Annotated in this window: 105 protein-coding genes and 2 tRNA genes (2 of these 107 cut by a window edge); 41 read left to right on the forward strand and 66 right to left on the reverse strand. The window is 61.3% G+C overall.

Annotated elements, in window-relative coordinates; genetic code table 11:
• Together HF949_RS01390 and HF949_RS01395 are read right to left on the reverse strand one after the other, a co-directional pair.
• Positions 1 to 636 carry the 5' portion of a ring-cleaving dioxygenase gene (locus tag HF949_RS01390; protein WP_292897848.1) on the reverse strand. 297 nt of this gene lie to the left of the window's left edge, so the window shows 636 of its 933 coding nt (coding positions 1-636); it begins with the start codon at positions 634 to 636; its stop codon lies beyond the left edge, outside the window.
• Positions 637 to 808: 172 nt separating this feature from the next.
• Positions 809 to 1,840, reverse strand: a complete 1,032-nt coding sequence (locus HF949_RS01395; RefSeq protein WP_292897850.1) for a PRC-barrel domain-containing protein — start codon at positions 1,838 to 1,840, stop codon at positions 809 to 811.
• A 213-nt stretch (positions 1,841 to 2,053) separates the two neighbouring features.
• Here HF949_RS01395 and HF949_RS01400 point away from each other — a divergent pair, with 213 nt between their 5' ends.
• Entirely contained in the window at positions 2,054 to 2,971 is a 918-nt protein-coding gene (locus HF949_RS01400; RefSeq protein ID WP_292897852.1) for a diacylglycerol/lipid kinase family protein, read from the forward strand.
• A 57-nt stretch (positions 2,972 to 3,028) separates the two neighbouring features.
• Here the strand turns inward: HF949_RS01400 and HF949_RS01405 are convergent, their stop codons facing one another.
• From HF949_RS01405 to HF949_RS01420, 4 genes are all read right to left on the reverse strand, one after another.
• Positions 3,029 to 3,538, reverse strand: a complete 510-nt coding sequence (locus tag HF949_RS01405) for a Dps family protein (RefSeq protein ID WP_223021856.1) — start codon at positions 3,536 to 3,538, stop codon at positions 3,029 to 3,031.
• A 46-nt stretch (positions 3,539 to 3,584) separates the two neighbouring features.
• Positions 3,585 to 3,794 (reverse strand): hypothetical protein, encoded by a 210-nt coding sequence (locus tag HF949_RS01410; protein WP_292897855.1) that lies wholly within the window; start codon positions 3,792 to 3,794, stop codon positions 3,585 to 3,587.
• 87 nt (positions 3,795 to 3,881) lie between these two features.
• On the reverse strand, positions 3,882 to 4,322 hold the full coding sequence (locus HF949_RS01415; RefSeq protein ID WP_292897857.1) for a hypothetical protein: 441 nt from the start codon (positions 4,320 to 4,322) through the stop codon (positions 3,882 to 3,884).
• Between the two features lie 9 nt (positions 4,323 to 4,331).
• Entirely contained in the window at positions 4,332 to 4,670 is a 339-nt protein-coding gene (locus tag HF949_RS01420) for a DUF883 family protein (RefSeq protein ID WP_292897859.1), read from the reverse strand.
• Between the two features lie 152 nt (positions 4,671 to 4,822).
• Between HF949_RS01420 and HF949_RS01425 the strand changes: the two genes are divergently transcribed.
• On the forward strand, positions 4,823 to 6,016 hold the full coding sequence (locus HF949_RS01425; protein WP_292897861.1) for an AI-2E family transporter: 1,194 nt from the start codon (positions 4,823 to 4,825) through the stop codon (positions 6,014 to 6,016).
• Here the strand turns inward: HF949_RS01425 and HF949_RS01430 are convergent.
• Positions 5,946 to 6,695, reverse strand: a complete 750-nt coding sequence (locus HF949_RS01430) for a Crp/Fnr family transcriptional regulator (protein WP_292897863.1) — start codon at positions 6,693 to 6,695, stop codon at positions 5,946 to 5,948. The two genes, HF949_RS01425 and HF949_RS01430, sit on opposite strands and share 71 nt — an antisense overlap.
• 140 nt (positions 6,696 to 6,835) lie before the next feature.
• Here HF949_RS01430 and HF949_RS01435 point away from each other — a divergent pair, with 140 nt between their 5' ends.
• Positions 6,836 to 7,234 carry a response regulator gene (locus tag HF949_RS01435; RefSeq protein WP_292897865.1) on the forward strand — a complete coding sequence of 133 codons (399 nt, stop codon included), beginning with the start codon at positions 6,836 to 6,838 and terminating at the stop codon, positions 7,232 to 7,234.
• Here the strand turns inward: HF949_RS01435 and HF949_RS01440 are convergent.
• Entirely contained in the window at positions 7,231 to 7,782 is a 552-nt protein-coding gene (locus HF949_RS01440) for a sigma-70 family RNA polymerase sigma factor (RefSeq protein WP_292897867.1), read from the reverse strand. The genes HF949_RS01435 and HF949_RS01440 overlap by 4 nt on opposite strands.
• 5 nt (positions 7,783 to 7,787) lie before the next feature.
• Positions 7,788 to 7,994 carry a NepR family anti-sigma factor gene (locus tag HF949_RS01445; RefSeq protein WP_292897869.1) on the reverse strand — a complete coding sequence of 69 codons (207 nt, stop codon included), beginning with the start codon at positions 7,992 to 7,994 and terminating at the stop codon, positions 7,788 to 7,790.
• A gap of 203 nt (positions 7,995 to 8,197) precedes the next feature.
• Here HF949_RS01445 and HF949_RS01450 point away from each other — a divergent pair, with 203 nt between their 5' ends.
• The 3 genes from HF949_RS01450 to HF949_RS01460 all read left to right on the forward strand — a co-directional run bounded on the left by HF949_RS01450 (position 8,198) and on the right by HF949_RS01460 (position 9,709).
• Complete coding sequence (locus HF949_RS01450) at positions 8,198 to 8,992, forward strand: response regulator (RefSeq protein ID WP_292897871.1); 795 nt, start codon at positions 8,198 to 8,200, stop codon at positions 8,990 to 8,992.
• Positions 8,993 to 9,122: 130 nt separating this feature from the next.
• Positions 9,123 to 9,290: a DUF1328 domain-containing protein gene (locus tag HF949_RS01455; RefSeq protein ID WP_292897873.1), complete on the forward strand. Its 168-nt coding sequence runs from the start codon at positions 9,123 to 9,125 to the stop codon at positions 9,288 to 9,290.
• Between the two features lie 92 nt (positions 9,291 to 9,382).
• Positions 9,383 to 9,709, forward strand: a complete 327-nt coding sequence (locus tag HF949_RS01460) for a hypothetical protein (protein ID WP_292897875.1) — start codon at positions 9,383 to 9,385, stop codon at positions 9,707 to 9,709.
• 86 nt (positions 9,710 to 9,795) lie between these two features.
• Here the strand turns inward: HF949_RS01460 and phoB are convergent, their stop codons facing one another.
• The 10 genes from phoB to HF949_RS01510 form a co-directional block, all read right to left on the reverse strand.
• Positions 9,796 to 10,482, reverse strand: coding sequence for a phosphate regulon transcriptional regulator PhoB (phoB, locus tag HF949_RS01465; RefSeq protein WP_025030226.1), 687 nt, complete (start codon positions 10,480 to 10,482; stop codon positions 9,796 to 9,798).
• A gap of 37 nt (positions 10,483 to 10,519) precedes the next feature.
• The gene (gene phoU, locus HF949_RS01470) at positions 10,520 to 11,230 is read right to left on the reverse strand and encodes a phosphate signaling complex protein PhoU (RefSeq protein ID WP_292897877.1); all 711 of its coding nucleotides are present in this window, start codon (positions 11,228 to 11,230) and stop codon (positions 10,520 to 10,522) included.
• Between the two features lie 22 nt (positions 11,231 to 11,252).
• Positions 11,253 to 12,068: a phosphate ABC transporter ATP-binding protein PstB gene (gene pstB / locus HF949_RS01475; protein WP_292897879.1), complete on the reverse strand. Its 816-nt coding sequence runs from the start codon at positions 12,066 to 12,068 to the stop codon at positions 11,253 to 11,255.
• Positions 12,069 to 12,081: 13 nt separating this feature from the next.
• Positions 12,082 to 13,680 carry a phosphate ABC transporter permease PstA gene (gene pstA, locus HF949_RS01480; RefSeq protein ID WP_292897881.1) on the reverse strand — a complete coding sequence of 533 codons (1,599 nt, stop codon included), beginning with the start codon at positions 13,678 to 13,680 and terminating at the stop codon, positions 12,082 to 12,084.
• Positions 13,673 to 15,061: a phosphate ABC transporter permease subunit PstC gene (pstC, locus tag HF949_RS01485; RefSeq protein ID WP_292897882.1), complete on the reverse strand. Its 1,389-nt coding sequence runs from the start codon at positions 15,059 to 15,061 to the stop codon at positions 13,673 to 13,675. Before pstC ends, pstA begins: the two co-directional genes overlap by 8 nt.
• A gap of 130 nt (positions 15,062 to 15,191) precedes the next feature.
• Complete coding sequence (locus tag HF949_RS01490) at positions 15,192 to 16,190, reverse strand: PstS family phosphate ABC transporter substrate-binding protein (RefSeq protein ID WP_292897883.1); 999 nt, start codon at positions 16,188 to 16,190, stop codon at positions 15,192 to 15,194.
• A 526-nt stretch (positions 16,191 to 16,716) separates the two neighbouring features.
• Entirely contained in the window at positions 16,717 to 20,022 is a 3,306-nt protein-coding gene (locus tag HF949_RS01495; RefSeq protein WP_292897884.1) for a response regulator, read from the reverse strand.
• Between the two features lie 188 nt (positions 20,023 to 20,210).
• Positions 20,211 to 20,286 (reverse strand) — tRNA-Glu (locus HF949_RS01500).
• A gap of 51 nt (positions 20,287 to 20,337) precedes the next feature.
• Positions 20,338 to 20,742 (reverse strand): VOC family protein, encoded by a 405-nt coding sequence (locus HF949_RS01505; RefSeq protein ID WP_292897886.1) that lies wholly within the window; start codon positions 20,740 to 20,742, stop codon positions 20,338 to 20,340.
• 2 nt (positions 20,743 to 20,744) lie between these two features.
• Positions 20,745 to 21,119 carry a fimbrial protein gene (locus HF949_RS01510; RefSeq protein WP_292897887.1) on the reverse strand — a complete coding sequence of 125 codons (375 nt, stop codon included), beginning with the start codon at positions 21,117 to 21,119 and terminating at the stop codon, positions 20,745 to 20,747.
• A gap of 68 nt (positions 21,120 to 21,187) precedes the next feature.
• Between HF949_RS01510 and HF949_RS01515 the strand changes: the two genes are divergently transcribed.
• Positions 21,188 to 22,195: an RluA family pseudouridine synthase gene (locus HF949_RS01515; protein WP_292899965.1), complete on the forward strand. Its 1,008-nt coding sequence runs from the start codon at positions 21,188 to 21,190 to the stop codon at positions 22,193 to 22,195.
• 198 nt (positions 22,196 to 22,393) lie between these two features.
• Entirely contained in the window at positions 22,394 to 23,317 is a 924-nt protein-coding gene (gene rpoH / locus HF949_RS01520; protein WP_292897888.1) for an RNA polymerase sigma factor RpoH, read from the forward strand.
• 151 nt (positions 23,318 to 23,468) lie between these two features.
• Here rpoH and HF949_RS01525 read toward each other — a convergent pair whose 3' ends face one another.
• Both HF949_RS01525 and HF949_RS01530 read right to left on the reverse strand, forming a co-directional pair.
• Positions 23,469 to 24,947: a hypothetical protein gene (locus tag HF949_RS01525; protein ID WP_292897890.1), complete on the reverse strand. Its 1,479-nt coding sequence runs from the start codon at positions 24,945 to 24,947 to the stop codon at positions 23,469 to 23,471.
• A gap of 74 nt (positions 24,948 to 25,021) precedes the next feature.
• Positions 25,022 to 26,320 carry an adenylosuccinate synthase gene (locus HF949_RS01530; protein ID WP_292897892.1) on the reverse strand — a complete coding sequence of 433 codons (1,299 nt, stop codon included), beginning with the start codon at positions 26,318 to 26,320 and terminating at the stop codon, positions 25,022 to 25,024.
• Between the two features lie 237 nt (positions 26,321 to 26,557).
• Here HF949_RS01530 and HF949_RS01535 point away from each other — a divergent pair, with 237 nt between their 5' ends.
• Both HF949_RS01535 and serA read left to right on the forward strand, forming a co-directional pair.
• Complete coding sequence (locus HF949_RS01535; RefSeq protein WP_292897893.1) at positions 26,558 to 27,733, forward strand: phosphoserine transaminase; 1,176 nt, start codon at positions 26,558 to 26,560, stop codon at positions 27,731 to 27,733.
• 66 nt (positions 27,734 to 27,799) lie between these two features.
• Positions 27,800 to 29,398 (forward strand): phosphoglycerate dehydrogenase, encoded by a 1,599-nt coding sequence (gene serA, locus HF949_RS01540; RefSeq protein ID WP_292897895.1) that lies wholly within the window; start codon positions 27,800 to 27,802, stop codon positions 29,396 to 29,398.
• Positions 29,399 to 29,432: 34 nt separating this feature from the next.
• Here serA and HF949_RS01545 read toward each other — a convergent pair whose 3' ends face one another.
• The gene (locus HF949_RS01545; protein WP_292897897.1) at positions 29,433 to 30,344 is read right to left on the reverse strand and encodes a DMT family transporter; all 912 of its coding nucleotides are present in this window, start codon (positions 30,342 to 30,344) and stop codon (positions 29,433 to 29,435) included.
• A gap of 464 nt (positions 30,345 to 30,808) precedes the next feature.
• Between HF949_RS01545 and HF949_RS01550 the strand changes: the two genes are divergently transcribed.
• Both HF949_RS01550 and HF949_RS01555 read left to right on the forward strand, forming a co-directional pair.
• Positions 30,809 to 32,005: a sugar transferase gene (locus HF949_RS01550; RefSeq protein WP_292897898.1), complete on the forward strand. Its 1,197-nt coding sequence runs from the start codon at positions 30,809 to 30,811 to the stop codon at positions 32,003 to 32,005.
• 115 nt (positions 32,006 to 32,120) lie between these two features.
• On the forward strand, positions 32,121 to 33,044 hold the full coding sequence (locus HF949_RS01555) for a sugar kinase (protein ID WP_292897900.1): 924 nt from the start codon (positions 32,121 to 32,123) through the stop codon (positions 33,042 to 33,044).
• 1 nt (position 33,045) lies between these two features.
• Here HF949_RS01555 and pbpC read toward each other — a convergent pair whose 3' ends face one another.
• The 13 genes from pbpC to HF949_RS01620 all read right to left on the reverse strand — a co-directional run bounded on the left by pbpC (position 33,046) and on the right by HF949_RS01620 (position 50,323).
• A complete protein-coding gene (pbpC, locus tag HF949_RS01560) occupies positions 33,046 to 35,100 on the reverse strand; it encodes a penicillin-binding protein 1C (protein WP_292897902.1) in 2,055 nt (684 codons plus the stop codon).
• 42 nt (positions 35,101 to 35,142) lie between these two features.
• A complete protein-coding gene (locus tag HF949_RS01565) occupies positions 35,143 to 40,605 on the reverse strand; it encodes an alpha-2-macroglobulin family protein (protein WP_292897903.1) in 5,463 nt (1,820 codons plus the stop codon).
• A gap of 94 nt (positions 40,606 to 40,699) precedes the next feature.
• Positions 40,700 to 41,473 (reverse strand): aspartate/glutamate racemase family protein, encoded by a 774-nt coding sequence (locus HF949_RS01570; RefSeq protein WP_292897905.1) that lies wholly within the window; start codon positions 41,471 to 41,473, stop codon positions 40,700 to 40,702.
• Positions 41,474 to 41,477: 4 nt separating this feature from the next.
• The gene (locus tag HF949_RS01575; protein ID WP_292897906.1) at positions 41,478 to 42,794 is read right to left on the reverse strand and encodes a TRAP transporter large permease; all 1,317 of its coding nucleotides are present in this window, start codon (positions 42,792 to 42,794) and stop codon (positions 41,478 to 41,480) included.
• Positions 42,794 to 43,291, reverse strand: coding sequence for a TRAP transporter small permease (locus HF949_RS01580; protein WP_292897907.1), 498 nt, complete (start codon positions 43,289 to 43,291; stop codon positions 42,794 to 42,796). The genes HF949_RS01575 and HF949_RS01580 overlap by 1 nt, the downstream gene beginning before the upstream one ends.
• Positions 43,292 to 43,348: 57 nt before the next feature.
• Positions 43,349 to 44,362 (reverse strand): TRAP transporter substrate-binding protein DctP, encoded by a 1,014-nt coding sequence (gene dctP, locus HF949_RS01585; RefSeq protein ID WP_292897909.1) that lies wholly within the window; start codon positions 44,360 to 44,362, stop codon positions 43,349 to 43,351.
• A 61-nt stretch (positions 44,363 to 44,423) separates the two neighbouring features.
• Positions 44,424 to 45,407 carry a 3-hydroxybutyryl-CoA dehydrogenase gene (locus tag HF949_RS01590; RefSeq protein WP_292897911.1) on the reverse strand — a complete coding sequence of 328 codons (984 nt, stop codon included), beginning with the start codon at positions 45,405 to 45,407 and terminating at the stop codon, positions 44,424 to 44,426.
• On the reverse strand, positions 45,407 to 46,483 hold the full coding sequence (locus tag HF949_RS01595; RefSeq protein WP_292897912.1) for an NAD/NADP-dependent octopine/nopaline dehydrogenase family protein: 1,077 nt from the start codon (positions 46,481 to 46,483) through the stop codon (positions 45,407 to 45,409). The genes HF949_RS01590 and HF949_RS01595 overlap by 1 nt, the downstream gene beginning before the upstream one ends.
• Before the next feature lie 45 nt (positions 46,484 to 46,528).
• Complete coding sequence (locus tag HF949_RS01600) at positions 46,529 to 46,954, reverse strand: RidA family protein (RefSeq protein ID WP_292897913.1); 426 nt, start codon at positions 46,952 to 46,954, stop codon at positions 46,529 to 46,531.
• A complete protein-coding gene (locus HF949_RS01605) occupies positions 46,951 to 47,478 on the reverse strand; it encodes a MarR family winged helix-turn-helix transcriptional regulator (RefSeq protein WP_292897915.1) in 528 nt (175 codons plus the stop codon). Before HF949_RS01605 ends, HF949_RS01600 begins: the two co-directional genes overlap by 4 nt.
• A gap of 9 nt (positions 47,479 to 47,487) precedes the next feature.
• Positions 47,488 to 48,774, reverse strand: coding sequence for a TRAP transporter large permease (locus HF949_RS01610; protein ID WP_292897917.1), 1,287 nt, complete (start codon positions 48,772 to 48,774; stop codon positions 47,488 to 47,490).
• Positions 48,774 to 49,283, reverse strand: coding sequence for a TRAP transporter small permease (locus HF949_RS01615; RefSeq protein WP_292897919.1), 510 nt, complete (start codon positions 49,281 to 49,283; stop codon positions 48,774 to 48,776). Before HF949_RS01615 ends, HF949_RS01610 begins: the two co-directional genes overlap by 1 nt.
• Positions 49,283 to 50,323 (reverse strand): TRAP transporter substrate-binding protein, encoded by a 1,041-nt coding sequence (locus HF949_RS01620; RefSeq protein WP_292897921.1) that lies wholly within the window; start codon positions 50,321 to 50,323, stop codon positions 49,283 to 49,285. The genes HF949_RS01615 and HF949_RS01620 overlap by 1 nt, the downstream gene beginning before the upstream one ends.
• A gap of 193 nt (positions 50,324 to 50,516) precedes the next feature.
• Between HF949_RS01620 and HF949_RS01625 the strand changes: the two genes are divergently transcribed.
• From HF949_RS01625 to HF949_RS01660, 8 genes are read left to right on the forward strand one after another with little or no spacing between them, the layout of a single operon-like run.
• Positions 50,517 to 51,482 carry a PDR/VanB family oxidoreductase gene (locus HF949_RS01625; protein WP_292897923.1) on the forward strand — a complete coding sequence of 322 codons (966 nt, stop codon included), beginning with the start codon at positions 50,517 to 50,519 and terminating at the stop codon, positions 51,480 to 51,482.
• 40 nt (positions 51,483 to 51,522) lie between these two features.
• Positions 51,523 to 52,857, forward strand: a complete 1,335-nt coding sequence (locus HF949_RS01630) for an aromatic ring-hydroxylating dioxygenase subunit alpha (RefSeq protein WP_292897925.1) — start codon at positions 51,523 to 51,525, stop codon at positions 52,855 to 52,857.
• Positions 52,854 to 53,336, forward strand: a complete 483-nt coding sequence (locus HF949_RS01635; RefSeq protein WP_292897927.1) for an aromatic-ring-hydroxylating dioxygenase subunit beta — start codon at positions 52,854 to 52,856, stop codon at positions 53,334 to 53,336. The genes HF949_RS01630 and HF949_RS01635 overlap by 4 nt, the downstream gene beginning before the upstream one ends.
• A 13-nt stretch (positions 53,337 to 53,349) precedes the next feature.
• Positions 53,350 to 54,990 carry an AMP-binding protein gene (locus HF949_RS01640; RefSeq protein WP_292897929.1) on the forward strand — a complete coding sequence of 547 codons (1,641 nt, stop codon included), beginning with the start codon at positions 53,350 to 53,352 and terminating at the stop codon, positions 54,988 to 54,990.
• A complete protein-coding gene (locus HF949_RS01645) occupies positions 54,990 to 56,174 on the forward strand; it encodes a thiolase family protein (protein ID WP_292897931.1) in 1,185 nt (394 codons plus the stop codon). Before HF949_RS01640 ends, HF949_RS01645 begins: the two co-directional genes overlap by 1 nt.
• The gene (locus tag HF949_RS01650) at positions 56,171 to 57,430 is read left to right on the forward strand and encodes an SDR family NAD(P)-dependent oxidoreductase (protein ID WP_292897933.1); all 1,260 of its coding nucleotides are present in this window, start codon (positions 56,171 to 56,173) and stop codon (positions 57,428 to 57,430) included. Before HF949_RS01645 ends, HF949_RS01650 begins: the two co-directional genes overlap by 4 nt.
• Positions 57,427 to 58,230, forward strand: a complete 804-nt coding sequence (locus HF949_RS01655; RefSeq protein WP_292897935.1) for a cyclase family protein — start codon at positions 57,427 to 57,429, stop codon at positions 58,228 to 58,230. The genes HF949_RS01650 and HF949_RS01655 overlap by 4 nt, the downstream gene beginning before the upstream one ends.
• A 4-nt stretch (positions 58,231 to 58,234) precedes the next feature.
• A complete protein-coding gene (locus HF949_RS01660; RefSeq protein WP_292897937.1) occupies positions 58,235 to 58,963 on the forward strand; it encodes an SDR family NAD(P)-dependent oxidoreductase in 729 nt (242 codons plus the stop codon).
• Between the two features lie 12 nt (positions 58,964 to 58,975).
• Here the strand turns inward: HF949_RS01660 and HF949_RS01665 are convergent, their stop codons facing one another.
• The 13 genes from HF949_RS01665 to HF949_RS01725 all read right to left on the reverse strand — a co-directional run bounded on the left by HF949_RS01665 (position 58,976) and on the right by HF949_RS01725 (position 72,711).
• Positions 58,976 to 59,851, reverse strand: coding sequence for a LysR family transcriptional regulator (locus HF949_RS01665; protein WP_292897939.1), 876 nt, complete (start codon positions 59,849 to 59,851; stop codon positions 58,976 to 58,978).
• Between the two features lie 33 nt (positions 59,852 to 59,884).
• The gene (locus HF949_RS01670) at positions 59,885 to 61,333 is read right to left on the reverse strand and encodes an SLC13 family permease (RefSeq protein ID WP_292897941.1); all 1,449 of its coding nucleotides are present in this window, start codon (positions 61,331 to 61,333) and stop codon (positions 59,885 to 59,887) included.
• A 167-nt stretch (positions 61,334 to 61,500) separates the two neighbouring features.
• Positions 61,501 to 62,109, reverse strand: coding sequence for a dihydroxyacetone kinase subunit L (locus HF949_RS01675; RefSeq protein WP_292897943.1), 609 nt, complete (start codon positions 62,107 to 62,109; stop codon positions 61,501 to 61,503).
• A gap of 9 nt (positions 62,110 to 62,118) precedes the next feature.
• On the reverse strand, positions 62,119 to 63,114 hold the full coding sequence (locus HF949_RS01680) for a dihydroxyacetone kinase subunit DhaK (RefSeq protein ID WP_292897944.1): 996 nt from the start codon (positions 63,112 to 63,114) through the stop codon (positions 62,119 to 62,121).
• Positions 63,115 to 63,147: 33 nt separating this feature from the next.
• On the reverse strand, positions 63,148 to 64,167 hold the full coding sequence (locus tag HF949_RS01685; RefSeq protein WP_292897946.1) for an ABC transporter permease: 1,020 nt from the start codon (positions 64,165 to 64,167) through the stop codon (positions 63,148 to 63,150).
• On the reverse strand, positions 64,164 to 65,678 hold the full coding sequence (locus HF949_RS01690; protein ID WP_292897969.1) for a sugar ABC transporter ATP-binding protein: 1,515 nt from the start codon (positions 65,676 to 65,678) through the stop codon (positions 64,164 to 64,166). Before HF949_RS01690 ends, HF949_RS01685 begins: the two co-directional genes overlap by 4 nt.
• Before the next feature lie 151 nt (positions 65,679 to 65,829).
• On the reverse strand, positions 65,830 to 66,828 hold the full coding sequence (locus tag HF949_RS01695) for an autoinducer 2 ABC transporter substrate-binding protein (RefSeq protein ID WP_292897971.1): 999 nt from the start codon (positions 66,826 to 66,828) through the stop codon (positions 65,830 to 65,832).
• Positions 66,829 to 66,882: 54 nt separating this feature from the next.
• Positions 66,883 to 68,397, reverse strand: a complete 1,515-nt coding sequence (locus HF949_RS01700; RefSeq protein ID WP_292897973.1) for an FGGY-family carbohydrate kinase — start codon at positions 68,395 to 68,397, stop codon at positions 66,883 to 66,885.
• Positions 68,397 to 69,497: a M42 family metallopeptidase gene (locus tag HF949_RS01705; RefSeq protein ID WP_292897975.1), complete on the reverse strand. Its 1,101-nt coding sequence runs from the start codon at positions 69,495 to 69,497 to the stop codon at positions 68,397 to 68,399. The genes HF949_RS01700 and HF949_RS01705 overlap by 1 nt, the downstream gene beginning before the upstream one ends.
• On the reverse strand, positions 69,494 to 70,477 hold the full coding sequence (locus tag HF949_RS01710) for an ABC transporter permease (RefSeq protein WP_292897977.1): 984 nt from the start codon (positions 70,475 to 70,477) through the stop codon (positions 69,494 to 69,496). Before HF949_RS01710 ends, HF949_RS01705 begins: the two co-directional genes overlap by 4 nt.
• A gap of 25 nt (positions 70,478 to 70,502) precedes the next feature.
• On the reverse strand, positions 70,503 to 71,312 hold the full coding sequence (locus HF949_RS01715) for a BtpA/SgcQ family protein (RefSeq protein WP_292897979.1): 810 nt from the start codon (positions 71,310 to 71,312) through the stop codon (positions 70,503 to 70,505).
• Positions 71,313 to 71,342: 30 nt separating this feature from the next.
• Positions 71,343 to 72,107, reverse strand: coding sequence for a DeoR/GlpR family DNA-binding transcription regulator (locus tag HF949_RS01720; protein ID WP_292897981.1), 765 nt, complete (start codon positions 72,105 to 72,107; stop codon positions 71,343 to 71,345).
• A 514-nt stretch (positions 72,108 to 72,621) separates the two neighbouring features.
• A tRNA-Ser gene (locus HF949_RS01725) sits at positions 72,622 to 72,711 on the reverse strand.
• 258 nt (positions 72,712 to 72,969) lie between these two features.
• Here HF949_RS01725 and HF949_RS01730 point away from each other — a divergent pair.
• The 13 genes from HF949_RS01730 to HF949_RS01790 all read left to right on the forward strand — a co-directional run bounded on the left by HF949_RS01730 (position 72,970) and on the right by HF949_RS01790 (position 84,681).
• Positions 72,970 to 73,623: a 50S ribosomal protein L21 gene (locus tag HF949_RS01730; RefSeq protein ID WP_292897983.1), complete on the forward strand. Its 654-nt coding sequence runs from the start codon at positions 72,970 to 72,972 to the stop codon at positions 73,621 to 73,623.
• Positions 73,624 to 73,706: 83 nt separating this feature from the next.
• Complete coding sequence (gene rpmA, locus HF949_RS01735; protein ID WP_007009231.1) at positions 73,707 to 73,976, forward strand: 50S ribosomal protein L27; 270 nt, start codon at positions 73,707 to 73,709, stop codon at positions 73,974 to 73,976.
• A 122-nt stretch (positions 73,977 to 74,098) separates the two neighbouring features.
• Positions 74,099 to 74,692 (forward strand): GNAT family N-acetyltransferase, encoded by a 594-nt coding sequence (locus tag HF949_RS01740; RefSeq protein WP_292897987.1) that lies wholly within the window; start codon positions 74,099 to 74,101, stop codon positions 74,690 to 74,692.
• 106 nt (positions 74,693 to 74,798) lie between these two features.
• Positions 74,799 to 75,836, forward strand: coding sequence for a GTPase ObgE (obgE, locus tag HF949_RS01745; protein ID WP_292897989.1), 1,038 nt, complete (start codon positions 74,799 to 74,801; stop codon positions 75,834 to 75,836).
• Between the two features lie 10 nt (positions 75,837 to 75,846).
• Complete coding sequence (proB, locus tag HF949_RS01750; protein WP_292897991.1) at positions 75,847 to 77,001, forward strand: glutamate 5-kinase; 1,155 nt, start codon at positions 75,847 to 75,849, stop codon at positions 76,999 to 77,001.
• On the forward strand, positions 77,002 to 78,288 hold the full coding sequence (locus HF949_RS01755; protein WP_292897993.1) for a glutamate-5-semialdehyde dehydrogenase: 1,287 nt from the start codon (positions 77,002 to 77,004) through the stop codon (positions 78,286 to 78,288).
• Positions 78,289 to 78,302: 14 nt separating this feature from the next.
• Positions 78,303 to 78,944, forward strand: coding sequence for a nicotinate-nucleotide adenylyltransferase (locus HF949_RS01760; RefSeq protein WP_292897995.1), 642 nt, complete (start codon positions 78,303 to 78,305; stop codon positions 78,942 to 78,944).
• Between the two features lie 159 nt (positions 78,945 to 79,103).
• The gene (gene rsfS, locus HF949_RS01765; protein WP_025030539.1) at positions 79,104 to 79,478 is read left to right on the forward strand and encodes a ribosome silencing factor; all 375 of its coding nucleotides are present in this window, start codon (positions 79,104 to 79,106) and stop codon (positions 79,476 to 79,478) included.
• 60 nt (positions 79,479 to 79,538) lie between these two features.
• Entirely contained in the window at positions 79,539 to 80,021 is a 483-nt protein-coding gene (gene rlmH, locus HF949_RS01770) for a 23S rRNA (pseudouridine(1915)-N(3))-methyltransferase RlmH (protein ID WP_292897996.1), read from the forward strand.
• A gap of 157 nt (positions 80,022 to 80,178) precedes the next feature.
• Positions 80,179 to 81,486, forward strand: a complete 1,308-nt coding sequence (locus tag HF949_RS01775) for a murein hydrolase activator EnvC family protein (RefSeq protein ID WP_292897998.1) — start codon at positions 80,179 to 80,181, stop codon at positions 81,484 to 81,486.
• A complete protein-coding gene (locus tag HF949_RS01780) occupies positions 81,476 to 82,801 on the forward strand; it encodes a S41 family peptidase (RefSeq protein WP_292897999.1) in 1,326 nt (441 codons plus the stop codon). Before HF949_RS01775 ends, HF949_RS01780 begins: the two co-directional genes overlap by 11 nt.
• A 150-nt stretch (positions 82,802 to 82,951) precedes the next feature.
• Positions 82,952 to 84,142: a divergent polysaccharide deacetylase family protein gene (locus tag HF949_RS01785; RefSeq protein WP_292898000.1), complete on the forward strand. Its 1,191-nt coding sequence runs from the start codon at positions 82,952 to 82,954 to the stop codon at positions 84,140 to 84,142.
• 17 nt (positions 84,143 to 84,159) lie between these two features.
• Positions 84,160 to 84,681, forward strand: coding sequence for an RNA pyrophosphohydrolase (locus HF949_RS01790; RefSeq protein WP_292898001.1), 522 nt, complete (start codon positions 84,160 to 84,162; stop codon positions 84,679 to 84,681).
• Between the two features lie 104 nt (positions 84,682 to 84,785).
• Here the strand turns inward: HF949_RS01790 and HF949_RS01795 are convergent, their stop codons facing one another.
• From HF949_RS01795 to HF949_RS01825, 7 genes are all read right to left on the reverse strand, one after another.
• On the reverse strand, positions 84,786 to 85,190 hold the full coding sequence (locus HF949_RS01795; protein ID WP_292898002.1) for a F0F1 ATP synthase subunit epsilon: 405 nt from the start codon (positions 85,188 to 85,190) through the stop codon (positions 84,786 to 84,788).
• A 99-nt stretch (positions 85,191 to 85,289) separates the two neighbouring features.
• Positions 85,290 to 86,825: a F0F1 ATP synthase subunit beta gene (gene atpD, locus HF949_RS01800; protein ID WP_292898003.1), complete on the reverse strand. Its 1,536-nt coding sequence runs from the start codon at positions 86,823 to 86,825 to the stop codon at positions 85,290 to 85,292.
• A 23-nt stretch (positions 86,826 to 86,848) separates the two neighbouring features.
• Complete coding sequence (locus HF949_RS01805) at positions 86,849 to 87,724, reverse strand: F0F1 ATP synthase subunit gamma (protein ID WP_292898005.1); 876 nt, start codon at positions 87,722 to 87,724, stop codon at positions 86,849 to 86,851.
• 12 nt (positions 87,725 to 87,736) lie between these two features.
• Positions 87,737 to 89,266, reverse strand: coding sequence for a F0F1 ATP synthase subunit alpha (atpA, locus tag HF949_RS01810; protein WP_292898007.1), 1,530 nt, complete (start codon positions 89,264 to 89,266; stop codon positions 87,737 to 87,739).
• Positions 89,266 to 89,826: a F0F1 ATP synthase subunit delta gene (locus tag HF949_RS01815; RefSeq protein WP_292898009.1), complete on the reverse strand. Its 561-nt coding sequence runs from the start codon at positions 89,824 to 89,826 to the stop codon at positions 89,266 to 89,268. Before HF949_RS01815 ends, atpA begins: the two co-directional genes overlap by 1 nt.
• Positions 89,827 to 90,052: 226 nt before the next feature.
• Complete coding sequence (locus tag HF949_RS01820) at positions 90,053 to 90,448, reverse strand: AGROH133_08824 family phage infection protein (protein ID WP_292898011.1); 396 nt, start codon at positions 90,446 to 90,448, stop codon at positions 90,053 to 90,055.
• Positions 90,449 to 90,550: 102 nt separating this feature from the next.
• Complete coding sequence (locus tag HF949_RS01825) at positions 90,551 to 92,737, reverse strand: primosomal protein N' (protein ID WP_292898012.1); 2,187 nt, start codon at positions 92,735 to 92,737, stop codon at positions 90,551 to 90,553.
• Positions 92,738 to 92,843: 106 nt separating this feature from the next.
• Between HF949_RS01825 and fsa the strand changes: the two genes are divergently transcribed.
• Positions 92,844 to 93,497 (forward strand): fructose-6-phosphate aldolase, encoded by a 654-nt coding sequence (gene fsa / locus HF949_RS01830; RefSeq protein WP_223005515.1) that lies wholly within the window; start codon positions 92,844 to 92,846, stop codon positions 93,495 to 93,497.
• A 188-nt stretch (positions 93,498 to 93,685) separates the two neighbouring features.
• On the opposite strand, the gene HF949_RS01835 is transcribed toward fsa, so the two are convergent.
• From HF949_RS01835 to leuS, 3 genes are all read right to left on the reverse strand, one after another.
• Positions 93,686 to 94,591, reverse strand: a complete 906-nt coding sequence (locus tag HF949_RS01835; protein WP_292898015.1) for a 1-acyl-sn-glycerol-3-phosphate acyltransferase — start codon at positions 94,589 to 94,591, stop codon at positions 93,686 to 93,688.
• 211 nt (positions 94,592 to 94,802) lie between these two features.
• Positions 94,803 to 95,348, reverse strand: coding sequence for an LPS assembly lipoprotein LptE (gene lptE / locus HF949_RS01840; protein WP_292898017.1), 546 nt, complete (start codon positions 95,346 to 95,348; stop codon positions 94,803 to 94,805).
• Between the two features lie 46 nt (positions 95,349 to 95,394).
• A complete protein-coding gene (gene leuS / locus HF949_RS01845) occupies positions 95,395 to 98,010 on the reverse strand; it encodes a leucine--tRNA ligase (RefSeq protein WP_292898019.1) in 2,616 nt (871 codons plus the stop codon).
• Positions 98,011 to 98,121: 111 nt separating this feature from the next.
• Between leuS and HF949_RS01850 the strand changes: the two genes are divergently transcribed.
• Positions 98,122 to 98,784 (forward strand): YggS family pyridoxal phosphate-dependent enzyme, encoded by a 663-nt coding sequence (locus tag HF949_RS01850; RefSeq protein ID WP_292898021.1) that lies wholly within the window; start codon positions 98,122 to 98,124, stop codon positions 98,782 to 98,784.
• 4 nt (positions 98,785 to 98,788) lie between these two features.
• Here the strand turns inward: HF949_RS01850 and HF949_RS01855 are convergent, their stop codons facing one another.
• Together HF949_RS01855 and HF949_RS01860 are read right to left on the reverse strand one after the other, a co-directional pair.
• A complete protein-coding gene (locus HF949_RS01855) occupies positions 98,789 to 99,172 on the reverse strand; it encodes a hypothetical protein (RefSeq protein ID WP_292898023.1) in 384 nt (127 codons plus the stop codon).
• A 240-nt stretch (positions 99,173 to 99,412) separates the two neighbouring features.
• A complete protein-coding gene (locus HF949_RS01860; protein WP_292898025.1) occupies positions 99,413 to 99,685 on the reverse strand; it encodes an usg protein in 273 nt (90 codons plus the stop codon).
• A gap of 296 nt (positions 99,686 to 99,981) precedes the next feature.
• Here HF949_RS01860 and acs point away from each other — a divergent pair, with 296 nt between their 5' ends.
• Positions 99,982 to 101,937, forward strand: coding sequence for an acetate--CoA ligase (acs, locus tag HF949_RS01865; protein WP_292898027.1), 1,956 nt, complete (start codon positions 99,982 to 99,984; stop codon positions 101,935 to 101,937).
• A gap of 396 nt (positions 101,938 to 102,333) precedes the next feature.
• On the opposite strand, the gene HF949_RS01870 is transcribed toward acs, so the two are convergent.
• Together HF949_RS01870 and HF949_RS01875 are read right to left on the reverse strand one after the other, a co-directional pair.
• Entirely contained in the window at positions 102,334 to 102,789 is a 456-nt protein-coding gene (locus HF949_RS01870) for a thermonuclease family protein (RefSeq protein ID WP_292898029.1), read from the reverse strand.
• A gap of 42 nt (positions 102,790 to 102,831) precedes the next feature.
• Positions 102,832 to 103,038 (reverse strand): DUF1674 domain-containing protein, encoded by a 207-nt coding sequence (locus tag HF949_RS01875; protein WP_292898031.1) that lies wholly within the window; start codon positions 103,036 to 103,038, stop codon positions 102,832 to 102,834.
• Positions 103,039 to 103,160: 122 nt separating this feature from the next.
• Between HF949_RS01875 and htpX the strand changes: the two genes are divergently transcribed.
• The 3 genes from htpX (at position 103,161) to HF949_RS01890 (ending at position 107,356) form a co-directional block, all read left to right on the forward strand.
• A complete protein-coding gene (gene htpX, locus HF949_RS01880) occupies positions 103,161 to 104,153 on the forward strand; it encodes a zinc metalloprotease HtpX (protein ID WP_292898032.1) in 993 nt (330 codons plus the stop codon).
• Positions 104,150 to 105,529, forward strand: a complete 1,380-nt coding sequence (locus HF949_RS01885; RefSeq protein WP_292898033.1) for an RsmB/NOP family class I SAM-dependent RNA methyltransferase — start codon at positions 104,150 to 104,152, stop codon at positions 105,527 to 105,529. The genes htpX and HF949_RS01885 overlap by 4 nt, the downstream gene beginning before the upstream one ends.
• A gap of 105 nt (positions 105,530 to 105,634) precedes the next feature.
• Positions 105,635 to 107,356: a heparinase II/III family protein gene (locus HF949_RS01890; protein ID WP_292898034.1), complete on the forward strand. Its 1,722-nt coding sequence runs from the start codon at positions 105,635 to 105,637 to the stop codon at positions 107,354 to 107,356.
• A gap of 29 nt (positions 107,357 to 107,385) precedes the next feature.
• On the opposite strand, the gene HF949_RS01895 is transcribed toward HF949_RS01890, so the two are convergent.
• Complete coding sequence (locus HF949_RS01895; RefSeq protein ID WP_292898035.1) at positions 107,386 to 108,405, reverse strand: alpha/beta hydrolase family protein; 1,020 nt, start codon at positions 108,403 to 108,405, stop codon at positions 107,386 to 107,388.
• Between the two features lie 427 nt (positions 108,406 to 108,832).
• On the opposite strand from HF949_RS01895, the gene HF949_RS01900 reads away from it, so the two are divergent.
• Positions 108,833 to 109,831, forward strand: coding sequence for a helix-turn-helix domain-containing protein (locus HF949_RS01900; protein WP_292898036.1), 999 nt, complete (start codon positions 108,833 to 108,835; stop codon positions 109,829 to 109,831).
• Here HF949_RS01900 and HF949_RS01905 read toward each other — a convergent pair.
• Positions 109,828 to 110,445, reverse strand: coding sequence for a LysE family translocator (locus HF949_RS01905; RefSeq protein ID WP_292899966.1), 618 nt, complete (start codon positions 110,443 to 110,445; stop codon positions 109,828 to 109,830). The two genes, HF949_RS01900 and HF949_RS01905, sit on opposite strands and share 4 nt — an antisense overlap.
• Positions 110,446 to 110,449: 4 nt before the next feature.
• Entirely contained in the window at positions 110,450 to 110,902 is a 453-nt protein-coding gene (locus tag HF949_RS01910; protein ID WP_007008348.1) for an Lrp/AsnC family transcriptional regulator, read from the reverse strand.
• A gap of 786 nt (positions 110,903 to 111,688) precedes the next feature.
• On the opposite strand from HF949_RS01910, the gene purH reads away from it, so the two are divergent.
• A complete protein-coding gene (gene purH, locus HF949_RS01915) occupies positions 111,689 to 113,305 on the forward strand; it encodes a bifunctional phosphoribosylaminoimidazolecarboxamide formyltransferase/IMP cyclohydrolase (protein ID WP_292898037.1) in 1,617 nt (538 codons plus the stop codon).
• 18 nt (positions 113,306 to 113,323) lie between these two features.
• Here purH and HF949_RS01920 read toward each other — a convergent pair whose 3' ends face one another.
• Positions 113,324 to 114,552, reverse strand: the 3' portion of a protein-coding gene (locus HF949_RS01920) for an MFS transporter (protein ID WP_292899967.1). It continues 172 nt past the right edge of the window; only the last 1,229 of its 1,401 coding nucleotides appear in the window; its start codon lies beyond the right edge, outside the window — the gene reads right to left on this strand; it ends in the stop codon at positions 113,324 to 113,326.

The raw sequence follows: 114,552 nt of genomic DNA on the forward strand, positions 1-114,552 counted from the left end.
CTGTCGCGCCACTGGCGCATCGGGCCGGGTTTCGAGGTCGATCAGGTTGGCATCGTTGCCGCCCTTTCTCACCATGCGCAGCACACCGTCTTCTTCGCCGAGCGGCGTGTAGCCCATGAGCGAAAGAAGCGCCTGGGTGCCGGCCCTGTCGCGCAGGACCAGCGAAGCGGAGTGAAAGCCGTGGATTGCCGCCTCATCGGCAACCCCGGCGCCATTCCACGGTTCACGCGCATCGCTTTCCACCTCGTTCAGGGCAAAGCCATCGCCATTCACACCCTCGAAAAGCAGGCGCGTCTGGCCAAAACGGCTCTCGCGAGAAACGCCGGCGACACCGTGCGCTTCCAGACGTCTGGTCCAGTAATCGAGACTTCCCTGTGGAACGGCATAGACAGTGGTTCCGACCTCGCCTGCCCCTCGGCTGCCGGCGACGATATTGGGAAACGGAAAGTAGGTCATCACCGTGCCGGGCTTCCCAGTGCCATTGGCATAGTAGAGATGATAGACATCCGGCGCATCGAAATTCACCGTCTTCTTCACGCGGCGCAGACCGAGCGTATCGGTGATGAAACGATCCGTCGCCAGCGCATCCCGGGCCATGGAGGTGATGTGGTGAATGCCTTCAATCTGGGTCAGCATGGCAATTCCTTTCGCGCCTGGCCGTCGCATGGTTGCGACAAACCCTGGCGCCAAGATGGCGGCAATTACTCGTCGATGAAAGCGGTAACGATCAAACGCATTGTCAACGCTCCATGAACAAAGAGCCCCGCGCTTCGCACGGGGCTCTTCGCTCTAATGCGGTACGCGCAGATTACTGAACCTGCATCCGCATTTCGTCGCGACGCTCGCCATAGCTTGCCTCGTCATAAGCCGGCTGCTGCTCGAGCTCTTCCTCGGTGAACTCGGTGTAGAGGTAGAGCGAACCATTCCCGTCGCTCATGAAAGCGAGGTTGTCCATGCCAATGGCGACCTCTTTCTCACCGATGCCGAGGAAACCACCAACGTCGACGATGATGGCATCGACCTTGCCGTCCTGCGAGATGATCACGTCACCGATCTCGCCGATGTTCTCCTCATTGGCGCCGTAAACCGTGGTGCCCGTGAGTTCCTCGGTGCGAATTTCATTCGCCGGCATTTCCTGAAGGCTGGAGCGGTCGATCGCAGCGGTCATCGTATCGTCAGTCGCCTGATCCTGCGTGTCGGCGGCCTGATCGACGGGCTTGGAAGCATCGTCAGCCTCTGGAGCAGGCGCTGCAGCCATATCATCGGTCTTTACAGCTTCATCGCCACTTGTCGCGTCGGTCGCCGGCGCCATAGCGGTCTCTTCCGCATTGTCATCTGCCTTGACCGGCGCGTTGGCCAGATCATCCTTGGAAGCAGGCTTTGCTTCCGAAACATCGGCATCAGCCGGCATCGGACGATAAGCAGAGCGATCGAACTCTTCCTGAGCCTCCAGCGCCTCGGCCGTCGTCTCTACCACGAGCCAGCGCTCGCCATCCTGTTCGGCCCACTCGACCAGATCGTACTCAAGAGCAACTTCTTTCTGGCCGATGCCGAGGAAGCCGCCGACGCCAACGACGATAGCGCTGACTTCGCCCTCTTCGTCCAGAACAAGGTCATTGACCTCGCCGATGTTCTCGGCCTCTTCACCGGTGCCATTGTAAACGGTCTTGCCAATAAGATCGGTCGCCAGGTGGCCGTCAGCGCGCACCACCATTTCAGTGGGCTGCTCGGTGGGTGCAGCTGCCGGTGCGCCAGTTCCCGTCGTGGTCGACGTCTGGGCGACGGCACCGGTCGCCACAAGAGTTGCAATTGCGGTGGTCGCCAAAAGGTTGCGGAACATGATAAGCTCTCCGTGTGCAGTGTTTCTGTACAGGCCACGCACCGAACCGAACCTGCCAGGGAGGATTGGTGTGTGGCCGTTTGCACCCTTAGAACGCGCCGCCCCGATTCTTGTTCCGCGATTTTCTTCTCACTGTGACAGACTTCTTTCGGGAACCATTTTTTCCGCCTCCCCTTAAAGTCGGACCGCAGAGAAACTTTTAGGAAAACCCCGATGCATGTTCTGGCCGTTCTCAACCGCAACGGAGGAACACTCCGAACTCTCGACACTGAAGCGCTTGCTGAAGAAATAAGAAATATCTTCCAGGCGGCCGGCCATTCCATCGAAGTCAGGCTCTGTCCCGGCAAGGAAATTGTGTGGATGATGGACGAGGCGGCCAGTGATAAGAAGGCGGATGTTCTTCTTGCGGGCGGTGGTGATGGCACGATCTCGCTTGCCGCCGGCCTGCTCGCCCATTCCGAAAAGGCGCTTGCCATCCTCCCCGCCGGCACGATGAACCTCTTCGCCCGCAGCCTCGGCATTCCGCAAGACCTGCATGCGGCCATGCAGGCTCTCGCCCAGGGCTCGATCAGACACGTCGACATAGCGGAAGCCGATGGCACATTTTATGTGCACCAGATGTCGATCGGCATGCACCCGCAACTTATCCGTCTGCGCGAACGCATGGAGTTCCGATCCCGACTGGGCAAGATTTTCGCCTCAGTGCGCGCGGCAATCGCAACGATGATCCGGCCACCCAAGCTGGAGCTGGAACTCGAACTGCCCGAGACAAAGATGCTCGCCACCACCTCAAACCTGGCAGTAACCAACAATCTCTACGGTGAAGGCCAGCACCTGCCGTTCACCAACAGCCCCGACGGTGGCCAGCTCGGCATATATATCACCCATGCGCGCACACGCGCCGAAATGCTTCTCTTCTTCTTCAATATGGGTATTGGCCGCTGGCGCAAGAACGAACAGGTTGAGATCCATCAGGCGAGCGAGGTGACGGTGCGCGTCCACTCCGGAACCCAGCGCTTCAAGTGCGCCATCGATGGCGAACTGCGGCCGTTGCCGAGGGAGACACGGATCGTCCTTCATCCGAAGGCGCTGCGTGTTCTGGTGCCGAAACAGGAGAGCGACCTCTCCTGACAAAAAAACCGGCCGGGGCGAACCGGCCGGCAGAAGTCCTGGGAGGAGTTTCGTATATCAATCTGCGATAAGAGCACGCAGCATCCACAGCGCCTTTTCGTGGAAGGTCAGACGATCGGTCAGCATGTCGGCGGTGACAAGGTCACCCTTTTCGTCGGCCTTGGTACCGATCTCGCGCATCTTGCGCACAGCCTCCTCATGGTCTTCGACCAGATCCTGGACCATCTCCAGCGCCGAGCGGCCCGAGGCGCGAAGCTCAATGGATGTGTCGACACCCTTGCCACTCAGAATGGGAGCGTGATGGCCCAACGCGCGCACCCGCTCGGCGATGATGTCGGTCGCCTCGAACAGTGTATTGTACTGCTCTTCGGTCAGCACATGGATCGAATGGAACAGCGGCCCCACCACGTTCCAGTGGTAGATATGTGTCTTGATCAATAGGCGATAAGTATCGACGAGGATTTCCGAAAGGCCGGCGGAAATTTCCTTTCTGTCCGCTGCAGAAAGGCCGATATCCATCTTTTCGGCATGGGTTTTCGGTTTGAGAACTTCAGCGGCATCGCTCATGGGGTACTCCTTTGGTTGACGGGTTCTGACGAGGTATCCAGGCGGATCAGCTCGTCGGTTCATCCTGTGCGGCCGGCAGCTCTATGGCCTGCTGATCATCCAGCATCAGGCCGTAGACTTCGACGCCCCACCAGACCAGGGCAGCCAGCAGAAGGCCGCACACCAGCACCATCAGCACTGGAAAGCCTCGACGCCCCTGGCGAGCGTCCTGCGGCGGTGTCTTTCTCGGGGTCTCGGGCCTCGGGGTTTCAGGCATGATCACTGCTCCTGTTTCTGTGCCTCAATCAATGCCGAGGGCAGAAGAGGGTTCCATGAAAATGCAGGAGCCGCACTACAGCGCCCTTTAACGGTCGTCAGGGTCCTGGCCGGAATTTTCCCGATAGATCGCGTATCCAAGGACGGCCAAAGCCGGCAGCGCCACCGCACCAAGCCCTCCCGTGCGCGAAAGCACCGACGGCAACAGGGTCAGTGCTGCGGTGCCTGCAAGTACACCTGCATCGCCGATGCGGCGACGGCGCGCACGGCGGGCCTGAACCCGGCTCCACACCTTCAGACCGACAAGGACGATTATCGCCATGGTTACGAACGCAACCCCGAAACCGAGTGCAGCCTCGATCACACCCCACTGCCGCGAGGCCGCAATGAACCCGGCCAGCACCAAAAAGCCGAGGCCGAAAAGGCCGAGAAGTGCGGCCAGCGCATAAAAGCCGGTCGTGACTTTCATACGCTTGAACACACCCGAAAACTCTCCGGCTGCGAGTGAAGCCAAAAGCCTTGCCATCATGGCGAAGGCCTAGCGGCGGGTAGCGAGAGCGATGAGAAATCCGGCCCCCACAGCCAGCGCAAGCGAGGTGAAGGGGCGCTCACGCACCGTGCGGACCAATTCCTGCTCCAGCTCCTGCGTGCTGTCCTTCACGCTGTTCAGCGCTGCCTCGCCCTGCCCGCGCAACTGCTCGATCCGCTCTCCGGCCGCCTTACGCGCTGCCTCGCCGGATTGACCACCCATGTCTTTAAGATGGCTGACCAGCTGCGCCATGTCGGTGCGCAATTGCTGAATATCCTTTTCCAGATCGCCGGTCGTTACCGCATCGTCTTTCTGGGTTCGGGCGGTTTTCGCGGTTGTCGTTGCCATATGCAGTCTCCCATGGTTCGGCCATGTTTGGGGCCATGTTTCGTGCAAGTTTTGCTCACAGCCCAACGCGAAACATCCCACGAAGTTCCCTCCGCCAAGGAACCATTTGCCCACCAGCACGCTTTTCACTGGAAACGTCGGCGGATAACTGGATGGATCACAAGTCTTTGGACACCTCGCGCAAACGCTCGCACATCATGACCCTCGAGATGGCGCTGACCTACGGCGCGCAGAGTTCTGTTCTGCTTCTGGGTCTGCTGGCGCTGATCATCGCGCTGCACTTTGGGCGTTTCCTGTTGGCACCGATATCGCTCGCGGTCTTCATTGGCTTGATGCTCGGGCCCATTGCCACCCGCCTGGAGCGGATGGGGGTCTGGCCAGCCGTCTCGGCTGTAGCCGTGGTTCTGATTTTCATTGGCCTCGTGGGCGGCTTCCTGACAGCGATCGCGGCCCCGCTGACGGCCTGGGCCGACCGCCTGCCCCAGATATGGAACGAATTGCAGTTGCAGCTCTCGAGTCTGAGACAGCCTCTTGGCACCATCAAGGATTTGCAGGAACAGATTCGTTCCGTCACCGGCGGCTCCAGCGTGACGGTCGCCGTGAAGGAAGACACCACCGTGGAGAACGTCGCGGTTCTTGCGCCGTCGCTGCTGGCGCAATTGCTTATCTTCTTTGCGAGCCTTTATTTCTTCGTGGCCACACGGCACGAAACGCGGGCGGCTATTTTGCACCTTTGTTTCAACCGTCGTTTGCGCTGGCGGGTCGCGCACATTTTTCGGGATGTCGAAAATGCCGTCTCGGATTATCTTCTGTCGATTACCATCATCAATATCGGTCTGGGCATCGCTGTAAGCATCGCCCTTTGGCTGCTCGGCGTCCCTTCACCGGCGCTATGGGGAGCGATGGCGACATTGCTCAATTTCGTGATCTATATCGGCCCTGCGGTCATGGCCTGCGTCCTGCTCGCAGTGGGCCTTGCCACCTTCGACACCTTGACGGCGAGTTTTCTGCCGCCTCTAACCTATCTGGCGTTAAACGCGACAGAGGCACAGTTCGTCACGCCGACCGTTATCGGTCGGCGAATGACGCTCAACCCGTTTATCGTTTTCCTTGCAATAGCTTTCTGGCTTTGGATGTGGGGGCCTATCGGCGGTTTCATCGCCATCCCCGCATTGCTGACACTTTATGCAATAGCCGGCAACATCATCCCGGGCATCGAACCTCCCACGCCCGCCAAACCGCGTGCATCGACACGTTCGCCTGAACCGAAACCACCTATAGAAAAGGCCGCTTCGCCGCTTTCTCGGCCGTCCAGTCCGCCAGTTCGGCCAAGGCCTCCGGATTGAGTATCCGGCAGCCACCATCCTCCCATTTCAAAAGACCCCGCTCGGCGAGGCGCGCAATGGTTTTGTTGGTGTGGACAAGAGACAGGCCGAGCGTATCAGCCACATGCTGCTGCGTGAGCGACACCGTGCCGTTCCTGGTCAGACCACTTTGCCGGCTTCGCTCAAGGATGAACATCAGGAGATAGGCGACTTTTTCCAATGCTGTGCGACGACCAACCGTGAGAAGGTTGTCATCCAGCATGCATTCCTCACGCGAGGCGATCCAGGTGATGTCATAGGCAAGTTCAGGAAACTCCCGGTAGAGGGAAAAAAGCTCGGCTTTCTCAAACACGCACAAAACCATGTTTGAGAGCGCCTCGACCGAGTGCTTCATCTCGCCCAGCAGGCTGCCCTGCAAACCGACAAGATCGCCGGGCATTACGTAATTGACGATTTGCCGGCGGCCATCTTCAAGCAGTTTGTATCGAAAGCCCCATCCGGAAAGAACGGTGTAGAGGTGCGGGTTGTGTGCGCCCTCCACCAACACGGTCGCGCCTTTCTTGACCGCCAGGTCACCTTTTTTGAAGCGGCCGATAAATTCCAGTTCACACTCGTCGAAATCCCGAAAAAGCTCGAGTTTCCGCAAGGGGCACTTTTCACACGGTAGACTGGCGTGAACGCGTTCTTGTTCTCTTGTCACAGCTTGCCTCGATCCGCGGATCCGGAAGCACGTCCGCCGATCCCCTCAGCCTCTTTGGTACCATGTCTTTTTTTAATGACAAGTCAGTCAACTAATGAGATTTCAGGAGAAAATTTCTCTGGTTTCGGAAGGATGCCCATTTGAAAAAAACCCTCGATGGGGCCCGAGTGCTGCTGGTCGAAGACGAAGCCCTGATTGCCATGAACATCGAAGAGCTCTGCAAGGAACATGGCGCAGAGGACGTGGTGACCGTAACTTCGTTTAACGCGCTGAAGCCAGACGTGCTTGAAACCGGGCGGATTTCAACAGCCATTCTCGACATCAGGATATCCGACAACTGGACAAACGACTTCGCCCACCTGCTGCAAAGCCGGCGAATTCCGTTTATTTTCGCCACGGGCTACGCCGCCAGCCATCAGGTCTTTGAGCCCTTTAACGGCATTACCATCGTTGAAAAACCGTACAAGGACAGCGACCTGATCCAGGCGTTGGCGCAGGCGATTGGCTCTTCGAATGAAAGCGGTTCCCGCTCGGATTAAGCGGTAAAGACGGAGTTTGTTATCTGGGCCGAGATCGCATCCGGGCCGAAGTCGTTCTCGCCCGTGATCTTGAGGATCTCCTGCAGACGCGTGCGGGCACGACTGACCCGGCTCTTGATCGTACCCACCGCGCAATCACAGATTTCCGCCGCCTCTTCATAGGAAAAGCCTGAGGCGCCAATCAGAATGATTGCCTCGCGCTGATCCTCGGGCAGTTGCTCCAGCGCCCGGCGGAAATCCTTGAGATCCACGGAGCCCTCCTGAGCCGGATGGACAGACAGACGCCCTGTAATGGCGCCGTCGCTATCCTCCACCTCACGCTTCCGCTTTCGCATCTGGGAATAGAATTCGTTGCGCAGGATCGTAAAGAGCCACGCTTTCAGATTGGTGCCCGGCTGGTAGCTGGCCTGCTTGTCCCAGGCTTTGACGAGCGCCTCCTGAACGAGATCATCGGCCCGGTCGGCGTTCTTTGAAAGTGAGACCGCAAACGCGCGCAGGCTAGGTACGGTGGCCAGAAGATCGTCACGAAAGCCAGGATATACACTCATCGATATCAATCCTTGTTCCCGGCGGTCTTGGCACTGCTCTTCTGTTCCAGCTGGTTGAGAAGATCGCTGAACCGGTCCGGAATGTCTTCCGTTATCAAATCATCGTAATACTGCCTGAGCTTGCGCCCGATCTCGGAGTTTGCGCCAAGAGGATCGCTATCCTTTCCGCGCTTGTCCGGGCCCCGATGGGTGTTGGGTTTGCCGTAATTCATGCCCTGTCTTCGTCCATATAGTCTGTCTCCCAATGAAGCGGGCGCACTTGAATTGGCCCGCGCCACCACTCTTCCATAGCAGGCAAAACGCCGCCGAGCAGAAAACGTTCCCTCCTTATGGAACATTTTCCCGCAACACGCGTTTTCACCATCATAAATATGCATTGTTCCCATTGCCACATTACGAGGGAGACCTGAAATCCATGACTTTGTCAGCGCGTATCGCACCGCATCTTCCATATCTGCGGCGCTTTTCCAGAGCCGTGTCTGGCTCGCAAACGAGCGGTGACGCCCTGGTGGCCGCGGCGCTTGAAGCGCTGATCGCCGACACAAGCATTTTCCCCGAAGCATCAACGGACAAGATCGCGCTTTTCAGGCTTTTCACATCGCTTTTCGAAACGCTCGATGTGCCGATCCCCGAAAGTGCACCGACGTCCGCATGGGAACAACGCGCTTCCAGAAATCTGTCGTCGCTCGCCCCCCGCCCACGACAGGCGTTCCTTCTGGTGGCCGTCGAGAACTTCCGACCGGAAGAAGCGGCGGAAATTCTGGAAACCGATATGAACGGCATCAACGCGATGTTGCACGAGGCCAGCGAGGAGATATCCCGCCAGGTGGCCACCGACATCCTGATTATCGAGGACGAGCCGCTGATTGCCATGGATATCGAGGAGATGGTTGAAAGTCTCGGTCATCGCGTCGTCGGCAATGCCCGCACCCACAAGCAAGCCGTCGAGATGTTTGCAAAAACGCAGCCGAAAATGGTCCTCGCAGACATCCAGCTTGCAGACGGGAGTTCGGGCCTTGACGCAGTGAACGAGATTCTCGAAGGGGCCACCGTCCCCGTGATCTTCATCACCGCCTTCCCGGAACGATTGCTGACAGGTGAGCGCCCTGAGCCGACCTTCCTCGTCACGAAACCGTTCAGCCCGGAAATGGTCAAGGCGCTAATCAGCCAGGCGCTTTTCTTCGACCACCAGGCTCGCGCGGCCGCCTGAGGCATCAGAAGCACCGGCTTCATGAGAAAGGCCGCCTTCGGGCGGCCTTTTTTGTTTGCCGGTTTTCTTTCTCCGGGAACCAATCATCGTGGATGGACGTTTAACAGCCATAACTAAACGGAGAGACAGAATGCTTTACTGGGCACTTATATTCCTCGTCGTCGCACTCATCGCCGGCGCCCTTGGTTTTGGCGGTATTGCAGGCGCTTCCGCGGGGATCGCACAGATCCTGTTCTACATCTTTCTCGCCCTTCTCGCGATTTCCCTGATAATGGGGCTGCTGAGAGGGCGCGGTTAAACAAGTACGAAAGACGTAAACGAATGCGGCATCCGAGACGATGCGGACCATCCATGGCTTCCGCGTCGGGCAGACAGTGAAAGGAGAACGCCATGGAACATATCGCTGCGCTTCTTCTGGTTGTCGGCTGCTCCGGCAACATGGCTGAATGCCGCGAACTTCCCGCCCCCGCTCCGATCTATGAAACGTTCGAGGAGTGCGAGGCGGAGAAGCCCATCTCCATGCGTGAGCTTGAAGGCGAGGCCCCGCGGGTGATGGCAACGTGCGTCTTTGTCGATCCAGCGCTCGTCTATGATGACGCGGTGCTGGAATGGGACATCACCAAAGACGGAAAGCTGACAGCCTCGCTGGAGCCGGCCACAAGCTTCGCCGTTGCTCAGAACCAGCATGCTCGCCAGAAGAATACCTTCACCGAGTAATCACACTACGGCTTGAACAAATAACCCCGGCATTTGCGCCGGGGTTATTTCCAGGATTTTCGACAGGAAGTCGAGATAAGCGGAAGTCACGCCTCTCGAATGGCGTAGCCAGCTCCGCGAATGGTGCGAATCACATCGGGGAGCCGCCCCTGATTCACGGCTTTGCGCAATCGGCCCACATGAACGTCGACAGTACGCTCGTCGATGTAGATCGTCTCCCCCCAGACATTGTCGAGCAACTGGCTGCGCGAGAAGACACGGCCGGGATGCTGCATCATGAATTCGAGAAGACGAAATTCGGTCGGGCCCAGCCGGATTTCATTCTTGCGCCGATAGACGCGATGCGATTCCCGATCGAGCACGATATCGCCTACAGAGAGAACCGTTGAGAGAACCTCAGGTTTGGCTCTGCGCAACAGGGCGCGCACACGCGCCACGAACTCCGGCGTCGAAAATGGCTTGACCAAATAGTCGTCGGCACCGGTGGAAAGACCCCGAACGCGGTCGCTTTCCTCGCCGCGCGCAGTGAGCATGATGATGGGAAGTCGTTCGGTTTCAGGCCGCATGCGCAGCCGGCGGCACAGTTCGATGCCTGATACAGCCGGAACCATCCAGTCCAGCACTAGCAGATCCGGGACATTTTCCTGCAACCGCACTTCAGCTTCATCGCCGCGTGAGATCATCTCGACCTGATAACCCTCGGCTTCCAGATTGTATTTCAGCAGGACGCAAAGCGGTTCGTCGTCTTCAACGACCATGACCTTGGGGGCAATCATGGAAGGCATTCTCCTAAAGCATTGCTACGGCCGATCAGGCATCCGCATCGACCGTCATCTGTGTTTCATCAAGCTTCGGCCGCTGGACCGGAAGCTGTTCCCCCGTCACCACATAATAGGCATTCTCGGCGATATTCGTCACGTGATCGCCGATGCGTTCCAGATTCTTCGCGCAGAAGAGAAGATGCGTACAGGATGTAATGTTGCGCGGATCTTCCATCATATAGGTGAGCAATTCCCGGAACACCGACGTGTACTGAATGTCGATTTTCTCATCGTCGTCACGCAACTGGATCAATGCTTCGGGCTCGCGCTTCACATAGTGCTCGACCACAGCGTTGACCTGTTGCAGCACCAGGCCCGCCATAGCATCTATGGAATGAGCAAGTGTGCGCGGAGTCGCGCTCTGGCCGACCGCACTGACACGCTTGGCGATATTCTTCGCAAGGTCGCCGATACGCTCCAGATCGGCGGCCATGCGAATGGCACCGACAACGCTGCGCAGATCCTGTGCCATTGGCTGGCGCTTGGCGATCAGCGTGATGGCGCGCTCGTCGAGGTCGCGCTGCTTGGCGTCCATGATCGTGTCATCGGAGATGACGCGCTGCGCCAGTGCGGTATCGGAATGAAGAAGGGCACTGGTGGAGGCGCGGGTCATCGCACCGGAGAGATCGCCCATGTCGCGAATGAGGCGGTCGATCTCACCGAGTTCCTCATCGAAGGAGCTGACTGTGTGCTCGCCCATGATCTGGTTCCTTATCTGTGCGTCAGCCGAAGCGACCAGTGATGTAATCCTGAGTGCGCTTGTCATCCGGATTGGTGAACATCTTGTCCGTCGGCCCCTCCTCGACAAGGTTGCCCAGATGGAACATGGCCGTGCGTTGCGAGACGCGCGCCGCCTGCTGCATCGAGTGCGTCACGATGACGATCGTGTAGTTCTCGCGCAATTCGTCGATCAGCTCTTCCACCTTCGCGGTGGCGATGGGGTCGAGCGCCGAACACGGTTCGTCCATGAGGATGACTTCCGGCGACACCGCAATGGCGCGCGCGATGCACAAACGCTGCTGCTGGCCGCCGGAGAGGCCCGTGCCGGGTTCATGCAGGCGATCTTTCACCTCGTTGAAAAGCCCCGCCTTCTGCAGGCTGGATTCGACCACTTCATCCAGCGCGCTCTTTGAGGAGACCAGACCGTGGATACGCGGCCCGTAGGCGATGTTCTCGTAGATCGACTTCGGGAAGGGGTTGGGCTTCTGAAAGACCATTCCCACGCGGGCGCGCAGCTCAACCACGTCGACCTTCGGGTCGTAGATGTCCTGCCCGTCAAGCGTGATCTCGCCTTCCACCCGACAGATGTCGATCGTATCGTTCATACGGTTGAGGCAGCGCAGGAAGGTGGACTTGCCACAGCCTGAAGGACCGATCAAAGCCGTTACCTGCTTCTGCCTGACATCAAGATCGACATCGAAAAGCGCCTGCTTTTCGCCGTAGAAGACCCGGACCTTTGATCCGCGCATCTTCACAGGCAACTCTTCTGTCCTGTTCTGCACCGCTTCTTCCACTGCCGCATCCGTTAACATGTTCATTTCTCCTACTCCGTTACCAGCGGCGTTCGAAACGCTTGCGCAACACGACCGCAACGGCGTTCATCAAAATCAGGAAGCCCAAAAGGATCAGGATAGCCGCGGACGTCTTCTGCTGGAAGGCAGGCTCCGGGAAATCCGCCCACATGAAAATCTGGACCGGCAGAACCGTGGCGGGCGATGTGAAGCCGCCTGGAATATCCACGATGAAGGCGACCATGCCGATCATGAGGAGTGGAGCGGTCTCACCGAGAGCCTGCGCCATACCGATGATGGTGCCCGTCAGAATGCCCGGCATCGCGAGCGGCAGAACGTGATGGAACACCGTCTGGATCTTCGAGGCACCGACACCGAGCGCCGCCTCACGGATCGAGGGCGGCACTGCACGCAACGCTGCCCGTGACGCGATGATGATCGTCGGCAGGGTCATCAATGCCAGAACCATGCCGCCAACCAGCGGCGCCGACCGCGGCAGGTTGAACCAGTTCAGGAACACGGCGAGACCGAGCAAACCAAAGACGATGGACGGAACGGCCGCCAGATTGTTGATGTTCACCTCGATAAAGCCGGTCAGGCGGTTCTTCGGCGCGAACTCTTCCAGATAAATGGCGGCGGCAACGCCGATGGGAAAGGACAGCGCCAGTGTGACAAGCATCGTCAGAGCGGAGCCGACAACCGCGCCCCAGATGCCTGCCATTTCTGCTTCACGGCTTGCACCGCCGAAGAAGAACTGTGTGTTCCAGGCACTTGCCGTGCGTCCGTCAGCTTTGAGTTGGTCGACCCACACGATCTCGCGGTCGGAGATCTTCCGCTGACCTTCCGGCGTTGCAATGACCCGCAGGCGGACGGGTCCGGCAGCATCTGCCGAGACCGAAGCCAGGACCGGGCCGCGTGCAACCACGCCAGCATCGGCGTCCGGGGCAAGATCGGTGATCTTCACCGCACCACCGCCAAGATAGATGATGAAAGACGCGGCACCTGTCGTCAGACGCAGCGCACCGCCATCCTCTTCGAGGGCACCGGCTTCCCTTGCAGCATCGAGCAGGCTGTCATCGGAAAAACGCAGTTCCGCTTCGTTGCCCTCCACGGCCACGCTCTGCGGCGTTGCCAGAACCGTCTCGGCGCTGTCGGCTGCAAGAAGTCCCTTCAGATAAAGATCGGCAAAATCATCCATCGGCAGAGCGTATTCGACAGTCCCGCCGGGCGTGAGGCTGCCATTCTGCAATGCCTGGCGCAGAAGTGTCGGCGCGCCGCTCGAGATAAGACCACGAACCTGCCTGCGCTCCTGACGCCCCTCAACCTGCGGAAAGAGCGATAGCAGAGCATCGCTGATGATGGTGTCGTAGTTGTTGCCCGTCAGGTTGTCCGGGTTCACATGCTCAGCCGACAGGTTCAGCGGAAGGGTCAACTCATTCGCGCGAAAAGCCGGGAATGCCTTGAACACGATGGTCGAAAGAAGAAGAAGCAGGAAGAATGCCGAGAGAAGAACAGCTCCCGCACCCAGCCATTTGAAGCGGCTTTCTGCAGCGTAGCGTTTGCGAAGGCGGCCTCGCGCCTGCTCATTCGTATGCTGATTGTTCTGCGGCTTCGCGCCGCCAGCAAGCGTATCAGTCATATTGCTCTCGATATTTCTTCACCACACGCAGGGCGATGATGTTGAGGGCGAGTGTCACGCAGAAGAGAACCAGCCCGAGGGCGAATGCCGCGAGCGTCTTCGCGCTATCGAATTCCTGGTCGCCAACCAGGAGGGTGACGATCTGCACGGTGACGGTGGTCACGGCTTCCAGCGGATTGATGGTGAGATTGGCTGCCAGTCCAGCCGCCATCACCACGATCATCGTCTCGCCGATAGCACGGCTGATGGCCAGCATCAGCGCTGAGACAATGCCCGGCAGGGCAGCAGGAAGAACGACCTTGCGGATCGTTTCCGATTTGGTGGCACCAAGACCGGCAGAGCCGTCGCGCAGAGACTGAGGGACCGCATTGATGACATCGTCGGAAAGCGACGACACGAAGGGGATGATCATGATCCCCATGACGATACCCGCCGCGAGCGCCGATTCCGAGGCCACGCTGAGGCCCAGAACCTGCCCGAAATCACGGAAGAAGGGGGCAACGGTCAGCGCGGCAAAGAAGCCATATACGACGGTGGGGATGCCGGCGAGGATCTCCAGCATCGGCTTGGCAACCGACCGCACCTGTTTGGAAGCATAGTCGGACAGATAGATCGCCGACATGAGCCCCACGGGCGCTGCAACCAGCATCGCGATGAATGTGATGAGCATGGTGCCGACGAAAAGCGGGACCGCACCGAAGATGTCCGGATTGACCGCACCGGCTTCCTGACCTGCTCCGGTGAAAGCGCTCTGGGGGCTCCAGTGCGTACCGAAGAGAAACTTGTAGAACGGAACCTGCTGAAAGAAGCGCAGGGATTCAAAGATGAGAGAGAGGACGATGCCCAGTGTCGTCAGGATCGCAACCACAGAACAAAGGATGAGAAAGAGGCGGAGCACCCGCTCCACAACGTGGCGGGCGCGAAACTGCGGTGTGATGCGGCGAATGCCCCAGAAGAAGCCGAGAGCAGCCAGGAGCGTGACGAGACCACTGACGATCCACTCGCTTTGGCCGCGCAGGGCAGCGAAGTGCTCCGCAGCGGCTTCCTTCGCCTCATTCGGGAATCCCGCAATGCCGCCGAAGGCCAGAGCGCGCGCATCGCGCAAGAATGCCTGCTTTTCCGGAAGGTTCATGTCCGCGAGCTGTGTCGCAAAACGGCCTTCAACGATCGAAGCCTCGACACCGGGGGTTGCGACACCCCAGAAAAGAAGGATCAGAAGAGCAGGTCCCGCTGACAACAATGCCAGAAACAGGCCGTGCTGGCTGGGCAGCGAGTGCAGCGCGGCCGTATTGCCTTCGACGCTCGAAAGCGCTCGTGCGCGCCCGAAATAATACGCCACGGCGAAAAGCACCAGCAGCGCGATGACGACATATGTAATCATACTACCCCCGAGGGTCGGGTACGGTCGGATCTACCGTGAACCCGTGGGATCCCCATCCAAGCGCGACTTCGCATGAACCCCGAAACAGGAAGACCCGGCCGCAATGACGGCCGGGTCCCCGGTTGGTCTATCAGGAACCCATGCCCTTGAGGGCCTGGGCATCTTCCGCCTGCTTCGCGCGGGCGTCGTCCGGCAGCGGGATCAGACCCTTGTCAGCCAGGTAGCCCTCGGGGCCCCAGGCAGTATCGGTGGTGTATTCCTTGATGAATTCTTCCATACCAGGAATTGCACCGACGTGCTCTTTCTTCGCGTAGACGAAGAGCGAACGGGAGACGCCGTACTCACCGGCTGCGATCGCCTCGAAGGTCGGGGCGACACCGCCGATGGTGGAGCCCTGCAGCTTGTCGGCGTTCTGGTCGAGGAACGAAAAGCCGAAGATGCCAAAGGCATCAGCGTTTGCTTCAAGCTTCTGAACGATCAGGTTGTCGTTCTCACCGGCTTCCACATAGGCGCCGTCTTCACGGATCTCCGTGCAGCCGTCAGCAGCCTCGATCGCTTCCGGGCAGGCCTCTTCCATGACCAGCTCGACGAATGCATCGCGCGTGCCAGAGGTCGGGGGCGGGCCGAGAACCTCGATCTTGGTGTTCGGCAGGCTCTCATCGATGTCCGACCAGTTGGTGTACGGGTTCGCAACAACCTTGCCGTCGACTTCAACATTCTTTGCCAGAGCGGCGAAGATCTGTTCCTTCGTGAGGTCGATCTGCTTTGCAGCCTTGGAGTTGGAGATGACGATGCCGTCGAAGCCAACCTTGATCTCAACCGGTGTCACGCCGTTCGCCTTGCAGGTCTCCAGTTCAGAGTCCTTGATCGGGCGCGAAGCGTTGGTGAAATCCGGGTGGCTTTCACCGACGCCGGCACAGAACAGCTTCATGCCGCCACCCGTGCCGGTGGATTCTACGACCGGGGTCTGGAACTCACCGCTCTGGCCAAAACGCTCGGCAACTGCCGTGGTGAAGGGGAAGACAGTCGACGAGCCAACAACGCGGATCTGGTCACGGGCAGCAGCCGTACCAACTGCGCCCGCGAGGGCGATCGTGGCCGCCGAAGCGGTAAGAAGGAATTTGTTCATTGGAGACAGCTCCCTGTTCGGAATTCGGTCAGACGCCCTCTCGGCGTCGGGGAGCGGAATAACAACTCTGTGTAACAGTTCCATGACAGTTCCGTGTCAGCCCCGTTACGAACTGAAATCAGGCCATAATTCGCTTTTCGGCGCGAGTTGAGAACGGCCGGCAAGAAGGCAAGCCCAGCTGAAAGGCGAAGCGCAATTCACTGGGACAACACGCCGATGTCACGGCCCTGGCCGAAGTGGATGTTGAGAAGTCAGAAAAAGCCGGGCGGGGGAAAGACCATATAGAATGGCTAATCACACTGGGCTGGGTTTAAAACCCGGATAGATCCTGTTGGGGCTCGTTTGGACCACCCATGGCCTGTGGACCTCCACCCGCCCGGAAAAAGCATGGTCAAGCAATGACCATTTGTCTCAACTTTAATGAGAGCGCCGACTTACCTAAATGGTGCGATCACGCTAGTAATACAAAACCCGCAACTTTGGATAAAAAAAGTATATATATCAATATATTAAGAGAATTTTTTACTCATTTTTGGATTGATTTTACAGTCAGAGAATTCACCCAGGAGTTGATTTTCTCCAAAAGCGCTCTGGGGCTGATCGGTTTGGAGAGATAATCATCCATCCCCGCCTCCAGACACAATTCGCGATCACCTTTCAGTGCATGTGCAGTCACACCGATGATGGGAACGCGTGTCGCGGCCCCATACTCGCGTTGCCGGATCTCCCGTGTTGCTTCCAGCCCATTCATTTCGGGCATGGAAATATCCATCAGAATTAGTCGCGGTTTCTTTCGCTCACACTCTTCGAGCGCACGTCGGCCATTTTCGACGATTTCGAAGCGCAATCCCGCTTCGCTGAGAATCTGCCGGAAAACGAGCTGATTAACCTCGTTGTCTTCAGCAACCAGAACATCGATGCCTGGAGAAGTTTCATCGCCACTCAGGGGCGCGATTTCTACCTTTTGAGGCGAATCGGCACCAGATTCCAAATGCCCCTCCCCCGCCATGGCGTCCTCCGTGCCCGACGGTCTGGCTGTCGTGGTCTGCATGGCCATGATCATCGCCTCAAGAAGCGCGGAGGACCGCGCCGGCTTGATCAGATGCGCCGCGATTGACAACTCGCGCGCGCCAAAGCCGGACAGCGACTGATCGACAGACGTAAGCAAAACCACGGGCACCTCCGCGATCTCGGGTTCCGCCCGGATCGCCTCGACCATCTCCAGCCCGTTCATGCCCGGCATCTGATAATCCACGACCACACAGTCGACCCGCAATCCCATTCTTGCCACTGCACGAAGCACTTCCAGCCCTTCAGCCGCGTCGCGCGCAACACAGGCATCAAAGCCCCAGTGTTCCATTTGCTCTCGCAGGATCATCCGGTTGACCGAATTATCATCGACAACCAGAACACGGGCGTTCTCCACTTCGCGTGGAGCCAGAGGTTGATGCGTGGCGCCGGCAGCCTTCGGCAGCGTCAGCGTGAACCAGAACGTCGACCCCCGCCCTTCGGTGCTTTCTACGCCGATTTGCCCGCCCATGAGGCCGACAAGTCGCGAGGTGATGGCGAGCCCGAGACCGGTCCCCTCATGTCGCCGGGTGGAGGAAGCATCAACCTGACTGAATTTGTCGAAGATCAGATCGAGCTTGTTTTTCGGGATACCGATACCCGTGTCGGTAACGCTGAATTGCAGCGCGAGTTCGCCCTCCGGTGTGTCGCCGCCACTGACATTCACCAGAACATGCCCCTTTTCGGTGAACTTGACGGCGTTGCCCACAAGGTTCGTGAGTATCTGGCGGATGCGTCCCACATCCCCCACGACCGCACGCGTGATACCGGGATCGACCCGGACGATCAGCTCGATGTCTTTCTCCTTGGCCCGGGAAGACATGAGTGTCGCCACGTCGCCAACAGCTTCTCCCAGATAAAACGGCTCCGCTTCCAGAACGATGTGGCCCGCGTCGATCTTCGAGAAATCGAGAATATCATTGATAATCGTCAGGAGCGCGTTTCCCGACTTCAAAATGATATCCGTGAAGGTCTTCTGTTTGGCTGTAAGGTCTGTTTTCGCAAGCAGTTCTGTCATGCCCAGAACACCGTTCATCGGCGTCCGGATTTCATGGCTCATATTGGCAAGGAACTCTGATTTTGCCCGGTCGGCGAGCACCGCCTCTTCCCGCGCCGCCTGCAACTCGGCCTCACGCTGTTTCAGCTCGGTTATATCCACCCGCACGCCGACGAAGGTCCCGTCCTCCGTCCGTGTGTCAATGGCTTTGACCCAGCGACCGTTGGCGTGACTGCGCTCGAAGATGCGATGGCGCACCTGGTAGGACTTGAGGTAGCCCTCGATCCACGCCTCTCGATCAGTGTCATACAGTGCATCGAGCTCCGCGTCGCCGCTCTGCCGGAAATATCCGGCATCATGGGCAAGCTCGACTGCATGCCGCAGGGATTTCCCCGGACGCATGGCCGGCACCATCGCCGGCAATGCCTCCTGCATCTTGTGATTGGCAAGGACATAGCGGTCGTCGCGATCATAGATGACGACGCCGGCTGGCAGCGTCTCCAGAACCTCCGCAAGCTGCCGCCGGGCATCTTCGGCGTCATTCTCGCGCTTGCGGATGTCGGAAATGTCGAACAGGGCCCCCACCACATAGGGCGTACCGCTTTCCGTCTCCACACGACACTTGCGCACAATGCGATACTTGCCGATGCCAGGCTGGTGGAAGTCCTCCTCGACTTCGAAGTCCTCGTGCGTCTCAAGCACATGCCGTTCGCTTTTTTCAAAGCTCTCAGCCAGTTCAGGCGACGTGAAGTCCGCAGCCCGCCGACCAAGAATTTCGGGAACCTCGACGCCCAGCGTGCGCTTGAACGCCCTGTTGACCAGAACGAAGCGAAGGTCCTGATCCTTTGCAAATACCGGGTTGGGCAGCTCGTCGAGAATTGCCTCTGCGAGCTTTGCCTTCTCAAGCGCCGCCGCCAGCGCATCCTCATGACGCTTGAGCCGGGTAATGTCGGTACAGATGCCTATGGTGCCCCCATCGGCTGTCCGCTTCTCCCGATGCATGATCCAGCGCCCGTCGTTGAAACGGATAACGCTTTCAAATGCATCTTCACGATTTCGCAGAGCAAGAACCCGTTGGAGCCAGACTTCCGGATCCGCACCCTCCGTTGAAAGGATCCTGCGTTCGACGCCCGCGCGCAGGAGAGCTTCAAAGGACGTCCCTGGCCGTATGAATTCCTCGAGGCCGGCATACATCGCAAGCATTGCCTGGTTGCTCAGCACGAGGCGATCGTCCGCATCGTAGCAGCACAATGCGTCTCGGGTGACATCCAGCGCGGCCATCAGCCTCGCAAAGTGGCCTCCACTGCCCGGACGGCGCTCCTTCGGATCGGTGTCTTCGTCCGATGGGTGCGCACCGCGCAGAAGTCCCATCATCATGGTGATGTTCTGAGCCACCCCGCGATAGCCGCGGAACCGGTTTTCGTTATCAAAAACCGGAGATCCCGACACAGAAATCCAGCGGCAGTCCGGAGGACCGCCCTCAAGGTCATAGATGAACTGCCCGAATGGCGCGCGCTGAGCAAGAAGCCTCTCATGCGCCTCCACATCACCAACGGGATGAAAGGCATTGCGCGCAAGCGTGATACGTGAACGACCGATAAAGCGCTTCGGATCGAGGCCGGTGACAGTCTGAAATTCTTTTGAAATCCAGGTCAGACGATGGTTTTCGTCCGTTTCCCACACCCAGCCAGAGGCAGACCGAAGCAGCGCGGCCAACGCATCGCCGCGAAATCGCTCCTCAACATCCGAACCCTCACCGGTTCCCAAAACCGTACGCTCCCCAGAAAGGCACAATCGAACCTTCTCGTGTTCCCAACGCGTCGACCTCAGTGTGGTGCCCAAGGCTTAACGATTTGCAAAGCATAAGATGTGTTCGCAGTATACCCTGCCAGACGGAGCTTGCCCGTCGCTGGACACATGAACCTCAGACCGGAAAACCATTACACGGGGGGGATTGGCACTCCCAAGGGGAATCGAACCCCTGTTTCCGCCGTGAGAGGGCGGCGTCCTGGACCGCTAGACGATGGGAGCGCAGCGATTGCGGCGATATAGTCGCCTTCGCCGGCAAATGCAACAGCGGTTTTACGTTCCGGGTGATTTCGGCTCTAAAAGATCCCAGAGATTGCCGTAGAGGTCCGAAAAGACTGCAACCATGCCATAGGCTTCCTCCCGGGGCTCCTCACGAAACGTGACGCCCGCCTCTCGCATGGCCTGATAATCACGTCGGAAATTGTCGGTATGGAGAAAGAGAAATACGCGTCCACCCGCCTGATTGCCGATGGCCGCCGACTGCCCCTCGCTTACAGCCCGAGCCAGAAGCAACGCACCGGATGCACCATATTCTGGCGCGATGACCACCCAACGCTTCCCGGATGAAAGCGGAGTGTCTTCCAAAAGGTGGAAGCCCAGCTTCTCACGATACCAGGCGATAGCCTCGTCATAATCGCGCACGACAAGAGTAGTCAGCGCGATTCGGCGGTCTGACAATGTCACGGCTCCAGAACGAATCGGGCGATCATCTGACCGCTGGTGAGATCGAAAAGACGTAGCTCCTCTGCACCATCGGCCAACCGGAGATGCAATGAGACCCGCATACCATCCAGCCCCTGAGAGACGATGCGAGCCCCGTCGGGCAGGTCGATTCTGCCCTCGACCGCATCGCCGGGCAACGCAATCGTCGCGGCAGGTTCTTCAGGCCCACTGCTAAGCGTCTTGTAGACAAAAGCGAGCACGACAGCCATAACCGCAGCGAACAGAATGCCCAGGTTGATGGCCATGAAGCGGACCATCTTGCGGCGCACACGCTCGGCCGCCGGGTCGAGCTCTTCCTGCTCCAGGTCTTCCTGTTCTTGTGGCGTGGCCATGTCTCACCGTTTCGAAAGCAGTTTCAATGGGCGATCCTGATACCGAAGACCACCATGAATGGGAAGCCATGAACGGACGCAAAGCGTTCACCGTCGAAGCAGAAGACGCTGGAGAACGGCTGGATCGCTGGCTTTCGGCTCGCCTGGGCGCGTCGGTTTCACGCAGCCGGCTGCAGGCGCTCATTCGCGCCGGATCGGTGATGCTGGGTGAAAAACCTCTGACCGAAACCAAGCACAAGATCGCGGAAGGAGAGGTCTATACGCTAGCCATCCCCGAAGCAGAGCCCGCCGAGCCTGAAGCCGAAGCGATCCCGCTTGACGTGCTTTTTGAAGACGACGCTCTCATTGTCATCAACAAGCCGGCAGGGCTTGTCGTTCATCCTGCTCCCGGAAATTGGTCGGGCACGCTGGTAAATGCGCTTCTGCATCATTGCGGTGCTTCGCTCTCAGGCATTGGCGGTGTGCGCCGGCCAGGCATTGTCCACCGGCTAGACCGGGATACCAGCGGCGTGATGGTCGTCGCCAAGACAGACAATGCCCATCGTCTCCTTTCAGAGAGCTTTGCCGATCATGGCCGTAGCGGAGACCTGGAGCGCGCCTATATCGCCCTCGTCTGGGGTTCCCCCGACCGCATGGCCGGGACCATCGACGCTCCCCTCGGTCGTCATGCGCAAAGCCGGACCCTGCGCGCGGTTGTGCCGGCAGGGCGCAGCGACGCCCGCCACGCGGTGACCCGTTACCAGGTGCAGAAACGCTACGGAACCGATGGCAGCGGCAGGGCGTTTGCAGCAAAAGTGGAATGCAGGCTGGAAACCGGGCGGACGCATCAGATCCGAGTGCATATGGCTCATATCGGCCACCCGCTTATCGGCGACGCCGACTATGGCCGCGCGTTCCGCACAAAGGTCAACCGACTGCCGGAAGAGATACGCCCCACAGTCGCCGCTTTTTCGCGTCAGGCTCTTCATGCGCGCCTTCTGGCTTTCCGTCATCCGGAGACCGGTGATGTCATGCGTTTCGAGGCTGAACCGCCTCCTGACATGATGGCATTGACAAGGGCGCTGGATATTTTGTAATTATCGGTACAATAATATTGTTCACCGTCTGGTGACATAATGTTGACAGCAGAATGAAACTTTAACCGTCGGAATTCGTTCCTACATAGGATATGGTGCGATGCATCAAAGATGGTCGCACTGTCTCTCATTTCAGCAAACGCCAAGATTTCAAGGCGTCCCCGCATGAGGGCATATCCGGCAAAGGAGGGTGCTTAAATGGCCCAGACATTACCTAGCATCGCTTCGGGTGAAGGCGGACTGACCCGCTACCTGGAGGAAATTCGCCGCTTCCCCATGCTTCAGCCTGAGGAAGAGTACATGCTCGCGAAGCGTTATTCCGAGCATGACGACACGGCCGCGGCCCACAAGCTAGTCACGAGCCATCTGCGTCTCGTGGCGAAGATCGCCATGGGATACCGCGGCTATGGCCTCCCCATCGGTGAGGTTATTTCTGAAGGCAATGTCGGCCTGATGCAGGCCGTGAAGAAGTTCGAGCCGGAACGCGGCTTCCGTCTCGCCACCTACGCCATGTGGTGGATCAAGGCTTCGATCCAGGAATATATTCTGCGCTCTTGGAGCCTGGTTAAGATGGGCACCACTGCGAACCAGAAGCGCCTGTTCTTCAACCTTCGGAAAGTGAAGAGCAAAATCCAGGCACTTGATGACGGCGACCTGAACCCCGAGCAGGTTACGGAGATCGCCACCCGCCTCAATGTCAGCGAGGAAGAGGTGGTGTCGATGAACCGCCGTCTTTCCGGCGATGCTTCGCTCAATGCGCCCATCCGGGCGACCGAGGGTGAATCCGGCGAGTGGCAGGACTGGTTGGTCGACGATGGGGAGAGCCAGGAAGATCTGCTGGTCGAGCAGGACGAACTGGAGACCCGCCGCCGCATGCTCGGCGACGCGATGTCGGTGTTGAACGATCGTGAGAAGCGCATTTTCCAGGCCCGGCGCCTTTCCGAGGATCCGATGACCCTGGAGGAACTTTCAGGCGAGTTCGACATCAGCCGCGAACGGGTGCGTCAGATCGAAGTTCGCGCATTCGAGAAGGTTCAGGAGGCGGTCCAGAACTCGGCCCGCCAGCAGGCGATGGCCGCCAAAGCCATGGCTGCCGAGGCACATCGCCAGGCAGGGGCCTGATACGGGACGCCCCGTAGTCGGCAGTCATCTAGAATTGCAACAAAATGGCCGGCGGTTTTCCGCCGGCTTTTTTTGCACTCTTGTTCTACAAAGTCTGGACTTTCCGTAGGCATTGGCGCGTTTGGATACAGCCAAGGGAAGCTGATGTCTCTCAGCCGCTCGTCGCAGCCTGCCAGGCGTTCAGCACATCGTTGAACACCTTGTCTCCCGGAATGCCTTTCTCAATGGTGATGAGTGCACGCCGGCCCGACTTATAAACCACCGGTATGTCGATCCAGCTCTGGCGGCGCAGCAGAAGCATATTCGTTTCTGTATCGGCAGTGCTGTCGCTGAGCGCCACAAGGAAGAAACCATCGGCGATTTTGGCCGGAATACCGAGAAGCGGATTGCCCGTGTCCTGTTCGGAACGTTTCAAGGAGACCCGCAGCACGTTGTCGATCCCACCGCCATCAAAATCATCCGGCGTCAGAAAGATGATCTCCAATATGTGACTGGCCGGCAAGGATTCATCCGCGTTCCGCCGAATCGTCATCTTGAGCTGGAGATTCTTCTCCGGAATCGTCGCATCGGCACGGATAGCCGGTTCCGGCGGGAGATCATTGCCCGGCGATTCCTGAACGATTGACCAGACGACCGCGCCGAGATCGGCTGACCCCTGCGAAACGCTCGTCCGCTCTTCATAGTAAATGGCCTTTTGTCCGACAGGCAGCGCCTCACTGGCGTTGGGGCTCTCCGTCTGACCGTTCTGAGACGGTGACGGCTGAGCGGCTTCTCCATTGCTCGGCACAGTCACCTGCGCTACGGACGTGCCTTCGCCCAGGCTTGGCTCTTCACCGGCAGGTCCCTCGTCGACCTCGCGTCCGTCAGCCAGAAGGCGTTGCGTAAATTTGCGAACCGGCTCCGGCTGCTGGCTCGCGCTCGTATCGCTTGTTTCCGCTGTTTCCGGCGCCGCGCTCTCACCATCGGCTGAAGTCCTGTCCCCAGCGTCAGGCCCGGCTTCACCGCTCTCGGCAACCGTCTGCTCACCGCCGTCAAAACCGGCGAGACGCGTGAGATCATCTTTATAGAACCATGCACCGGCTGCGATTGCAGCGAGGATGAGCAGCACCCCGGCGATCAAGCCGGTTGCACCGCCCTTGCCCGCCCTCCTGCGCGGTGGCGGTGGCGGCGGTGTCTCGAGCCCATCATCCGCTCCCGCGGACGAGGGCATATCGACCCGCGCATCCTGATCCGGTTTGCTGCCTGCCGCGCCTACACCGCTCTCCTGGGGTGTCCCTGCCTCGAAAGGAGTTTGCTCCGACGCCGGCGCCTGCATCTGGAATGCTGCGGGGAGAGGCTCACGTGGCTTTGCCGGATCGACATCCAGCTCGGCAAAGATCTGGTCGAGCTCGTCCTGCGCGGGTTCTTGAGGCTTTGGCGCAGGCGCATACTCGGCCTCGACCCGGGCAATCGCGTCCTCGAGCAGCTTGCGCTGCCGGTCGGCCACGGCGGCGGATGGAGCCGGGTCCATGCCCTTGAGCTTGTTCTCGATCGTCGCCCGGGCCTTCTGATAGATACGCTCGCGCGCTGCCGGAGTGTTTTCCGACAATGCGTCGATCGTCTTCTTCAGAACCGCAGAAAAATCCGCCATGCCGTATCAAACCTGTGTTACTTCCGGAATGCGCAGCCATCCCAATGGTACGCAACGCAATTTTGCACGCGAAACTAGTCCTGAAAAGGATCTGTCACAAGTATGGCGTCTTCGCGTTCGGGACTGGTGGAAAGAATCGCTACCGGCGCGCCGATCAGTTCCTCCACATGCCGAACATACTTGACGGCCTGCGCCGGCAGGTCAGTCCATTTGCGCGCGCCTCTGGTGGTGCCCTTCCAGCCTTCCAGCGTCTCATAGACAGGTTCAAGCCGCGCCTGCGCGCCCTGACCGGCCGGGAGATAATCGATCAGCTCGCCATCAAGCTTGTAGCCCGTGCAGATCTTGATCTCGTCCATGCCGTCGAGAACGTCGAGCTTGGTGAGCGCAATGCCATTCATACCGTTGGTCACCACGGCCTGGCGCACCAGAACGGCATCAAACCAGCCACAACGCCGCTGCCGCCCGGTCACGGTGCCGAACTCATGGCCCCGTGTCCCAAGGAACTCGCCAACCTCGTTTTTCTGCTCCGTCGGGAACGGTCCCTCACCGACGCGGGTGGTGTAAGCCTTGGTGATGCCGAGCACATAGTCGATCGAGCCCGGTCCGAGCCCTGAACCGGTCGCCGCCTGCCCTGCAATCGTGTTGGAAGACGTCACGAACGGATATGTACCATGGTCGATGTCGAGCATGGTGCCCTGCGCACCTTCGAACAGAATTCGCTGACCGGCGCGGCGCGCGTCCTCAAGGATTTTCCAGACGCGGTCGACATAGGGGAGTATTTTGTCGGCCACCGACGTCAGTTCTTCCATGATGGCATCGTGCGTCACTTCTTCATGACCGAGACCGCGACGCAGCGCATTGTGATGCGTAAGCAGGCGATCGATCTTCATCGGCAGCGTGTCCGTGTTCGCCAGATCCATGACGCGGATCGCCCTGCGCCCCACCTTGTCTTCATAGGCCGGCCCGATGCCACGGCGCGTCGTGCCAATCTTTGTGCCGGAATTGGAAGCGGCATCCTCACGAAAACCATCGAGCTCGCGGTGCAACGAAAGGATCAGTGCGGTATTCTCGGCGATCTTCAGCCGATCGGGCGTCACCTCGACGCCCTGCTCGGCAAGGCGCCCCATTTCCGCAACAAAAGCATGCGGGTCGAAGACCACACCATTGCCGATGACCGAAAGCTTACCTGGGCGCACCACGCCTGAGGGCAGGAGTGACAGCTTGTAACTCACACCGTCGATGACGAGGGTATGCCCGGCATTGTGCCCGCCCTGAAAGCGCGCCACCACATCGGCACGCTCCGATAGCCAGTCCACGATCTTGCCTTTGCCCTCGTCGCCCCACTGTGAGCCGACAACCACCACATTTGCCATGAAAATGTCCTTCCGGCGCAACGTCCGGCGGATCCCCGCCTGGATGATCTAAGAAATCGAAAGGCTTCTATAGAGCCTCAAAGCCCCGGTGGGAACCATCTCGAACTCTACGAAACCGATTTCCCTATCGAATGGCGCTCATGTCGCACTTGACGGAAAAAGCGGATCGGCGTAACTCCGTCCGTGGGCCACCTCTCCCCACCGAGAGGCGTGCTATCTGGAAGGATAGGATATATCATGAGCACACTCCCCACGCCGGACCTCCGTCCGGCCAATACGCATTTTTCCTCAGGTCCCTGCACAAAACGTCCCGGCTGGTCGCTCAATGCGCTTGCCGATGCCCCCCTTGGACGGTCGCATCGCTCCTCCATAGGCAAGGCGAAACTGGCAGAGGCCATCGATCTTACCCGTGAAATTCTGCAGGTCCCGGCCGATTACCGCATCGGCATCGTGCCCGCATCCGACACCGGTGCCGTGGAAATGGCGCTCTGGTCGCTTCTTGGCGAGCGCGGCGTCGACATGGTTGCCTGGGAATCGTTTGGTGCCGGGTGGGTCACCGACGTCGTCAAGCAGCTGAAACTAGACGATGTGCGCCGCATCGAAGCCGATTATGGCGATCTGCCGGATCTCGGCTCCATCGATTTCGACCGCGACGTGGTCTTCACCTGGAACGGCACCACCTCAGGTGTGCGCGTGCCCGATGGCAATTTCATCCCCGCGAACCGCGCGGGCCTGACCATCTGCGACGCCACATCGGCGGCCTTTGCGCAGCGCCTGCCCTTCGACAAGCTCGATGTGGTCACCTTCTCCTGGCAGAAAGTGCTGGGTGGCGAAGGCGCACACGGTGTCATCATCCTCTCACCCCGCGCTGTCGAACGGCTGGAAAGTTACACACCCGCATGGCCGCTGCCGAAGATCTTCCGCCTGACCAAGGGCGGCAAGCTGATCGAGGGCATCTTCCGCGGTGAGACGATCAACACGCCCTCCATGCTGTGCGTGGAAGACTATCTGGACGCGCTGAACTGGGCCAAATCCATCGGCGGCCTCGACGGCCTCGTCGCCCGCGCCAATGCGAACTTCGCCGTGATCGACGAGTTCGTGCGCAAGACACCCTGGCTCGACCATCTGGCGAAAGTGCCGGCTACACGCTCCAACACATCGGTGTGCCTGTCGATCATCGATCCAGAGATCGCCGCACTCGATGCGAGCGAACAGGCGGCTTTTGCCAAAGGCATGGTCTCCGCCCTCGCCAGGGAGAAGGTCGCCTTTGACATCGGCCATTACCGCGACGCGCCCTCGGGCCTGCGCATCTGGGCCGGCGCCACGGTTGAAGCCTCCGATCTGGAAGCGCTGATGCCCTGGCTGGACTGGGCGTTCCAGTCCCAGAAAGCGCAGATCAAGGCCGCGGCCTGACATTGAACTGCGGCTCCCGCACCGGAGCCGCCTCCCCAAACGATTGCATTGAAACAGGAGGCCGCCATGGCGCCCCGCGTACTCGTATCCGACAAACTGTCGCCCACCGCCGTTCAGATCTTCAAGGATCGTGGCATCGAGGTGGACTATCTGCCCGATCTGGGCAAGGACAAGGAAAAGCTTCTCTCCGTCATCGACCAGTATGACGGCCTTGCCATCCGTTCCGCGACCAAGGTCACCGAAAAGCTCATCAACAATGCCACCAATCTGAAAGTGGTGGGACGCGCCGGCATCGGCGTCGACAATGTCGACATTCCGGCAGCATCGCGCCGCGGCATCATCGTGATGAACACGCCTTTCGGCAATTCCATCACCACGGCCGAGCACGCCATCGCGATGCTCTTTGCCGTTGCGCGCCAGATCCCGGAGGCCAACGCTTCCACCCATGCCGGCAAGTGGGAGAAGAACCGCTTCATGGGTGTCGAGATCACCGGCAAGACACTGGGTGTCATCGGGTGCGGCAATATCGGCTCCGTGGTCGCCATGCGCGCCATCGGCCTGAAGATGCATGTGGTGGCCTTCGACCCGTTCCTTTCGGCAGAACGTGCCTCCGAACTGGGTGTCGAAAAAGTCGAACTCGACGAGCTCTTCAAACGTGCCGACTTCATCACCCTGCACACGCCGCTGACCGACAAGACCCGTGGCGTCATCGACAAGGATGCGATCGCCAGGATGAAGACGGGCGTGCGCATCATCAACTGCGCGCGCGGCGGGCTCGTGGTCGAGGCGGACCTCGTTGAAGGCCTGAAATCCGGCAAGGTGGCCGGTGCTGGCATCGACGTGTTCGAGACGGAGCCGGCAACCGAAAATCCGCTCTTCAACATGCCCAACGTGGTCTGCACGCCGCATCTTGGCGCCTCGACCAGCGAAGCGCAGGAGAACGTCGCCATCCAGGTGGCGGAGCAGATGTCGGATTACCTGACAAAAGGCGCTGTGACGAACGCGATCAACATGCCTTCGATCAGCGCCGAGGAAGCCCCACGCCTGAAACCCTTCATCAAACTCGCGGAAGTGCTTGGCGCGTTCGTCGGCCAGGTGACCGACGAGGCCATCGAGGAAGTGGAGATCCTGTTCGACGGCTCCACCACCGAGATGAACCGCCGCGCGTTGATCAGTGCGGCGCTCGCCGGCCTGATCCGGCCCCAGGTGGCCGATGTCAACATGGTCTCCGCCCCGATCATGGCCAAGGAGCGCGGCATCATCCTGTCGGAGGTCAAGCGCGACAAGTCGGGCGTGTTCGACGGCTATATCAAGCTGACGGTGAAAACCTCCGAGAAAACCCGCACCATCGCCGGCACCGTGTTCTCCGACGGCAAGCCCCGCTTCATCCAGATCAAGGGCATCAATCTGGATGCCGAGGTCGGCCAGCACATGCTCTACACGACCAATTACGACGTGCCGGGTATTATCGGCCTTCTGGGCTCGATCTGCGCGAAGCACCAAGTCAACATCGCCAACTTCCAGCTCGGTCGCAACCGGCAGGGCGGCGATGCCATCGCGCTGCTTTATCTCGATGCGCCCTTCCCGCCGGAAGTCCTGCGGGAACTTCGGGCCACGGACGTGATCCTTTCGGCCAAGCCACTCTCCTTCGACGTGGCTGCGTAAACTCGGGATCTGTCGGAAAACTGCAATGCCGGCGTCACGCGCCGGCATTTGCCTGTCTGGACGCCAGTCTCCGGCCGCCATGTTCGGCCAGCCATATTCCACCCAGCACCAGAACCAGCGCAACGGCGTGATATGTAAAGAACGCTTCACGCAGAATGACGATCGACAGAAGCGTTCCAAAGATCGGCACCAGATTGATGAACAGGCCCGCGCGGTTTCCGCCGATCAGCTCATTGCCGCGAATGTAGAGCGTCTGTGCAAAGATCGATGGGAAGAGCGCCACATAAAAGACCACCATCCAGCCCTGCAGGTCAGGCGCGATGAGCCGATCCGTCGCGGCCTCCCACGCCACCAGTGGCAACGAGGCCAGAAGCGCGAAAACCGAAAGCATGAACATCAGGCTCAACCAGTGGATGGCCGGTTTCAGCCGGAGCCCGACCGTATAGCCTGCGTAAAGCAGCACGGCGACAAGCATGAGCGCATCGCCGAAGTTCACGTCCAGTTCGAGCAGGCGGGAAAACTCGCCATGGCTTGCAACCAGTGCCACACCGACGAGAGATAGAACAAAACCAGCAATCTGCAGAAAGCTCACGCGCTGGCGGAACAGGACAAAATTGGCAACGAAGATGACCATCGGTATAGCGCCCTGTTCGATGGCGATGTTGATGGCTGAAGTAAATTGGGCCGAACTGTAGAAAACCGCGTTGAACCCGGTAAATCCAAGCGCGCCCAGTGCGGCCAACAGAGGCAGTTTCGGCCTGATCGCCGGCCAGTCGCGCCGAAGATGCGGCCAGGCGAAGGCGGCAAGCAACACACAACCGATGATCCAGCGGAGCGTTGTCAGCATCATCGGTGACACATGGCCCACGGCCAGCCGGCCGGCCACGGCATTGCCGCCCCAGAAGAGCGTGGTCAGGCAGAGAAAAAGATAGGCTTGGCGGTACATGGGATCACAGTCACAACAGCGTTGAACCTCGCCTGATAGAGCCTCGGGCCAAAATCGTAAATGCCAGCGTCATAAATCGACATTCTAATTGCGGCACAACGGCGGAAACCAGGAGTATGGCCTGCAGGTGAGTGTTTCCCTGAAACAATGAACCGGTCTAAGGTCAGTCGAATCGCTACCGGTCCACGGTTCTCCATCAAGGTTGTCTGTGGACGCGCGAACAATCATCGATTGCGCTTCCATTCTTCGCATGGCAAAGCACGGTTGTACGAGCTCTTACTGAGCGGCAGGTAGTAACGTTGAACGACGGATCAAAAGCAACGGGGGAAGATGGCCACCCGAAAATTCGGAAAGCCAGGCGCGCTCTGAAACGCAGCGTGGCCGAAGCGAGTCCCGATCTTGAAGACGTTCTTCAACACGGCGCCTCCTTGCGCAAACGTCGTCTGTTGCGAAATCTGCGCCCCATGCTTCCTGAGATCCTGGCGGCTGCCTTTTTGCAATGCATCGTCTACACCGCCTTTATTCTGAATGCATCGCGCAATGACTGGAACAATCTCGCAATCGTATGTTCGGTCCTGTTTGCATTGCCATTCGCCATTGCCCTGGCGCTCCTTGGCTTTCGCAGACAGCGCAACACGTTTTCCATCGCGATCTTTGTAACGTTCGTCTGTTTCAACGTAGCTGTGGCAGGCTTGTCGGGGCTGCGTATCCCGGTAAGCTACTCAGCCCTGTTGACGGCTTGTCTCATTGCCATGGTTGCAATGACAATTGCCAATCTCAGGCTCCACCGTTCATTGGAAGATCGTGTGGCCCTGCTGGACTTTCCCAAGGCCGCGGAAGTTGCCGCAAGGCTCGCCGGACACGTGGCCGTAATAAGTGACAAAACAGCGGACATCAGCGCGTATGACCGTTTGCTGATCGACACCAGGACGCACCATAATCCGGAATGGTCAGCGTTCCTGACCAAGGCGTATATGATCGGGATCGACGTCACGCCCTGGTTCAACTTTCTCGAACTGCGCGAAGGCCGCGTGGATGTCGACGCCTTTGACGTATCGCATCTCGCTTACACACCAAGCCAGATTTACTACTCCAAGGCGAAGCGTGCGCTCGATCTCTTCGCCGTCATCATCACGGCGCCAATCACAATTCCTCTGGGATTGGCTCTTTGGCTCTACATTCGGCTCCTCGATGGTGGCCCCGCCATCTTTGTGCAGGCGCGACGTGGATATGGCGGCCGCTCGTTCAACATGCTGAAATTCCGCACCATGTATCGCGGCCAGCAGGGCGGCTCCACCCAGACCAATGACGAACGGATCATCACAGGCTGTGCCTTTCTGCGTCGTCTAAGGCTGGACGAGTTGCCGCAGCTCATCAACATCTGGCGGGGAGAAATGAGTCTGGTGGGTCCACGTCCTGTTGCCGAGTATGTGGCGCAGGAAAGTGAAGCCGCGGAAAAGAAATTTATCCATCGCACGATGGTGCTGCCCGGCATAACCGGCTGGGCACAGGTGAATTCCGGCTACGCAGGCAACACCCACGAAGAGATTCACAAGCTCTCCTACGATCTCTATTATATCAAACACCTCTCATTCGACCTGGATCTTCTGATCGTTTTTTCGACCGTAAGCACCATTCTATTTGGGCGCGGCGCCCGTTAGGCGTGCTCTCGATAAGCCCGCCTCATCGAAACGACTTCTCCCGATAGATATTCACCATTGGCGCACAATCGCCTAAAGAGAAGCGCACGCTGCGTCAGGGGAGGAGAACACCGTCATGAGCCATCCGAAGATCATCTGCATGGGCGAACCGCTGATCGAGTTCAACCAGGTGGACGACACGGGCCGTTATCTCTTCGGCCATGGCGGCGATACATCAAATTGCGCCATTGCAGCAGCGCGAGCCGGGGCTTCCGTCGGCTTTTTCTCCGCGCTAGGCGCAGACGAGTTCGGCGACAGCCTGATGCAGCTCTGGGCCGACAATGGCGTTGATAGCAGCCAGGTCCTGCGCAATCCGGAAGCCCATACGGGTGTCTATTTCGTCAGCCATGGCGAGAACGGCCACGTCTTCTCCTATCTGCGCAAGGGTTCAGCAGCGAGCCGCATCACCCCGCGCGACCTGCCCCCCAGCGCCATCCAGAACGCCGACATTCTGCACCTTTCCGGCATCTCGCTCGCCATCAGCTCAGACGCATGCGACGCTTCATTGGAAGCGATCGACATTGCCCGCGCCGCCGGCACGAAGGTTTCCTTCGACACCAATCTGCGCCTCAAGCTGTGGCCACTCGATCGCGCCCGCGCACTCACAGAAGCCGCCATGCGCAAGACCGACATCGCGCTTCCCGGCCTGGAAGACGCCGAGCAACTGGTCGGCATCAGCGACCCGGATGCGATCGCCGATCACTATCTGGGTCTTGGCGCCGGCATCGTCGCCTTGACCCTTGGGAAGGATGGATGCCTCGTCGCCACGCCGGATGAGCGGCGCCGCGTGCCCGGCATCAGGGTCAGCGCAGTCGACGCCACAGGGGCGGGCGACACGTTTGACGGCAATTTCCTCGCCGAGCTCAATCGCCATGGCGACCCGTTCGAGGCAGCGCGCTACGCCAATGCAGCCGCCGCGCTATCCACGCAGGGTTTTGGCGCAGTCGCCCCCATGCCCATGCGCGACACGGTTCTGAAAGCGCTCGCGGAAGCCGCCTGATCTATTCCAGAAAAACGTCAACGCTGGCCGAGCGTCCGGCGGCGTCGATCACCGTCAGGGTCGATGCGCCGCCGCCATCGGGCACCCAGCTTGCCCTGCGCCTGCGATAGGCTTCCGGCAGCGGCTCTCCATTGGCAAGCCAGCGAAACGGCGCGCGCCCGCCATTGATCTTGAGCGCCAGCGGCATGATCCGCGCGCCACGCGCAAGCCCCACATCGATGCGCACACCCTGTGGCGGGAACACGATTTCCGGCGCGGGCTCCACCGGCGCGCCGGCGCGAAACCCGCCACCATCAACGGAGAATCGACGCATCGGAAACGGAAGGTCGGCGGCCGCAAGCCGGACAGCGCCTGCCGGCGCAGGCGGGAATGGTACAATGCCCGCGCCAGAGCGCGAAAACGCCTGAAACAGGATGGGGGCCGCCGCCAGGTACCCGGTCAGTCCCGGCACCGAACCGCCATCGGGTCGCCCGGCCCACACGCCGAGCACATGCCGCCCGTCATAACCCACCGACCACGCATCGCGGTAACCGTAAGAGGTGCCCGTCTTGTATGCGATGCCGAGACGCGGTGCGCCTTCCGGCGGCGCGATGCCCGAAAGAACATCGGCGATTTGCCAGGCGGCCTGCGACGTCAGGACGGAAGGAGGATGCGCTGCAATTTCCGCCTCTTCCAGATAATAGAGCGGGCGCACCCGCCCCCGATTGGCGAGCCCGCCATAAAGCTGCACAAGCCCTTCCAGCGTCAGCCCCGCACCGCCAAGCCCGATGGCAAGGCCCGGCGTCTCGCCGGGTGGGAGAGCAGGTGTCACACCGGCCTGCCGCATACGCGCCACCAGCCGCACCGGCCCCACCGCGTCGAGCAGGCGGATCGCCGGCACGTTGAGCGACATCTGCAAGGCCGTACGCACCGAAACATCGCCCTGATAGGCCATGTCGAAATTGCGCGGACGATAGCCCGAAAAATTGCCGGGCCGGTCCTCGATCATCGTCTCCTGCATCACCAGCCCCTCCTCGAAGGCAAGGCCATAGATGAAGGGTTTGAGCGTTGAGCCCGGCGAACGCTCTGCCACGCTCATGTCGATCCAGCCGGCGCGCGCGGCATTGAAATMCCCCGCCGATCCAACCCGGGCGAGCACCGCACCAGTCTGCGCATCCGCAAGCACCATCGCCACGGAAACGCGTGGTCCGAGCTTTCGCGCGGCTTTGGCGGCCACAGCTTCCAGATTGGCCTGCGCGGCCCGGCTGATGGTCAGGCGATGCACACGCTTTTCCGGATCTGCCCTTACCACCGCATCGGCCAGATGCGCGGCATAGGCGGGCATGGGCAGCCGCCGCCCTGAAAGTTTTTCAGCAGACGCGCGCGTGACCTCGCTTTCGATGATGACCCCGCCCCCCGCCATGCGCGCAAGCACGCGGTCGCGCGCGGCTTTTGCCATTTGCGGATGACGGTCGGGCCGGCGCGCCTCCGGCGATTGCGGCAGGGCGACCAGAAGCGCGGCCTCCTCCAGCCCCAGCCTGTGCGGCTCCTTGCCGAACCAGGCGAGGCTCGCCGCGCGCACCCCTTCAAGATTACCGCCATAGGGCGCGAGCGTCAGATAGCGCTCCAGTATTTCCCGCTTGGAAAGCCTGCGCTCGATCTGAAGCGCCCGCGCGATCTGCCGGAACTTGGCGCTAAAGCTGCGCGCGCTGCGCGGCTCGATGAGGCGTGCAAGCTGCATCGAAAGCGTGGACCCGCCTGAAACGATGCGCCCGTTCCACAAAAGCTGCAATGCGGCCCGGCCCAGCGCGCGCATGTCGACACCCGGATGCGACCAGAAGCGCTTGTCCTCATAGGCGACCAGCATCTTGAGAAACTGTGGATCGAGCGTGTCGGTATCCGCCGGAAGACGCCAGCGCCCGTCGGATGCCGCATAGGCACGCAACAGCGCCCCGTCTCGGTCGAGCACCTCCACCGAAAGCGGCGCGGGATCGAGCGGCGGCGGATAGGCCGCGTCCAGCCGGTCGAGCGTCACTGCCCCGCCAATGACAAGCAGAGCCGCAAGGCCAGCGGCCATTATCACCCCGCGCCTGTGTCGACCCTGCTTCATCGCCGCCGCCTACTGCCCCATGATCTCCATGAAGCCCGTCGCTGTTCGTGCCGAGAGCTGCGGACGGTACATGTCTTCCACATTCGCCGCCGGATGCGTGTAGACACCCGGCGTCACGGCACGCACCACATAGGCAAGCCGGAACTTGCCGCCCCCATTGCGGTCGAAGGCGGCGATGAAGCGGTCGTCGCGGAACTCGGTGTGAACCGCATCCGTCTGACCAAGCCACTCGAAATTCGCCAGTTCCGCACTGCCGACAAGGCGCGGATTGTCGATCTCGAAGCCCGCCGGCAGCAGGTCGGAGACCAGCACGCGTGAAGGCCAGGCGTTCTGTTCCGTCATCTCCAGAACCACCACATAGCGCTCGTTCTGGCGCGCTTCGGAGACATTCGCCTCCCTGCCGTCGAGCGTGTAGTAGCGCCGCTCGATGGCGAAGCCCTCACCGCCTGCGGGCAGCGGCTGCTGCGGCGCGGCAACGACTGTCATCACCGCATCGACCGGCTCATCGCCCTGATTGGCCACCGTCAGCGGCGCTGCCTCGATCTCCAGCCCGGAGAGCCGCCGCGAGAATGCGCCCTGATGCGCATTGCCGTCCACGGTCAGGCTCAGATCGTCGCTCGACTGGCTCAGCGCGCGGGCGGCAAGAAGCATCCACGCCTCGTCCTGCGTGCTCATGTAACGCGTGTCACCGCGCACATCGGCCACCAGATCGATCATCTGCGGCACCAGCGCCGGCTCGGGCCGGCTTTCCGCCGCCAGCGCCAGCATCGCCGCGCCGTCGCGCAGACGCGATCCGTAATCGGAGCGCGCCGTGTAGCGCCCGCTCATGCCCTGAGCGAGACGGAAGGCGGAGGCAAAGCCCCGTTCCGCACGTTCCGCATCGCCATAGAGCGCGAGACCCGCGGCAAGCTGCGCACGGGCCAGCGGCGTGGAGAACTCATCGAGCCGCGTGTCGAGATAGTAGCGCAGATCGCCGGCGGAAGCCTTGCGGTTGCGGGCCAGCACATAGAGCGCATAGGCAATCTCGCTGCCGCGCGAGGAGACATCCGTGTCATAGGCGAGCGTGTTCGAGAGGTTCTGCAGCGCCTGTGTCATCGCCGCCTCGGGCACGGCAAAGCCCTGCTCGCCGGCGCGGGTGAGGAAGTCCGTCACATAGGCGTCGAGCCACAGATCGCCCGATCCCGGTCCCCAGAGACCGAAACCGCCAGACGAAGACTGGGCGGCAAGCACGCTGGTGATGGCGTCCTCGATGCGCCCCTTCAGCGCCGGATCGTCGTCCAGCCCGGCGGCCTTTGAAAGCTCGCTCACATAAAGCAGCGGCAGCGCACGGCTGGTGGTCTGCTCCGTGCAGCCATAGGGGTAGCGGTCGAGCGACATCAAAAGTGCCGGAATGTCGAACCCGTCGGCCCGCGAGATGTTGAGGCTTACCGACGCATTCTCGGCAAAGCTGTCTTCCAGAAGCGCGCCGTCCAGCGTAACACTGCCGCCATTGGCCGCAAGCGTCACCACGCTGCGGGTGGCGACCGGCATCACGCCGGGCCGCACCGGCAGGGACACGCTCTTCTCCACGGCAAGCCCGCTCTCATGCGCAAGCGCCACCGTCAGCGCCCCCTCGCCCGTCTGGTTGGTCGCCGAGATGGGCACGGAGAGCGTTGCCCTGCCGCCCGCCTCAAGCGTCACCGTATCGGAGAGCGACCGCAGATCGGCGTCTACCGGCCCCTCGGCCATCACCGTGAGGCGATAGTCGCCGGCAGGGCCATCCGTGTTGGCGATTTCAAGCAGCAGCCGCGCTTCGTCGCCCGGAGCCAGGAAGCGCGGAAGGCTGGTGGTCAGCACAACCGGATCGCGGATGATCACGTCCTGCTGCGCGCTGCCCACACCCTTCTTCGACCACGCCACCGCCATGATGCGGGCCGTGCCGTTGAACTGCGGAATATCGAAGGAGACCTGCGCCTTCCCGTCATCATCCACCTTCACGATGCCGGAGAAGAAGGCGACCAGCTTCTGTGTCGGCGCGCTGCCGGTAGCGGTCATACCGCCGCCATCGCCACCTGTACGCAGCCGCCCCATCGCGCCGAGCGAACCATCGATCAGCCGCCCGTAAATGTCGCGCATTTCGATACCCAGCATGCGCTGGCCGAAATACCAGGCGTCCGGCTGTGGCGGCTCATAGCGCGTGAGGTTGAGGATGCCCACATCGACCGCCGCCACGGTCACATAGGCTTCTTCGCCCGGTGCCAGCCCGCCAACGCTGACGGGGATGGAAAGGCTCTCATCGGGACGCGCCTGTTCCTCCACGCCGAGTTCAACCATAAGGTCACGCGCACCCGGATCGACCTTCAGCCAGCGCACGCCGATGGCGCGCATGGGGAGACGATTCTCCACATCGTCGCCGGGGCGGAACAGCGTTGCGGTCACATAGACCCCGGCCCCCAGCGCGTCGGTCACCGGAATGTCCACGGTCGCGCCGGTTTCCGGCACTTTCGCGGTGAAGGTTTCGATGAGGCTCACAGAGCCCACCGTCACCAGAACCTCGCCGGCAAAGCGCGGCGAAATCTTCAGCTTTGCCGTCTCGCCCACCGCATAGGCGTCACGGTCGAGCGCCACTTCCAGCCCGTCCGGGGTTTCGGTGGAGCCGGCCTCCACATACCAGCCGGAATCGAACGCCGCACTGGTGATCGGCCCAGCCGCATCCGGGCTTTCCACCTCAAGGCGATACCGCCCCCAGTCCACGGAAACGCTGATCTGCGGCTCGCTGTCGGCCTTTGCATCCACCGTTCCCTCGCGCACGAGGCTTGTCGTGGTGATTGGCTCATAGTTCCAGGAACCGCCATCGCGATACCACTGATAGTGACGCTCCACCTTCAGCAGTTTCCATTCGAGGCCGTCCATGGCGATGCGCTCGCCCTTCGGATCCACTGCGATCACACGGAAATTCGCCGTCGCTCCCTCGGCAACGCGACCGCCGGTGAATTCCGGCTTCAGGCCAATCATCGCGCTTTCCGGCTCGACATCGATCTCCAGCGCGCGCTCCATGGCGCGGCCACCGGCCTCGCGCATGCGCACGCTCACCTGCGCTTTCAGGAGACGCGTGGTCGAAGGGGCGCCATCGAGCGCCACCGGGAACTGCGCCTGCCCCTGCGCATCGGTCTCGGGCAGACCGGGCAGCGAAACACGCTGTGCCTCCACGTCCTCTTCATCATCAAGACCGAAGACATAGCCCGGGAAGGCTTTCCATTCGCGCGTCGGCGCGACCGTCAGTTCGCCTTCGAGCGCAAGCCCCACCGCCGGCGCGCCATAGAGATAGCGGCCCTCGACGGTCACATCCGTCGCACCGCCAACCGGCACGGTCTCATCGGCGCTCGCAAGCGCGAACTCGGTGCGGTCGGGCACGAAATCCTCGACCAGAAAGTTCTTTTCGACCAAGGCCGGCTTTTTCGGATCGGCATAGATGCCCAGCGTCCAGGTGCCCCTAACCGCATTGTCCGGCAACTCAAGCGTCACCGCATGGCCGCCAAGCGCCGCGCCATCCGAAACGAAACGCCGGTCCTCCACACCGTCAGGACGGCGGAAGATGAAGGTCAACGGCAGATCTTCCACCGCATCCGAAGCGGGATTGCGCGTGAGCGCACTCGCATGCACCGTCTCGCCGGCGCGATAGATGCCACGCTCAGTCCACGCGAAGACGTCAAGCGGTCCGGGCGAAGGACGCCCCGTCACGCCGCGATCCGAAAGGTCGAATCCCGCGCGCGTCATATCGAGGAAGACGAAATCGTCAGAACCGTTTTCGGCGATGATTGCCGCCGGCGCCAGCCCGGCGGCGCCGCGCGCCAGACCGGGGTCGAAGCGCGCATGGCCGTCGCCATCGGTCTCCGCTTCGCCAAGCACCTCATTGTTGCGGGCAAGGAGTTTCAGCTTCAGCCCCTCCAGTGGCTTGGCACTCGCCAGCGAGCGCGCGAAGACCGAAAGCCCGTCCTCGCCAGCAAAAGTGGAAAGCCCGATATCGGAGACAAGGAACCACTGCGTGGCGCGGTTGTCCCAGCTTTGACTGGTGTCGCCTTCCGGCACCGCCGTCATCATGTAGACGCCGGACCTGCGCTCCGGCACCGCCTCATCGATGGGAATGCTGGTGACGACATCCTTGTTCAGTTCGGCCTTGATCTCAATTGCACCTTCGAAGACCGGCGCGCCCATGCCATCGCCAACCTCATTGGCCCCATATTCATTGAGCTGCCGCAGAAACTGCCCCTCGCTCAGAAGATGCGCAAGCGCACGGTCACCAACGCGGTAGACGGACAGCGTCGCGCTGTCGGTGTTCACGGAGACAAACGGGATGCCCCGGCGCGCCGAAGACGGCAGCACGAAATTGTCACCGGTAAAGCGCAGCGAAGGCGCACGATCCCGCACGTAGATTTCCAGCGGAACCGGTTCGGCGATCACCTCGCCAATGGCCGCCGGCAGGCCCTGCCGGATGACGATGCGATACTGCTCGCCATGCTTCAGGCCGCTGACGCACAACTCCCTGTCGCTGCGGTCGACGGCGAAGGAGCGCAGATTGTCGACGGTCACGAACTGGGCGTAGTCGACGCCGCTCTTCACCAGCTCCTCGGAAAACTGCACGCAGGCGCGCGGCGTGGCGCTGTCGGAATCGACCGAATGGTCGATCACGCGGAACCCCTTGCGACGCTTGAGGTCGGCATAGGCCTCCTGCACATCGCGCGCGGTCCTCAGCGCCAGGCTCGCTTCGTAGGCGCTGAGAGCGGGGCGGAACAGGTTGCGCCGCTCCAGTGCGAGGGCAAGCACAGCCAGCGCCTCGGCGCGGTCATCCGCACTGCGCGACAGATTATAGGCATTGATCGCAGCGCCGGTGCCGGCGCGCTGAAGCCGATACAGGTTCATGTCACCCACGGGCTGGGCGATGTTCGCCGCCCGCGCAAGCTCAGACCAAAGGCCGGCATTCTGGGGCTCCATGACGAGCGCAGTGGAAAAGGCCTGCATCGCATTGAGCGGATCACCATTTGCCAGCGCCTGCCCGCCCGCAGCACTCAGTTGAACAAACCCCGCATTCTCGGGACGAACCGTACGAAGTATCTCGGCGCGATATTCGTCAGCCTCGCGCTGGATGTGTTCGGGCACAAAACGCAGTGCCGGCGGCGCTCCGATATCGGGCACATCCCCACTCGCCACAACCTTGCCGGCCACCGCACCATCAAACGCATTGAGCCGATTGAAATCCGACTTCAGAAAGCACCATTGAGCGCTGGTGTTGTAGGTGAAGGCCCGGCACTGCGGATCGGCAAGGCACACCGCCTTGCACTGGTCGAGCGTCACATCCTTCTCGGTGCGCAGGTCAAAGCCGAAATAATCGGCATTCTCGCTGGTCACGATCCGGCGCGCATCCTGCGCGGCAGCCATTGCCGCAAACCCGAAAAGAAAAACGAAAAACAGGGAGAGTCCGCGTGCCGCAAACATGGCAATCCTCCAGGCGCTGCCGATATGGTGACCCCACGATATTGGGGGAGCTTTGCAAAAGCCAGTCAACAGGCCCGGAGAATTATCGCTTCCCTTATAGTCCCTTCGGATGGGTCATGAACTCTTCAATGATTTCCTCGGGCGGTTTAACGAAATCCGAGGTGCGGCTCACGCCAAGGCCGGTCAGCCGCTTCAGCTTCACCGCCATCTCCGCCAGTTTCACGACAATCGGAATGCCGTTGATCACCGGCGCGCCATCCACCCGGTGTGCCTGCAATTGCGAGAACAGAAGCATGGGAATGCCGCCACCGGGGATCAGCACGTCTACACCGTCGCGCACCAATGGCCTTGCCTGTTCCTCAAACAGGGCGCGCACCGTCTCAAGCCGCTCATCGGAACCGAAGGCGGCAAGGATCTGCCCCGGCTCGAAATCCATGGCGTGCACGCCGGTCACCCGCTCTCTCAAACCGTATTTGCCGATCTGGTGATGAAACCAGGGAATGTAACGGCGGTTGATGGTGACGATGCCCGAGCGCTGGCCAAGCTGGCAGGCATGCAGCATGGACGCCTCGCCCATGCCGAGCACCGGTATGTCCACCACCGACCGCGCCTCATAGAGACCGGCATCCTGAAAATGGCCGATGATGAAGGCGTCATAGCCCTCGCGCTCGGCCCGCACCGCATTGCAGATCACCTCACGCGCGCAGCGAAACTCCACAATGGCGTGGGCGTAGCTGTCATGCGGGGTAATGCCCTTGATGTCGATCTCAGTACCCGGATCGACAATCGCATCGAGATGCTTCCTCAGTTCGTCCCAGTAGCCCGCGCCATTCTCGTAATCGACATAGCTCTGATACCAGATCTTCATGCGGTCAGCTCCTTATGAGGCCCGGCAGCCAAAGGGCCAGTTGCGGGAAAAGCGCCAGCAGAACCACCAGCAAAAGCGTGCAGGCGATGTAGGGCAGTGCAGCCCGCGCCACCTGCCCGATGGTCGTGCCGGCCGGGCTGACGCCAACCATGACGAAAAGCAGCAGACCGAAGGGCGGGGTTGCAAGGCTCAGCTCCAGCGCCAGAAGCATCACCACACCGAACCAGATCTGATCGAACCCGTAGAGCGCGACCAGCGGCATGAAGATCGGCAGGGTGAGCATCATGATCGAGAGCTGATCCATGAACATGCCGAGGAGTAGAAGCACCAGGAACATGATTGCGAGCACCACATAGGCGTTGAGTTCGAAACTGGTGGCAAACGCGATCAACCCGGAAGATGCACCGGAAAACGCCAGTATCTGCGAGAAGGTCGTGGAGCCGACGATGATCATCAGCATCATGGCCGACACTTTCAGCGTGCCGGTGAGAGAACGAACGACGGCCTCCCAGCTCAGCGTACGATAGCACGCCGCGAGCACCACCACCGACAGCGCGCCAAAGGCAGCAGATTCGGTCGGCGTCGCCCAGCCGAGCAGGATGAGCCCGACCACCGCAAAGACCACGATGCCCATCGGCAGAACATCGACAGTAAGCGCGCGGGCGATTTCGGAGACGCTTGCCCTCTCTGCCGCATAGCCGGGTGCGGCATCGGGATCGAGCGCGATCTGTATGCGGATCGTGGCAAGGAACATAAGCGCCAGCACGAGACCGGGAACCAGCCCCGCGATCAGCAACGCGCCGACATCGATCCGCGCCAGCGAGCCCAGCAACACGGCCAGAGAAGATGGGGGAATGATCATGGCCAGACCGCCCGTCGCCAGGATCGGCCCCATGATCATGTGCGGCTTGTATCCGCGCTTGATCATGTCGGGCATCAGCGTGGTGCCGAGCATCGCCGTGTTGGCCATGGAGGAGCCGGACAGGGTGGCGAAGATCGTGCCACCGCCCACCGTCAGATAGGAAAGCCTCCCCTTGATGCCGCCAAAGCACTTGTCGAGCGCATCGAAAACGCGAATGGCAAGCCCCGTGTGAAACAGAAGCTCGCCCATGATGAGAAAGAGCGGCACAGGCACCAGCGCGAAACTCGTCACCGATGTGGTGGCATTGGCGACAAGCTGATCGATGCCGATCATGCCACCCATGAAAATGACAACGCCGACGATGTTGATTGCCAGAAAGGCAATCGCCACCGGCATGCCGAAGAACATCAGGGCAAGGAGCCCGCCGATCATCAGAAGTGTGGCTTCATACCAGGCCATCAGTGCGCTCCCCCGCTGCCCGTATAGGTTTCGCCGCGAACCAGCATGCGCAGGAATTCCAGCGCCATCAGGCCGAAGCCCACGGAAAGCATCGCGTAGAGAACCCATGAGGGAATGTTGATGGAGCGCATATCGACCGCGCGCGACTGCACCATCTCAAGGCCCACCGCCGCCGAGCGCCAGCAGAGAAGGCCAAGCGTCAGGATGGCGAGGATCAGCACGACCCGCCCGGCCAGCAGGCGCATCGTTTCCGGCATAGCCGCTGTGAAGGACGAGATCGCCACATGGCCGTTGTTGCGCACCAGCCAGGGTGCCGCCGCCATGGTGGAGAAGAGCATCACATATTCGACGATGGCGCTTGTCGACTGGAAAGGGCGAAACCCGGTGTTACGCAAGACAACGTCGACAATGATGGCAAGCGAAATGAAAACAAGACTGGCGGCGCCCAGCACGGCCAGCCCGGTGATGATCCGGTTATAGAGACGTATCAGAAACATGGCGCGCGGCTTTTCAAAGGGAGTGCGGCGGGAGCCTGGGCCCCCGCCGGTACGGGATCAACGATCGTAATAGGCTTCGCGCAATGCGTCGTAGTATTCCGACCCCGAATCCTTCATCCGCTTCCAGGCGCTGTCATAGGCCAGATCAAGGAACTTCGCCTCTGCCTCCCCCTCGAGCGTGATCACTTCCATGCCGTTCTCGCGAACCGCCTTGTCGGTCTCCTCGATCACCTTCTGGAAGTTCTCATAGGAGGTCTGCTCATATTCGGCCGCAGCTTCGTTGATGATCTTCTTGGCCTCGTCGCTCAGGCTCTCCCATTTCGCCGGGTTCACCACCACGGCGAGATCGGTCTGGAAGAAGCCCGGGTCGATGCGGTAGCGCAGGAACTTGTCCCAGGAGAGATCCTGAATGCCCACAATGGGCCAGCCCGAACCGTCAAACGTGCTGCGCTCGAGACCCGTATAGACATCCGGCACAGGAACGGAGACAGGGATCGCGCCCAGCGCTTCAAAGAAAGAATTGTAAATCGGCTGCGAGCGGATGCGCTGACCGTCGAGATCGATGCCGCCATCGTCGGTCCGCTTTGGTTCATTGATCGTGTAGATGTAGAATTTCACACCGGTGTCGAGATGAGCCAAAAGGTTCACACCGAGTTTCTTGGAAAAGGCTTCCTGCATAATGCCGAAGCCGCCATTCTCGCGCGCCTTTGCGGCCGTCACCGTCGAACCGACCCAGGCATCCGCCTCCGGCATCGTGCCGAGATAGTAGGAGGCAGGGCCATACTGCATGTCAACGACGCCGCGGCGCACGGCATCCACCTGCTGGTTCGGCGGGAACATTTCCGGCCCGCCCGCATAATTGATCTGGATGACCCCCTTGCCGCGTTCATTCACGAGGTCGACAAAGCCCTTGAAGCTTTGCGAGAAGGCGAGCGACTGCGGGAAGGCGGAAATCGCCTTCAGCGTTTCTTCCGCACTGGCCTGTCCGGCAAAGGCGATGCTGGTCAGCGCCGTTGCAAGAAGGCCGTTTCTGATGGTCCTGGCGATCGATCTGGTCGTGGCTTGGTACATTTTTCTTCGTCCTCTCTGGTTGTCCGGGCTTGTTCCACCCGGTTTTGGTTTCAACTGCTCCCTAAATCACTGGCGGCCGCACGAGCCCTGCATTGTCGAGCGCCTTCAGGAAGGCGGCCATGCGGCGCTGGCGATAGGCATCGACATCCATGTCGGAATAATCGAAGAAGCCGGAGCCGGTCTTCAGGCCAATGCGCCCCTCTTCCATATTGCGGCTGATGATCTCCGGTGCCTGGTAGCGCTCATCATTGAAAGCCCCGGCGAGATATCGGCTTGCATAATAGAGAATGTCGCCACCGCCCCAGTCGATGAACTCCAAAAGGCCGAGCACGCCGAAGCGCAGGCCGAACCCATAGGTCACCGCCTTGTCAACATCCTCAGCGCTCGCAACGCCTTCCTCCACGATCCGCGCCGCCTCGTTCATGGCGAGCGCCTGAATGCGCGGCACGATGTAGCCGGGCGAAGCCTTGCAGACGATCGGCACCTTGCCGATGCCTTCAAGGAAAGCGCGCAGGAAAGTGACCGTCTCGCCCTCGGTTTCATCGGCCGGGCTCAATTCCACCAGCGGCATGAGAAACGCCGGGTTCAGCCAGTGCGCATTGAGAAAACGCTCCGGCGCAGTGGTGAAACCCGCCAGCTCCGTCGACAGCATGGTCGAGGTGGTCGAGGCCAGAACGGCGTTGCCATCCGCATGGGCGTCGAACAGCGCAAACGCATCGCGCTTGGCATCCGCCACTTCGGGCACGCCCTCGAACACGATGCGCGCGCCGGCAAGACCCGCCGCCGCCTCGCCGCGCGGCACGATGCTGACCCGCTCCATGATCTGCGGAACGGCATCGACCTTGAACGCGCCGAGTGCAGCGATGGAGGCGAGCGCCGTGCGGATTTCGTCCAGCGCCTCATCGCGCAGTCTTGCGAAAGCCTCGGCGTCGCGCTCCTTGGCATCGATCAGCCGCACCTGATGGCCCGCATAGGCCACACATTGCGCTATGCCCCGGCCCATGCGCCCGGCACCGATGCAGGCGATGGTCACGTCATCTGCCATCACAGCCCCTCGCGCAACATGGTCTGCACCGCCTCGCGGCTCTCGCCCGCAAGACCGATCTGCTCCATCGTGCGGCCTTCGGCGCGGAAATCGCGCTCGGCCACGGCCCCGGCAATGGCGAGAAGCCCCGCCGCTACCGGACAGGGTACGCCCGCCCATTCACCGACCGAAACCATGAAGGCGAGGCCCATGCCCACATCCTCCAGCATGTAGCGGTGGGATTTGAGGTCCAGCTTCTCGTGCCAGTCCCCGGAATCCACCAGTTTGTCATGGGCCAGATTGCCATACATCCAGTCGCTGGTCTCGTAGTGATCGGCGAGCGGGAAATGCGGCGCGCCATAGCCGAGCGCCTCGCGGATCGCCATGCGCTCATTGTCGAGCGCGGTGTGCGTGCGGCGGATGGAAGGCTGCGTGCCTTCATTGTGAATGTCCCAACGGTCGAAATGCTCGATGGGACCGGCATTCATCAGGATCAGCGGTGGGTGGATGATCGGGCCGGCGTTCATCAGCGCGCCCGACAGCGCATCCTCCACCGGCTCGATGGATGCCGGGAACACAGCCGCAATGGCCTTGATCGCATGATCCGTATGCCTAGCCGGCAACACGCCCGTGGGCAGGCGCGAGGCCCGCGTCGTCACGCGCACTTCCAGCGGCCCCTGCTTGCGCGTCAGCCAAGGCAGCGTGCCCGTTTCGGCAATCGCGATGTCGGCCTTCGAGCCCGCTTCACGAATACGCTTCATCATCAGGTAGGAGCCAAACGTGCCCGGCGGCAGGTAGATCACCTGCCCGTCCTCCAGATGCGGAGCGAGCTTCGTGGCGATGTCCTCCTGAGCAAACGCCGGCGTCGGCGCAACGATCAGTTCCGCCCCTTTCAGCGCCGCAGCAAGATCATCAGTCGGAACGACCGCGATCTTCCGGCTGCCCTCATGGTCCGTGAGGGTGATGCCGCCTGCCTTCTCGACATCCGCGAAACTGGCGCGGTCGCGCCGCCACCAGCGGACGTCATGCCCCGCCTCTGCAAAATCCGCAGCCGCAGCATAAGAACCGTTGCCTCCACCCAGAACCGCTACTTTCATTCCTGTACTCCCCTCGTTGCCGCATAATTTCTACGGATGATTGTTCTACTTTTGAGCAGGCAAAACCGCCGTCGCCTCGATCTCCACGACTGCCTCCGGCTCCACAAGCCGCGTCACCTGAACAGTCGCCATGGCCGGAAAACAGCGCCCGAAGACATCGCGATACGCCTTTCCGAGCCCCTTCGGATCGGCGAGATAGTCTTCCACGTTGGTCACATACCAGGTGAGACGCGTCAGATGCTCCGGGCCGGCACCTGCCGCCTCCAGCACATCGCGGATGTTGCGAAATGTCTGGTGAGCCTGCGCCACAAAACCTTTCGGGAAACGTCCTTCACGATCCCATCCAACCAGGCCTCCCGTAAAGATGATGCCGCCATCCGTCTTGACCGCGTTGGCGTAGCCCCTTGGCTGCGGCCAGCCCTCAGGGTGCACCGTCTCATGCAGCAAAATGAGGTTGGAGATATCCTTCATGACACGCTTGCCTCCAGTTCTGCCGGCGCTGACGGAGCCTGGCTCGCAGCGTCATCTCCTCCCCGGCAAATTGCGTGTATGTCTTTCAACACCGCCTTCAGGCGGGCCGCGTCCGTGGTGCCAAGGCGAGAAACAATCAACATTTCATGCACTCTCGCCTTCTCCACCAAACCTGTCCCGATCGCGCGCCCGGCTGCTGTGAGGTACACACGCACGCGCCTGCGGTCGCGCTCATCGCTGCGGCGCTTGACGAGTCCTTTGGTCGCCATCTGGTCGACGATCTTGGTCAGATGCGATTGCTCCATCAGCGCGAGTTGGGCGAGCTGCGTCACCATCTGACCGTCCTCATCGCAGAGGCAGGCGAGAATGCGCCATTCGGGCACGCGCAGCCCCTGCTCGCGCACATGAGCATGAAAATCGGCACTGGCCGCGTCGCTGGCTGCAGCGAGCAGATAGAGCAGGTAATCGCCCACAAATCCCGCATTGCGGTCGATCTCCATTCTGTCGTCATCAATAGCCATCATCTCGTCCGGTCACATCGAATTGGGTATCAGAAGCGCCATTGCCGGCAGCGCAATCAGAAGCGCAAGCCGCAGCACATCCATCGCCACGAAGGGCAGGATGCCGGCGAAAATACGCTCCAGCGGAATGTCGGGCGCTACCGTGCGCATGACGAAAACATTCATGCCGATGGGCGGCGTGATGAAGCTCAGCTCGGTGGCGATCACCACAAAAATGCCGAACCAGATCGGATCGAAGCCGAGCCCGGTGACGATCGGAAACAGGATCGGCACCGTCAGCGTGATCATCGAGATGCTTTCAAGCAGGCATCCCAGCACCAGATAGATCAGCACGATCATGAAGATGACCGGATAGGGGCCGACGCCGAAGGCGTTGATCCAGTTGCGCAGGTCACCGGTCAGGCCGGAGAAGTTCACATAGTTCAGGAAGTAGAGCGCCCCGAACAGGATGAAGAACATCACCGCCGTGGTCTTTGCCGTGTCAAAGAGCGTGGAAAGCGTGGCCCGCAGGGTCAGCCGCCCTCGCATGAAAGTGAGCAGGAAAGCGCCCCCCGCACCCATGCCTGCCGCTTCCGTCGCCGTGAACACGCCCAGATAGATGCCGCCCAGAACAAACACGAAGAGCGCCAGCGCCCACACGACACCGCGCAGGGCGCGGATACGTTCGATCAAAGGGAGTTTTGGCTGTGTTTCCAGATGCTCGGAATAGACCACCAGCGACAGACGCACGGCGATCATGTAGCCGATCACGCCGACGACACCGGGCAAAAGGCCGGCCAGAAACAGCTTGCCGATGTTCTGCTGCGTGAGGATGCCATAAATGACGAGGATCACCGACGGCGGGATGAGAATGCCGAGCGTGCCGCCCGCCGCGATGGACGAGGCCGCCAGCCGGTCGGAATAGCCATATTTGCGCATCGCCGGCAGCGAGATGCGGGCCATGGTCGCCGTGGTGGCGAGCGACGAGCCGCACACCGACGAGAACCCGCCACAGGCAACGATGGTCGCCATGGCAAGCCCACCCTTGCGATGGCGTAGCCAGGCATTAGCCGCCGCATAGAGATCACCCGCCACGCCGGACTGAACCACGAGATTGCCCATCAGAAGGAACAGCGGCACGACGGACAGCGTATAGCTCCTGCCACTGTCGAAGAAGACCTGTCCCAGCATGGCCAGCGCCGGATGCCAGCCAACGATCGAGACAACGCCGACCAGCCCGACCGCCGTCATCGCGAATGCGATGGGCACGCCTGCAAAGATAAGCATCAGAAGCAGCGCCATTCCGACCGGCCACGCCATCAAACGCCCCCGCCATCGCTTTTGGGCAGGCGCAGCACCGCCATGACAAATGTAACCACCGCACAGACACCGGTGATGACTGCCGTCGCCTTGGCGAACGGCCCGAGCGGCGCACGCAGATAAACCGTCACCTCATTGTAGCTGTCGAGTTGAGCACCGTGCTTCCAGAGCTGCCAGGAAACGAGGCCGAGTACCACGGCAACCACAAGCCGGGCGAGATTGAGCTGAAGTCTCTCAGCAACGCCCCTGAGCCCGGCCGTGAGCAGATCGACACTCACATGCCCGTCATCCAGGCACACCGCCGGCAGCCCCACAAACACGATCGCCATCAGGAGGATTTCGGTATACTCCGCGGCACCCGGTAGCGGCGACGAGAGGAGATAGCGGCCGATCACATCGACCACTGTCACCAGCGTCAGCGCCACCAGAAACGCGCCGCAAAGCACGGCGGTCGCCAGTCTTAGCCACCGCCGAGCCCGCATTGCGATCCGCTCGGAGGAGGCGGCCATTATTCAGCCGCCACCGCTTTGATTTCGTCCTTGAGCTTGCCCATGACGACGTCGAAGTCGAGTCCCTTGGCCTCATAGGCCTTGGCCAGATCGTCAAACATGGGCTGCGTCTTCTCACGCAGCGTCGCAAGCTCTTCATCGGTCGCATCGTGGAAATCGACGGTCGAGCCGATCACGTCCATGCCGGCCGCATCCGCCGCATCCCAGGCCTGACCGGCCATGCGCGAGAACGCCTCACCGGAAACCTCTTCGATGGCCGCCTTGTCCTCATCCGACAGGCTGTCGAACTTCGCCTTGTTCATTACGAAGAAGAACGAGACATTGTAGAGACCGCCGGGCACACGCAGCGCCTTGTCGACCAGTGTTTCGAGCTTGAAGAAGGGCACGGATTCGACCGGGAAGAAAATACCGTCGGCAATGCCGCCCGACAGGATTTCGTAGGACTGCGGAGACGGCGCCTGGATCGACACCATGTCCATCGCTTCGGCAAGCTTGTTGGTGATGTTGCCGGCCACGCGGATCTTGGCACCGGAAAGGTCCGACAACGGCGATACCGGCTTGCCCTTGGTGAACAGAAGCCCCGGCCCGTGCCCGAACACGCCCAGCACCTTGGTGCCGCGATGCTCCTCGGCCTGCGCCAGATCGCTTTCGAACACACGCCAGAAAGCCACCGAAAGGCTCTCCGACGTATCGGCGAGGAACGGCATTTCGGCAATTTCGGTCAGGGTGAAACGCCCCGGCGTATAACCATGCACGCCGAATGTGAGATCGACGGCGCCATTGGCGGCGAGATCGAAATGCGCCGGCGGCGGACCGAGCGGTGCATCGAGAATTTGCACCTCGATGCGGCCGTCACTGGCCTCTTTCAGCTTCTCCGCCCACGGGATCATCATGTCCCGGACGATCGGGTGAGACGGCGGCAGCCAGTTTGACATGCGCAGAACCGTTTCCTGCGCCATCGCACCAAAACTCATGGCTGTCGTCAGAATAGATGCAGTTACAAATGTTTTTAGCATGCGCGTCATCGTTTTATCTCCCATGACGGCCTCCTCCTGCGCATGAGGCTTCCATAAGTTTTCATGCTCTTCAAGCTTAAAAAGATGAAATTTCACTTTTTTAGGTTTGAAGCTTGACAGGGAAAAATATGCGAATTCATATTAATCGCAAAGCGTGGCCACTGCTCATAACCAACAAGAATATCTGGAAGGGCCACTGCAGGAGGAGAGATCGCCAATGAGCGAATTGAAGCTCAGGGTACGCAAATCCGAGGCATTGACACCGCAGATCCGGGCTCTCGAACTGGAAGCGGTCGATGGTGGCCCGTTGCCGGGCTTTTCGGCCGGCGCGCATATCCGCGTCGCGCTGCCCGATGGCTCGGATCGGCACTACTCTCTCGTCAACACCAGCACGGAAGCCGATGCGACCGGTTCACCCGCCACCTATCGCCTTGGCGTGCGGCTCGAGGAGGACAGCAAGGGCGGCTCCCGCTTCATGCATGGGCTCAAGGAAGGCGAAATCATCGAGACTTCCGCCCCACGCAATGACTTTGCGCTGGTCGACGCACAAGCGCCTGTCCTTCTCATCGCCGGTGGTATTGGTGTCACACCGCTCATCTCCATGGCCGCCGAACTCAAGGCGAAGGGTCGCCCGTTCTCGTTCCACTATGCGGGCCGTTCGCGCACTCTGCTGGCCTTTGTCGACGCGCTTGAAGCCATCGAGAGCACGGCGCTCACCATCCATTGCGACGATGAGCCGGACACCTGCATCGACCTGAAGGCGCTGATCGGCAAGGCGCCTGCCGAAGGCCACATCTATGTGTGCGGGCCGCGCGGCATGATCGAGGCGGTGCGCGAAATCGCCCATGCCCGCGGCATCGCGAAAGACCATGTGCACTTCGAACTGTTCGAGGCCCACGAGGCCGAAGCGGGCGACAAGCCCTTCGAAGTAGAGATCAGTTCCACGGGTCAGGTTTTCACCATTCCGCCGGGCAAGTCCATCATCGACGTGCTTGAGGAGGAAGGCGTCGACCTGATCTACGATTGCCAGCGCGGCGATTGCGGCATCTGCCAGACAACGGTCCTGTCCGGCATTCCCGACCACCGCGATGTCATCCTCACCGACGATGAACGCGCAGCAAACGACGTCATGCAAATCTGCGTATCACGCGCAAAATCCGACCGGCTCGTCCTCGACCTCTAGGAGACCGACCGGACGGCGGCCAGCAAGGGAGTAGCAAGCCATGAGCCGTTACGCGAACAACCCGGAGGCGATCAGAAATCTGATCCGGCCCACGGAAGTCCACCGCGACGTCTATATCGATCAGGAAGTGTTCGAGCTGGAGATGAAACATCTCTTTGCCAACACCTGGGTCTTTGTCGGCCATGAGAGCCAGACGCCCAACAAGGGCGACTATTTCACCACCGAGATCGGCACACAGCCGGTCATCATGGTGCGCCATTCCGATAACGAGATCTACGTTCTGCACAATCGCTGCCCGCACAAGGGCACGAAGATCGCCATCGACCGCACGGGCAACACGGGCAAGTTTTTCCGCTGCCCCTATCATGCATGGTCGTTCAAGACGAATGGCTGCCTGCTCGCCATCCCGCTGCGCAAGGGCTACAAGGACACCGGGCTCGAAGAGAGCGAATCCGTCAACGGCATGGCCCCGGTCGGTGCGGTAAAAAACTATCGCGGGTTCATCTTCGCCCGCCTCAACAAGGAGGGCCCGGACTTCGAAAGCTTCTTCGGAGAGGCGCTCAGCTCCTTCGACAACATGGTCGACCGCTCGCCCGAGGGCCGTCTGGAAGTGGCCGGTCCGCCGCTGCGCTATATGCATCGCTGCAACTGGAAAATGCTGGTCGAGAACCAGACCGACACCTGCCATCCCATGGTCGCGCATGAAAGCTCCGCCGGCACGGCCATCGACCTGTGGGAGAAGATGGACAAGCCCGAGGGCACGCAAAAGCCCATGGCCATGGAGGTGATCGCCCCCTTCATGAGCCCCTATGAGTTCTTCGAGAACATGGGCATCCGCACCTGGCCGAACGGCCACGGCCACACCGGCGTGCATCACTCGATCCACTCCGACTATTCGGCCATCCCCGGCTATTACGAGCAGATGGTCGAGGCCTATGGCGAGGAGCGCGCAAAGGCGATCCTCGGCGAAAACCGGCACAACACGGTCTATTTCCCCAACATCATGATCAAGGGGCCGATCCAGCAATTGCGGCTGTTCACCCCCATCGCCGCCGACAAAACCCTGGTCGAAAGCTACATCTACCGGCTGGTGGGCGCGCCCGACATGCTTCTGGAGCGCACCGCCATGTACAACCGCATGATCAACGCGCCCACCTCCATGGTCGGCCATGACGATCTGGAAATGTATGAGCGCGCGCAGGAAGGCCTGCACTCCGATGGCCTCGAATGGGTCAACGTCCAGCGCCTTTACCAGGAAGGCGAGAATTTCGACGAGATCGCCGTCGAAAACGGTACCACCGAGCGCCAGATGCGCAACCAGTTCCACGCGTGGGAAAAGTACATGACGATGACGATGGAAGGAGACGCGCAATGAAGGCTCCCACCCGCGACGACCTGATCGACTTCGTCTATGAAGAAGCCCGCATGCTGGACGATGGCCGCTTTGACGAATGGCTCGATCTGTGGACCCACGACAGCTATTACTGGATGCCGCTCGACTACAATCAGGAAGACGCCAAGCACGTCACCTCGCTGCTGCATGAAGACGCCTTCATGCGCAAACTGCGCGTCGAGCGTTTCAAGGGCGAGCGCACCTTCTCCCAGAAACCGAAGACCCGCTGCCACCACGTTCTGAACCGCCCCTTCATCGACCATATGGACGAGGAGAAGGGTGAGTATGTCACCCACACGGCGTTTCACTATGTGGAGACACGGCTCGACGACCAGATCCTGCTCGCCGCCACGGCGCGCCACGAGTTGAAACTCATCGAGGGAAAACTGAAGATCACCCACAAGCGCGTCGATCTGCTCAATTCCGATGCCGCCTTCGGCAATATCCAGATGTTCCTTTGAAAGCGCGCAGCAGATGAAATCGCAGATCCCGCCGTTCGACACCGTGTTCGCGGCCTTTGCCGACACCGCCGGGCGCTGGCCCGAGCGCCCCTTCCTGCACGTGCTGGAGGAGACGGCCACGGTCTACGACATTCCCGCCGGCGAACTCTCCTATGGCGCGGCGCTTGCCGAGATCGAGCGGTTGAGGAACGCCTATGCCGCCGGGGGTTATCGCACGGGCATGCGCGTCATGCTCCTGATGGAAAACCGGCCAGGCTTCTTCCTGCACTGGTTCGCCTTAAATGCGCTCGGGCTCTCGGTCGTGCCGGTCAATCCGGACCTGCAATCTGCGGAGCTGGAATACATGGCCGGGCACGCGCGCCCGGTTCTGGCCGTGGCCATTGCGAGTCGCGTGGCGGATCTTGTACAGGCGGCTGCCGCCTCCGGCGTCGGCTTTCCGGTCGTCACGCCGGAGGCCGACACCCCGCCGCTCGATCCGCGCTTTGCCGGCATGGAGACGCCGCAGGGTGCGCCGCTCAGCCGCGAAGCGGCCATGCTCTACACCTCCGGAACCACGGGCAAGCCCAAGGGCTGCGTCCTGTCGAACCTCTATTTCCTGCATTCGGGCCGCTGGTACGCGAAGGCGGGCGGGCTTTGCGCCATGAACGAGGACGGCGAGCGCATGATCACGCCGCTGCCGATCTTCCACATGAACGCCATGGCCTATTCGCTGATGGCGATGGTCACGGTCGGCGGCTGCCTCATCGCGCTCGACCGCTTTCACCCGCGCAGTTGGTGGCAGAGCGTGCGTGACAGCCGGGCCACCTGCCTGCATTATCTGGGCGTCATGCCGTCCATTCTCATGAAAGCCGAACCCACGAAACAGGACAGGGCGCACAATGTGCGCTTCGGCTTCGGCGCGGGCATTGATCCCAAGCTGCACGGCCCGTTCGAGGAGCGCTTCGGCATTCCGCTGATCGAGGGCTGGGCGATGACGGAGACGGGGGCCGGCGCGGTCATCGTTGCCAATCACGAGCCCCGCAAGCGTGGCACGAACTGCCTCGGCCAGCCCGGCCCGGATATCGAGGCCCGCGTGGTCGCAGACGACGGCAGCGAGGCAACTCCCGGCCAGCCCGGCGAACTTCTGGTGCGCCATGCGGGCGAGGATCCGCGTTTCGGCTTCTTCTCCGAATATTACGCCAACCCCGAGGCCACCGCCGAAGCGTGGGAAGGCGGCTGGTTCCACACCGGCGACATCGTCATGCGCGACGCCGATGGCGACTTCTTCTTCGTCGACCGCAAGAAGAACGTGATCCGCCGTTCCGGCGAGAACATCGCCGCCGTGGAAGTGGAATCCTTCTTGATGCAGCATCCCGACATCAAGGCGGCAGCGGTCGCAGCAGCCCCGGACGAGCTGCGCGGCGACGAGGTTTTCGCCTGTCTCGTGGTCGAGAGCGGCGAACGCGATGAAGCGCGCGCCCGCGAAATCGCCGAATGGTGTCTGGACCGCGTCGCCTATTACAAGGTTCCAGGCTACATCGCCTTTGTCGACGCCCTGCCCCTGACCTCGACGCAGAAGATCCAGCGCGGCGAACTGAAAACACTGGTCGCCCGGCTTCTCACCGATCCGGCAACGGTCGACACACGCTCCATGAAGAAAAGGCGGGCAGCCTAATGGCGGGTCGCACCTCAAGACGGATGGGTTATGAGGGCGTGGTGCTCGCCGCACCCGCCACCACGCCCTATCAGCGTTTCTCCAAGGAAACGGCGCATTGGTGGATCGCCCGCGCGCTGCGCCAGTCGCTTCAAAGCGCTGGCCTCGGCCCCCGCGATGTCGATGGCTTCTCGGTGGCAAGCTTCACGCTCTTTCCCGACACGGCGGTGGGGCTAACCCAGCATCTCGGCCTCACGCCGCGCTGGCTCGATCACATCCCCATGGGCGGGGCAAGCGGCGTCGTGGCGCTCAGGCGCGCAGCCCGCGCGGTGCAGGCGGGCGACGCCGACATCGTCGCCTGTGTCGCCGGCGACACCAACCATGTCGACAGTTTCCGGCGCATGCTCTCAAGCTTCAGCCGCTTCGCGCAGGATGCATCATACCCTTATGGAGCGGGCGGGCCGAATGCCTGTTTCGCGCTCCTGACCGACCACTATATGAGCGCCTATGGCGCGACCCGCGAGGATTTCGGCCGCATCTGCGTCGCCCAGCGCGACAATGCGCTCCAGAACCCGCACGCGGTGATGAAAAAGCCGCTCACCATGGAAGACTATCTCGGCGCGCGCATGATCTCCGATCCGATCGCGCTGTTCGATTGCGTCATGCCCGTCAGCGGCGCCGAGGCGTTTCTCGTGATGCGGGAAGAAGACGCCCGCGTCGCCGGCCTTCCCTACGCCCATATTCGCGGCAGCATCGAACGCCACAACGCCTTCCCCGAAGACCCGATCCAGATGCGCGGCGGCTGGGCCATGGATATCGATGAGCTTTACGCCATGGCCGACGCCAGGCCCGACGACATGGACCTGTTGCAGACCTATGACGACTACCCGGTCATCTCCATGATGCAGTTCGAGGATCTGGGGTTCTGCGGGAAAGGTGAAGGTCCGGCCTTCGTGCGCGAGCGCGACCTCACCATTGCCGGCGACTTTCCGCACAACACGTCGGGCGGTCAGCTTTCAGCCGGACAGGCAGGAGCCGCGGGCGGCTTTATCGGGCTGGTCGAGGCCATCCGTCAGGTCACCGGCGCAGCCGGTCCCACCCAGGTGGAAGGTGCTCGAACCGCCATGGTTTCCGGCTTCGGCATGATCAACTACGACCGTGGCGTCTGCTCCAGCGCCGCCATCATTTCGGGAGCGGGCACATGACCGACGCCATCCTGCCGCCGCCGAAGAAAGACCCGCAAAAGCGCACCCGCTCACAGACGCTGCCCTCGGGCCTCAGAAGCCGCGCGGCACTGGGGCTGACGGCGGCAGCAGCCGAGGGGCGTTTCATGCTGCAGGTCTGCGGCGAATGCGGCGCGCTGCAATATCCGCCGCGCGACGCCTGCTCCACCTGCCTGTCGACCGACCTCCCATGGCGCGACATCGACCCGGCAGGCGAACTCATCGCTGAAACCACGGTGCGCACCAGCACCAACACCTATTTCCGCGAACGCACCCCCTGGCGTGTCGGCACCGTCCGGCTCGACGCCGGCCCCTCCGTCATGTGCCATGTCCATGGCGATGTGCCGCGCGGCGGCAGGGTGCGCATCATCAACCGGCTCGACAAGTCGGGCCAGGGCGTTCTCTACGCCCTGCCTCCCGAAGGGACGCCCAACATGGAAGACGATCCGCAACTGCGCGAAATCACCGCCGATCCGAAATTCCGCCGCGTGCTCATCACCGATGCGCGCAGCGAAAACGCCGTGGCGCTGGCCGAGGCCTTTGCGAAGGCCGGCGCGTCGATCATCTTCATCGGCGAGCCGGAAGGCTGGCGACCCTATCCGCACCGCCCGGCACTCGAGGCGATCCCCAACGTCCAGATCGTGCCGCTCGACGTCACCGACACCGCGTCGGTCGCCGAGCTTGCCGGAGAGATCGGCGGCAAGACGGACATTCTCGTCAACAATGCCCGCTTCGTGCGCCCCGGCGGCATCATGGACCGTGGAGACACCGTGTTCGCCCGCGACGAGATGGAGGTGAACTATCTCGGCCTGATGCGGCTTGCCCAGTCCTTCGGCCCGGCCATGCGCGGACGCGGCGCAGACGGCGACAACAGTGCCGCCGCCTGGGTCAACATCCTGTCGGTCTACGCTTATTCCAACATGCCGGCCTTTGGCGCGTTCTCCGCTTCCAATGCCGCTGCCTACTCGCTGTCGCAGTGCCTGCGCGCGGAGATGCGCCCCGGCGGCGTGCGCGTGATGAATGTCTATACCGGCCCGACGGACGACGCATGGCACCAGCCCCTGCCGCCACCCAAGGTCGCGCCCGCAGCCCTTGCCCGCGCCATCGTCTCCGGCCTCAAAGACGGGCTGGAAGATGTGTTTGTCGGCGATGTGGCGAAGGACCTGATCGAACGCTGGCGCGCCGGCGCAAAAGTGCTGGAGCGCGAGATGAGCGAAACCGACGGAGGCGGCGCATGAACGTCCACGCAACCGACCCATCCGCCCTTCTGGGCAATCTGGCGGAGGCGCTCGCCACCGGCGCCATCGAGGTGGTGGACCTCACCCACACGCTCGATCAGGATTTCCCGGTCATCGTGCTGCCGCCGGAATTCGGCCAGTGCGCCCGCTTCCGCATGGAAGAAGTGTCCGCCTATGACCATCGCGGGCCGGCGTGGAAATGGCACAATTTCACCTGCAGCGAGCACACCGGCACCCATTTCGATGCGCCCTCGCACTGGATTTCTGGCCGCGACGTGCCCAATGGCAGCGTCGACGAGATCCCCGCCGAGCGCTTCATCGGCCCGGTCTGCGTGATCGACTGTTCCGAAGGCGCTGCCGCCGACGAGGATTTCGAGCTGACGCCGGAGATCATCGAGGCGTGGGAGGCCGAGCATGGCCGCATTCCTGCCGAGAGCTGGGTTCTGATGCGCACCGACTGGTCGAAGCGCCGGGGCGCGGCCTATCTCAACATGCGCGAGGATGGCGCACATTCGCCCGGCCCCACGCCGGCGGCGATAAGGCTTCTGGTGGACGAACGCGGCATTCGCGGTTTCGGCACCGAGACGGTCGGCACAGACGCCGGTCAGGGGTCGCACTACACGCCGCCCTACCCGGCCCATTTCTATCTTCACGGTGCGGGGCGCTACGGCCTGCAATGCCTCAACAATCTCGACCGGCTTCCGCCCACAGGCGCCATGCTGATCGCAACCCCGCTCAAGATCAAAAACGGCACCGGCAGCCCGCTGCGCGTGGTGGCGCTTGTGCCCGGCAGGACCTGACACGATGGATAAAGAGCTTACAGCCGTCATCACCGGCGGCAACAAGGGTATCGGCGCGAACCTCGCCCAGACCATGCTGGATGCGGGCTACCGCGTTGTCTCGGTCGCGCGCCGCGCACCTGAGTTCTCGCATGAACGGCTGAGTTCGGTCGAGGCGGACCTGTTGGACGATGCAGCCGTGAGCGAAGCCGCAGCCGAGATCGCGGGCAGGCACGCGGTCACCCATTTCGTACAGAATGCAGGCCTCATCTGGCCGAACCTCATCGAGGACGCCAGCGCCGAAGACATTACCGGCCTCGCCCAGCTTCACCTGGGCTCCGCCCTCACGCTTTTGAAAGCCTTCCTGCCTTCGATGAAGGAACGCCGCTTCGGCCGCGTTCTCTTCAATGGTTCACGTGCAGCGCTCGGCGCGCAGACCCGCACCGCCTATGGCGCGTCCAAGGCCGGCATGGTTGGCATGGCGCGCACCTGGGCGCTGGAGCTCGCCCCCCATGGCATCACCGTCAACGTGGTTGCGCCGGGACCGATCCAGACCGACAATTTCTGGGGCATCATCCCCAAGGGCAGCGAGCGGGAAGCAGAGCTTGCCAAACGCATTCCCGTTGGCCGGCTCGGCGCGGTGGAAGACGTCACCAACGCCTTCATGTTCTTCGCAGATCCGAAGGCAAGCTTCGTCACCGGGCAGACGCTCTATGTCTGCGGCGGCGCAAGTGTGGGAAGTATGCAGCTTTGACAACGGCCCACGTCAGTTACTGGCAGTGACGATCGAGCGCGCCGCCTGAAGCAGCGGGTCGTCGTCCCTCTCTTTCAGGTATGCGAAAACCAGCCGCGCGGCAGGATGCGCCTCGCAGATCAGGTCTACCTCCCCGACAGCTTCAGCCGAGCGCGCAGCTTCTGCATGCAGCAGACCAACGCCGACACCACCTGCGATCAGTGTTCGCGTGACCTGCTCCCGGTCAACGCTGATGATACGCGCGGGCCGAAAATTGTACCTGCGAAACAGCGCCTCGGCCGTTTCCCCGCAGCATGTGTCCGGAGCAGGGCATATCCATGGAAGCTCCGCCAGCTTCTGCCAGTCGGGCTCGTCTTTGACTGCCACCGTTCCCGGTGGGACGGCGAGATAAATGGCAAAGCGCGAAACATCGACCACGTTCAATTCATCGCCGGGCCTGTCGGTCTCATTGTAAAAGCCGGCATCCAGCCCGCCACTGCGAATCTCCTCGGCAACGGAACGCGACGTGCCATGCCGCAGAACGACGTCCACCTGCGGATAGCGTTCGGCAAAACCTGTCATCAGGCGCCCCAGCGCCTCAGGCCCGGAGTTGCAGCCCATGCCAAGCCGCAGGCGTCCCGTCAGACTGCCCTTGATGCGCGTCGCTTCCTCAAGCAGTTCCCGGTGGGCTCCCAGCGTCTGCTCCGCCCTTGCCAGCAGACGTTCTCCGTCAGGGGTCAAATCCATGCCGCGCGGTGTGCGTTCGAACAGCGAAAGCCCGAGCGTCTCCTCCATCGCCTTGATATGCGCGCTGACGGCGGGCTGGCTGAGATGGATGCGCTCCGAGGCCCGCGTGATGCTCCCCTCACGGGCAACGGCGACAAATGTCCTTAGCTGCTGAATATCCATTCCTGCCTCATCGCCCGGTAGTCAGACGCATGTCTACACCATGCCGAGAGCATACCACCACAGGAGATCGAGCGGCATCAGCACGAGCGCGCCGATGGCGAACATCACAAGGCAGAGCCGGACCACCGCACCTGTCGGCAGGTCACCCAGTTGCATTGCCGTTATCAGCGGCGGTGCCTGATAGGGCAGGAACACGTTCGAGAAGGCCAGAACCTGCGTCATCAGAACCGTGGTCAGCGGCAGCCCTGTCAGAGCTGAAAGGTTCTCGGCCACTGGTGTCATCACAGCAGGAACGCCGGGCAGATTGGTAATCATTGCCACCAGCGTTGCAATGCCCGTCAGCATGGCCACATTCCAGAAGGGCCGGTCTGCCCGAAATCCGGCAACACCACTCAGCCTTTCCACCACCACTTCGCCAAGACCGGTGGATGAAAGCACCGCTCCAAGACCAAGAATGCCGGCGACAAAGAAAAGCGACCCGTAATTCACGTCCTCATTGATGCACTTCTTCGAGGTGAGCCCGGACCCCGGCCACAGGCAGTAAAGACCTGCGGCAAGCGCGATCCAGCCCGGCGAGATATGGTGGAGCGTATCGGTCAGCCACAGGGCAAGGCACAGCCCCAGCACCATTGTCAGCCGCCTTTCCGCCGGGGACATCCCCGGCAGGTCTGCCGGCACCTCCGGCTGGCGCTGCGGATCGCCATCGGGAAACATCTTCAGGATGAGCACAACGAGCACGCCCGCTTTCAGAAGCCCCAGCACCGGGAAATGAATGGTCAGATAAGACCAGTAGGAAATGCGCGCGCCATGAAGCGTCTCGGCCATACCTGCCAGGATCATGTTGGGCGCGTTCGCGGGCAGGATGGTGAAGGCCGGCAGACAGGTTCCGAAGGCCGCGGCCAGTATCATTCCTGTGCGCCCGTTGCTCTCCTTGCCATATCCCATGTGATCGGCAAGCGCGATGACGATCGGCAGAAGCAGCACGATACGGCCGATGGAAGACGGCATGACGAAAGCCAGTGCCAGACTGAAACCAGTCACACCCGCAATGACCGTGACATAGCGCGTGCCGAGCATCCCGGCGAGCATTGCCGCCATGCGCTGACCGAGCCCTGTGTAACGGATCGAAACTCCGAGGATGATCCCTCCGAAAAGCAGCCAGAAGGTCGACGAATGGAAACCTGAGAAAACTGCCTGCGCCGGCGCGATACCGGAAAGCATGGCAATGAGGAAAAACATCAGCGCGGTCCAGTATTCGGGGACCAGAGCCGTCGCCCACATGCCGATGCAGAAGACCGCAAGCGCCGCGGCAATTGCCATTTCCGCCGGCAACAATAGGCCGGTGACGGCACCGACAGCACCGGCGATGGCCACAACACCGATGGATTTCAGAATGTTCCCGGCTTGCCCGGCACCTTGCGAAGCCACCCCGGGAAGCCCCGCGAAAGGGCGCGGGAGCGGCAGGCGCGATTGTTCGTTCATGAGATGAGGAGACCTCCGGGAAGCAATGTCTTATGGAAGACATTGCTCTCTTCCCCCTTCCCCGATCCAATCGTTTGTTGAAATGTGTGCCCTCAGAAAAACGGAGGGAAGCGCCACGGATATGGCTGCTTCCCCTTTAAGAACGCAGGTGACGAAGAAATCCGGATCTAGCTTTCGTGAGGCTCGTACCGCAGTCCTTCCACAATACGAAGAAATGCGAGTTGTCCGGGATCAACCAGCCCCCGGCTCTTTTCACCGAACATGCGCGCGCGCCCCAGCTTGTTCGGTAGATCCCGATAGCGCTTCAAAGTCTCCCCGGCTGCATTGATCGTCGTCTCGACCATCACATGCGGTGAAGTCCCCTCAAGCGCACTGGCAACGGCATCGAGACTGTCGAGCACGGTTTTGTCACCCAGATTGCCCTTTCCGCGCGCCATCATGGCGTCACGCGCGGCAGCAACGAGGCCCGGCATCTCCTCGGGCTCGATCCCGGGCTTTCCTTTTTCAAGTTTCGCCGCCGCCATGAAACCCGTGGCAAGCAGCGTACCGTAGGAGGATGACGAGACGCGCTGAAACGCCTTTGCCACTTCGAGGAGCGCCATGCCCACATCATCGGGAAGCTCTGCCGTTGCGGCCTCCGCAAACCCTTTTGACACGGTGATCCCAAGATCGCCGTCCCCGAGGGCACCGTCAGCAGCGCAAAGCTCTTCGCTGGCCGCAGCGGTATGGGATGCAATGCGTTTAAGAGCCTCTGAAATCGCCTTGCTGTCGATCATCGCCTGCTCCTAGACGCGCCAGAAGGCGCATTCGGCCCGCGCCTTGAGCAGGTCTTCCATTTCATCGTCCAGCTTGATCATCGTGATCGTTGCGCCCGTCATTTCCATGGAGGTTGCGTAACGGCCGACCAAAGGCATCACAATCTCGATACCCGCCGCATCAAGCACCTTCTTTGCATGCCGATAAAGAATGTAGAGCTCTTCGGCCGGCGTTGCGCCCAGCGAATTCACCAGAATGGAGATGCGGTCACCCTTCGCAAGCGGCTGGTCAGCCATCAGACGCTCCAGCATTTCATCCGCGATCTCGTCTGCAGGCTTGATCGCGTCGCGCCAGATGCCGGGCTCGCCATGGATGCCCATCCCCATTTCCATTTCCGTCTCACCGATCTCGAAGGTGGGCTTGCCCGCCTGCGGGATAGTGCAGGGTGTCAGCGCCATACCGATGGAGCGGCAGGCATCTGCCGCCTTCTGGGCAATGCGGGTGACTTCATCCAGGTTGTCGCCGCGCTCGGCGGCCGCACCCGCGATCTTGAATGCGTAAACCATGCCGGCCACGCCGCGCCGCTTCTCGGCCTCTTCCTTCGGAGCGGAAACGACGTCATCGGTCAGAAGCACGGTGGTGGTGCGGATGTCGTGCTCCATTTCCGCCATCTCACCGGCCATGTCGAAATTCATGACATCGCCGCCGTAATTCCCATAGAGGCGCAACACGCCCGCGCCGCCATCGGCCAAACGGATTGCCTCGGCCATCTGTTCGGCGGACGGGCTGGCGAAGACGTCACCGATGGCACAGGCATCGAGCAGGCCGGCGCCCACATATCCGGCAAAGATGGGCAGATGGCCCGAGCCACCGCCAGTCACGATACCGACCTTGCCCGTCTTCGCCCCCGCGGCCCGAGCAATGACCCGGCGCACGGGCTGAGCGTAGATTTCAGGATGTGCTGCGACCATGCCTTCCAGCATCTCATCGACATAGTCAGCCGGATTGTTAAGAATTTTCTTCATGCTTGTCCTCCCTGGGAGTTGTGTTCGAAAGGATCACCCCGCCTCCAATGGGCGTTTCATGCGCTGGCGGTGTCTGGCGAGACGGTCGATGACGATGGGCAGGCCGGTTCCCACGATGATCAGACAGCCGATCACGAATTTCTGCCAGTAAGACGGAACGCCGGCCATCAGCAGCGTCGTGTTGATCATGGTGATGACGAACACGCCGAGAAGCGTGCCGAGCACCGTGCCATGCCCGCCGGTGATGCGCGCGCCGCCCAGAACAACGGCAGCAATAACATTGAGCTCCATCCCAACCAGATCGAACGGATTGGCCATGCGCGAGAGCGTGACATGCGTCATGCCGGCCAAGCCGGCAATCGCGCCAGCGATTACATAGATCAACACCTTGACCCGCCTGATGCGGATCCCGATTCGCTGCGCCGCCTCCTCCGAACCGCCGATGGCATAGACCTTCCGTCCGAAAACGGTGAAGTTCATGATGATGGCAAGGACGATGGTGACAGCGACGAGCACCAGAAAGGAAGCGGGCAGCGAAACCATCTGGCCCACGGCATTCTCTATACGAATGAGAATCGTACGGGAAAAATTGATCACCTCCCGAGGCACCGATGTGATGTAGGTGGTGCCGAGAAAGGTGAGCAGCGCACCGCGAAAGAAGGAGAGTGTGCCGAGTGTGACGATCAGCGTGTTCAATCCAAGGCCACCGATCAACACACCATTGATGAGGCCGAGCCCCGCACCAATGATTGCGGCGATAACGAAATAGGCGATGATCGGCAGATCGAGATCGATGCCGAGAACGATCTTCATCGTCGCGTACATGGCAAAGGCGCCGATCGCGGTGTGCGAGACGTCGATACCGCCGGAGGCGAGAACCATCATCACGCCAAGCGCGAAAATGCCGGTCACCAGACCGTTGCGGGCAAGATCGATCAGCGTGGCGGGTGTGAAAAACGCCGGATTGATGAGCCCCAGCACGAGGGCGAACAGAACCGCGACGAAGAACACGATACCCTGTGGCGTGGCAAAGATGCGGGCCAGCGCGTTCATGCCCGGTCCTCCCTGATGACTTCGTTGTAGAGTGTGTCTTCATCCACCGTCGCGGCATCGAAGCCTGCAGTGATGCGTCCGCGCACCATCACCAGAATACGATCGGAAAGTGCGAGCGCCTCGGGAATGTCGTCGGTAACAACCATGACCGCCGTGCCGCTGCGGCTGAGTGAGACCAACAGTTCGTGGATTTCGCGTTTCGACCCCACATCGACGCCTACGGTGGGACCGTTCAGGATCAGCAGTCGGGGGTCGCGCTCCATCCAGCGGGCGAGCACGACGCGCTGCTGGTTGCCGCCCGAAAGTGTCGCCACGGCGGGCGTTACGTCGGGTGTCTTGATGCGCAGGTTCTTCACCGCATTGCGGGCGCGTTGCAGCAGGCTTGTGGCGCTGACAATCCCAAGCTTTGTGGACTTTTCCAGGCTGGAAACCGTGATGTTGTCGCGGATCGGCTGATTGAGGAAGAGGCCTTCCGTCAGCCGGTCTTCCGGCACATAGGCGATCCCCCGCTCGATGGCATCGTGCTGGCTTTTGAAAGTGACGGCTTCGCCGTCGAGCTCAATGCGCCCGGCATCCGGCTGCATGTAACCGAACAGGGTCTGCGCCAGCTCGGTCCGGCCGGATCCCAGAAGGCCGACCACGGAGACAATTTCGCCTGGTCTCAGCTCCAGATCCACATCGACGAAATTGCCGCGGCGACCGAGGCCGCTGGCCGCGAGAAAGGGGCGCTGAACGGAGCTCTCTTCGCGCGGCAGGCGCTGGCTATCCACGGACCGGCCGGTCATGGCTTCCACAAGCCGCCCGGCATCGAACTCACCGATGGGCCCTTCCACCACGACCGCACCGTCGCGCAGAACCGTCACCGTATCGCAGACGGCAAAAACCTCTTCGATCTTGTGGCTCACGAACAGAAAGGAAACGCCTTCCTTCTTTAGTGTGCCGACGATGTCCAGCAGATGGGCGACCTCGCTGCGGGTGAGCGCTGTGGTCGGCTCATCCATCACGATGATGCGCGCCTTGTTGGCGAGTGCGCGGGCAATGGCGACGAGCTGTTTCGACGCGACCGGCAGAAGTTCGACCGGCGCATCGGGGTCGATCTCCACCTGCATGCGCTTCAGTGTCTCGATGGCCAGCTTGCGGCGGACGCTGCGCCTGTGCACGACATCTCCCGACGTGACCGATGTGAGAAAGCCGATATTCTCCCAGACGCTCAGATTGGGAAACAGCGAAAAGTCCTGGTAGATGACCGAAAGACCAGCTGTGATGGCGCCCATGGGGTCGTCGCCCAACTGGCGGCCGTTTAGCGAAACCTGGCCTGCATCCGCGCTCACCACGCCCGACAGGATCTTGATCAGTGTCGATTTGCCGGAGCCGTTCTCGCCGGCCAGGCAGCGCACCTCTCCGGTGCTGAGTTCGAGATTGACGTCCTCGAGCACGCGTACCGGACCATAGGCCTTGCTGATGTTCCGCATCTGCAGGATGGGCGTGCTTCCGCTAGCTTCGTCGTTCATGGGAAATCTCTGTTGTTCAGGCAATGCCGCCGGGCGAACTGGCCCGGCGGCGGTTGGATCGAGAGGCGCGCAGACGATTGCCGCCCCTGACGACAGGGGGGCAAACTTGCTCCAAGCATCTCTCGTTTCCGGTCACGTCAACACGCTACGATCAGAAATCGTATTCATTCATGTTGTCGGTGGTGACGTCGACCCAGGCCTGCCCGTAGAGCACCTTGCCGTCGAGCTTGATGGCGTTGTAGCCCTCGACGCCGAGATCCATGCCGTCGGTGATTTCCTTGCCTTCGATGGCCATGGAAGCGACCTTGTTCATGGCGATGCCCGCCTTTGCCGGATCCCAGAAGGAGATCATGTTGATGGCGCCTGTCTCCAGATAGGGGCCGGCGACCGAAACAAGGCTGGTGCCGACGATCTTGACCTTACCGTCGAGGCCGGCTTCTTCGACAGCCAGAGCCGCCCCCACCACATCTTCACCGGCCGAGCCCTGAATGCCCTTGAGGTTCGGATAGGTGCGCAGAAGCTCCTTGGTCTTCTGGTATGCAGTCTGCTGCTGCTCGTTGCTCTCCAGCTTGTCGGTGACAAGCGTCATGTTCGGGTATTTTTCCTTCTGGTACTCAATGGCGGCATCCACCCATTCATTGTGGGTCTTGGCTGTCAGATGGCCGACGAACACGGCGTATTCGCCTTCTCCGCCCATGGCCTGTGCGAGGGCCTCCATCAGGTGACGGCCATAGGCCGCGTTGTCGAAAGCTTCCACGTCATAGGTGACATTCTGAAGGCTGGATGCTTCGTGACCGACCACCTTGATACCGGCGTCGAGTGCCTTGCCAAGAACAGGCTCCAGTGCCTCCGGCGAATTCGGCACCACAGTGATGGCATCCACCTTCTTGGCGATAAGATCTTCGATCATCTGGACCTGAAGTGCAGCATCGGCAGATGCCGGACCAACCTGAGTGGCGTCATGGCCGGTTTCGGCGGCATATTCCTTGACGCCTTCTTCCATGCGATTGAACCAGGCGATGCCCGAGAGCTTCACCACCGTGACGATCGAATGCTTGGCGTCCTGGGCGTGGGTGACGGCGCCGGCCCCGACGATCAGCGCGGCGCCGAGCGCCACTCCGGCGGTGAGTTTCCTTAAATTCAAAGCCATGTGACTCCTCCTGTTACAGTATAAAAGCGCCTCGACGGCCGGGATGGCCGCCTGTCAGGCTTCATCGGACGCCCGTTTTTCCGTTCCCCTCATGAGATCGCTGTTGCGGGCGTACAATTCCTTGAATGTGCGATAGCGCGCGTCATAGACGACACGATTTTCTTCCTTTGGCACGATGCTCCGTTCCATCGGGTTCCAGCGACGGATATCCTCGCGGCCGGCCGCGCCCACCGCGACGGCCGCGAGAAACGCGTTGCCAAAGGCGGCGCCGACCGTGTTGGCTGCAACCTCCTGAACCTTTCCGCTGGCGTCAGAGATTGCCTGCGACCAGACGGCGTTTTTGGTGCCGCCACCGACAGCGGCGATGCGGTCGATACTGGCGCCTGCCGCCTCATAGGTTTCGATCACCGAGGTCACGCCATAGGCGATGCCTTCGAGAAAGCCGCGATAGACGTCTGCCCGTGTATGGGTCAGATCGAGCCCGAAAATCATGCCGCGCGCATGGGGGTCGTGGATCGGAGTGCGCTCACCGGAGAAATAGGGCAGCACGACGATGCCGTTGGCGCCGACCGGCGCGCCCTGCGCTTCCTCCGCAAGCAGCCTCAGCGCGTCCTCGGCATTCAGCTCGCGAGCGAACTGTTCCTGAAACCAGCGTGTCAGCGTGCCGCTTGTCGATGTGCCCGACATACAGGCATGCTGTCCCTCGAAAAGCCATGGCGCATACCATAGCCGCCCATCCTCCACGCGATGGTCCGTGACCAGGATGATGAACATGGTCGAGCCATACATCATCATCATTTCGCCGGTACCGAGAACCCCGACACTGACAGCCTCCGATGCCGCATCGATGGTGCCCGCCGTGACCGGCGTGCCTGGCGCAAGTCCGGTTTCCTTCGCCGCCTGGTCTGTCACATGGCCGGCAATCTCGGTGCTCCACAAAAGCTCCGGCAAGCGCTCAGGTCCGATGATGCGGTCGGCGTACCGGTCGGTCCAGCGATTGCTATGGATGTCGTAGAGCGGGCTGGAGGACGATGCGGAGTAGTGGTCGATGACGAAACGACCCGTCAGCCGGTGCACGAGAAAAGATGAGGAGTTCATCACCTTGTGAGTGCGGGCGTAGATTTCCGGCCGTTTCTTTTTCAGCCACAGGATCTTCGGACCGACAGACTGCGAGCTGAGCGTGTTGCCGCATTCGGCAAGCAGCGTCTCCTCGCCAATCTCGGCGGTCAGTTCCTCGATCTCTTCTGCCGCGCGGGTATCGACGCCGTAGAGCACCGCATTCATCAGCGGATTGCCCTCTTCATCAACCGGCAACATGCAGGGGCCGATGCCGCTTGCCGCCACCGCCTTGATGTCTTGAGGGGCGATGCCTGTCGAGGCGATCAGTTCCCTGCTGATGGCGCAGAACTCGCCCCACCAGTCTTTCTCGGCATCATGTTCGGCCCAGCCGGGCTGCGGCACGATCATGTCGTGCCGCCGCTTGGCAGTCGCCAGAATGCGCCCCTCGCCGTCGGCCAGAACGCCCTTGGTTTCGAAGGTTCCGATATCGATGCCGAGATAGCAGTCCATCAGGTGTAGTCATCCCGGTTCAGGCTGAAATTCGCGTCGACCCGGCGGATCGCGGCGATCAGCAGTTTCGTGAGGGCTTCCAGGTCGCGCAGGTCGCACATTTCGAGCGAGGTGTGCGTGTAGCGGCACGGGAAGCACATATCGATACAGGCGACGCCTTCATTGACGAGCTGCACGTAAGAGGAATCCGTCAGTGCCCCGGTGTGGGCCGTGCGCTGAAGATTGATGCCCTCGGCGGCTGCGGTGTCTGAGAAGAGTTTCGGCAATGCCGGGTGCGGAATGGTGCCGTTCAGCGTTCCACGCCCGTGGAACGAATAGAGGCTCATCGCCGGGCCGTTACCGAGTGCGACTTCGCCGCGCTGGGTCATGTCCGGCGTATCGGCGTTGAGCGCCAGATCGAGCTGGATGGCAATGTCGGGATTGATCGCGCGGGCGGCGACCATCGCGCCCTGAAGGTTGAACTCTTCGAGCACCGCGAAGACGAAATGCACCGTGGGGCGCGGGCCTTCGGCGGCGAGCGCGCGGGCGACTTCCACGATCACCGCGCAGCCGGCACGGTCATCGACCGAGGTGCCGATCAGGCGGTTTTCATTGAGTTCGATGACGCGCGGGTCATAGACCACCGGTGTGCCGATCTCGATGCCCAGTGCCTTGACGCCTTCGGCATCTTCCGCGCCCACATCGATGAAGACTTCCTGGTAGGGCGTGACCTTGTATTTCTCCTCCGGCGGCGTGGCGTGATGGCTCTTGTTTGCAATCACGCCCTGCACATCGCGGCCTTCGCCAACACAGAAGAGAACAGCCTGCGCGGGCAGCGCCTTCTCCGGAATGCCGCCCAGCCGCTCGATGCGCACCAGCCCGTTCTCCTCGATCTTGCGCACCATGAAACCGAGCTGATCGGTGTGGGCGAAAAGCATGACCGAGGGCGCGCCTTCGTCACCTTCCAGCGTGGCGATCAGATTGCCTAGGCGATCCGTGCGAAGGACAAGCGGCAGATCGGCGAGCTCTTTCTCGATGCGGCGGCGCACGCGGTCTTCATGTCCGGACAGGCCCGGCGTCAGCATCAGGGTTTTGAGGAGTGAGCGGAGGCGCTCTTTCATGATTGGTGAGCCTTTCGTTTGAAAAACGCCTTCACATCGAAGGAACCGAAAGCCGCGCGATAGGACATGACCGCAATGAGCAGGCCGCCGAAGAACAGGTCGCGGGAGAAGGCGCTGAAGGAGAGGATGTTGAGCCCGCTGGAGATGAACTGCAGGCAGATCACGGCCAGGGCCACGCCGGTGACGGTGCCGAAGCCCCCCGCCGGGCTGACGCCGGCAAGAATGTTGATGAGGATGACGAGTAGAAGATAGGAGCTGCCATAATCGGCATTGGCCGAATTGACACGCGCCAGAACCACCAGACCGGCAAGTGCGGCGATAAAGCCGGCAATGGCGTAGATCTGGATGATCAGCTTCTTTCCCGGAACGCCGGCGAAATCGGCGGCGACCGGATTGGCACCAAACAGGCGCAGGCGCATGCCCACCGGTGTGCGGCGCAGAAGGAAAGCCAGTCCCGATGCGACGAGCGCAAAAAGCACGAGCGGAAGCGGGAGAACGCCGCCGATGGTCCAGTTGCCGAACGCCGTGTACCAGTCAGGAAGGCCGGTGATCGCCGGCCCTCGCGTGATGATGATGCCGATGCCGGCGAAAAGCTGCATGCTACCGAGCGTCGCGAGGATGGGCGGCAGCCGCAGATAGGCGACGAGAAAGCCGTTGAACGCGCCGCAGACAAGACCCACTGCGAGACCGGCAGGAATGGCGAGCCACGCCACGTCCGGCCCGGCTTTCATGGTCACCGCGGCCACGATCGAGGCCAGATTGGCGACGGCAACGACGGAAAGGTCGATGCCGCCGGAAATCATTGTCGGAAGAACCGCGAGTGACAGAAGCCCGAACTCGGGAAACTGGAAGCCCATGGACTGGAGGTTGGACGATGACAGGAATGTCGGGCTGGCGATTGCGAGCGCAACGAATATAAGCGCCGTCAATATGCCCAGGCTCTTTAAGTGTGAGCCTGTGGTGTCCTGTCTTGCGTCCATGGTCTTCCTCCCCTGGTCTTTCTGATCAGCCGCCGCGGGCGGCCTTCACGATCTGCATGAACTCCTTGGCCCGCTCCGGATCCACCGGGTTCCAGGTATTCCCGTCGACTTTGAGCGACGAGCCCACGATGCAGCCATCGGCGATCTTGAGAATGTCGGCCACCGTGTTGTGGCGAACGCCCGTATTGGCGAGGACCGGTGTGTCCGTGACCTTTTCCTTGACGGCCTTGAGGTCACTCATCTCAGCCGCCTCGCCTGTTATGGCGCCCGAAACGAGCACCGCGTCGGGAATTGAGGAAAAGACGGCGGAACGGGCCCGGTCGGCCAGTGGGCGCTTGTCCATGGAATCGGCGAACTCGGCCGACACGTTGTAAAGCATCACCAGATCATCACGGCCAAGGCGGTTGCGGTAGCGCAGCGCCTCGCCGGCATTCGGCGTCCACGGCCCCATGTCGGAGGCATAGGTGCCGGTAAAGATTTCGCGCACAAAGGAGGCGCCAGTCGCCGTGGCAAGAGCCACCGTGCTCATTGGGTCCCAAAGGACATTCACACCGAATGGCTTCTTGATCTCGTTGCGCAGCTGACCGATCACGTAGGCCATCGCGGCGGTGGAAGCGATATCTACCTTGAGCTCATAAGGGCGATCGTTCTCATTGCCGAACATCACTGCATCGACATCCGCCTCCTGCAGGGCGATGAGATCCTTTCGCGCCGCGGCGACGATGCCGTCAATGCCCGCATCCGCATCATAAAGGGGCGAGCCGGGCATCGGCAGAAGATGCACCATCGAGATGATGGGTTTCTTGTCGCCGAAGAGCTGCTTGAACTTTGACATTCCGTGCCTTTCTTTCTTGATTTGGCCCCCTCAGACGAGGGTGATGGCCGGTATCAGTGCCCGATAGGATGCGACGGTGTCCGTGCCGCCCCTGTCGGTAATCAATTCATCCACGGCCTCCAGCCCACAGACCTGCGCGAAAGCCCGCTTGCCGAACTTGCTGTGATCGGTGATGACGACGACGCGCTTTGATCGCTCCATCGCGATCCGCTTTGTCTCGGCTTCCTCGAACGTGGCGGTGGTGACCCCCTCGTGGTCGACAGCATCTGCGGCGAGAAAACAGATATCCGCCTTGATGCTGGACAGCGCGTCCTTGGACCAGTTTCCGACGAGGCTGAAATAGCCATTCCGAACGCGCCCACCGACGATGTGCACCTCGGTAGCGCCAATCGATGCAGCCTCGGCAACCTTGAGATCGATGGCCACCACTGTCACTCGCCGGCCGGCAAGCGCATGAGCGGTCGCAAGGGCTGTGGTGCCGGAATCCAGAAGCACCACCTGACCGTCGAGAACCTTGCCGGCAGCCGCCTGGCCGATGCGTTGTTTCAGGCTTTGGTTCTGACGAAGCTTTTCCAGGAAAAGCGGCTCTGTTCCATCCTCGCCGACACCGCGCGCGACAGCGCCGCCATGGGTTCTCGTCACCACGCCCGCCTGCTCGAGCACAACAAGATCGCGACGAACCGTGGGAAGTGAAATGCCCAGAATCGCAGACAGATCCGCATTGCTCACGCGCTTGCGGTCGACGATGAGGTCGATCATCTGCTGCTGACGCTTTTGCGGAAACCGATGTTGCATCCCGTTCCTCCCTCTATGATCGTTAATGATCGATATGATCGAGTCAATAGATAAAGCTCACTTTTATGCTGAACCTTCACGGGACCTGCGACACAGCCTGACGTTGCTCACGAGGAACTGTCTGGAAGGGAGACCATTCTTGCGAGCCTTCAGCCGCGTACCCCGGTGCTGACGCCGCTGGGCCCCGGTTTGCTCAACCTGGTTAAAGCCACCGCCGGAAAAGACTGGCTCATCGCCCATCTCCTCCCTTCAAGCTAGCTTCGAGGCTTCATTAAACCAGCAGGCAAGTTCATCTGGGTTTGGATGAACCTAACGCATGGGACCCAATAGAAATGAAGGGAAGGGGGTGGGCCCGAGTAGGGCCGCAGAGGCCGCATACAAATCAAAGGTAGGTACTTGCACTCAGGAATAGTCGGTCGACGCAACAAGCCAAAAGCCAAGCAGGGAAGAAAATAGGAGCGCCCCTGTCGCCATCCAAAAAACCAAGTGAAATCAAATATTTATAGAAATAAAATGGCGGAGAGGGAGGGATTCGAACCCCCGATACCCTTGCGAGTATGCCGCATTTCGAGTGCGGTGCTTTCAACCACTCAGCCACCTCTCCGCGAGATGCTGGTCTGCTGTTGCCAGCGCGGCGCACTAGATAACCGGTGATCGGTTTCGATACAAGGGCCAATCGAAGCCAATCTGCCGCATTTTTCCCGCCTCTGCTTGACCTTCCAGACCTCTTCCGTTATGGACACGCGACCTGCGGCGCGGGAAAACCCCTGCGCCGTTTGTTGTTTAACCATCCAGACTGGCAAAAAGACGGCAGGCCGCATCTTGCGGACCCAAGCCGGACCGGACACTGAAAGGCAAAAAGATGTTCGCAGTCATCAAGACCGGCGGTAAACAGTACCGCGTTTCCGCAAACGACCTGCTTCAGGTCGAGCGCGTCACCGGCGAGCCCGGTGAGATCATTCAGTTTGCAGATGTTCTTGCCGTTGGCGAAGGCGAGGACGTGACCATTGGCGCACCGCTCGTCGATGGCGCCAGCGTGGCCGCCGAGGTGGTCGAGCAGGGCCGCGGCAAGAAGGTCATCGCTTTCAAGAAGCGTCGCCGCCAGAATTCGCGCCGCAAGCGCGGCCATCGTCAGCTTCTGACCACCGTGCGGATTTCCGAGATCCTGACCGGCGGCGCAAAGCCCTCGAAGAAGGCCGCTGCGAAGCCGGCTGCCAAGGCCGAGGAAAAGCCAGCGAAGAAGGAAGCCGCTCCCAAGAAGGCAGAGGCAAAGACGGAAGCGCCCGCAGCGGCCGCTCCGCTCTTTACCGCTCCGTCTGGCGAGCCCGACGACCTGACCAAGATCAAGGGCATCGGCCCGGTTGCCGCCGGCCAGCTCGCCGAGCAGGGCATCACCACCTACGCTCAGGTGGCCGCTCTCACCGACGAGGACGTGGTGCGTATCGATGAGGCCATGCCGTTCAGCGCCGACCAGATCAAGGACTGGCGCGAGCAGGCCAAGGAACTGGCGAAATAATCATTCGCCAAAGGGTTGAAATTCGGCGCCTCTCGGCGCATTAGGAATGCAGGCGCTCTCGAGGGGCGCAAAGGAGCAAGATTATGGCACACAAAAAAGCTGGTGGTTCGTCGCGCAACGGTCGCGATTCCGAGTCCAAACGCCTTGGTGTGAAGAAGTTCGGCGGCGAGAAGGTTCTCGCTGGCAACATCATTATCCGTCAACGTGGCACGAAATGGCATCCCGGCGTCAATGTCGGCATGGGCAAGGATCATACGATTTTTGCGAAAGAGGCAGGTGCTGTCTCCTTCGCCAAAAAAGCCAATGGTCGAACCTACGTGTCCGTAAACCCGATTACGGAGGCAGCGGAGTAGCCGGTCCGCTTCACCAACACCGGCGACCCATCTCGGGGACCGGTGTCTGGACAGTCCGGAAATAGGTTCGAAAGGGGAGATGGGTCGCCATCTCCCCTTTCTTTTTGTCCGGAGGAAAAGCAATGGTTGCCGAAAGTGAAGACATCGAGAGTGAAAGTCCCAGAGTCGAGATAGATTGCCCGGTTCTCGTTACCGAGCGCCTCGTTCTGCGCATCCCGCGCGACGATGATGTGACCGAACTGGTGGAGCTTGCCAACAACCGGCGCCTGGCCGAAATGCTCGGCCGCCTGCCCAATCCCTATCGCGTGAACGACGCGCACAGTTTTCTGAGCCGCATTCGTGCCGGAGAGATCAACGGCTGCACCTATGCGATCACGCTTTCTGAAACCGGTGCCTTCATCGGCTGCGCCGGTCTGGAAAACCGCGCGAATGGCCTCGAGATGGGCTACTGGATCGGCGAGCCCTATTGGGGCCGCGGATACGCGACAGAAGCGGCACATGCGCTCGTCGATCTGGCTTTCCGCGCCACGGATATCGACCGGCTGAATGTGTCCTGCCGCGTCACCAACACCGCCTCGCGGCGCGTGATCCACAAATGCGGCTTTCAGTATGCCGGTCAGGGCATGATGGATTCGGTAGTCGCCGGCAGGGTGGCCGTCGAGCGCTATCAGCTCGACCGCAGCACCTGGGTTAGCCTCAGAAGCTGGGGCGCGTGAATTGAAGAGCGAGAGCAGGAACGGCTGACATTCTGTCTGCTCTCGCACTTCGGCTCATGATGCTGTAGACGGTTCTGCGCAACGATATGGAAAGACGGTCAAACTCATGAAGTTCCTCGATCAGGCCAAGGTCTATATCCGCTCCGGCGATGGCGGCGCAGGCGCCGTTTCGTTCCGGCGCGAGAAATATATCGAGTTTGGTGGACCTGACGGCGGCGATGGCGGCCGCGGCGGCGATGTCTGGATCGAGGCGGTCCAGGGTTTGAATACACTGATCGATTACCGCTACCAGCAGCACTTCAAGGCCAAGACCGGCGTGCACGGCATGGGCCGGAACCGCACCGGCGCCAAGGGCGAGGACGCGATCCTCAAAGTGCCGGTAGGCACGCAGATCTACGAAGAAGACAACGAGACGCTCATTTGCGACCTGACCGAAATTGGCCAGCGCTTTAAGCTGGCCAGCGGCGGCAATGGCGGCTTCGGCAATCAGCACTTCAAATCCTCCACCAATCAGGCGCCGCGCCGTGCCAATCCCGGCCTGCCGGGCGAAGAGGCATGGATCTGGCTGCGCCTGAAGCTCATCGCCGATGCCGGTCTGGTCGGCCTGCCCAATGCGGGCAAATCCACCTTTCTGGCCACAGTTACGGCGGCCAGGCCGAAGATTGCCGACTATCCTTTCACCACGCTGCATCCCAATCTGGGTGTGGTGCGCATCGACGCGCGCGAATTCGTCATGGCCGATATCCCCGGCCTCATCGAGGGCGCCCATGCGGGCGTTGGCATTGGCGACCGTTTTCTTGGCCATGTGGAACGCACGCGCGTTCTCTTGCATCTCGTCTCAGCGCGCGAGGAAGACCCCGCCGCCGTCTACACCACCATTCGCGGTGAGCTTGCCGCCTATGGCCACGGCCTCACCGACAAGGCAGAGATCGTCGCACTCAGCCAGGTGGACCTTCTCGACGACGAAGCGCGGGCCGAAAAACAGGCGGCTCTTGCGGAGGCCTGCGGAAAGAAACCGCTCCTCCTCTCTTCCGCCACCGGCGAAGGTGTGCAGGACGTGCTGCGTGCGCTGATGAAGATCATTCAGGATGCGCGCACCGAAGAAGAAGACGCAGATGCGGCTGACGACCGCTGGCAGAAATAGGCAGCCCCGCATGTCCCGCCCCGCGCTCAGCAGTCACCGCCGCATCACCGTCAAGATCGGCTCCGCCCTTCTGGTGGACCGCAAGAAGGGTTTGAAGCGCGAATGGCTTTCCGCGCTGGTCGATGACATTGCGGCACTCAATGCCGATGGCGTTGAGGTTCTGGTGGTCTCGTCCGGCGCCATCGCGCTTGGCCGCACGATCCTAGGAGTTGAACGGCGCACGCTCAAACTTGAGGAAAGCCAGGCCGCCGCCTCGGTCGGCCAGATCGCGCTCGCCGGCGCGTGGGACGAGGAGCTGCGCAAGCGCGGGCTCAAATCCGGACAGATCCTCGTCACGCTCGGTGATACGGAAGAGCGCCGCCGCTATCTCAATGTACGCGCCACCGTCTCCACGCTTCTCAAGATGGGTGTCGTCCCCGTCATCAATGAGAATGACACGGTCGCCACCAGCGAAATCCGCTATGGCGACAATGATCGCCTCGCCGCCCGCATCGCCACCATGCTGGGGGCTGATCTTCTGGTTCTGCTTTCGGATGTGGACGGTCTCTACACGGCCCCGCCGGCAAGCGACCCCGATGCGCGCTTTATCCCGGTGGTGGACGCCATCACCCCGGAGATCGAGGCCATGGCCGGCGCTGCAGCGTCGGAATTGTCGCGCGGCGGCATGCGCACAAAACTCGATGCAGGTCGTATCGCGACAGCGGCAGGCACAGCCATGGTGATCGCCTCGGGCACGCGCCTAAACCCGCTTGCGGCAATCGACAATGGCGCCCGCTCCACTCTCTTCAGGGCGAGCGACACACCTGTGCGCGCCTACAAGACATGGATCGCCGGCCAGCTGGAGCCGGCAGGCACCATCACGGTCGATGCCGGTGCGGTTCTGGCGCTTGCGGCTGGAAACTCGCTCCTGCCCATCGGCGTCACCCATGTCTCAGGCAGTTTCGCGCGCGGCGACACGGTGGCCATTCACGGGCCCGACGGGCGCGAGGTGGCGCGCGGGCTGGTTGCCTACGACGCCGCCGATGCCGTAAGAATCGCCGGTCTGAAAAGCGGCGAGATTGCCGAAGTGCTCGGATATGAAGCGCGCGCTGCCATGGTGCACCGCGACGATCTGGTGACGGCGCCCCATGCGCGGCATCACCTGAAGGAAAAGGCGGAGGGTTGAATGCTGATGGAAAACAGGCAGGGCAGTGCGGACATTGCCGCGCTGATGAACGATCTCGGTGCGCGCGCCCGCGCTGCCGCAGGCCCGTTGTCCATCGCCACACCGCAGATCAAGAACGCCGCGCTGGAAGCCATGGCCGATGCGCTCACGCACAATGAAGCGGCGATCCTTGAAGCCAATCGCGAAGACATGGCGCACGGTGAAGAGGCCGGCCTGTCGCCTGCCCTCCTCGACCGGTTGAAGCTCGATTCGGCACGCATCGCCGGCATGGCCGAAGGCATCCGCGCCATCGCCGCGCTGAAAGACCCGGTCGGCGATGTGATCGCCGCATGGGATCGCCCCAACGGTCTTCAGATCGAGCGCGTGCGCACGCCGCTCGGCGTCATCGGCGTGATTTATGAAAGCCGCCCCAACGTGACCGCCGATGCCGGCGCGCTGTGCCTCAAGGCCGGCAATGCGGTGATCCTGCGGGGCGGGTCCGATTCCACCCGTTCGTCCGCCGCCATCCATGCCTGCCTTGTCGAAGGACTTGAGAAAGCAGGCTTGCCCGCCGACGCCATCCAGCGTGTGCCGGTCACCGACCGCGCCGCCGTTGGCGAGATGCTGAAAGGCCTTGGCGGCAATGTCGACGTGATCGTGCCGCGCGGCGGGCGCAGTCTCGTCGAACGCGTGCAGAGCGACGCGCGCGTCCCGGTTTTCTCGCACCTGGAAGGCATCTGCCATCTCTATCTCGACCGCTCGGCCGACACCGACATGGCGGTCTCCATCGCCGTCAATGCCAAGATGCGGCGCACCGGCATCTGTGGCGCCGCCGAAACCCTGCTCGTGGATTGGGAAGCAGCCGACCGGCTTCTGGTTCCGGTTCTCTCTGCCCTGAAAGAAGCCGGCTGCGCCATTCGCGGCGATGAAGATGTCTGCGCCCGCTTCGCATCGGCAACACTCGCGACCGAGGAAGACTGGGCTACGGAATATCTCGACGCGATCATCTCGGTGAAGCTGGTCGACGGCGTGGATGAAGCGATCCGCCATATCGGCACATGGTCCTCGCACCACACCGAGGCCATCGTCGCGGAGGATGCGGCAGTCGTCGAGCGCTTCTTCAACGAGATCGATTCGGCCATTCTCCTCCACAATGCCTCCACCCAGTTTGCCGATGGCGGCGAATTCGGGATGGGTGCAGAGATCGGCATTGCCACCGGTAAGATGCACGCGCGCGGTCCGGTCGGTGTTGAACAGCTCACCTCGTTCAAATATCGCGTTCGCGGCTCCGGCCAGACACGACCGTGAGCCCGGATCGTTTGATGCCTTCTCCTGCTTCGCCCACGTCCCTCCCGGCGCGCTATCTGCGCATGCCGCATGTGGAGCCGGGCATGGCGGTGGGGCTCTTCGGCGGATCGTTCAATCCTCCCCATGCCGGTCATGCGCTGGTTGCAGAAATCGCCATGCGAAGGCTGAGGCTCGATCAGCTCTGGTGGATCGTCACGCCGGGAAACCCACTGAAAAGCCATCGCGAGCTCGCGCCGCTTTCCGAACGGGTGGCGCTTTCGGAGAAATGCACCAGCGATCCACGCGTGAAGGTGACTGCCTTTGAGGCCGGCCACCGCATCCGCTATACGGCGGACACGATAGATCTTGTTCAAACGCGCAATCGCGGTGTCGATTTTGTCTGGATCATGGGCGCCGACAGCCTGCGCGACTTTCACCGCTGGGAACGCTGGCGCGACATCGTGCGCTCCATGCCCATTGCGGTGATCGACCGTCCCGGGGCGACGCTCGCCTTCCTATCGTCCACCATGGCGAAGACTTTCGACCATGCCCGGCTCGACGAAGACGACGCGCCAATCCTGGCGCGCAGCAGGCCGCCAGCCTGGACATTCATCCACGGCCCACGCTCCTCGCTATCCTCGACCGCCATCAGAAATGCGGCGAAAGAGGCCCGGTGATCGCTAAACTCCGTTCAAACATGTGAACGGCCATGTCTTGAAACTGTTAACAGACTCTGCCTATCTATTGGGTATCGTCGGCATTGTGGCCGATGGTGAGCTTGTTCTTATTGGAAAGGAAAGACACTGAGAACAGCAATGACGAAGAAGGCTGACATGATGCCTTCGCCGGCCGAGGCCAGTCGCAATCTGGTTTCCCAGGCCGTTGAAACAGCCCTCACGAGTCTGGAAGACTCCAAGGCGGAAAACATCATCTCTATCGATATCCAGGGCAAATCTCCGCTCGCCGATCACATGATCATCGCGTCGGGGCGTTCGCATCGCCATGTGGCGGCAGTGGCGGATCATCTGATCCGCGCGCTCAAAGAGGCTGGTCTTGGCAACGCCAAGGTCGAAGGTCTGAGCGGCGCCGACTGGGTGTTGATCGATACGGGCGACATTGTCGTTCACGTCTTCCGCCCTGAAGTTCGGGAGTTTTACAACATCGAGAAGATGTGGCAGGCCCCCGATCTGGAGGATGAAACGGTTCACTGACCGTCGTCTGCGACGACGGCGACTATGAGCCACCTCCGCCCACCGGGCAGAGAGGCTGGAATGTATATTGCCATTTGTGCCGTGGGCCGGATGAAGACCGGCCCCGAGAGGGATTTGACGGACCGTTATCTGGAGCGGTTCGCCAAAAGCGGCCCTGCTGTGGGCCTGGAATTCTCCGGTGTCAGTGAGATTGTCGAGAGCCGCGCCAGGTCCGCTGACGAACGGCGTCGCGAAGAAAGCCGCAAGATCGCACAAATGCGCCCCGAGGGGTCAGCACTCTTTCTGCTCGACGAGCGTGGGAAGAATCTCACATCAAGGCAGTTGAGCGAAACGATCGCGGATTTGCGCGATCAGGGCCGCCGCAGTCTCACGATAGTCATCGGGGGGCCGGACGGGCACGACAGTGAACTGCGTGAGGCAGCCGACCGCACCATAGCCTTCGGCGCACAGACATGGCCGCACCAGATCGTTCGCCTGATGCTGGCTGAACAACTTTACCGGACGTCGACCATCCTTTCTGGCCATCCCTATCACCGTGACTGACCGACTCGTGGCGCTGTTTTCACAAACGCGCATTGACGCCCGGCAAAATACAACCAAAAATTGCATCCGGTTACCACATGGTTGATGTTTCCTTAAGGAAACTTGGCCTATCCTGTCTTTGAACGACCTCCACTTCGCGTAAAACGGCAGACCAGGGATGAAGAATGCGCTCGCGCCGCGCCCATATCTCACCCGTCTCAGGACGGCCGCTGCTGCTGTGGCGATCTTCTGCATTCTGCCTGCCCCCGCTCCCGCGCAGGATGGCATTCAGGTTCTCGAGACCCAGCACAACAAGAGCCAGGTCGAATTTCAGGACATCAACCGCGAGATTGCACTGACGGAAAAGCGGCTCGCCGAGATCGCGGCCGAGATCGATGCCATCAGGAACGACAATGCCGCAATCACGGCGGCTCTCATCCAGGCAGCAAAAACGGAACGCAAGCTGAGCGAGGATATCGATACGATTTCGCTGCGGCTGAGCAAGCTTCGTCACGAAGAGAGCTACCTCCGCGAATCGCTGCAGTCGCGCCGCGGCGTTCTGGCCGAGGTGCTCGGCGCGCTTCAACGCATGGGCCTCAACCCGCCGCCGGCCATTCTCGTGCGCCCCGAGGACGCCTTGGCTTCAGTCCGCAGTGCCATTCTTCTCGGCGCGGTGGTGCCGGAGCTGCGTGCGGAAACGGAAATCCTGATCGGCGATCTGCGCGATCTTTCTCGGATCGTGACGTCGATTGAGGGCGAGCGCGACAAACTTCAAAAAACCGTGACCGAACAGGCCGAAGAAAAGAAGCGGCTGGCCTTGCTGCTGGACGAGAAGAAGCGTCTCCAGCAGGAGGCCGAAAACCGCATGGCAACAGAGCAGCAGCAGGCAGAGGCGCTGGCCGCACGCGCCACCAGCCTTCAGGAGCTGATCGGGTCGCTGGAGAACGAAATCGCCTCGCTCCGCAAGGCTGAAGCCGAGCGCGCAAGGCGGCTCAATGAGCCGACTTCGCCCGAGAACCGTCTTGGTGCCGGCGCCTCCTTCGCCAGGCGGACAGGCGGGGTGGCCTTGCCCGTTGCCGGTCAGTTCGTGGCCAGGTTCGGTGAAGACGACGACACTGGCGCGCCGCTGCAGGGCGACATTCTAAGAACACAATCCGGCGCAATCGTTACGGCACCCGCGGGGGCGACGGTACTGTACGCAGGACCGTTTCGTTCCTATGGTCAGCTATTGATACTCAATGCCGGCGACGGTTATCATATCGTGCTTGCCGGCTTGGATAAGGTAAGCGTGACGCTGGGGCAATCCGTTTTGGCGGGCGAACCAATCGGCATGATGGGGGAAGCTCGTCTGGCAAGCATCGCAGGCCCGGGGACTGAAGACCTTACCCCCGAGCTGTATGTCGAGTTCAGGAAGAACGGAAAACCGATCGATCCTAAACCCTGGTGGGCTCCGGGACACTCTGGAAGGACAGGAAATGAAACGTAACTTGTCGCTATTGTTTGCCGGCGCCCTCATGGGCGCATCCGCGGTTTCGCTTTTTCACGGTACGAGCGGTTTCTCGGCAAACGCCGCTGGTTCGGAAACCTACCGGCAGCTTGCGATCTTCGGCGACATCTTCGAGCGCGTGCGCGCCCAGTATGTGACCCCGCCGGACGACAAGAAGCTGGTGGAGAGCGCCATTAACGGCATGCTCACCTCGCTCGATCCACACTCTTCCTATCTCGATGCGGAAGCTGCCAAGGACATGCGGGTCCAGACAAAGGGCGAGTTCGGTGGCCTGGGCATCGAAGTGACCATGGACAATGAGCTCGTGAAGGTTGTCTCCCCCATCGACGACACACCCGCCTCGCGCGCTGGCGTCCTGGCCGGCGACCTGATCTCCGCCATCGACGGCGAGGAGGTGCGCGGCATGTCGCTCAATGACGCGGTGGACAAGATGCGAGGCCCGGTCAACACACCGATCGAACTCACCATCCTGCGCGAAGGTGCAGACAAACCGATCGAGCTGACCATTGTGCGCGATATCATCAAGGTGAAAGCCGTCAAGTTCCGCGTGGAGGAGGATGTCGGCTATCTGAAGATCACGTCCTTCACCGAAAAGACCTTCGATGACCTGATGAGCGCCATTGATACGATCAGCAAAGAGGTGCCTGACGACAAATTGAAGGGCTATGTACTCGATCTGCGTCTCAATCCGGGTGGTCTGCTCGATCAGGCGGTGAGCGTCTCCGATGCTTTCCTCGACCGTGGCGAGATCGTTTCGACACGCGGTCGTGACGCCAACGATATCGCCCGTTTCGATTCGCGGCCCGGCGATGTGCTCAATGGCAAGCCGGTGATTGTGTTGATCAACGGCGGTTCTGCGAGCGCCTCCGAGATCGTTGCCGGTGCGCTGCAGGATCATCGCCGCGCGACGGTGCTCGGCACCCAATCCTTCGGCAAGGGTTCGGTGCAGACCATTATTCCGCTCGGCGAGAACGGCGCCCTGCGCCTCACCACCGCGCTCTACTACACGCCATCAGGAGAATCGATCCAGGGCAAAGGCATCACGCCCGACATCAAGGTCGACCAGCCGCTACCCGAAGAGTTACAGGGTCGCGATCTGCGCCGGGGCGAGTCGGATCTGCGTGGGCACATCAAGGGTGAGGAAGAAAGCGAGGAGGGCTCCGGCTCGATCGCCTATGTACCGCCGGATGCCAAGGATGACGTCCAGCTCAACGCAGCGCTTGAACTGCTCCGTGGCGAAAAAACTGACCCCGCCTTTCCGCCAAATCCTGACAAAGCCGTCATGAATCAGTAAGTATCGATCGACCATCGCCGGTTTCAGCGAATCGGCGATGGCGCCCCGGCAACACGGTTTGTCGGAAATCTGAATACGGGAGCGGCAATCCTTCCATCAGGGAGATGACCGGTCTGGATTTTTGGCCCTCGGCCATCGTCACGGGTGGGTATGATTTCGGGGAACAGAGACATAGACCGGCCGCTCGGCCGCGATGACCGGCCGAAAAAGCCAAAACGCAGTGGCATTTTCACCACCGAACGCATAGCGCTGAGCCTTGCCGCAATCGCCATTTTTGGTGTTTCTACTGCCGTGGCGCTGCGCGACCGTCCTTTTCGTTCACCGGCAGCAATCGCCATTACGGAGCCGGTGGAACAGACCGTCGCCGAAACAACCACGCCTGAACCGGTAGCGGATGTTCCGCGACAGGGCGCTCCCAATGCGTCAATTACCCGGCTCGGCCCCAGAGATCCCGCCGAGAATGGGGAGCCCGGAAACGGAGTCATTGTCATCCGCGACCCCTCGGCCATGGGACAGCATCCAAGACTTGCCCATCTTCCCGACCGCGCACTTATCGAAGAATCGGAAACGGGGCCCCTGCCCGTGCGCGATGCGGGAGGCCGCCGCCCCTTCGATGTTTATGCCCGGGCGTGGTCGGGCGCGCGCGGAGCCAGAATCGCCATCATTATCGGTGGCCTGGGACTTTCACAGACAACGACCCAGGAGGCGATTGAGGCGCTCCGTCCCGAGATCACCCTCGGATTCGCCCCGGCCGGCAACAGCCTGAGCCGCTGGATGCAGACAGCGCGCAAGGCAGGGCACGAGATCGTCCTGCAGGTGCCGATGGAACCCTTCGGTTATCCCTCGCCGAATCCCGGGCGCAACACGCTGACCGTCGACGCATCGCCATCGGAGAACCTTGCCCGCCTTCGCTGGGCTCTTTCAAGAATCACGAATTACACCGGCATAATGAACTACATGGGTGGCCGCTTCACCGCGGAACCGGAGCCGATGGATGAGATCATGGCCGAGCTTGGCAAACGCGGACTGATGTATATCGACGACGGCACATCCGCGCGCAGCGTCGCCGAAGATCTGGCGCTTCAGGAAGGAGTACCGTTTGCCGCATCGGATGTACTGATTGATCCCACAGGAAATAACCGCCGACCCGACCGTGGTGAAATTCTGAAAAAACTCGATGAGTTGGAACGCATTTCCCGCGCGCGCGGCTTTGCGATTGGAACCGGATCGGCTTTCGATGAAACCATCGACACAGTCGCCGAGTGGGCCGCTGAGGTAACCGCGCGCGGGATAGAACTCGTCCCCATCTCGGCGCTCGCCGCCGACCCCGAGCCCCGATAAGATTGGACAGTCTAGCAATGGCCAGGAACAACATGATTGCGAACGATCTGCCCTATCGCCCTTGCGTGGGCATCATGGTTCTGAATGATCGCGGCTTGGCCTGGGCCGGGCGGCGCATCGTGCAGCCCGACACGGACGAGCTCTCCGGCGCGACACAGCTTTGGCAAATGCCTCAGGGCGGTGTGGACAAGGGCGAAGATGCGCGCGAGGCGGCCTATCGTGAACTATACGAGGAAACAGGCATGAAGTCCGTTTCCTTTCTTGCCGAAACGCCCGACTGGATCACCTATGATCTGCCCGAACACCTGGTCGGCGTGGCGCTCAAGGGCAAGTATCGCGGCCAGAAGCAGAAATGGTTCGCCTTCCGCTTCGAGGGGCAGGAGTCCGAGATTGCCATCAACCCGCCGCCTGGTGGCCACGCGGCGGAGTTCGACATGTGGGAATGGAAGCCCATGGCAGAACTGCCAAAGCTGATCGTGCCTTTCAAACGCAAAGTCTATGACAGCGTGGTCGACGCCTTCCGTCATCTCGCGCCCTGAAGCTTCTGGCCAGAAGCCGGCCCTTCACCTCCTCTGAACCCAAATTGCGCACACAAAAAAAGCCGGGCGCTGAGCCCGGCTTTTTTGTTTGAGCTATCGGCTGATCAGGCCGGAAGGATAGCCCCTTCCAGCGTTGTCAGCTGATGGAGGAATTCCTCGGCGCGCATACGCGTCTCGTGGTCCCTGGCATCCTCGATATCTTCGCGGGCGTCCTGGATGCGGCGCGCGAGATCCTCGCGATTGATGTCGTCGACATGCACAGCCGATTCAGCCAGCACGGTACAGCTGTCAGGAAGAATATCGGCGAAACCGCCAAACACGACATAGCGTTCCGTCTTGCCATCGGCGGAAACAGTGACCACGCCCGGCTTGATGCTGGTCATGGTCGGCGCATGGGTCGCCATAACGGTCAGTTCGCCCTCGGTGCCGGGAATGACAACCGATTCGACGTCCTGGGAAACCAGGAGCCGCTCGGGCGAGACCAGATCGAATTTGAAGGCTTCTGCCATCTTTCTCTAGCGAATAGTGAATAGCGAATAGCGAATGTACTTCGCCCGATCGCTTCCGCTCTCCCTATTCGCTACTCCCTATTCGCTATTCGCTTCGGATCAGGCTGCTTCCGCTGCCAGCTTCTGGGCTTTCTCGACGGCGTCCTCGATGGTACCGACCATGTAGAATGCCGCCTCCGGCAGGTGATCGTACTCACCGTTGCAGAGGCCCTTGAACGAGCGGATCGTGTCTTCGAGATCCACGAACAGACCCGGCGCGCCGGTGAAGACCTCGGCCACGTGGAAGGGCTGCGACAGGAAGCGCTCGATCTTGCGCGCGCGGGCAACCGTGAGCTTGTCCTCTTCGGAAAGCTCGTCCATGCCGAGAATGGCGATGATGTCTTGCAGCGACTTGTAGCGCTGGAGGATCTCCTGCACCTGACGTGCCACCTGGTAGTGCTCTTCGCCGACGATCATCGGGTCAAGCATGCGCGAGGTGGAGTCGAGCGGATCCACGGCCGGGTAGATACCCTTTTCCGAAATGGCACGGTTCAACACGGTCGTTGCGTCCAGGTGGGCGAACGAGGTTGCCGGTGCCGGGTCGGTCAGGTCGTCGGCGGGCACGTAAATGGCCTGCACCGAGGTGATCGAGCCCTTGGTGGTGGTCGTGATGCGTTCCTGCAGGGCGCCCATGTCGGTCGCCAGCGTCGGCTGATAACCCACGGCCGAAGGAATGCGGCCGAGAAGCGCAGACACCTCGGAACCAGCCTGCGTGAAGCGGAAGATGTTGTCGACGAAGAACAGAACGTCCTGGCCCTGGTCGCGGAAGTGCTCGGCAACCGTCAGACCGGTCAGAGCAACACGGGCACGCGCACCGGGCGGCTCGTTCATCTGGCCGAACACGAGGGCGCATTTGGAGCCTTCGGTCGAACCGTTATTCTTGGCCGGGTCCTTGTTCACGCCGGATTCGATCATCTCGTGGTAGAGATCGTTGCCCTCACGGGTACGCTCACCCACGCCGGCGAACACGGAGTAACCGCCATGCGCCTTGGCGACGTTGTTGATCAGTTCCTGAATGAGAACCGTCTTGCCAACGCCGGCGCCACCGAACAGGCCGATCTTGCCGCCCTTGGCGTAGGGAGCGAGCAGGTCCACAACCTTGATGCCCGTGACCAGAATTTCGGCTTCGGTGGACTGGTCCACATAGTCGGGAGCGGGCTGGTGGATAGCGCGGGTGCCGTCGCCCTTGACCGGGCCGGCTTCGTCGATTGCCTCGCCAACCACATTCATGATGCGGCCGAGCGTGGCCTCGCCAACCGGCACGGCAATCGGATTGCCTGCGTCACGCACTTCCATGCCGCGAACGAGGCCCTCGGTGGAGTCCATGGCGATGCAGCGAACGGTGTTTTCGCCCAGATGCTGCGCCACCTCGAGCACGAGGCGGTTGCCCTGGTTTTCCGTCTCCAGCGCGTTCAGGATCGCCGGCAGATGATCCTCGAACTGCACGTCAACAACGGCGCCAATAACCTGACGGATCGTGCCGACTGCGCCGGATGCCTTCTTTGCGGTGCTGCGGGTGGAAGCCGCCTTGCGCGCCGGAGCCGCTTTTTTTGCGGCAGTCGCGGACGCCGTCTTCGGGGTCGCTGCTTTGGCCATGTTCGTTTAACCTCTTCGGTCCGTTAGAGCGCTTCCGCGCCCGAAATGATTTCGATCAGTTCCTTGGTGATCTGCGCCTGACGCTGACGGTTGTAGGTGATCGACAGCTTGTCGATCATCTCGCCTGCGTTGCGCGTCGCGCTGTCCATGGCGGTCATCTTGGCGCCCATCTCACCGGCTGCGTTCTCAAGAAGCGCCCGGAAGATCTGCACCGAAATGTTGCGCGGGATCAGATCGGCAAGAATGGAAGGTGCATCCGGCTCGTATTCGTAAACCGCATCCGATCCTTCACCGGCCCCATCTGCTGGAACCGCGGCAGGAATGATCTGCAGCGCGGTCGGCACCTGCGACATCACCGACTGGAACTCGGAGTAGAACAGCGTGCAGATGTCGAACTCGCCCTTCTCAAACAGGCCGATCACCTGACGGGCGATCTCATGCGCGTTCTCGAAGCCGATCTTCTTCACCTCGCGCAGGTCCACGCGATCGATGATCAGGTCGCCATGGTCGCGACGCAGAATGTCGTAACCCTTCTTGCCAACGCAGAGCACCTTCACGGTCTTGCCGTCACGCAGAAGCGTACGGATATGCTCGCGTGCCTTCTTTGCGATCTGGCTGTTGAAGCCGCCGCAAAGACCGCGTTCCGCCGTGGCGACGACCAGCAGGTGCGTATCGTCCTTGCCCGTGCCGGCCATCAGCGGCGGCGCGTCGGTGCCCGAAACGGCGCCGGCGATGTTGGCGAGCACGGTTCCCATGCGTTCGGCATAGGGCCGCGCAGCCTCGGCCGCCTCCTGGGCGCGCTTCAGTTTCGCCGCGGCGACCATCTGCATCGCCTTGGTGATTTTCTGCGTCGCCTTGACCGAGGCGATCCGGTTGCGAAGTTCCTTAAGGGAAGCCATGCTCGCTCAGCCTCAGGCGAAGTTCTTGGCGAAAGCGTCGATCTGTGCCTTGAGCTTCTCACGCAGATCGTCGGAAAGCGCCTTTTCCTTGCGGATCGCTTCCAGCACGTCCTTGCCATCCGCACGCATGTGCGAAAGCAGGCCCTGCTCGAAACGGGTGACATCGGCAAGCGGCAGCTTGTCGAGGTAGCCATTCACACCGGCGAAGATCACGGCAACCTGCTCTTCCGTCTTCAGCGGCGAGAACTGCGGCTGCTTCAGGAGTTCGGTCAGGCGCGCACCGCGGTTGAGCAGGCGCTGGGTCGAGGCGTCGAGGTCAGAACCGAACTGCGCGAACGCAGCCATTTCACGGTACTGGGCGAGCTCACCCTTAATGGAGCCGGCAACCTGCTTCATCGCCTTGATCTGGGCTGCGGAGCCGACGCGCGACACTGACAGACCGACGTTCACGGCCGGGCGGATACCCTGGAAGAACAGGTTGGTCTCGAGGAAGATCTGACCGTCGGTGATCGAGATCACGTTGGTCGGAATGTAGGCCGACACGTCGTTCGCCTGCGTCTCGATGACCGGCAGAGCTGTGAGCGAACCGGCGCCCTGCTCGTCGTTCATCTTCGCCGCGCGCTCGAGCAGGCGGGAGTGCAGGTAGAACACGTCACCCGGATAAGCTTCACGGCCCGGCGGGCGGCGCAGCAGGAGCGACATCTGACGGTAGGCGACGGCCTGCTTGGACAGATCGTCATAGGCGATCACGGCATGCTTGCCGTTGTCGCGGAAATATTCGCCCATGGCGCAGCCGGCAAACGGAGCCAGGAACTGCATCGGAGCGGCATCGGAAGCGGTGGCGGCGACGATGATCGAGTATTCGAGAGCGCCGCGCTCTTCCAGAACCTTCACCAGCTGTGCAACCGTGGAGCGCTTCTGACCAACGGCGACATAGACGCAGTAGAGCTTCTGGCTCTCGTCGTCACCGTCGTTGAGCGGCTTCTGGTTGAGGAAGGTATCGAGAACGATAGCGGTCTTGCCGGTCTGGCGGTCGCCAATGATAAGCTCGCGCTGGCCGCGGCCGATCGGGATTAGCGCGTCAACGGACTTCAAACCCGTGGACATCGGCTCGTGAACCGACTTGCGGGGGATGATGCCCGGTGCCTTCACGTCAACGCGGGCACGCTGCTTTGCCTTGATGGGGCCCTTGCCGTCGATCGGGTTGCCAAGCGCGTCAACAACGCGGCCGAGCAGCTCCGGACCGACCGGAACGTCCACGATGGCGCCCGTGCGCTTCACCGTGTCGCCTTCTTTAATGTCACGGTCGCTACCGAAGATAACGACGCCGACATTGTCGACTTCGAGGTTCAGCGCCATGCCACGGATGCCGCCGGGGAATTCCACCATCTCACCGGCCTGGACATTGTCCAGACCATAGACGCGGGCAATGCCGTCGCCCACGGAGAGCACCTGGCCAACTTCTGAAACTTCGGCTTCTTTGCCGAAGTTCTTAATCTGATCCTTCAGAATTGCGGAAATTTCCGCCGCACGGATGTCCATCAGCCGACCTCTTTCAGTGCAAGCTTGAGCGAATTGAGTTTGGTTTTGAGCGATGTGTCGATCTGGCGCGAGCCCATCTTGACCACCAGCCCGCCGAGAATGGAGGGATCAACGGTTACGTTGATTGAAACGTCCTTGCCAGCCACTGCCTTTAGTGCGGCCTTCAGTTCCTTCTCCTGCGTCGCATTCAGCGCATGCGCTACAGTCACATCCGCCGTCGTTTCGCCGCGATCTTCAGCCGCGATCTGGCGGAATGCGCGGATCATCTGCGGAACGGCGAACAGGCGCCGGTTCTTCGCCACGACACGCAGGAAATTGCCGACCAGGCCCGTAATCTTGGCCTTGTCGAGAACGGCGCTGACAGCCTTCAGCTGATCGTCCGCGGAAAAAACCGGGCTCTTGATCAGACGCTGAAGATCGTCGCTGCCTTCAAGAAGATCTTCGAAACGACCGAGATCGGCCTCGACTGTGGAAATCGCCTTGGCTTCCTTCGCCAGTTCGAAAAGCGAACCAGCGTAGCGCCCTGCCATTCCGGAAATCATGGAGCCAGATTGTGCCACGGGATGGTCATCTCTCACGCCTAGAAGGCCAAAAGATTTTCTGCTGGAGCGCCAGGCTCGGGCTAAATCTCTGACCTGATTGAATTTTTCCCCTCGCAAAAAGACATGAAGCATGCCCTTCTGCTGAAAGCCGATTGCCGTCTAGCACAGGCTTCCGAGACTCGCAACACGCATGGCCGCCGGCAAACCGGCTGCTTTGTCGCAGTTTGGACGCATTTTTGACCCGTCAGGCAATGAATCCCATGACAAAGGCCAGCGGCAAAACCGCCAGAACGAGCGAGAGCGCCAGAAACAGCCAGCTGTAAAGTGCCTTTGCACCGTCGGAAAGCATGGAAATAAGGCAACCGAAAACCGATACCGCCCAGGCCGCTCCAAGCGCCAGATAGATGAATGGCTGGGCCAGCATCATCGCTGCCAGTCCAAAGCCGATATAAAACCCGCCAATGATGGCGCGCGGCACCACCAGCATCTCGGTGCGTTCGACAGCAGGCTGCAGCCGAAACAGCCGCAGGGCCAGTCTCGGCATGAACATGACGAACAGTCCGATGAAGATCGTTGCCGCCGCCGCCGACCATGCCAGCCACTCACCCTGCGTTACCGGCCATGGGAAGGAAAACTGCATCGGAAACCCCCGTTTGCGAATTGCGGGCCCAAAGGCCCATTTCAAGGTTCGGCTCTCTTAGCCTGTTTCAACTTCCGGGGGGCATAGCGCACCCGCCACACTTCACAGAAAACTCTGCGGATCAATGTCCACCTGCACCCGAACCGAACCGCGCGGCCTCGGGCCAGCCTTGATCATGTCGCGCAAAAAGCCCTGAATGTCGGCGCGGCGCGTTCCGTGCACCAGAAGGCGGAACCGATGCCGCGCGGCAACCACCGCCAGCGGCGCTTCGGCAGGACCGAGAACATCCACCTCATCGGCGCGCGGCGCAGCCTGTCGCAGCCCCCGGGCATGGCTCTCCGCTTCCTGCCGCGTGGCCGCGCTCACGATGATCCCGGCAAGGCGTCCGAAAGGCGGCAGCCCCGCCCTTTCTCGCTCCGCCATCTCGCGCTCGTAAAATGCCTCCGCATCGCCCGTCACGATTGCCCGCATCACCGGGTGCTCGGGCTGATAGGTCTGCAGCAGGCCGAGGCTCTTGCGCCCCGTGCGGCCGGCACGCCCCGTCACCTGCGCCAGAAGCTGAAAGGTGCGCTCGGCCGCACGCGGGTCGCCATTGGCAAGGCCCAGATCCGCGTCCACCACGCCCACCAGCGTCATGCCGGGAAAATTGTGCCCCTTGGCCACAAGCTGCGTACCGATGATGATGTCTGCCTCGCCCTTGGCGATGGCCTCCAGTTCCAGCCGCAACCGCTTCACGCCCCCCATCATGTCGGAGGAGAGCATGATGGTGCGCGCATAGGGAAAAAGCTGGTCCACTTCTTCGGTGATTCGCTCCACCCCCGGCCCGCAAGCCACGAGATGATCGAGCGTGCCGCATTCCGGACAAGCCTCCGGACGTGGCTCGTTATAGCCGCAGTGATGGCAAACAAGCTGCCGGCGAAAGCGATGCTCCACCAGCCAGCTCGAACAGTCGGGACATTGAAACCGATGCCCGCACACCCGGCACAGCGTCAGCGGCGCATAGCCACGACGGTTGAGAAACAGAAGCGACTGCTCGCCCCGCGCCAGCGTCTTCTTCATCTCGTCGATCAGCACCGGGGAGAGAAAGCCGCCGCGCTGGGGCGCGGCCTTGCGCATGTCTATGGTGGCAAGATCCGGCAGCGCCGCATCGGCAAAGCGTGAGGAAAGCACGATCCGCTCATAGCGCCCCTGATTGGCATTGACCCGGCTTTCAAGCGATGGCGTTGCCGACGCAAGCACCACAGGAAAGCCACCGATATGCCCCCGCACCACGCCCATGTCACGCGCATTGTAGAAAACACGGTCTTCCTGCTTGTAGGCCGGGTCGTGCTCCTCGTCGATCACGATCAGGCCAAGCTCGCGAAAGGGCAGGAACAGCGCCGAGCGCGCGCCAGCCACCACCCGCAATTGCCCCTCCGCCACCTGCCGCCACACCCGCTCACGCTTCTTTGGCGCGAGGTCGGAGTGCCATTCGGCGGGCTTCGCACCGAACCGGTCATGAAAGCGTTCCAGAAAGGCCTGCGTCAGTGCGATCTCGGGTATCAGGATGAGAACCTGCTTGCCGCGCTCCAGCGCCGCCGCCACCGCCTCGAAATAGACCTCCGTTTTGCCCGAACCCGTCACGCCGTCGATCAGGGTCACGCTGAAGGCATCGGTGCCGGCCTTGTCCCGCAAACGATCCGCCGCTTCCGCCTGACCGTCGGTCAGCGTCGCACGTCCGAATGTCGGATCGGGCACGGCCACCAGGGGGCGCGGCGGGATTGAAACCGTCTCGAACACGCCCTGCGAACGCAACCCTTCGATCACGCTGGCAGAAACGCCCGCCGCATGGGCGAGCCCCGCCTTCGTCCATGCCTGGCCGTCGGCGGCCATTTCCAGCACGCGTTCACGGGCTGCCGTCAGCCGGTCAGGCCCCATCCCGTCGACAAGCCGCAGCCCCTCGGTCGGCGGCTCGGGATCGAACGCCGCCGGCGCACGCAAAAGCATCCGCGCCACCATGCCGGGCGGCGAGAGCGTGTAATTGGCGACCCAGTCGACGAACCGGCGCATCTCTTCGGGGATCGGCGGACAGTCGAAGACCTCGGCAATCGCCCGAAGCCTTTTCGCCGCCACTGCCTCGCCTGGCCCGTCCCAGACAATCCCCGCCACCTCACGCGGCCCCAGCGGTACGCGCACGATGGAGCCCGGCTCCACGCGCATGCCCTCTGGCACCGCATAGGAGTAGGGCCGCTCGGCCGGCATCGGCACCATGACCGGAACAACGGAGCTCATTGGCGAATCTTTTGTCATCGGGCGTGACCTTGCCCTGTTCTTGCATTAGAGCAAAGACCGAACATATGGAGGATGGAAGTGCATCCTCTCAATCCCCGCCTTCGGACTGCCTAAGGAGTTTGCCATGAAGTTCTTCGTCGACACCGCCGACGTCAATGAAATCCGCGAATTGAGCGACACCGGTCTGCTCGATGGCGTCACCACGAACCCGTCGCTGATCATGAAGTCGGGCCGCGACATCATGGAAGTGACGAAGGAAATCTGTGACATCGTCGATGGCCCGGTCTCCGCCGAAGTTACCGCGACTGATTTCGAAGGCATGATGAAAGAGGCAGAGGTTCTCTCCAAGATCGCCGACAACATCTGCATCAAGGTGCCGCTCACCATGGATGGCCTCAAGGCATGTAAGGCGATCACCTCTTCGGGCCGCCTCGTCAATGTCACGCTCTGCTTCTCGGCCAATCAGGCGCTGCTTGCCGCCAAGGCCGGTGCAACCTTCATCTCGCCTTTCATCGGCCGTCTGGACGACATGGGCATCGATGGCATGGACCTGATCGCTGAGATCCGCACCATTTACGACAATTACGATTTCAGCACTGAAATTCTCGCCGCCTCCATCCGCACCGTGAACCACGTGAAGCAGGCCGCCCTGATCGGCTCCGACGTCGCAACCGTACCGCCGTCCGTTCTCAAGGCGCTGGTCAAGCATCCGCTCACCGACAAGGGCCTGGAAGCCTTCCTCGCTGATTGGGCGAAGACCGGCCAGAAGATCGGCTGAGGCTTCTCGCGCTCAAAAAATCGGTGCAGAAAAAACACCAGCATCGAAGCCCCTTCTCCCCGCCCGCGGAAGCGCGGGGAGAAGGTTAAGGATGAGGGGCAAGCGCCAGCAACAACGGCAGGCGCGCCCTTCTTCTCCGAAAGCTGATTTCTACCGTCGCACGCCAATCGGCACGCCTGCCGCGAACCCTAAAAGATCGCCTCTGGATCCTCGCGCAGCCGATCCACCGTATGCTCCTGAAGACGCGCCGCCACATCCGCCGGTTCGCCTTCCGCCAGGGCTTCTGGCATGATCGGCTTGCCGATCACCATGTTGATCGCACGCCCCTTCTTGTTCAGAAGCTCATGGAACAGCGTCATGTCGCGCAGCTCATTCGAGTAGCGCGACAGGAGGTAGAACAGGCCTGAATTGCGCGCCGTCATGTTCATCGGCACGACGGGCACCTGATAGCGCCGCGCCAGTGCGACCACGGAAGGCTGCCAGGGGCGTTCGGTCAGCTTGTCCTTGTTCCAGAAGGCGATGCGCCCCGAGGGAAACAGGACAATCGCTTTTTCGGCATTGAAGGCCTTGGCCGTCATTTCCAGCGTATCGCGGCTTTTGGCGTGGGATTTCTCCCCCGCGCGCCATTCCACGGGTATGATCAGATCGCGAAAGCGCGGGTTCACACGCAGGGCATCCCGATTGGCAAAAAATGCCATATCCGGACGAACCGCTTTCATCATGTCGTAGACTGCTATCCCGTCCGCGATGCCTGTCGGGTGATTCGGGGCCAGAATAAAGCCTCCCGAAGCCGGAATGTTTTCCAGCCCGCTCGCCGAGATCTCCAATGAAAGAAGTTGGCTGATATAAGAAAACGCATCCCAGCCTGATAATTCGGCGACCTCGTCAGCCATGACCACGGCCTGCCGATAGTGCAGGAAGCGGTAGAGAAAGGGCTGGGCCAGCGGCCACAGCATGTTCTGCGAGAGATGCGTGGTCCGCTCGGCAATGAGCTGATCCACCACATGAGGCGTCTCGGGTGCATAGATGTCCCGGCCCAGAACGCGGCTGCCGAGAACCGCAGCGACCGAGGTCAGCGTCGTGTGCAAAGCCATGGACGAAGTGCTCCCTGAAGCATTTCGGTTCTGGTCATGACCGTCATCCCGCTCCTTCGCCTTGCCGGAAGATGAACTTCCACGAAAATAGGGCAACATTCAGAGATCACGCCTCACAGGCTGTTTCACCGAATACTGTGACGACGCAATGACACGAATGCAAGATTGCAGCGCCCATATGCAACGAAACCGCGCATTCAAAAAGCCACGATTATAAACCGATGTCAGAACGCGCCAGATCCTGCCCTAGCGCAAGCCGCAACTGCTCGGCAAGCTCGCGGGCAGCGCGGTTTTCCGCATCGCGCTCGGCGCGCAGGGCAGCAAACTCCTGCCGTGGCACATCATACGCAGAGGAAATCTGCCGCCGACCCTTGGCAACCACCTGGCCGGTACCGCTTTCAGTCAGGGTGTAGACTGCGGTCATGGTGAGAAGGCTGGAGGTCGGCTCGTTGTCTGTACGCACCTGAACACGCGCGGCCGCGGAACTGGACCGCGTCACGGCAAGTTCAAGAGCATAGCGTGCGTTCGATGGCTGGCCGGCTCCACCATTGAGCAGGAAAATCAGGTGATTGCGAACCTCCTGGCCATAGCGCGTATCGACAGGCGCGATGGCGATGGAAGACAGGGCCGGCGAAGATGCAAAGCCGCTCTGCGTCACATCCGGCGTCGCCATCAGGGGGCGCACCGTGCAACCGGACGCCACGGCCAGTGAAAGTGCCAGACCGGCCAGCATCGAAACGCGAAACGTCGGGTTCAAGCTTTCCCCCTGTTTTCCAAACAGCATCAGTCGACGCCCCACCACATCATGCAACAATGTTAACAATGCGCTGCGGAACGACGATCACCTTACGTGGCTGCGAGCCGTTCAGCGCCTTCTGGACAAAGTCGAGCTGAAGCACCGCATCTTCCACGGCAGATTGATCTGCGTCGCGTGCAATTGTCAAATCACCGCGCTTCTTGCCGTTGATCTGCACCGGTAGAACAATCTCATTGTCCACGACAAGCCCCGGATCGAATTCCGGCCAGGCACTTGCCGCGACCAGTCCCTCACCGCCGATAGTTACCCAGCATTCCTCAGCCAGATGCGGCATGAAAGGAGCGACCAGGTGAATGAGGATCTCCACGGCCTCACGCGCGGCACTTTTCGCCACATCGTCGGCACCAGCCAGCGCCGACAGCGGCTCCTGAAGGTCGTTGACGAGTTGGTGAATGCGGGCGATTGCACGATTGAAAGCCAGCTTCTCGATGTCCTCGCCCACGGCCTTCAGCGCCTTGTGCGCCGCCTTGGAGGCCGCAACCGCTGCCCCCTCATGCGCCGGCTTTGGCACTACGCCACGCACGTGCTCGGCTGCCTCTGAAACAAGCCGCCACACGCGCTGCACAAACCGGTGCGCACCCGTCGCGCCATCATCCGTCCATTCCACGTCGCGCTCCGGCGGGGAATCGGACAGCATGAACCAGCGCGCCGTGTCCGCGCCGAAAGATTCGATGATGTCCTCGGGGCTCACCGTGTTCTTCTTCGACTTCGACATCTTCTCGAGCGAGCCGATTGATGCGGGTTCGCCCGTGGCGATCTCCACCGCCCTGCGGCCCTCGCCGGAGCCGGTGATCTCCACCTCGTTCGGAGCCAGCCAGCGGCCATCGGCAGAACGATAGGTCTCGTGGACCACCATGCCCTGCGTGAACAGGCCCTTGAAGGGCTCGGCCACATCCAGATGCCCCGTCGCGCTCATGGCACGGGCGAAGAAGCGCGAATAGAGCAGATGCAGGATCGCGTGTTCGATGCCGCCGATATACTGGTCGACCGGCAGCCACTCATTGGCGGCCTTCGGGTTGGTCGGGTCGTTCTCCCACGGTGCGGTAAAGCGGGCGAAGTACCAGGAGGAATCGACAAACGTGTCCATCGTGTCCGTCTCGCGCCGCGCATCCGCACCGCATTTCGGGCACTTCACATGTTTCCAGGTCGGGTGACGGTCGAGCGGATTGCCAGGACGGTCGAACTCGATGTCGTCGGGCAGCTCGACCGGCATGTCAGCCTTCGGCACTGGCACGACACCGCAATCGTCGCAGTGGATCATCGGGATCGGGCAGCCCCAGTAGCGCTGGCGGGAAACGCCCCAGTCGCGCAGGCGGAAATTCACCTTGCGCTCGCCCACCGGGCGGCCATTGATCGTCTCGGCGGAGAGGCGCTTTGCAATTTCCTCGAACGCCGCCTTCGGCTTCATGCCGTCGAGGAAGCGCGAATTGATCATCACGCCATCATCGGTGAAGGCTTCCTCGGTGATCTGGAAGGTCGCGGCATCCGCGCCCTCCGGCATCACCACCGGCGTCACCGGAAGACCGTATTTGTTGGCGAAATCCAGGTCGCGCTGATCGCCCGAGGGGCAGCCGAAGATCGCGCCCGTGCCATATTCCATCAGCACGAAATTGGCGACATAAACCGGCAGCGTCCATTCCGGATCGAAAGGATGACGCACGCGCACGCCCGTGTCGAAGCCCTTCTTCTCAGCCGTCTCCAGCGCCGCAGCCGAGGTGCCCATGCGGCGGCACTCTTCGCAGAATGCCGCAAGCTCGGCATTGTCGGTGGCCAGTGTCTTCGCCAGCGGATGGTCGGCGGCAATCGCCATGAAGGAAGCGCCAAACAGCGTGTCGGGCCGGGTCGTATAGACCTCCAGTTCGTTCACGCCCTCGGGCGCCGTCTCTTCTGCCAGAGCCCAGCGGATCAACATGCCTTCCGAACGGCCGATCCAGTTGCGCTGCATCAGCCGCACCTTCTCCGGCCACTGGTTGAGATCGTCGATGGCGTCGACCAGATCCTGCGCGTAATCGGTGATCTTGAAGAACCACTGCGCCAGCTCGCGCTGCTCGACTTCCGCACCGGAGCGCCAGCCGCGACCGTCGATCACCTGCTCATTGGCAAGCACCGTCTGGTCCACCGGGTCCCAGTTGACCTTGGAGGTCTTGCGCGTCACCAGCCCCTTCTCGAAGAAGTCGACAAACAACATCTGCTGCCGGTGGTAATAGTCCACGTCGCAGGTGGCGAACTCACGACTCCAGTCCAGCGACAGACCGAAGGTCTTAAGCTGATCCCGCATCACCGCGATGTTCTGATAGGTCCACTCCTTGGGGTGCACCTTGTTCTGCATCGCCGCGTTTTCGGCCGGCATGCCGAACGCGTCCCATCCCATCGGGTGCAGCACATTGTAGCCCCTGGCGCGCTTGTAGCGCGCGACCACGTCACCCATCGTGTAATTGCGCGTGTGGCCGATGTGAATGCGCCCGGACGGATAGGGGAACATCTCGAGCACGTAGTATTTTGGCCGCCCGTCATCATTGCTGGCCTCGAACAGCTTTGCTTCGTCCCAGGCCTTCTGCCAGCGGGGTTCTGCGACACGGGGATTGTAACGTTCGGTTGCCATGGCCGGATTTTCACAAGATAAGAAGCGGAAATGATGTTGGCGGACCTTCACCATGGTTTCGCCGAAGCGTCAACTCCAAGAGGCCTTTTTGGAAGAGGGATCAGCGAACCGATGAGCCACGCCGTCGAGAATCTGCAAGATGTCAAAGCGAAGATAGCAGAGGCGGAGAAAGCTGCCGGACGCTCAGGCGAACCGGTCACACTGGTCGCCGTTTCCAAGACGTTCGAAGCAGATCAGATCCGCCCGGTCATCGAGGCAGGGCAGCGTGTGTTCGGCGAGAACAGGGTTCAGGAGGCCCAGGGCAAATGGCCCGCGCTGAAGGAAGCGCATCCCGACATCGAGCTGCGCCTGATCGGCCCGCTGCAGTCCAACAAGGCCGCCGATGCCGTCGCCCTTTTCGACGTGATCGAGAGCGTCGACCGGGAAAAAATTGCCCGTGCGCTCTCGAACGAGATGCAGAAACAGGACCGTCACCCGCGTCTTTATGTCCAGGTCAATACCGGCCTCGAAGAACAGAAAGCCGGCATCGACCCGCGCCAGGCCGTGACTTTCGTCAAACATTGCCGCGAGGAATACGGCCTCGCCATCGAAGGGCTGATGTGCATCCCCCCGCTTGATGAAAACCCCGGCCCGCATTTCGCCCTTCTGAAAAAGCTCGCCGCCGAGGCCGGCGTCGAGAAATGCTCCATGGGCATGTCCGGTGACTACGAAAAGGCCATCGCCTTCGGTGCCACCAGTGTTCGCGTCGGATCAGCGATCTTCGGCGCACGCTGAGATTTCATGCATCTGCTGACGAACGTCCCGTCCCACGCACGACAATCACGAGAAAAAGCAGCGCGGCAATCAGAATAAGCACCGATCCCACTTTAGCCAGTCCCTCGCCTGTTCCCGAAATCGCGAAAATGATGCCCGGAACAATAACGATCACCCCGAGCTGGGCGAGCAGCACCTGCAGCTTGGCGAGCCGGCTTGCCGCCGCCTCCGGCACCAGCGTGTAGAACGCCCCATAAAGCGCGATGGTCACCCAGCCCAGAAGGTTCAGATGCCCGTGCGCCGGCGAGAAGGTGTGATCACCCGAAGCCGACATGTATATACCGAAAACCATCCCGAGCACCGCATAAAGCGGAGCCGTAACCCAGCAAACTCTCGCAAGCCCGTTCATTGTTGCCCCTTACACAATGCGACGCGGCCACCGGAGCAATAGCGTACCGGTTCCTCGTCTCCTCATTCCCAGAACGGCAGTCTACACCTGAGATTGAAGGGTAGGAATATAGGCACAATGGCTGGTCGCTGCTGGCGGAGCCCGCCACCCAATCGGAAAACGTGGCAACCGGACACGGAGCGAGGAGAAAGCTCCATGCCCGGCTGCGCCTGACCCCAACAGGCATCGCCCCAACAGGCATCAATGCAGAACGAGTTCTCCGGCGACGCTACGCCACTCGTTGGGAGAGATCAGCTTTCGGTGTGTGTAGGTCACCGAATGGAGCGGGCCGTCCAGCGTCTCGTTCCAGAAATCGATGAACCGGTAAAGTGCCGGAAAATCCGGTGCGGTGTCGTAATGCTGCCATAGAAAACTCTGCAAGATCGTCGGGTGATCAGGCAGGTGATAGAGAAATTCTGCCGTCGTCAGCCCATAGCCCCGGAGCATCAGCTCCATTTCGCCCGTCTGCTGCATGTGCTTCCTTTCCGAATCGGTTCCGGATTGAAAAATTGTGCGGTGAAAGTGCGCCGCCGTCCAGTGAGATGCTGTCACGAGCACGTAAATTTATCGTGTAAATACATATTGTTAGCAGCCGTCACTCAAGGATGCTAACGCTCCTGGTCCATGCGATTTCGCTCGTTTCAGCCGCTGCCACCAAATGTCTAATGTTGTAGCAGAAGGCAGAATGGTAATAATGCGCGCGAGCTAGCGACCGCTGCGTTGCTCGACGCAGATTACGTCCCGGCAAGCGCATATCCGGAGGAGGAAAAATGTCCGAAGTGCATGTTCACCGCGTCAAATCCGCGTGGAAGAAAAACGCGCTCATCGACAATGAGACGTATCTCAAATGGTACAAGGACAGCGTCAGGGATCCGGAGAAGTTCTGGAAAAAGCACGGCAAGCGCATCGACTGGTTCAAGCCCTATACCAAGGTGAAAAACACCTCTTTCAAGGGCAAGGTTTCCATCAAGTGGTTCGAGGATGGCGTCACCAATGTCGCCTACAACTGCATCGATCGCCATCTGAAGAAGCGCGGCAACCAGACCGCCATCATCTGGGAAGGCGACAATCCATACGACGACAGGAAGATCACCTATAACGAGCTTTACGAGCATGTCTGCCGGCTCGCCAATGTGTTGAAGGCGCGCGGCGTCAAGAAGGGCGACCGCGTCACCATCTACATGCCGATGATCCCGGAAGCCACCTATGCGATGCTCGCCTGCGCGCGCATCGGCGCGGTCCACTCGGTCGTGTTCGGCGGGTTCTCGCCCGATTCGCTTGCCGGCCGCATCGAGGACTGCCAGTCCGACTTCGTCATCACCGCGGACGAAGGCGTGCGCGGCGGCAAGAAGATCCCGCTCAAGGAAAACACCGACAGGGCCGTGGCCCTTGCCGAAAAGGCAGGCGCGAAAGTGCGCCATGTTCTGGTCGTCCAGCGGACTGCCGGCAAGATCAATTGGTCCGAGGGCCGCGATCTCTGGTATCACGAGGAAACTGCCAGGGCGAAGCCCGAGTGCAAGCCGGAAAAGATGAAGGCGGAGGATCCGCTCTTCATCCTCTACACCTCCGGCTCCACCGGCAAGCCCAAGGGTGTGCTGCACACGACAGGCGGCTATCTCGTCTACGCCTCGATGACGCATGAATATGTCTTCGACTATCATGAAGGCGACATCTACTGGTGCACCGCCGATGTGGGCTGGGTCACCGGCCACAGCTACATCGTCTACGGCCCGCTCGCCAATGGCGCCATCACCCTCATGTTCGAGGGCGTTCCGAACTATCCGGACGCCTCCCGCTTCTGGCAGGTGGTCGACAAGCACAATGTCAACATTTTCTACACCGCTCCCACCGCGATCCGCGCCCTGATGGGTGCCGGCGATGATTTCGTCACCCGCGCCTCGCGCAAGTCCTTACGCATTCTGGGTTCCGTCGGCGAGCCGATCAATCCGGAGGCCTGGGAGTGGTATTACAACGTCGTCGGCGACAAGAAATCTCCCATCGTCGACACCTGGTGGCAGACGGAAACGGGCGGCATCCTCATCACACCGCTGCCCGGTGCGACAGACCTCAAGGCCGGCTCGGCCACGCGTCCGTTCTTCGGCGTCCAGCCACAACTCGTCGATGGCGAGGGGCAGGTTCTGGAAGGCGCCACAAGCGGCAATCTCTGCATCACGGATTCCTGGCCGGGCCAGATGCGCTCCGTCTACGGCGATCACGAGCGCTTTATCCAGACCTATTTCTCCACCTACAAAGGCAAATATTTCACCGGCGATGGCTGCCGCCGCGACGAGGATGGCTATTACTGGATCACCGGACGCGTCGATGATGTCATCAATGTCTCGGGCCACCGCATGGGCACGGCCGAGGTGGAATCCGCGCTTGTCAGCCATGACAAGGTCTCGGAAGCCGCCGTTGTCGGCTACCCGCACGATGTGAAGGGCCAGGGCATCTACTGCTATGTGACGCTCATGGCCGGCGAGGAAGGCTCCGAGGAGTTGAAGAAAGAGCTGGTCGCCCATGTGCGCAGCGAGATCGGTCCGATCGCCTCGCCCGACAAGATTCAGTTCGCGCCCGGTCTGCCGAAGACGCGCTCGGGCAAGATCATGCGGCGCATTCTGCGCAAGATCGCCGAAGACGATTACGGCGCGCTTGGCGATACATCGACCCTCGCCGATCCGGCCGTGGTCGACGATCTGGTTGAGAACCGCCAGAACAAGAAGGGCTGACATTCCTGAACGCCGCGCAGCTCGCGCGGCGTTTCTATGCACCCCTTGCAGAACCGGACGAACGCCTCCACATTGGGTGTGTCGTCAACAAACCGAAAGGAGGTGATCCAATGTCGAGTGATTTCCGTTCAAGCGTGGTCTCGATGGATTGCCTTCGCGGGGAGCAGTCTTCCCGCTGAAGCGCATGAAACGCGGATGGACTGCAATCGCAGACCAGCCATGACCGCGTGAGAATTCGAAAACACGGGGCCGTTCCTTCGGGAACGGCCTTTTGTTTTTAGAATGGGTTTCGTGTTTGATCAGAAGGCGCTGACTTCGAAGCCCCTTCTCCCCGTGCACTGAGAGAAGGTGAGGATGAGGGGCCAGCACCAACGCCTTAAAAAAATCACGCCACCATCAACACACGAACGAAACCCGCCGCCCGCCGCCATAGGCCGCCACAAGCCGGGCATCCAGCAGACGCGATGCAACATCTCCGCCCGGTTCCGTCACCACATCGGCAAGCACGCGCCCGTAATACTTGCCGCCGCTAATGTCGCTTATCCAGACAGTCCCTTCGGCGAGCAAGCGCTCGAGCGCTACGCGTGCCTCGCGCGCCGCAGCCTTCTCGACAGCACAGCGGCTTCGCATTTCGGGTGCATCGACGCCGCGAATGCGCACGCTCACCGTGATGCGCTGGCCGGGCCAGACATGCGCCTCGGCAACAAATGTATCTCCGTCGATCACGCGAACGACACGCGCCTCCACCGGTCCGGAGATCGTCTCCCTGCGGGCTGCGTGGGAGGTGGGTTGCCAGACCAGCAGACAGGCAATTGCCAGCGCAGATATGAATATGGGACAAGAGAAACGCATTAGAGGAATATATTCCTCTAATGCGTTTCGCGCAACCCGCTATCAGAAGTCGGTAGCGATGCCCTTCACTTCCCAGTCGCCATAGCGGGCGGGATCCTGTCCGCCGCGCCCGCCAAGCTCCTTCGGGGCCTTCGCGGCCTCTGCCGCATAGGCCCTGCGCCGTTCCTCGGCTTCCGCCAGCGCGCGCCTTGCCGCAGGCGTCAGCGCCTTCTTCGGCTGCTCTTCCTGTCTGTCCGTCTCTTCCTTCACGGCGAATTCCTCTCGAAAACGGTGAAATATTGAATACACGAAGCGCGTTCCCCATCATATAAGCGATTGGTCGCGCCATGGAAAACGCCGGCGCAGCCTTGTTTCTGGAGCTTGAGACAACGATGAACATGATACGCACCGCGATGCTCTTGGCCCTCATGACGGCACTCTTCATGGGCGTGGGCTATCTGATCGGGGGTACAGGCGGCATGATGATCGCCTTCCTGATTGCAGCGGCCATGAATCTGTTCAGCTACTGGAATGCCGACAAGATGGTGCTCAGGATGCACAACGCCGTCGAGGTCGATGAGCGCAACGCGCCGGAATATTTCGGCATCGTGCGCGATCTGGCCGCGCGCGCCGGCCTTCCCATGCCGCGCGTCTACCTGATCCAGAACGACCAGCCCAACGCGTTTGCCACCGGCCGCAACCCGCAGAACGCCGCCGTGGCCGCGACCACCGGCCTTCTCGATCGCCTGAGCTATGAAGAGGTGGCCGGCGTCATGGCGCACGAGCTTGCCCATGTCCAGAACCGCGACACGCTCACCATGACCATCACCGCGACCCTTGCCGGCGCGATCTCCATGCTCGGCAATTTCGCGTTCTTTTTCGGCGGCAACCGCGACAACAACAACCCGCTCGGTTTCGTCGGGATCCTCGTGGCGATGATCGTCGCCCCACTCGCCGCCATGCTGGTACAGATGGCCATCAGCCGTACCCGCGAATATTCCGCCGACCGGCGCGGCGCAGAAATCTGCGGCAACCCGCTGTGGCTCGCTTCCGCGCTCGACAAGATCGCCCGGCGCGCCAGGCAGGTGGTCAATCAGGATGCCGAGCGCAATCCCGCCACGGCGCACATGTTCATCATCAATCCGCTCTCGGGCGAGCGCATGGACAATCTGTTTTCCACCCACCCGGACACGGACAACCGCATCGCCGCGCTTCAGGCAATGGCGGGCGAAATGCGCGCGACGCCTGAGCCGCAACGCCGTGAGGAAAACCACGGTCCATGGGGCGCCCGGACCGAAGCACCCGAACCCCGGCCCCAACCCCAGCCCAAATCCGGGCCCCGCTGGGGCCGTGACGCCAAGGGGCGCAAAGGCCCCTGGTCGTGAGCCGCCCCACTGTGCGCCGCGCCACCGGCAAAAACCGCCCCAGCCCCGAGACCTTCGACAAGCCCGGCCTTGAGACCCGCCGCGTGGCCACGAAACTGCTCGCCGCCGTGGTGGATGCCCACGCCTCGCTCGACGGTCTCACCGATCCCGCCCACGGCCAGCCCAATTTCCGCGCGCTCGATGCGCGGGACCGCTCGCTTGTCCGCGCCATCCTGATGAGCGCGCTCCGCCACCGCAGCACGATCGAGGCACTGCTTTCCCGCCGTCTGGAGCGCCCGTTGCCCGCCAACGCCCGCGCCCTCTCGCACGCGCTGCATGTGGCGGCGGCGCAGATCCTTTTCCTCGACGTGCCCGACAGCGCCGCCGTAGACCTCGCTGTCACCCAGGCAAAAAGCGACCCGCGTCTCGCCCGCTTTTCGGGTCTGGTCAACGGCGTTCTGCGCAATCTGATCCGTGTGAAGGCACGCGCGCTTCCCGCCGCCCTTGCCCAGACGCGCGAAGCGCCTGACTGGTTCGCCGAGCGGCTGGAAGCGGCCTATGGCGCGGAAAAGACCGCCGCCATCCTCGCCATGCACCGCCTGGAACCACCGGTGGACTTCACTGTCAGGCAAGACCCGCAACGCTGGGCCGAAGCCCTGGGCGGCATCGTCCTGCCCACCGGAACCGTACGCATCGCGAAGCTTGAGGCTGGCGTCGACACACTTCCGGGCTTCGAGGAAGGCGCATGGTGGGTGCAGGATGCCGCCGCCAGCCTGCCTGCAAAACTGCTCGGCGACATCGCCGGCGCGCGTGTGGCAGACCTCTGCGCCGCGCCCGGCGGCAAGACGGCGCAGCTCATTCACGCGGGCGCAGATGTCACCGCAGTCGACCTTTCGAAAAGCCGGCTCAAACGCCTTGCCGAAAACCTCAAACGCCTTCGCCTCGAATCGCAGATCGTCGAATCCGACATCCGCAAATACAAGCCCGAAACCCCGTTCGACGCCGTCCTCATCGATGCCCCCTGCTCCTCCACCGGCACGGTGAGGCGGCACCCCGATGTTCCATGGTCCAAGACACCGGAAGACATCGAGAAACTGGCCGCCCTCCAGCGCGCGCTTCTAGACCATGCAGTGACGCTGGTCAGACCTGGTGGCCGGATCGTCTTCTCCAACTGCTCGCTCGACCCCATCGAAGGCGAGGCGATGCTCAACGCGTTCCTGACCGAAACATCAAAGGTCTCGCTCGAGCCCATAAATCCGGACGAGTTGCCGGGCATCAGCACCTTCGTCACACCGCAAGGTTTCCTGCGAACCACCCCTGCCGATGGTTTCGGCGAAACGCCTCTCGCCCAGGGTCTCGACGGCTTCTTCGCTGCCCGTCTGATACGCGAACCCTGAGCTGGTCCTGCCATCTGTGCGCACTGATATATTTCAACTTCGCACAAATCCTTGAATCAACTAGACTCTCAGCTGATTTGGGGTCACGGAAAGAAAAGTCGGTCGGTGGATCAAGCACGGGGACACTCACCACACGAGCTGTGGGGCCTTGTTGCGCGGCAGGCATGGGCGCGCCTGCGGCGGCGTCTGCGCGCGGGCCCGTCCTATCGCTGGCGCTATTCCGGCCGCACGCCTGAACGCGTGCTGATAGCGCCGCCGGACCTGCGCATCGCGGATCCCCAGGTTGCACGAGATATCTATCACGGCCAGTTTCTCCTCGCCGGCCAGCTTGTTGAGACACGCGGCCAGTCTCCGTTCCGCGTGCCGGTCACTGACCCCGCCTGGCAGGAAGCGCTGCACAGTTTCCGCTGGTTGCGCCACATGCGCGCCGCCCAGAGTGATCTGGCCTCGGCCAATGCCCGCGCTCTGGTGGAGGAGTGGATTTCACTCCACGGCAAGCGCATCTCCGGGCCGCCATGGGAGCCCGGCACCACATCCCGGCGCGTCATCGCATGGCTTCAGCATTCTTCCGTCGTGTTGCAGGGCGCCGAGCTTCCGTTTTACCGCCAGTTCCTGAAAATGCTCGCCGTGCAGATGCGCTATCTGCGCACGAACGCCCGTGAGATACCTGATGGAGAAGATCGCCTGCGCGCGCGCATAGCGCTGGCATTCTGCGCCCTTTCGCTTCCCGCACCCGCCACCGCGGTCAAGGCCGCCAGCCGCAATCTCGCACAGGAGCTTGAGCGACAAATCCTTGCCGATGGGGGCCATGTCTCGCGCAATCCGCGCGCAATCATGGAACTCCTCACCGACCTTCTGCCACTCCGGCAGACCTATACGAACCAGGCCGAGCAGCCCCCGCAGGCGCTCATCGACGCCGTCGAGCGCATGCTTCCGGCTTTGCGCTTCTTCCGCCATCGCGATGGTTCCATCGCCCGTTTCAACGGCATGGGCATCACCCAGCACGACAGTGTCGCCGCCATCCTGCGCTACGATGATACCGGGGGCGCACCCCTCCTGCACGCACCGCATTCAGGCTATGAGCGCCTGGCGCTGGGTGCCACCACCATCATTGCCGATACGGCGGCACCACCACCGGCCGACCTTTCCCACTTCGCCCATGCGGGCTGCCTGTCTTTCGAGATGTCATCCGGTCGGCACCAGTTCGTGGTCAACAGTGGCATCGACAATTACAGTGACGACAGCTATCGCCCGCTGGCGCGCACCACGGCGGCGCATTCCACCATCACAATCAACGACACGTCACAGGCACGCTTCAGCCTTTCACCGAAATGGAGCGATCTGATCGGCACTCCGCTGATCGGCGGACCACGCAGGGTCGAGTGCCGGCGCGACGACGGGGCCGGTATCCAGCGCTTCACTGCCAGTCACAATGGCTATGTCTCACGCTTCGGGCTCATCCACGAACGCGCCCTCTCCTTGTCGGAGGAAGGGGCCCTGCTCGAAGGCGTGGATCGCGTGGTCAGGCCCGATGGTTCTGCTTCGACGGCAATCGGCAACGATGCGCTCGCTGTGCGTTTTCATATCCACCCCGACATTGACGTTTTCCGGGATCCGGAGGGACGCCACATTCTCGCAGGTGAAGCTACCGACACCTGGCTCTTCACCGTTGAAGGCATTGTTCCGGTGGTGGAGGAATCGATCTTCTTCGCCGGTCTTGGCGGCCCCCGCAGGAGCCGCCAGATCGTTCTTTACACCACCGCTTCAGAGCATCCGGAAATTCGCTGGCAGTTCCGCAGGACACACGCAATCAACGGCAACGGTTAGACCAGCGCCAGTCTGATCCGGCTCCCGTTTCAAAGCCCGGCAAACGCCGCGATCTCCTCGACAATCGCCTCGTGAACCGCCGCCCGATCGGTCCCTTCAGGATCGTCGCACACCGGGTCGTCCTTTTCTGCAGCGAGCATAGCCGCGCCTTCCGGCTTGCACTCCGCGAGGAATGTGAAGTGATGGGCGGGCGCAATCGTCTTCAGCAGCGCCGAGGGCAATCTTGCGGCCAGATTGCTCCCGTCCGGCCCCACATCTGCCGCCTTGAAAAGATTCGCTTCACCTAGATTGATGAGCAGCACCGGCGTCTTCGTTCTGCCGATGCTCTCGGGCGTTGCGGCATACGTCATGCCCGGATCGATGGCGAAGGCCCGCGTGATGCGATCATCGCGCATCTCGACACCGAATCCTTCAGGCAAGGCCGTGAGGTCGACACCTCCCTTGGCGAAGAACACACAGTCCTGACCGTGCTCGCCCATCCGCGCGCAGTAGTCCGCATACGCACCAGGGTCGAAGCGCAGCCCGGCAAGGTTCAGCGCCGTGGCGCCGCCAAGCGAAAAGCCCAGCGATGCAATGCGCGAACGATCCACGTGATCTGCAAACGCAGGCTCATTAAGCAGCGCGTCGAGTGCAGCGCTGAGATCGGCCGCCCGCTCATCGAGCCGCAGCGAACGGCGCGGAGATGAATCGCCAGATGTGCTGCCTGGATGGTTCACCGCCAGCACCATCGCACCGCGAAGGGCAAGAGCGGAGGAAAGCCAGGAAATGGTGTCCATATTGCCACCAGAGCCATGCGAGAGCACGAAGAGCGGAAAGCGCCCCTCCGCCACCGCAGCACCGACATAGGCAGACGTGCCCTCAAACACGGCATTGTCCCCCACCAGCCCACGATAGGTCGGCGTACCTGCCGGATACCACAGCGAGGCCGCCAGAACCGATGGGCGGTGATCCGCCTTGACCGTCAGGCGATCATACCCGGCATAGGGTTCGGCCATGGCTGCGCCCGTCAGGCCCATGCCGACGAGAAAAGCAGAAAGCAGTTGTTTCATATCCGTCATCCTTTCATCTGGATAACGCCAATCTGCTCAACCCGCGTTCTGCCCGCGTCCTGAAACCGGTTTCAGGACGTGCGAAACCGGTTTTCGAACCAGGCCGTCCACATCGATTCGGAGGCCGCGATATGCAGCCCCCGGCAGTTTCCCAGCCACGGCCTGCTGCACGATTCGACAGGTTCACCATGAGGGAGTGGATGGGCTGATCACTAAAAAGCTTTCCACCGGAACCTACGCTCCTCATGGTAAATCTGTCGAACCACGCACCGCGCCGATGCCTTGGGATAATATGATCGCTGCTCATACGCATAAGGAGTGATCTGGGATTCACCCCGCTAAACGCACCAGGGCTTCGGCAAACATTGCCACGGGCCGGCGGCAATGTCACAACGCAAGCCCTTGCAGCAACGCGCAGGCTCCATCCATGCTGGCTCTGCCCATTCCAACGATCGTCGCCTTCGTGCTCGGCGGGCTACTGATCCGGATCGCCACCTCCAGCGAGCGCCCACCGTTTCTGATGGCGCTGCTCACGGCCTGTGCAGTGCAAAGCCTCATTGTGTCTCTGCGTCAGCACTACGGGATCGCGGCTCTTCTGCCTTTTCAGCCCATCACAGCCACATTCGTGCCGCCGCTGACATGGCTGGCGTTCCAGACGGCCTCGTTCCGTCAGTTCTCATTGCCCCGCGATCTCGTACATCTCGCCGCGCCGGGCTTTGCAGCCTTTTGTGTCATATTCGCTCCCGATACTCTGGATACGGTGGTGCCCGCCATCTTCGTTCTTTACGGCTTCGCGATCCTTGCGAAACTGCATCGCAGCGGCGAGGACCTGCCGCTGGCACGGCTTGAGGCAGGGCGCCTGCCAGCCCGCATCTGGGGTGGCATCGGCCTGGCGCTCGTTCTGTCGGCACTCAGCGACGCGTTTATCGCCTTCGCCTTCATGACTGGAAAGACCTGGCTGCCGCCATTGATCGTCAGCGTATTCTCGTCCGCCGCCCTGCTTGCCATCGGACTTCTGGCAGTCTCTCCAGGTGCGATCGGCGAGGCAGAGCCCCAGCGGCCTGAACAGGCACAGAACCCGACTGAACAGGACGCCCATCTCATCGAGAGGCTCGATGCCCTTCTCGAGACCGACAGGCTCTATCTCGATCCCTCCCTCACGCTCGCACGGCTCGCACGGCGATTGCACGTGCCGGTCAAGCAACTCTCATCAGCCATCAATCTGGTAAGCGGAGAAAATGTTTCGCGCTACATCAACCGCCATCGCATTCAGCATGCCTGTCGCGCGCTGGAAGACGGCGCAAATGTCACCGAAGCCATGCTCTCAAGCGGCTTCAACACCAAATCCAATTTCAACCGCGAGTTCCTGCGCATCACCGGCACGACGCCGCGCGAATGGAACGCGAGGATCGCCGCTCACGATTAGCCGTGTAACGCCGAGCCAATCGCAAGCGCGGAGAAGCCAAACAGGATCGTTCCCGATATGCGCGATACCCAAACCGACAGACCGTCAGGCAGCCGTGCACGCGCCAGCGCCACACCGCCACTCAAGATAAACCACCACAGAAGCGAGCCGAGAAAAACGCCAGTCACGACGACCGCCGCATCGGTAGGACGTGGAGAATCCGCCAGCCCGAGACCGGCAAACATCGCCGCAAAGGCGAGAATGGTCATCGGATTGGTGATTGTCAGAAAAAACGTGGCCGCAGCGGTCCCGAACAGATCGCTTGCCCGGGCCCTGGCAGCGACCCGCGGCGGTACTGCCGAAAAACTCTTCCAGCCGAGCCATGCTAGAAACAGGCCTCCGGCAAGCTTTAGCGGCACATCGACCATCGCAAGGGCCGCCGCAAACGCCGCAAACCCGACTGCTGCCAGCGCCGCATAGAGAGCATCTGCAAGGGCCGTGCCCAGACCGCCGGCAAGGCCGGCCCACAGCCCATGCTCGAGCGTTCTGTTCACACACAACGCCCCGATTGGCCCAAGCGGCGCCGCAACGGCCAACCCAAGCAGCACGCTCTTGCCGAACAGGAGCGCATCCATGGCATCAGCCTTTTTCAACCGGCGCGAAGGATCCCGGCTCTACCGTCGACAGGGCGACAACAGATTCGCTGCGGGCGAGAAAGCCATGTTTCTTCATGTCTTCCAGAACGCTTTCCACATCGGCGAGTGAGGGCACCCGCGCCTTGATGAGATAGGACCACGGGCCAGTCACATGGTGGCATTCCTCTACCGCCTTGTGGGCAGCCGCAAAAACGCGAAACGCCTCTTCATTGACGTTCTGAACCAGTGATACCCAGATGAAAACAAGCACCGGACAGCCCAGCGCCGCCGGATCGGCATCCACCGTGAAACGCCGGATAACACCGCTTGCCGAAAGCCGGCGAATGCGCTCATTGACCGCCGAAGCTGACAGCCCCACCACACCACCAATATCAGCCAGAGAGCGGCGGGCATCTTCCGCCAGAAGGGTCACGATTTTATGGTCAATCTGATCCATGGCAATTTTTCCGCAAATCCAATTTCCGGAAAATTTGCAGAATAAATGTATTTAGTCAATAAAATATGCGGTAAAATTCGAATTCTGCCGCAAATCTATCAACATCACTTTCCAGAGTGCGCCATTGGCTCTTGATTGCCACAGGTGATCGCTGTTGTCGAGTATGCGCCTTGCTGAGCTTATCGAAGGTCGTGCCCGGAAGCAGCCTGACCGATTGCGCGTCAACGCTCTCGGCGCAACCAGAATGTATTATGGATCCGTTCCATGCCGATGCGTTGGCAAAACCCCGCGGCCTGCGGCACGGATACCAGGATCAAAGCGGCTTCCGATCCAGGCAGCCGGCGCGTCTGCCTGGTCATACCCTGTCCAGCTCCAGGCCCCTGGGCGTTTGAAGACACGGCAAGATCGGAAAGATTGGCCACCACGAGAAGTCCGTCACACAACGGGCGGCACCGACAGGCGGCTTGTCTTTTACATTCCGTCGCGCGGTCACGATGAGCCCGGCTTCCGCTGTCATGCGCTAAAGCCGCGCTTCCCATCGATGGGGCGGCTCGCACCGGGACCTGAATCAAGCAGCATCCAGCCAAACTCGCGAGCCTCAAGGTGCGGCTCACGGGCATGAATGATTCCAGGTTTCTCCATCATGCCGGGCACCAGGCTCTTTTGAACAATCGATGCATGCCCGATAGTCAGCCAAAAAAGCCGATCGGCCGCCACCAAGCTTGATTTGCATCCCGCCTGCCGGTACGTCCCCCACATCCTTCCCCAAAGCCGGAGCCGCCTCGCATGTCCGTTGCCGCCAAGAACATCCCCGCACCCGATCTCGTTCCCGTCCGCCGCGCGCTTCTGTCGGTCTCCGACAAGAAGGGCATCGTGGAGTTTGCCCGCGCGCTTTCGGGCCGCAATGTCGAAATCGTCTCAACGGGCGGCACGTCCAGAACACTCTCCGGCGAAGGTATCCCCGTGCGCGACGTCTCCGAGCTTACGGGTTTTCCCGAGATCATGGACGGACGCGTGAAGACGCTGCATCCGGGCGTCCATGGCGGCCTGCTGGGCATACGCGACGATGCAGATCATGCCAGCGCGATGAAGGAACACCACATCGCGCCCATCGACCTTCTCGTCATCAATCTCTACCCGTTCGAAGAGGTGCGCTTCGGCGGTGGCGATTATCCGACCACGGTCGAGAACATCGACATTGGCGGCCCGGCCATGTTGCGCGCAGCAGCCAAGAACCACGCCTATGTAGCCGTGGTGACCGAACCCGCCGACTATGCCCGCATTCTCGACGCGCTCACCGAAAACGACGGCGCCCTGCCCTATCGCCTGCGCCAGGAGCTCGCCGCCAAAGCTTTCGCCCGCACCGCAGCCTATGACGCGGCCATCTCCGGCTGGTTCGCTGAAACGCTCAAGGTCAATGCACCGGATTTCCGCGCTGTCGGCGGCAGGCTCAGGGAAGTGATGCGCTACGGCGAGAACCCGCACCAGACGGCCGGCTTCTACGTCACCGGTGAAAGCCGCCCCGGCGTCGCCACCGCGACCCAGCTTCAGGGCAAGCAGCTTTCCTACAACAACATCAACGACACGGACGCCGCGTTCGAGCTCGTCTCGGAATTTTCGCCGGAGCGCTCCGCCGCTGTCGCCATCATCAAACACGCCAATCCCTGCGGTGTCGCAGAGGGCGCGACGCTTCGGGAAGCCTATGAGAAGGCGCTCGCCTGCGACCCCGTCTCCGCATTCGGCGGCATCGTCGCGCTCAACCGCCCGCTCGATGCGGAAGCAGCCACCGAGATCGTCAGGATCTTCACCGAGGTCATCATCGCACCCGATGCCACCGAAGAGGCCCGCGCCATCGTCGCCGCCAAGAAGAACCTGCGCCTGCTCGTCACCGGCGGGCTCGCCGATCCGCGCGCGCCTGGCCTTGCCGTCAAGACCGTTGCCGGCGGCCTGCTGGTCCAGGCGCGCGACAATGGCGTGGTCGACGATCTAGACCTGAAGGTCGTGACCAGGCGCGCGCCGAGCGAGAAGGAAATGGCCGATCTCATCTTCGCCTTCCGCGTCGCCAAGCACGTGAAATCGAACGCCATCGTCTATGTGCGAGACGGCGCGACCGTGGGCGTGGGTGCCGGCCAGATGAGCCGTGTCGATTCCGCCCGCATCGCCGCGCGCAAGGCCGAGGACGCGGCACAGGCTGCCGGCAATGCCGAACCGCTGACGAAGGGCTCCGTCGTCGCCTCCGACGCCTTCTTCCCCTTCGCCGATGGGCTTCTCTCCGCCGTGGAAGCCGGCGCCACCGCCGTCATCCAGCCGGGCGGCTCCATGCGCGACGACGAGGTCATCGCCGCCGCCGACGAGCATGGCATCGCCATGGTCATGACCGGCATGCGCCACTTCCGTCACTGACGCAGGCTGTGCAAAGGATCAGGAGGCGCCCGCCTCCTGATGCCGGCTCTTCACGAAAGGCAGAAGCACCAGCCCGATGAGGAACAGAACGAGGATCGGCGTCACGCCGAGCCGCTGCGCGTCCTCGACGGAAAACCCGAAGCCCTCCGAAGCGAAATACCCGGTCGCAATGGCGATGGCGAATGGCCCGATAAAGGTCGTCGCCTTTCCCGAAAGCGCGTAGAGCCCGAACGCTTCTGTCACCCGCTCGCGTGAAACCTGATCCACCAGCAGCGTGCGCGAGGCTGCCTGGATCGCCCCGCCCGCAGCGCCGATGAAGGCTCCTGCCACGAAGAAGGCAATGTCGGGCAGGCTGCTTGCCCCAGCCCCGCCGATCGGCATGAAAAGAAGCTCCTCACGCGTGGTGGAAATCACCAGAAGCGCGCACATGGTCAGCACCACGATGGAAACGCTCACCACCAGCTTCGGCCCGAAACGCCTGTCCATCCGCCCGCCCAGCCACGCGCCCAGCGCGCCGGTCACATTGGCGAGAATCCCGAAAAGGCCGATCTGCGTGATGGACCAGTTGAGCACGCCAGCCGCATAGATGCCGCCAAAGGCATAGAGCGCGTTGAGCGCATCGCGGTAGAACATGGACGACAGGAGAAAGCTGAAATAGCTCCGCTCGCCCGGCAGCCGCTTCAGCGTGGCGCTTAGCCGGCCGAGCCCTTCGCGGATCGCCCCCGTCGCCGCCTTGCGGCGCGGCGCATCGGGCGTGAACAGAAACATAGGCAGCACGAACAGCGCATACCATAAGCCCGTCAGCGGCCCTGCCGCCCGGTCGCCCTCACGCGCAGCCGGATCGAGCCCGAAGATCGGCTCCAGCCCCAGAAGCGTGCGGCCCGTATCAGGCTGCGCTGCCATGAAGCCGAGCACCAGAACCAGCGACAGGAGCCCACCGAGATACCCCAGCCCCCAGGCAGAGCCCGAAAGCCGCCCAAGCTCAGAGCGCGGCACGAGATCGGGCATCATCGCATTGTTGAAGACAGCGGCGAACTCCATGCCGAACACGGCAAGCGCCACGGCAAGCAGAACCAGTCCCACATGCCCGCCCCCCGGTGCTGCGAACCAGAGCGACGCGCAGGCCAGAACCCCGATCACCGAAAACACGAAAATCCACGGCTTACGCGGCCCCGTCGCATCGGCAATCGCCCCCAGAACCGGCGAGGAAACCGCAATGGCAAGCCCGCCAATCCCCGTGGCGAGCC

The organism is Nitratireductor sp. (genome assembly GCF_017794765.1).
Taxonomy (GTDB): Bacteria; Pseudomonadota; Alphaproteobacteria; order Rhizobiales; family Rhizobiaceae; genus Nitratireductor.

What these genes read in the sequence shown, in the direction of transcription:
- HF949_RS01395 (WP_292897850.1), bottom strand. Translation starts at nt 1,840, where the DNA reads ATGTTCCGCAACCTTTTGGCGACCACCGCAATTGCAACTCTTGTGGCG.
- HF949_RS01400 (WP_292897852.1), top strand. Translation starts at nt 2,054, where the DNA reads ATGCATGTTCTGGCCGTTCTCAACCGCAACGGAGGAACACTCCGAACT.
- HF949_RS01405 (WP_223021856.1), bottom strand. Translation starts at nt 3,538, where the DNA reads ATGAGCGATGCCGCTGAAGTTCTCAAACCGAAAACCCATGCCGAAAAG.
- HF949_RS01410 (WP_292897855.1), bottom strand. Translation starts at nt 3,794, where the DNA reads ATGCCTGAAACCCCGAGGCCCGAGACCCCGAGAAAGACACCGCCGCAG.
- HF949_RS01415 (WP_292897857.1), bottom strand. Translation starts at nt 4,322, where the DNA reads ATGATGGCAAGGCTTTTGGCTTCACTCGCAGCCGGAGAGTTTTCGGGT.
- HF949_RS01420 (WP_292897859.1), bottom strand. Translation starts at nt 4,670, where the DNA reads ATGGCAACGACAACCGCGAAAACCGCCCGAACCCAGAAAGACGATGCG.
- HF949_RS01425 (WP_292897861.1), top strand. Translation starts at nt 4,823, where the DNA reads ATGGATCACAAGTCTTTGGACACCTCGCGCAAACGCTCGCACATCATG.
- HF949_RS01440 (WP_292897867.1), bottom strand. Translation starts at nt 7,782, where the DNA reads ATGAGTGTATATCCTGGCTTTCGTGACGATCTTCTGGCCACCGTACCT.
- HF949_RS01445 (WP_292897869.1), bottom strand. Translation starts at nt 7,994, where the DNA reads ATGAATTACGGCAAACCCAACACCCATCGGGGCCCGGACAAGCGCGGA.
- HF949_RS01450 (WP_292897871.1), top strand. Translation starts at nt 8,198, where the DNA reads ATGACTTTGTCAGCGCGTATCGCACCGCATCTTCCATATCTGCGGCGC.
- HF949_RS01455 (WP_292897873.1), top strand. Translation starts at nt 9,123, where the DNA reads ATGCTTTACTGGGCACTTATATTCCTCGTCGTCGCACTCATCGCCGGC.
- HF949_RS01460 (WP_292897875.1), top strand. Translation starts at nt 9,383, where the DNA reads ATGGAACATATCGCTGCGCTTCTTCTGGTTGTCGGCTGCTCCGGCAAC.
- phoU (WP_292897877.1), bottom strand. Translation starts at nt 11,230, where the DNA reads ATGGGCGAGCACACAGTCAGCTCCTTCGATGAGGAACTCGGTGAGATC.
- pstB (WP_292897879.1), bottom strand. Translation starts at nt 12,068, where the DNA reads ATGAACATGTTAACGGATGCGGCAGTGGAAGAAGCGGTGCAGAACAGG.
- pstA (WP_292897881.1), bottom strand. Translation starts at nt 13,680, where the DNA reads ATGACTGATACGCTTGCTGGCGGCGCGAAGCCGCAGAACAATCAGCAT.
- pstC (WP_292897882.1), bottom strand. Translation starts at nt 15,061, where the DNA reads ATGATTACATATGTCGTCATCGCGCTGCTGGTGCTTTTCGCCGTGGCG.
- HF949_RS01490 (WP_292897883.1), bottom strand. Translation starts at nt 16,190, where the DNA reads ATGAACAAATTCCTTCTTACCGCTTCGGCGGCCACGATCGCCCTCGCG.
- HF949_RS01510 (WP_292897887.1), bottom strand. Translation starts at nt 21,119, where the DNA reads ATGGCCACGCCACAAGAACAGGAAGACCTGGAGCAGGAAGAGCTCGAC.
- HF949_RS01515 (WP_292899965.1), top strand. Translation starts at nt 21,188, where the DNA reads ATGAACGGACGCAAAGCGTTCACCGTCGAAGCAGAAGACGCTGGAGAA.
- rpoH (WP_292897888.1), top strand. Translation starts at nt 22,394, where the DNA reads ATGGCCCAGACATTACCTAGCATCGCTTCGGGTGAAGGCGGACTGACC.
- HF949_RS01525 (WP_292897890.1), bottom strand. Translation starts at nt 24,947, where the DNA reads ATGGCGGATTTTTCTGCGGTTCTGAAGAAGACGATCGACGCATTGTCG.
- HF949_RS01530 (WP_292897892.1), bottom strand. Translation starts at nt 26,320, where the DNA reads ATGGCAAATGTGGTGGTTGTCGGCTCACAGTGGGGCGACGAGGGCAAA.
- HF949_RS01535 (WP_292897893.1), top strand. Translation starts at nt 26,558, where the DNA reads ATGAGCACACTCCCCACGCCGGACCTCCGTCCGGCCAATACGCATTTT.
- serA (WP_292897895.1), top strand. Translation starts at nt 27,800, where the DNA reads ATGGCGCCCCGCGTACTCGTATCCGACAAACTGTCGCCCACCGCCGTT.
- HF949_RS01545 (WP_292897897.1), bottom strand. Translation starts at nt 30,344, where the DNA reads ATGTACCGCCAAGCCTATCTTTTTCTCTGCCTGACCACGCTCTTCTGG.
- HF949_RS01550 (WP_292897898.1), top strand. Translation starts at nt 30,809, where the DNA reads ATGCTTCCTGAGATCCTGGCGGCTGCCTTTTTGCAATGCATCGTCTAC.
- HF949_RS01555 (WP_292897900.1), top strand. Translation starts at nt 32,121, where the DNA reads ATGAGCCATCCGAAGATCATCTGCATGGGCGAACCGCTGATCGAGTTC.
- HF949_RS01565 (WP_292897903.1), bottom strand. Translation starts at nt 40,605, where the DNA reads ATGTTTGCGGCACGCGGACTCTCCCTGTTTTTCGTTTTTCTTTTCGGG.
- HF949_RS01570 (WP_292897905.1), bottom strand. Translation starts at nt 41,473, where the DNA reads ATGAAGATCTGGTATCAGAGCTATGTCGATTACGAGAATGGCGCGGGC.
- HF949_RS01575 (WP_292897906.1), bottom strand. Translation starts at nt 42,794, where the DNA reads ATGGCCTGGTATGAAGCCACACTTCTGATGATCGGCGGGCTCCTTGCC.
- HF949_RS01580 (WP_292897907.1), bottom strand. Translation starts at nt 43,291, where the DNA reads ATGTTTCTGATACGTCTCTATAACCGGATCATCACCGGGCTGGCCGTG.
- dctP (WP_292897909.1), bottom strand. Translation starts at nt 44,362, where the DNA reads ATGTACCAAGCCACGACCAGATCGATCGCCAGGACCATCAGAAACGGC.
- HF949_RS01590 (WP_292897911.1), bottom strand. Translation starts at nt 45,407, where the DNA reads ATGGCAGATGACGTGACCATCGCCTGCATCGGTGCCGGGCGCATGGGC.
- HF949_RS01595 (WP_292897912.1), bottom strand. Translation starts at nt 46,483, where the DNA reads ATGAAAGTAGCGGTTCTGGGTGGAGGCAACGGTTCTTATGCTGCGGCT.
- HF949_RS01600 (WP_292897913.1), bottom strand. Translation starts at nt 46,954, where the DNA reads ATGAAGGATATCTCCAACCTCATTTTGCTGCATGAGACGGTGCACCCT.
- HF949_RS01605 (WP_292897915.1), bottom strand. Translation starts at nt 47,478, where the DNA reads ATGATGGCTATTGATGACGACAGAATGGAGATCGACCGCAATGCGGGA.
- HF949_RS01610 (WP_292897917.1), bottom strand. Translation starts at nt 48,774, where the DNA reads ATGGCGTGGCCGGTCGGAATGGCGCTGCTTCTGATGCTTATCTTTGCA.
- HF949_RS01615 (WP_292897919.1), bottom strand. Translation starts at nt 49,283, where the DNA reads ATGGCCGCCTCCTCCGAGCGGATCGCAATGCGGGCTCGGCGGTGGCTA.
- HF949_RS01620 (WP_292897921.1), bottom strand. Translation starts at nt 50,323, where the DNA reads ATGGGAGATAAAACGATGACGCGCATGCTAAAAACATTTGTAACTGCA.
- HF949_RS01625 (WP_292897923.1), top strand. Translation starts at nt 50,517, where the DNA reads ATGAGCGAATTGAAGCTCAGGGTACGCAAATCCGAGGCATTGACACCG.
- HF949_RS01630 (WP_292897925.1), top strand. Translation starts at nt 51,523, where the DNA reads ATGAGCCGTTACGCGAACAACCCGGAGGCGATCAGAAATCTGATCCGG.
- HF949_RS01635 (WP_292897927.1), top strand. Translation starts at nt 52,854, where the DNA reads ATGAAGGCTCCCACCCGCGACGACCTGATCGACTTCGTCTATGAAGAA.
- HF949_RS01640 (WP_292897929.1), top strand. Translation starts at nt 53,350, where the DNA reads ATGAAATCGCAGATCCCGCCGTTCGACACCGTGTTCGCGGCCTTTGCC.
- HF949_RS01645 (WP_292897931.1), top strand. Translation starts at nt 54,990, where the DNA reads ATGGCGGGTCGCACCTCAAGACGGATGGGTTATGAGGGCGTGGTGCTC.
- HF949_RS01650 (WP_292897933.1), top strand. Translation starts at nt 56,171, where the DNA reads ATGACCGACGCCATCCTGCCGCCGCCGAAGAAAGACCCGCAAAAGCGC.
- HF949_RS01655 (WP_292897935.1), top strand. Translation starts at nt 57,427, where the DNA reads ATGAACGTCCACGCAACCGACCCATCCGCCCTTCTGGGCAATCTGGCG.
- HF949_RS01660 (WP_292897937.1), top strand. Translation starts at nt 58,235, where the DNA reads ATGGATAAAGAGCTTACAGCCGTCATCACCGGCGGCAACAAGGGTATC.
- HF949_RS01665 (WP_292897939.1), bottom strand. Translation starts at nt 59,851, where the DNA reads ATGGATATTCAGCAGCTAAGGACATTTGTCGCCGTTGCCCGTGAGGGG.
- HF949_RS01670 (WP_292897941.1), bottom strand. Translation starts at nt 61,333, where the DNA reads ATGAACGAACAATCGCGCCTGCCGCTCCCGCGCCCTTTCGCGGGGCTT.
- HF949_RS01675 (WP_292897943.1), bottom strand. Translation starts at nt 62,109, where the DNA reads ATGATCGACAGCAAGGCGATTTCAGAGGCTCTTAAACGCATTGCATCC.
- HF949_RS01680 (WP_292897944.1), bottom strand. Translation starts at nt 63,114, where the DNA reads ATGAAGAAAATTCTTAACAATCCGGCTGACTATGTCGATGAGATGCTG.
- HF949_RS01685 (WP_292897946.1), bottom strand. Translation starts at nt 64,167, where the DNA reads ATGAACGCGCTGGCCCGCATCTTTGCCACGCCACAGGGTATCGTGTTC.
- HF949_RS01690 (WP_292897969.1), bottom strand. Translation starts at nt 65,678, where the DNA reads ATGAACGACGAAGCTAGCGGAAGCACGCCCATCCTGCAGATGCGGAAC.
- HF949_RS01695 (WP_292897971.1), bottom strand. Translation starts at nt 66,828, where the DNA reads ATGGCTTTGAATTTAAGGAAACTCACCGCCGGAGTGGCGCTCGGCGCC.
- HF949_RS01700 (WP_292897973.1), bottom strand. Translation starts at nt 68,397, where the DNA reads ATGGACTGCTATCTCGGCATCGATATCGGAACCTTCGAAACCAAGGGC.
- HF949_RS01705 (WP_292897975.1), bottom strand. Translation starts at nt 69,497, where the DNA reads ATGAAAGAGCGCCTCCGCTCACTCCTCAAAACCCTGATGCTGACGCCG.
- HF949_RS01710 (WP_292897977.1), bottom strand. Translation starts at nt 70,477, where the DNA reads ATGGACGCAAGACAGGACACCACAGGCTCACACTTAAAGAGCCTGGGC.
- HF949_RS01715 (WP_292897979.1), bottom strand. Translation starts at nt 71,312, where the DNA reads ATGTCAAAGTTCAAGCAGCTCTTCGGCGACAAGAAACCCATCATCTCG.
- HF949_RS01720 (WP_292897981.1), bottom strand. Translation starts at nt 72,107, where the DNA reads ATGCAACATCGGTTTCCGCAAAAGCGTCAGCAGCAGATGATCGACCTC.
- HF949_RS01730 (WP_292897983.1), top strand. Translation starts at nt 72,970, where the DNA reads ATGTTCGCAGTCATCAAGACCGGCGGTAAACAGTACCGCGTTTCCGCA.
- rpmA (WP_007009231.1), top strand. Translation starts at nt 73,707, where the DNA reads ATGGCACACAAAAAAGCTGGTGGTTCGTCGCGCAACGGTCGCGATTCC.
- HF949_RS01740 (WP_292897987.1), top strand. Translation starts at nt 74,099, where the DNA reads ATGGTTGCCGAAAGTGAAGACATCGAGAGTGAAAGTCCCAGAGTCGAG.
- obgE (WP_292897989.1), top strand. Translation starts at nt 74,799, where the DNA reads ATGAAGTTCCTCGATCAGGCCAAGGTCTATATCCGCTCCGGCGATGGC.
- proB (WP_292897991.1), top strand. Translation starts at nt 75,847, where the DNA reads ATGTCCCGCCCCGCGCTCAGCAGTCACCGCCGCATCACCGTCAAGATC.
- HF949_RS01755 (WP_292897993.1), top strand. Translation starts at nt 77,002, where the DNA reads ATGCTGATGGAAAACAGGCAGGGCAGTGCGGACATTGCCGCGCTGATG.
- HF949_RS01760 (WP_292897995.1), top strand. Translation starts at nt 78,303, where the DNA reads ATGCCTTCTCCTGCTTCGCCCACGTCCCTCCCGGCGCGCTATCTGCGC.
- rsfS (WP_025030539.1), top strand. Translation starts at nt 79,104, where the DNA reads ATGCCTTCGCCGGCCGAGGCCAGTCGCAATCTGGTTTCCCAGGCCGTT.
- rlmH (WP_292897996.1), top strand. Translation starts at nt 79,539, where the DNA reads ATGTATATTGCCATTTGTGCCGTGGGCCGGATGAAGACCGGCCCCGAG.
- HF949_RS01775 (WP_292897998.1), top strand. Translation starts at nt 80,179, where the DNA reads ATGAAGAATGCGCTCGCGCCGCGCCCATATCTCACCCGTCTCAGGACG.
- HF949_RS01780 (WP_292897999.1), top strand. Translation starts at nt 81,476, where the DNA reads ATGAAACGTAACTTGTCGCTATTGTTTGCCGGCGCCCTCATGGGCGCA.
- HF949_RS01785 (WP_292898000.1), top strand. Translation starts at nt 82,952, where the DNA reads ATGATTTCGGGGAACAGAGACATAGACCGGCCGCTCGGCCGCGATGAC.
- HF949_RS01790 (WP_292898001.1), top strand. Translation starts at nt 84,160, where the DNA reads ATGGCCAGGAACAACATGATTGCGAACGATCTGCCCTATCGCCCTTGC.
- HF949_RS01795 (WP_292898002.1), bottom strand. Translation starts at nt 85,190, where the DNA reads ATGGCAGAAGCCTTCAAATTCGATCTGGTCTCGCCCGAGCGGCTCCTG.
- atpD (WP_292898003.1), bottom strand. Translation starts at nt 86,825, where the DNA reads ATGGCCAAAGCAGCGACCCCGAAGACGGCGTCCGCGACTGCCGCAAAA.
- HF949_RS01805 (WP_292898005.1), bottom strand. Translation starts at nt 87,724, where the DNA reads ATGGCTTCCCTTAAGGAACTTCGCAACCGGATCGCCTCGGTCAAGGCG.
- atpA (WP_292898007.1), bottom strand. Translation starts at nt 89,266, where the DNA reads ATGGACATCCGTGCGGCGGAAATTTCCGCAATTCTGAAGGATCAGATT.
- HF949_RS01820 (WP_292898011.1), bottom strand. Translation starts at nt 90,448, where the DNA reads ATGCAGTTTTCCTTCCCATGGCCGGTAACGCAGGGTGAGTGGCTGGCA.
- HF949_RS01825 (WP_292898012.1), bottom strand. Translation starts at nt 92,737, where the DNA reads ATGACAAAAGATTCGCCAATGAGCTCCGTTGTTCCGGTCATGGTGCCG.
- fsa (WP_223005515.1), top strand. Translation starts at nt 92,844, where the DNA reads ATGAAGTTCTTCGTCGACACCGCCGACGTCAATGAAATCCGCGAATTG.
- HF949_RS01835 (WP_292898015.1), bottom strand. Translation starts at nt 94,591, where the DNA reads ATGGCTTTGCACACGACGCTGACCTCGGTCGCTGCGGTTCTCGGCAGC.
- leuS (WP_292898019.1), bottom strand. Translation starts at nt 98,010, where the DNA reads ATGGCAACCGAACGTTACAATCCCCGTGTCGCAGAACCCCGCTGGCAG.
- HF949_RS01850 (WP_292898021.1), top strand. Translation starts at nt 98,122, where the DNA reads ATGAGCCACGCCGTCGAGAATCTGCAAGATGTCAAAGCGAAGATAGCA.
- HF949_RS01855 (WP_292898023.1), bottom strand. Translation starts at nt 99,172, where the DNA reads ATGAACGGGCTTGCGAGAGTTTGCTGGGTTACGGCTCCGCTTTATGCG.
- HF949_RS01860 (WP_292898025.1), bottom strand. Translation starts at nt 99,685, where the DNA reads ATGCAGCAGACGGGCGAAATGGAGCTGATGCTCCGGGGCTATGGGCTG.
- acs (WP_292898027.1), top strand. Translation starts at nt 99,982, where the DNA reads ATGTCCGAAGTGCATGTTCACCGCGTCAAATCCGCGTGGAAGAAAAAC.
- HF949_RS01870 (WP_292898029.1), bottom strand. Translation starts at nt 102,789, where the DNA reads ATGCGTTTCTCTTGTCCCATATTCATATCTGCGCTGGCAATTGCCTGT.
- htpX (WP_292898032.1), top strand. Translation starts at nt 103,161, where the DNA reads ATGAACATGATACGCACCGCGATGCTCTTGGCCCTCATGACGGCACTC.
- HF949_RS01895 (WP_292898035.1), bottom strand. Translation starts at nt 108,405, where the DNA reads ATGAAACAACTGCTTTCTGCTTTTCTCGTCGGCATGGGCCTGACGGGC.
- HF949_RS01900 (WP_292898036.1), top strand. Translation starts at nt 108,833, where the DNA reads ATGCTGGCTCTGCCCATTCCAACGATCGTCGCCTTCGTGCTCGGCGGG.
- HF949_RS01905 (WP_292899966.1), bottom strand. Translation starts at nt 110,445, where the DNA reads ATGGATGCGCTCCTGTTCGGCAAGAGCGTGCTGCTTGGGTTGGCCGTT.
- HF949_RS01910 (WP_007008348.1), bottom strand. Translation starts at nt 110,902, where the DNA reads ATGGATCAGATTGACCATAAAATCGTGACCCTTCTGGCGGAAGATGCC.
- purH (WP_292898037.1), top strand. Translation starts at nt 111,689, where the DNA reads ATGTCCGTTGCCGCCAAGAACATCCCCGCACCCGATCTCGTTCCCGTC.